This is a genomic window from Neobacillus sp. (assembly GCF_031988165.1).
GTDB classification, from domain to species: Bacteria; Bacillota; Bacilli; order Bacillales; family Cytobacillaceae; genus Neobacillus; species Neobacillus rhizosphaerae.
This window is the reverse complement of the sequence record NZ_DALZYO010000003.1, coordinates 94,344-180,193: the sequence shown is the minus strand read 5'-3', so window position 1 is coordinate 180,193 and position 85,850 is coordinate 94,344. Positions and strand designations below refer to the sequence as shown.

At 37.4% G+C, this 85,850-nt stretch carries 84 protein-coding genes, 1 pseudogene and 1 other annotated feature (1 of these 86 only partly in view); of the genes and pseudogenes, 15 read left to right on the top strand and 70 right to left on the bottom strand.

What is annotated here, in order from left to right:
• Positions 1-432 precede the first annotated feature (432 nt).
• The 10 genes from RTR43_RS03160 to RTR43_RS03115 all read right to left on the bottom strand — a co-directional run bounded on the left by RTR43_RS03160 (position 433) and on the right by RTR43_RS03115 (position 11,675).
• The gene (locus RTR43_RS03160; protein ID WP_312469596.1) at positions 433-837 is read right to left on the bottom strand and encodes a hypothetical protein; all 405 of its coding nucleotides are present in this window, start codon (positions 835-837) and stop codon (positions 433-435) included.
• A gap of 295 nt (positions 838-1,132) precedes the next feature.
• Positions 1,133-1,606, bottom strand: a complete 474-nt coding sequence (locus tag RTR43_RS03155; RefSeq protein ID WP_312469593.1) for a hypothetical protein — start codon at positions 1,604-1,606, stop codon at positions 1,133-1,135.
• A 60-nt stretch (positions 1,607-1,666) separates the two neighbouring features.
• Complete coding sequence (locus RTR43_RS03150) at positions 1,667-2,206, bottom strand: SMI1/KNR4 family protein (protein WP_312469591.1); 540 nt, start codon at positions 2,204-2,206, stop codon at positions 1,667-1,669.
• Positions 2,207-3,403: 1,197 nt separating this feature from the next.
• Positions 3,404-4,162: a hypothetical protein gene (locus tag RTR43_RS03145; protein WP_312469589.1), complete on the bottom strand. Its 759-nt coding sequence runs from the start codon at positions 4,160-4,162 to the stop codon at positions 3,404-3,406.
• Complete coding sequence (locus RTR43_RS03140) at positions 4,143-4,691, bottom strand: sigma-70 family RNA polymerase sigma factor (protein ID WP_312469587.1); 549 nt, start codon at positions 4,689-4,691, stop codon at positions 4,143-4,145. Before RTR43_RS03140 ends, RTR43_RS03145 begins: the two co-directional genes overlap by 20 nt.
• Positions 4,692-4,908: 217 nt before the next feature.
• Entirely contained in the window at positions 4,909-6,315 is a 1,407-nt protein-coding gene (locus tag RTR43_RS03135; RefSeq protein WP_312469585.1) for a sensor histidine kinase, read from the bottom strand.
• Between the two features lie 237 nt (positions 6,316-6,552).
• Complete coding sequence (locus RTR43_RS03130; protein ID WP_312469584.1) at positions 6,553-7,035, bottom strand: AraC family transcriptional regulator; 483 nt, start codon at positions 7,033-7,035, stop codon at positions 6,553-6,555.
• A 300-nt stretch (positions 7,036-7,335) separates the two neighbouring features.
• Positions 7,336-7,962: a class I SAM-dependent methyltransferase gene (locus RTR43_RS03125; RefSeq protein ID WP_312469582.1), complete on the bottom strand. Its 627-nt coding sequence runs from the start codon at positions 7,960-7,962 to the stop codon at positions 7,336-7,338.
• A gap of 497 nt (positions 7,963-8,459) precedes the next feature.
• Positions 8,460-11,060 carry a phosphoenolpyruvate synthase gene (ppsA, locus tag RTR43_RS03120; protein WP_312469581.1) on the bottom strand — a complete coding sequence of 867 codons (2,601 nt, stop codon included), beginning with the start codon at positions 11,058-11,060 and terminating at the stop codon, positions 8,460-8,462.
• 345 nt (positions 11,061-11,405) lie between these two features.
• A complete protein-coding gene (locus tag RTR43_RS03115; protein WP_312469580.1) occupies positions 11,406-11,675 on the bottom strand; it encodes a hypothetical protein in 270 nt (89 codons plus the stop codon).
• 144 nt (positions 11,676-11,819) lie between these two features.
• On the opposite strand from RTR43_RS03115, the gene RTR43_RS03110 reads away from it, so the two are divergent.
• Both RTR43_RS03110 and RTR43_RS03105 read left to right on the top strand, forming a co-directional pair.
• A complete protein-coding gene (locus RTR43_RS03110; protein WP_312469578.1) occupies positions 11,820-11,996 on the top strand; it encodes a hypothetical protein in 177 nt (58 codons plus the stop codon).
• A gap of 15 nt (positions 11,997-12,011) precedes the next feature.
• Positions 12,012-12,326 (top strand): annotated as a pseudogene (locus RTR43_RS03105) (redoxin domain-containing protein); the annotation flags it as partial.
• Positions 12,327-13,265: 939 nt separating this feature from the next.
• On the opposite strand, the gene RTR43_RS03100 reads toward RTR43_RS03105, so the two are convergent.
• Positions 13,266-13,634, bottom strand: a complete 369-nt coding sequence (locus RTR43_RS03100; protein WP_312469575.1) for a rhodanese-like domain-containing protein — start codon at positions 13,632-13,634, stop codon at positions 13,266-13,268.
• Positions 13,635-14,208: 574 nt separating this feature from the next.
• Positions 14,209-14,340, bottom strand: coding sequence for a hypothetical protein (locus RTR43_RS03095; RefSeq protein WP_312469573.1), 132 nt, complete (start codon positions 14,338-14,340; stop codon positions 14,209-14,211).
• Positions 14,341-15,475: 1,135 nt separating this feature from the next.
• On the opposite strand from RTR43_RS03095, the gene RTR43_RS03090 reads away from it, so the two are divergent.
• Positions 15,476-15,727: a DUF2533 family protein gene (locus tag RTR43_RS03090; protein ID WP_312469571.1), complete on the top strand. Its 252-nt coding sequence runs from the start codon at positions 15,476-15,478 to the stop codon at positions 15,725-15,727.
• Between the two features lie 505 nt (positions 15,728-16,232).
• Positions 16,233-17,351 (top strand): tyrosine-type recombinase/integrase, encoded by a 1,119-nt coding sequence (locus RTR43_RS03085; RefSeq protein WP_312469569.1) that lies wholly within the window; start codon positions 16,233-16,235, stop codon positions 17,349-17,351.
• Between the two features lie 219 nt (positions 17,352-17,570).
• Here the strand turns inward: RTR43_RS03085 and RTR43_RS03080 are convergent, their stop codons facing one another.
• From RTR43_RS03080 to RTR43_RS03050, 7 genes are all read right to left on the bottom strand, one after another.
• Entirely contained in the window at positions 17,571-18,005 is a 435-nt protein-coding gene (locus RTR43_RS03080) for a DUF6526 family protein (RefSeq protein WP_312469568.1), read from the bottom strand.
• 55 nt (positions 18,006-18,060) lie between these two features.
• Positions 18,061-19,161, bottom strand: a complete 1,101-nt coding sequence (locus tag RTR43_RS03075) for an ABC transporter permease (RefSeq protein ID WP_312469567.1) — start codon at positions 19,159-19,161, stop codon at positions 18,061-18,063.
• A complete protein-coding gene (locus RTR43_RS03070; protein ID WP_312469566.1) occupies positions 19,158-20,087 on the bottom strand; it encodes an ABC transporter ATP-binding protein in 930 nt (309 codons plus the stop codon). Before RTR43_RS03070 ends, RTR43_RS03075 begins: the two co-directional genes overlap by 4 nt.
• A 201-nt stretch (positions 20,088-20,288) precedes the next feature.
• A complete protein-coding gene (locus tag RTR43_RS03065; RefSeq protein WP_312469608.1) occupies positions 20,289-21,086 on the bottom strand; it encodes a LysM peptidoglycan-binding domain-containing protein in 798 nt (265 codons plus the stop codon).
• A 159-nt stretch (positions 21,087-21,245) separates the two neighbouring features.
• The gene (locus tag RTR43_RS03060) at positions 21,246-22,175 is read right to left on the bottom strand and encodes a hypothetical protein (protein WP_312469565.1); all 930 of its coding nucleotides are present in this window, start codon (positions 22,173-22,175) and stop codon (positions 21,246-21,248) included.
• Complete coding sequence (locus tag RTR43_RS03055) at positions 22,172-22,690, bottom strand: RNA polymerase sigma factor (RefSeq protein ID WP_312469564.1); 519 nt, start codon at positions 22,688-22,690, stop codon at positions 22,172-22,174. The genes RTR43_RS03060 and RTR43_RS03055 overlap by 4 nt, the downstream gene beginning before the upstream one ends.
• A gap of 100 nt (positions 22,691-22,790) precedes the next feature.
• The gene (locus RTR43_RS03050) at positions 22,791-23,594 is read right to left on the bottom strand and encodes an RDD family protein (protein ID WP_312469563.1); all 804 of its coding nucleotides are present in this window, start codon (positions 23,592-23,594) and stop codon (positions 22,791-22,793) included.
• Between the two features lie 123 nt (positions 23,595-23,717).
• Between RTR43_RS03050 and RTR43_RS03045 the strand changes: the two genes are divergently transcribed.
• Positions 23,718-24,698 carry a stage II sporulation protein M gene (locus RTR43_RS03045; protein WP_312469562.1) on the top strand — a complete coding sequence of 327 codons (981 nt, stop codon included), beginning with the start codon at positions 23,718-23,720 and terminating at the stop codon, positions 24,696-24,698.
• Here the strand turns inward: RTR43_RS03045 and RTR43_RS03040 are convergent.
• The 6 genes from RTR43_RS03040 to trhO all read right to left on the bottom strand — a co-directional run bounded on the left by RTR43_RS03040 (position 24,676) and on the right by trhO (position 30,882).
• Positions 24,676-26,034, bottom strand: a complete 1,359-nt coding sequence (locus RTR43_RS03040; RefSeq protein ID WP_312469561.1) for a DUF58 domain-containing protein — start codon at positions 26,032-26,034, stop codon at positions 24,676-24,678. The two genes, RTR43_RS03045 and RTR43_RS03040, sit on opposite strands and share 23 nt — an antisense overlap.
• Complete coding sequence (locus tag RTR43_RS03035) at positions 25,985-26,914, bottom strand: AAA family ATPase (RefSeq protein WP_312469560.1); 930 nt, start codon at positions 26,912-26,914, stop codon at positions 25,985-25,987. The genes RTR43_RS03040 and RTR43_RS03035 overlap by 50 nt, the downstream gene beginning before the upstream one ends.
• Positions 26,911-28,050: a DUF4350 domain-containing protein gene (locus RTR43_RS03030; protein ID WP_312469559.1), complete on the bottom strand. Its 1,140-nt coding sequence runs from the start codon at positions 28,048-28,050 to the stop codon at positions 26,911-26,913. Before RTR43_RS03030 ends, RTR43_RS03035 begins: the two co-directional genes overlap by 4 nt.
• Positions 28,047-28,703, bottom strand: coding sequence for a DUF4129 domain-containing protein (locus tag RTR43_RS03025; protein WP_312469556.1), 657 nt, complete (start codon positions 28,701-28,703; stop codon positions 28,047-28,049). The genes RTR43_RS03030 and RTR43_RS03025 overlap by 4 nt, the downstream gene beginning before the upstream one ends.
• 30 nt (positions 28,704-28,733) lie before the next feature.
• Complete coding sequence (locus RTR43_RS03020; RefSeq protein WP_312469555.1) at positions 28,734-29,651, bottom strand: hypothetical protein; 918 nt, start codon at positions 29,649-29,651, stop codon at positions 28,734-28,736.
• A 271-nt stretch (positions 29,652-29,922) separates the two neighbouring features.
• Positions 29,923-30,882: an oxygen-dependent tRNA uridine(34) hydroxylase TrhO gene (trhO, locus tag RTR43_RS03015; RefSeq protein ID WP_312469554.1), complete on the bottom strand. Its 960-nt coding sequence runs from the start codon at positions 30,880-30,882 to the stop codon at positions 29,923-29,925.
• 191 nt (positions 30,883-31,073) lie between these two features.
• Between trhO and RTR43_RS03010 the strand changes: the two genes are divergently transcribed.
• Both RTR43_RS03010 and RTR43_RS03005 read left to right on the top strand, forming a co-directional pair.
• Positions 31,074-32,249, top strand: a complete 1,176-nt coding sequence (locus RTR43_RS03010; RefSeq protein ID WP_312469553.1) for a glycosyl hydrolase family 18 protein — start codon at positions 31,074-31,076, stop codon at positions 32,247-32,249.
• A 184-nt stretch (positions 32,250-32,433) separates the two neighbouring features.
• Positions 32,434-32,820 (top strand): hypothetical protein, encoded by a 387-nt coding sequence (locus tag RTR43_RS03005; protein WP_312469552.1) that lies wholly within the window; start codon positions 32,434-32,436, stop codon positions 32,818-32,820.
• A gap of 75 nt (positions 32,821-32,895) precedes the next feature.
• Here RTR43_RS03005 and RTR43_RS03000 read toward each other — a convergent pair whose 3' ends face one another.
• Positions 32,896-33,144: a hypothetical protein gene (locus RTR43_RS03000; RefSeq protein ID WP_312469551.1), complete on the bottom strand. Its 249-nt coding sequence runs from the start codon at positions 33,142-33,144 to the stop codon at positions 32,896-32,898.
• Between the two features lie 140 nt (positions 33,145-33,284).
• Positions 33,285-33,554, bottom strand: coding sequence for a DUF1292 domain-containing protein (locus RTR43_RS02995; RefSeq protein ID WP_248734054.1), 270 nt, complete (start codon positions 33,552-33,554; stop codon positions 33,285-33,287).
• 160 nt (positions 33,555-33,714) lie between these two features.
• Between RTR43_RS02995 and RTR43_RS02990 the strand changes: the two genes are divergently transcribed.
• Entirely contained in the window at positions 33,715-34,011 is a 297-nt protein-coding gene (locus tag RTR43_RS02990) for a hypothetical protein (RefSeq protein ID WP_312469548.1), read from the top strand.
• A gap of 101 nt (positions 34,012-34,112) precedes the next feature.
• Here the strand turns inward: RTR43_RS02990 and RTR43_RS02985 are convergent, their stop codons facing one another.
• From RTR43_RS02985 to RTR43_RS02850, 28 genes are all read right to left on the bottom strand, one after another.
• Positions 34,113-34,964 (bottom strand): DUF3307 domain-containing protein, encoded by an 852-nt coding sequence (locus RTR43_RS02985; RefSeq protein WP_312469547.1) that lies wholly within the window; start codon positions 34,962-34,964, stop codon positions 34,113-34,115.
• 24 nt (positions 34,965-34,988) lie between these two features.
• Positions 34,989-35,786, bottom strand: a complete 798-nt coding sequence (locus RTR43_RS02980) for a hypothetical protein (RefSeq protein ID WP_312469546.1) — start codon at positions 35,784-35,786, stop codon at positions 34,989-34,991.
• Positions 35,787-35,902: 116 nt separating this feature from the next.
• Positions 35,903-38,179 (bottom strand): ATP-dependent DNA helicase, encoded by a 2,277-nt coding sequence (locus RTR43_RS02975; protein WP_312469545.1) that lies wholly within the window; start codon positions 38,177-38,179, stop codon positions 35,903-35,905.
• 83 nt (positions 38,180-38,262) lie between these two features.
• Complete coding sequence (locus RTR43_RS02970) at positions 38,263-39,504, bottom strand: glutamate-5-semialdehyde dehydrogenase (protein WP_312469544.1); 1,242 nt, start codon at positions 39,502-39,504, stop codon at positions 38,263-38,265.
• Between the two features lie 8 nt (positions 39,505-39,512).
• A complete protein-coding gene (proB, locus tag RTR43_RS02965) occupies positions 39,513-40,625 on the bottom strand; it encodes a glutamate 5-kinase (protein WP_312469607.1) in 1,113 nt (370 codons plus the stop codon).
• A 52-nt stretch (positions 40,626-40,677) separates the two neighbouring features.
• Positions 40,678-40,888 (bottom strand) — a binding site (T-box leader).
• A 410-nt stretch (positions 40,889-41,298) separates the two neighbouring features.
• Positions 41,299-42,465: an MFS transporter gene (locus RTR43_RS02960; RefSeq protein WP_312469543.1), complete on the bottom strand. Its 1,167-nt coding sequence runs from the start codon at positions 42,463-42,465 to the stop codon at positions 41,299-41,301.
• 404 nt (positions 42,466-42,869) lie between these two features.
• On the bottom strand, positions 42,870-45,116 hold the full coding sequence (locus RTR43_RS02955; RefSeq protein WP_312469542.1) for an AAA domain-containing protein: 2,247 nt from the start codon (positions 45,114-45,116) through the stop codon (positions 42,870-42,872).
• A 157-nt stretch (positions 45,117-45,273) separates the two neighbouring features.
• Positions 45,274-45,474 carry a helix-turn-helix domain-containing protein gene (locus RTR43_RS02950; RefSeq protein ID WP_312469541.1) on the bottom strand — a complete coding sequence of 67 codons (201 nt, stop codon included), beginning with the start codon at positions 45,472-45,474 and terminating at the stop codon, positions 45,274-45,276.
• Between the two features lie 185 nt (positions 45,475-45,659).
• Positions 45,660-46,307: a deoxyribose-phosphate aldolase gene (deoC, locus tag RTR43_RS02945; protein WP_312469606.1), complete on the bottom strand. Its 648-nt coding sequence runs from the start codon at positions 46,305-46,307 to the stop codon at positions 45,660-45,662.
• 171 nt (positions 46,308-46,478) lie between these two features.
• A complete protein-coding gene (locus tag RTR43_RS02940; RefSeq protein WP_312469540.1) occupies positions 46,479-46,742 on the bottom strand; it encodes a EutN/CcmL family microcompartment protein in 264 nt (87 codons plus the stop codon).
• Entirely contained in the window at positions 46,742-47,017 is a 276-nt protein-coding gene (locus RTR43_RS02935) for a BMC domain-containing protein (RefSeq protein ID WP_312469539.1), read from the bottom strand. The genes RTR43_RS02940 and RTR43_RS02935 overlap by 1 nt, the downstream gene beginning before the upstream one ends.
• Positions 47,018-47,305, bottom strand: a complete 288-nt coding sequence (locus RTR43_RS02930; protein WP_024028004.1) for a EutN/CcmL family microcompartment protein — start codon at positions 47,303-47,305, stop codon at positions 47,018-47,020.
• Positions 47,306-47,357: 52 nt separating this feature from the next.
• On the bottom strand, positions 47,358-47,813 hold the full coding sequence (gene rpiB, locus RTR43_RS02925; protein WP_312469536.1) for a ribose 5-phosphate isomerase B: 456 nt from the start codon (positions 47,811-47,813) through the stop codon (positions 47,358-47,360).
• Positions 47,810-48,649, bottom strand: coding sequence for a triose-phosphate isomerase (gene tpiA, locus RTR43_RS02920; RefSeq protein ID WP_312469535.1), 840 nt, complete (start codon positions 48,647-48,649; stop codon positions 47,810-47,812). The genes rpiB and tpiA overlap by 4 nt, the downstream gene beginning before the upstream one ends.
• Before the next feature lie 10 nt (positions 48,650-48,659).
• Positions 48,660-48,938 (bottom strand): BMC domain-containing protein, encoded by a 279-nt coding sequence (locus tag RTR43_RS02915; RefSeq protein ID WP_248734212.1) that lies wholly within the window; start codon positions 48,936-48,938, stop codon positions 48,660-48,662.
• A gap of 103 nt (positions 48,939-49,041) precedes the next feature.
• The gene (locus tag RTR43_RS02910; protein ID WP_312469534.1) at positions 49,042-50,469 is read right to left on the bottom strand and encodes an aldehyde dehydrogenase family protein; all 1,428 of its coding nucleotides are present in this window, start codon (positions 50,467-50,469) and stop codon (positions 49,042-49,044) included.
• A 2-nt stretch (positions 50,470-50,471) separates the two neighbouring features.
• Complete coding sequence (locus RTR43_RS02905) at positions 50,472-50,771, bottom strand: EutN/CcmL family microcompartment protein (protein ID WP_248734067.1); 300 nt, start codon at positions 50,769-50,771, stop codon at positions 50,472-50,474.
• Positions 50,768-51,514, bottom strand: coding sequence for a hypothetical protein (locus RTR43_RS02900; RefSeq protein ID WP_312469531.1), 747 nt, complete (start codon positions 51,512-51,514; stop codon positions 50,768-50,770). The genes RTR43_RS02905 and RTR43_RS02900 overlap by 4 nt, the downstream gene beginning before the upstream one ends.
• Positions 51,515-51,519: 5 nt before the next feature.
• Positions 51,520-52,179, bottom strand: coding sequence for a phosphate propanoyltransferase (gene pduL, locus RTR43_RS02895; protein ID WP_312469529.1), 660 nt, complete (start codon positions 52,177-52,179; stop codon positions 51,520-51,522).
• An 8-nt stretch (positions 52,180-52,187) separates the two neighbouring features.
• On the bottom strand, positions 52,188-53,135 hold the full coding sequence (locus RTR43_RS02890) for a DNA-binding transcriptional repressor DeoR (RefSeq protein ID WP_312469528.1): 948 nt from the start codon (positions 53,133-53,135) through the stop codon (positions 52,188-52,190).
• A 437-nt stretch (positions 53,136-53,572) separates the two neighbouring features.
• Entirely contained in the window at positions 53,573-54,928 is a 1,356-nt protein-coding gene (locus RTR43_RS02885; RefSeq protein WP_312469526.1) for an aspartate aminotransferase family protein, read from the bottom strand.
• 60 nt (positions 54,929-54,988) lie between these two features.
• On the bottom strand, positions 54,989-56,455 hold the full coding sequence (locus tag RTR43_RS02880; protein ID WP_312469524.1) for a CoA-acylating methylmalonate-semialdehyde dehydrogenase: 1,467 nt from the start codon (positions 56,453-56,455) through the stop codon (positions 54,989-54,991).
• A 186-nt stretch (positions 56,456-56,641) separates the two neighbouring features.
• The gene (locus RTR43_RS02875; protein ID WP_312469522.1) at positions 56,642-58,258 is read right to left on the bottom strand and encodes a PucR family transcriptional regulator; all 1,617 of its coding nucleotides are present in this window, start codon (positions 58,256-58,258) and stop codon (positions 56,642-56,644) included.
• Between the two features lie 82 nt (positions 58,259-58,340).
• Positions 58,341-58,562 carry a hypothetical protein gene (locus RTR43_RS02870; RefSeq protein ID WP_312469521.1) on the bottom strand — a complete coding sequence of 74 codons (222 nt, stop codon included), beginning with the start codon at positions 58,560-58,562 and terminating at the stop codon, positions 58,341-58,343.
• 21 nt (positions 58,563-58,583) lie between these two features.
• Positions 58,584-60,056, bottom strand: a complete 1,473-nt coding sequence (locus tag RTR43_RS02865; protein ID WP_312469519.1) for an NCS1 family transporter — start codon at positions 60,054-60,056, stop codon at positions 58,584-58,586.
• A gap of 158 nt (positions 60,057-60,214) precedes the next feature.
• Positions 60,215-61,636 carry a dihydropyrimidinase gene (hydA, locus tag RTR43_RS02860; protein WP_312469518.1) on the bottom strand — a complete coding sequence of 474 codons (1,422 nt, stop codon included), beginning with the start codon at positions 61,634-61,636 and terminating at the stop codon, positions 60,215-60,217.
• 20 nt (positions 61,637-61,656) lie between these two features.
• Positions 61,657-62,943, bottom strand: a complete 1,287-nt coding sequence (gene preA / locus RTR43_RS02855; protein WP_312469517.1) for an NAD-dependent dihydropyrimidine dehydrogenase subunit PreA — start codon at positions 62,941-62,943, stop codon at positions 61,657-61,659.
• 36 nt (positions 62,944-62,979) lie between these two features.
• The gene (locus RTR43_RS02850; RefSeq protein ID WP_312469603.1) at positions 62,980-64,335 is read right to left on the bottom strand and encodes an NAD(P)-dependent oxidoreductase; all 1,356 of its coding nucleotides are present in this window, start codon (positions 64,333-64,335) and stop codon (positions 62,980-62,982) included.
• Between the two features lie 798 nt (positions 64,336-65,133).
• On the opposite strand from RTR43_RS02850, the gene RTR43_RS02845 reads away from it, so the two are divergent.
• Entirely contained in the window at positions 65,134-65,433 is a 300-nt protein-coding gene (locus RTR43_RS02845) for a hypothetical protein (protein WP_312469516.1), read from the top strand.
• A 72-nt stretch (positions 65,434-65,505) separates the two neighbouring features.
• Here RTR43_RS02845 and RTR43_RS02840 read toward each other — a convergent pair whose 3' ends face one another.
• The 8 genes from RTR43_RS02840 to RTR43_RS02805 all read right to left on the bottom strand — a co-directional run bounded on the left by RTR43_RS02840 (position 65,506) and on the right by RTR43_RS02805 (position 72,900).
• Complete coding sequence (locus tag RTR43_RS02840; RefSeq protein ID WP_312469515.1) at positions 65,506-66,834, bottom strand: sigma-54-dependent transcriptional regulator; 1,329 nt, start codon at positions 66,832-66,834, stop codon at positions 65,506-65,508.
• A gap of 379 nt (positions 66,835-67,213) precedes the next feature.
• Positions 67,214-68,125, bottom strand: coding sequence for a c-type cytochrome (locus tag RTR43_RS02835; RefSeq protein WP_312469514.1), 912 nt, complete (start codon positions 68,123-68,125; stop codon positions 67,214-67,216).
• 276 nt (positions 68,126-68,401) lie between these two features.
• On the bottom strand, positions 68,402-68,632 hold the full coding sequence (locus RTR43_RS02830; RefSeq protein ID WP_312469512.1) for a glutaredoxin family protein: 231 nt from the start codon (positions 68,630-68,632) through the stop codon (positions 68,402-68,404).
• 268 nt (positions 68,633-68,900) lie between these two features.
• Positions 68,901-69,197 carry a rhodanese-like domain-containing protein gene (locus RTR43_RS02825; RefSeq protein ID WP_312469511.1) on the bottom strand — a complete coding sequence of 99 codons (297 nt, stop codon included), beginning with the start codon at positions 69,195-69,197 and terminating at the stop codon, positions 68,901-68,903.
• 13 nt (positions 69,198-69,210) lie between these two features.
• Entirely contained in the window at positions 69,211-69,555 is a 345-nt protein-coding gene (locus RTR43_RS02820) for a rhodanese-like domain-containing protein (RefSeq protein WP_312469602.1), read from the bottom strand.
• A gap of 267 nt (positions 69,556-69,822) precedes the next feature.
• A complete protein-coding gene (locus RTR43_RS02815; RefSeq protein ID WP_312469510.1) occupies positions 69,823-70,590 on the bottom strand; it encodes a cobalamin-binding protein in 768 nt (255 codons plus the stop codon).
• 59 nt (positions 70,591-70,649) lie between these two features.
• A complete protein-coding gene (locus RTR43_RS02810) occupies positions 70,650-71,240 on the bottom strand; it encodes a branched-chain amino acid aminotransferase (protein WP_312469508.1) in 591 nt (196 codons plus the stop codon).
• Positions 71,241-71,373: 133 nt separating this feature from the next.
• Positions 71,374-72,900 carry a DHA2 family efflux MFS transporter permease subunit gene (locus tag RTR43_RS02805; protein ID WP_312469506.1) on the bottom strand — a complete coding sequence of 509 codons (1,527 nt, stop codon included), beginning with the start codon at positions 72,898-72,900 and terminating at the stop codon, positions 71,374-71,376.
• 183 nt (positions 72,901-73,083) lie between these two features.
• Here RTR43_RS02805 and RTR43_RS02800 point away from each other — a divergent pair, with 183 nt between their 5' ends.
• The gene (locus tag RTR43_RS02800) at positions 73,084-73,980 is read left to right on the top strand and encodes a TetR/AcrR family transcriptional regulator (RefSeq protein WP_312469505.1); all 897 of its coding nucleotides are present in this window, start codon (positions 73,084-73,086) and stop codon (positions 73,978-73,980) included.
• Positions 73,981-74,038: 58 nt separating this feature from the next.
• Here RTR43_RS02800 and RTR43_RS02795 read toward each other — a convergent pair whose 3' ends face one another.
• Both RTR43_RS02795 and RTR43_RS02790 read right to left on the bottom strand, forming a co-directional pair.
• Positions 74,039-74,425: a hypothetical protein gene (locus tag RTR43_RS02795; RefSeq protein ID WP_312469502.1), complete on the bottom strand. Its 387-nt coding sequence runs from the start codon at positions 74,423-74,425 to the stop codon at positions 74,039-74,041.
• A gap of 123 nt (positions 74,426-74,548) precedes the next feature.
• Positions 74,549-75,019 carry a PaaI family thioesterase gene (locus RTR43_RS02790; protein WP_396954525.1) on the bottom strand — a complete coding sequence of 157 codons (471 nt, stop codon included), beginning with the start codon at positions 75,017-75,019 and terminating at the stop codon, positions 74,549-74,551.
• 143 nt (positions 75,020-75,162) lie between these two features.
• Here RTR43_RS02790 and pepF point away from each other — a divergent pair, with 143 nt between their 5' ends.
• Together pepF and RTR43_RS02780 are read left to right on the top strand one after the other, a co-directional pair.
• Positions 75,163-76,977: an oligoendopeptidase F gene (pepF, locus tag RTR43_RS02785; protein WP_312469499.1), complete on the top strand. Its 1,815-nt coding sequence runs from the start codon at positions 75,163-75,165 to the stop codon at positions 76,975-76,977.
• Positions 76,978-77,281: 304 nt separating this feature from the next.
• Positions 77,282-78,964: a hypothetical protein gene (locus RTR43_RS02780; protein WP_312469497.1), complete on the top strand. Its 1,683-nt coding sequence runs from the start codon at positions 77,282-77,284 to the stop codon at positions 78,962-78,964.
• A 61-nt stretch (positions 78,965-79,025) separates the two neighbouring features.
• Here RTR43_RS02780 and RTR43_RS02775 read toward each other — a convergent pair whose 3' ends face one another.
• From RTR43_RS02775 to RTR43_RS02765, 3 genes are all read right to left on the bottom strand, one after another.
• Positions 79,026-79,529 carry a bifunctional metallophosphatase/5'-nucleotidase gene (locus RTR43_RS02775; protein WP_312469495.1) on the bottom strand — a complete coding sequence of 168 codons (504 nt, stop codon included), beginning with the start codon at positions 79,527-79,529 and terminating at the stop codon, positions 79,026-79,028.
• Positions 79,441-80,787 (bottom strand): metallophosphoesterase, encoded by a 1,347-nt coding sequence (locus tag RTR43_RS02770; RefSeq protein ID WP_312469493.1) that lies wholly within the window; start codon positions 80,785-80,787, stop codon positions 79,441-79,443. Before RTR43_RS02770 ends, RTR43_RS02775 begins: the two co-directional genes overlap by 89 nt.
• 183 nt (positions 80,788-80,970) lie before the next feature.
• Positions 80,971-81,954, bottom strand: coding sequence for a VanW family protein (locus tag RTR43_RS02765; RefSeq protein WP_312469492.1), 984 nt, complete (start codon positions 81,952-81,954; stop codon positions 80,971-80,973).
• A 486-nt stretch (positions 81,955-82,440) separates the two neighbouring features.
• Between RTR43_RS02765 and RTR43_RS02760 the strand changes: the two genes are divergently transcribed.
• Positions 82,441-82,866: a hypothetical protein gene (locus RTR43_RS02760; protein WP_312469490.1), complete on the top strand. Its 426-nt coding sequence runs from the start codon at positions 82,441-82,443 to the stop codon at positions 82,864-82,866.
• Between the two features lie 143 nt (positions 82,867-83,009).
• On the opposite strand, the gene RTR43_RS02755 is transcribed toward RTR43_RS02760, so the two are convergent.
• The gene (locus tag RTR43_RS02755; RefSeq protein WP_312469488.1) at positions 83,010-83,990 is read right to left on the bottom strand and encodes a proline dehydrogenase family protein; all 981 of its coding nucleotides are present in this window, start codon (positions 83,988-83,990) and stop codon (positions 83,010-83,012) included.
• Between the two features lie 175 nt (positions 83,991-84,165).
• Between RTR43_RS02755 and RTR43_RS02750 the strand changes: the two genes are divergently transcribed.
• Both RTR43_RS02750 and RTR43_RS02745 read left to right on the top strand, forming a co-directional pair.
• Positions 84,166-84,954 (top strand): hypothetical protein, encoded by a 789-nt coding sequence (locus RTR43_RS02750; protein WP_312469485.1) that lies wholly within the window; start codon positions 84,166-84,168, stop codon positions 84,952-84,954.
• 4 nt (positions 84,955-84,958) lie between these two features.
• Positions 84,959-85,423 carry a hypothetical protein gene (locus tag RTR43_RS02745; protein ID WP_312469483.1) on the top strand — a complete coding sequence of 155 codons (465 nt, stop codon included), beginning with the start codon at positions 84,959-84,961 and terminating at the stop codon, positions 85,421-85,423.
• A 48-nt stretch (positions 85,424-85,471) separates the two neighbouring features.
• Here the strand turns inward: RTR43_RS02745 and RTR43_RS02740 are convergent, their stop codons facing one another.
• Positions 85,472-85,850: the final stretch of a hydrogenase small subunit gene (locus tag RTR43_RS02740; RefSeq protein WP_312469482.1), read on the bottom strand. The gene runs 470 nt beyond the window's last position; the window shows 379 of its 849 coding nt (coding positions 471-849); the start codon falls outside the window, past its right edge; its stop codon occupies positions 85,472-85,474.

Here is an 85,850-nt window from a genome sequence, read left to right as displayed (position 1 = left end):
TGTTACGTATCTCTTATTATCTCTTAACCCGAAAAGAAATGTATGTAGACTTAGGTGAAGACTACTTTGATAAGCAGAGAAAACAATCAATTGTTCGGCATTCTCTGAGACGACTCGAAAGTTTAGGATACATTGTTACGCTCGAAGAACCTAAAGCCTCTTAATCCAGTTCACTTATTTACCATAGATCATTGAATCTGGCGCTCTCTTCGCTTTTTTAAAAAAACAAATGAGCTGCGTCCTCTTAAGTAATGCCTTTTTCTCTGATTTACAGAAGTTAATTTTCATAGTAGTTTAAGTGCATTTCTTCACATTTTCTTCCTTACTCATTCCTTTAGTTAATAGGGAATATCTTACTAATACACAATTTATTCGAACTATGATTTAATTAATTTACCCAATAATTCAAAGGCAAGTTTTTTATTTTTTTGTCTAAATCTTCGTTTTAAGATTTGATTTCAATAACTCTCTTTCTAACTTATAAAATTTAAAACCAAACCATGTAAAAATATTTAATAAACAAAGTAGAATAAGGTTTGGAATCAAAGGACCATGGTCAGGATTTGAATCATCTAAGTAATTTACAATGACTGCAATAGAAGTTCCAAAGAACCAAATCACCGGAAGAATTAAACCTAAATATTTGTTTTTTCTACTAGACAAAAACCTTTGAAATTTGTAAATGAGAAATACTATACCAAGAGATATAAGATAAAAAGCAACATCTTCAAGATGCTCCTTCTTAAACATATAACTTGGATCATCAATCATTCTTACTACAAAAGTAATTAATAAAATAGTTATGCCTAGCCAATTAAGTATTTTAAACTTCTTCACCTAAATCACCTGACCCTAAGTGTTCTATAAGAAATATTCTTACTGGTTCATCATATTTACTTAGCGTCACCCTTGCTAACATCAATCATTAATACGGCAGATTGAATTTCTTTTATTTTTTCAAGTGTTTTATCATCCATTTTATCCAGCCTCCTATGTCTCTTTTTCCGTCAATTGCGAAGTTAATAAACAACTTCTTCTTCTACTATTCTGCCACGTTAGTGAAAAAAGCGAAACCCCCAATTGAAGTTTCGCACAAGTTCATTAAAATCCGTTTTTTTACTTTAGTTTAGCTTTAATTTGTTCCAGTTTCATCCTTATTAAATACTTCCAAGTTGTAGTTGTAATCAAGATTTATAAGAATATCGTTCGCTTGATGTAATTTTGTAATATTTTTATCAGTTATTCCCTGCTCAGTAAGCTCCAAAACTTTGTTTAACGCTTCCTTTACTTTCTTAGAAGCTTTAACTTTTTCTGCCAATCTATTTGCTCCTTTTACGTAATCCATAAGAGGTCCAGTATTTCCTATTTCATCAAAGGAGTCAACATTGGCTACTAGTGCATCAAGCCAAATTGAAGTGTTATGGATTCCATCTGACAAAGTGCCATTTGCATATATATCATCTTCATCTTTAGCAGTATAAACAACTTGTGGTTCTTTGGATTTAACCGTTTTTTCTTCGACTTTTACATTTTTCGCTCCAGTCACAGATGAACAACCTGTTAAAATCAAAAGTAAAAGGAATAGAAATAAACTTAACTGTTTCATTAGACACCTCCCAAAAGGTCATTTCCTGATAATTAAATTGTTAAATTACTCTGCTAAAGATTAATCAAATTTAACCTCTTTAGAAAACCATTCCCAATACGCATTTCCCTGTGCAATAATCATTCTTTCTAACCAGGTTGTCAAATCAGAGTAAAAACTTATGGTTTCAATACTCCTCAACAGGATATTTACTTTTTTAGTATCATTAAAATTAGAACGGTCAAGTAATAACGTACCTCTATCTACAACATAGCCAATTGGGTAGCAATATTTTAAAATATATTCCACATCACAATAGTTTTTCATTGAATTATATTCATTTATCATTTTCTCGATTGAATAAAGACAAAAGGAGTAACCATATTCGTAGGTGAAAAACTCAGCACCATTATGTAATAATAAGAAATCTTTATATTCAGTAGGCAAGACCAACTGGTTTTTTGTTATAAGTATTTTTAATTCGTCTTTAGTAATGGGCTTATTAAAATTAAAACCAACTTTTGGGTAAATTCCAGATGAACTATGGACATTTAATAAATAATTTTCATCCAATCTTGTTTTTAGTGCTTCCAAAACATTTAATATTGACGAATCCTTCATACTCATCACCCCTAAGGAAAAAATTGAATCACTGTAGCAGAAAGTATTCGTGATGGGAATGGCAATTCCCTTTTTTACTAAACTGATCTTTAGTTCAAAAAGAAAAAGCTGCCTCGACGACAGCTCCGATCTTAAACTCTTGCCCCCGTTAGTTTAAGTGAAACTCTTTACAATCTTTTTTTACCTTAACAAAATATAATCCCTTAATGTGTTGGGACATATCAAAATACTCCTTCTTAGTACATTTTTCATTATTGGTTATCCTCCTTATTTTTTTGTTTTAGCTCTTTTAAAATTTCATTTAATAGTTCATGTGTTTTATCGGCAAACTGTCCATTTCTGTAGTGAATGAAAGCTAATAAAATATATATCCCCACAAGCACACCAAAGATTAAAGCAAACATAGCAATTGAGATATGAATCTCCCCCTAAAAATATATTTACATGGAAAATTATATAATAGGAGGAAAGTTATGCAAACAAATAATTTTGAAGATACAGATATTTCGGAAAATAAACCTCCCTAATCGAATAGGGAAAATACATTACCCTACTTTTGCAGCACTTCCAATAAACCAACAGCACGGGGTCATTGATAACATTGTTGAATAAAAGCTAATAACAATTGTTCAACTAAACTGCCACTTTAGTTTAAGTGCATTTCTTCACAATCTCTTCTAAAATATACATTTATTTTGAAAATGAGTTACTCAACAATCTGGCCCGTTTGTGGAACAAGAAAAAATCCTGCATCAACACAGGATTTTTAATCAATCTTTATTTTAAATAATTAAACTCTTTTAAAATGATCAATCTTTTTTATAAAACTACAGTAACCTCACAGCATTTTACTTCTTAAAGTTATCTGCCACTTTCGTTAAGTTTAGTTGAAATTTTAACAATATCATTGTAACTATTTATATTGTTAAATCACAAAAATATAGCAGTCAATATTTACTTCAACATACAATAGTATTTTTACAAGGTATTAAGGATTTTTGTGTCAATTTGCAAGGTATTAAGGACTTTTGTGTCAATTTGCAAGGTATTAAGGACTTTTGTGTCACTCGTCATTAGTTTAAGTACGTTTTTCCACAAACTTCTTTTTTGGAATGGCTAGTTAAACAATATTGTTGTTATTTCAATCATAAAAAAAGAACCAAATTAGGCCCTTTTTGTGTTTGCATGTTAAATTGTTCAATTGTTATATCTCAAAATATGCAACAAACCGTTGTCATTCACGAATCGAAATCCCACGATTTTTCCTTCTTCCTTTTCCTTTGTAGAAAAGACGACTTCACCTTCTACACTTGCAGTTTTTTCCTCATCTCCATTTTTCTGATAACCGACCTTTGCTATGAAGGTATAACGATATGATATATTCTCTTGCTCAATCGTGATATTCTTAAGACTTAACTTATAGCCATTATCGTAGGCACCGGTTTGGTATTTAGTACCACCAAATGCTGCAATGAAGGTCTCGATCCTAGAAAAATCTGCAAAGTAACGTCCGTATACTTCTGCTAAATATTTATCTAACTCTTGGTTCTCTGCTTTATTATTTACAACACTCCTATATTTAGGATTCCATATTAAATCTATTAACTTCTCATCCGGACCAGTAAACTCATGCTCAAGAACTTTTTTAATTGCTGTCTTTCGCACCCAGTTAACTTCATTATTACTTTGTTCTTCTGTTTTGGATCCATTTCTTTGTTCTAATTGTGATGGTTTATCAGAGGAATTTATGCTCTTTTTTGTTATATCTGTAATAAATATTATGCTGCCTATGAGTACTGTCACCGTTAAGAGCTTAGGAAACCACTCTAATCTGTTTTTTTTATGCGGTTGCTTTATGGCACTTCTTATTTTCACCTTATGTTCTTCCGAAAAATGGTTTCCCTTATATACAGTATCATCCATTGCTCTTTTAAGGTTACTCAATTGTTCTTCCATAAAGTTCACTTCCACCTAATAGTTTTTTTACCAATATCCGACCCCTCTTTAATCTTGTTTTTACTGTATTTTCATTAATGGCTAAAAGTTCAGCAATTTCGGTAATAGTCATCTCTTCATAATAGAAAAAGATAATTACTTCTCGATATTTTACTGGCAAGGAGAGGACTGTTTGAGAAAGCTTTTCTTTTTCGCTTTTCAACACCAACCTCATTTCTGGAGACAAATCCTTATTAATAAAGTGTTTGAGTAAGTTATTGTTAAAATAGTATCTTTTTAGAAATGAGCTTTTTAGCATATCTTTACAGCGATTAATGGTGATACGATAAATCCAAGGTTTGAAATAGTGTATTTCAGATGCTTTATAATATTGGTTATAACAAGTAACAAAAACTTCTTGGACAACATCTTGTGCCAAGCCCCAATCCTTTAAGTAACTAAACGCTAATTTCTTTAATCGTTCTCCATATTCACTCATTATTATTTCCAACCATTCATCTTGATTATTTTCCGTATTTTCTTTTGCCATTTACTCACCACCTTAAATTTCTATAGCTACAACGAGATACAGTTTTTAAAAGTTTCACTTTATTAAAAGATTAAGTTAATTTATTTCATTTTTAATTTTTAGGCTCTCTTAGTCCAATAAGAAAGCGATACTCTTATAGAAGTATCGCACTTATTATAGAAATAACGAATTTTCTTTTTATTCATCTGTATATACCAATGATTTCTACAATTATGAATTACATTTTGGGGAATCTTAGAACAAATTTTGTCCTCTCATTCTTAACACTAAAAACTTCAATTTTACCATTATGAAGTTCTACAATTTTCTTAACAATAGATAATCCCAGTCCAAATTCTCCAATCGGATTATTGGTTCTTGAAACATCTGCTTTATAAAATCTACGCCAAATATTTTCCACTTCACTTGCTTCAATTCCAATACCAGTGTCTTCAACCTCTATTATTGTGTCCTGTTCATCTTCTTTCCCTTGAATGTAAATTGTTCCACCACTTGTAAACTGAATACTGTTTTTTACTATATTAATGAGAATTTGTAATAATCTATCATAATCAGCGAAAATTATTAAGTGTTCATCGGCTTCAATAATTATCTCATTATCTTTTTCTGCTGCTTGTATGTATAATTGGTCTTTAATAACCTCAATTACCTCTAACACTTGAATTTCTTGTATAAATAACTTAATTTGATCTGACCTGATTTTATCATAGTCCAAATTTTCATTCACAAGCCTTATTAATCTTTTTGCTTCTTTAGTAATAAGTGCAATCCCATTTTGTCTTTCTTTTTCGGGGATCAAATTATGATTTAATCCATCTAAGACTCCACATATAGTAGTAAGTGGGGTTTTTAATTCGTGTGAAACATCAGACATAAATTGCCTTCTTCTGCTTTCCAAGGCACTGATTTCTTCCATTGAAAGATTAATTTTATCTACCATTTGGTTAAAATCATTTCCTAGTTCACCTATCTCATCAAAGTGGGAAGTAGGAATTTTAACAGAATAATCTCCCGAAGAAACAATTGATGTTGCTTTTTGAATACGTTTAATTCTATTAACGTGAATTCTAGATAGTAACCAACTCAATAATAAAGATACGAATAAGGCAATAAGAATAGCATAAATCAAATAGTGATTAATTTGATCAATCATCACTTTAGAGCCACTAATAGGAGATGTAAGTAATATTCCTCCAGCTAATCTGTTTTTTTTTAAGTAAGGTAATGCCACAAGGGTAACTTCATTTTTAGAGCCTCTAATCCTATCTTTAACTACAAGTGGTGAACCTCCTGTGATTTTTTCTAGTGCAACATCCGTTAGTTTTACTTCTGGATCAGGGAATCCTGTTGGGTAAAGGATTTTTCCATCTTTATTAAATAGAGAAAAACTAATGTTTCTTCCAGTTAAAACCTCTCCATATTTTCTTATTACTTCTTCTGGGCCGAATTCATTATTTTCTAACGCAACCATGATATTTTTTCCATACGATATTAATTCTTTGGATTTATTCTGATAAACCAACGTTTCAATATAATGTGTAAATAAGATACTAAGTAATAAAAATGCAACTAAGATAACACCTAAATGACTTAACAATAATTGATAAAGGAACCTAACTTTCATAAATTACTCCTTCAGGATAATTTTTAAAAAATAATTATTTCCACTTTTGTAAATACATTAACAAAATTTAACATACCAAACAATAAATTCTTGAATATTTACAATTTTATTCATAATTTATTAACAATTATTTATTGAATAAAATTTTCTATCAATTAGTCCTATTTAATATTAGTTGAATAACAAAAATGCCGCCTTGATTGGCAGCACATATTCTTAAATTAACCCGAGAGTTCTTCAAGATATTCTTTTTTTAACTGGTACAAATAAATCAACTTTACATTTCCCCTCTGGGTCTTCGGAAGGGTTATTCATATTAAATTCAAGGTTATATCTATCGTAATCTGCATCATAATCGCTATTTGGTAGCCATTCTACAAACATATACTGGTAAGCAAAATTCAACTTATCAGGAGTATCATAGAAGTGATACAAGGCATAATGCCCCCCATCCAATTTTTTAAATTTCATATCCTTATGTCTCTCTTTATAAAATCCGTCAGGAATTGTAACACAAGCATCATGGCGGCAATCCTTGCTTTCGACTAAATTAGGATTATCTAATGAAATTCCGATAAATGATTGTTGAGGTGGGAATAGCCCATTGCTAATTGCCCAATTAATCAGGTTTCCCCAGTGTTCTTGAGGTTCATAATAACTCCCAGTCCGTCTAATAAACGCTACTTCAGTTTCAGGTAATTCCTTTATTAAAATATTCATTCTTAAAATCCCCCATTTGGAAATAGTCACCCCTCAATACAATTCGCTATTTATTGAATAATTTCCTTCTTCCACTCCCTCACCCCTTAGCTTAAGTACATTCTTTCTTCACAATCTTGTGTACAGAGTTTTAGTAGATTTATTCAAAAACTTGTTCTTTTTCCACTCATTTATTACAGGAATGCTGTCCCGATTGTTCCATAAAAAATGGCTTCCTATAATTTAAGGAAAGCAGCCGTTAGCATATCCACATCCTATTTCCTAACAATTCACTTTTTAAAATTTTTTGTATGATTATCTTTATAATTCTTTCTTACATTTTACAATTATAAATTTTATTGGAGGTTTATTTTTCATGTTCTTACTTAGCTCGTCAATTTCTGAAAACTCTACCAGTCCATATTTTCCAAATTCTTGTTTTATGGAGTCAGAATCATAAAAAAACATTTTTACGCCTTCCATTATCTCGAAATAGTCTTTATCCAATTGTTTGCCCTTTCCAAACATTGGGGCTTTTTTTGAAACAGTTGTAAAAATCATATATCCATTTGGCTTTAACTGATTATAGCAATCTTTAATAAACTTATCTCTCTCACGATTATTCAATAAGTGAATAAGTGCATAGCAAAATATACCGTCATAGAGTTTGTTATCAAAAGGCATGTCAGTTACTGATCCATGAAAAATACCAATATCAACTCCATTTTGCCTCGCCAAATCAATCGCTGTTTTTGAAATCTCAATACCTGTAACATTTATTCCATTTTCAATAAAAACCTTTGCATTTCTACCATATCCAATACCTGGTACCAGTATATCCTTAACATTCCTTTCAAGGAAAAAGTCCTTTGTTAAGATTGCGGAGTCTGTAGGTTCAAATCCCCACATCGTTTGTTTTTCTATAAAACTTGATTCCCAGAATTCCATTATATCTCTATCTCCTTTATGTTTTATTTTAATTGGGCTACTATGTTGCTTGACGCTAATGTTTATTTTAATTAAAGACATAATGACTTTTTAAAACTATAATTGGTATTCATCTTTTTGTAAAATTTTTAAACCTCCTTTTGGTTTAATGTAACAATTCTAAATTTGGTATAAATCCCTCTTCAACTCCCTGCTCCTTTAGTTGAATAAGAAATTGAAAAAAGAGCTGCCGCAGAAACTCGTTACAATCTTTTACTCAAGCACCCTCTAATTTAAGTGATAGCATTCACAAATTAATATAAAAAAAGCCGATCTCCACATTTGGAAAGTCGGCCATATTGATGTATTGAGTGGATTTGGATCGGAAACTATCAATTTGTAAGTATGCACCACCGATAAAGTTGGCTTCAACTTTTGTCCCAATGGAAAGATTGTGAGACACCGCTCTGGTATCCACTGGAGCGGTGCTACTAATTAAATCTGGACGTATTCGGCAATTACAATATTTCAATATACCCTTCTGTTCCATGCACGCGAATTCGTTGCCCGTCTTTTATCAGATTGGTGGCATTTTCCACTCCGACAACTGCTGGTAAGCCATATTCACGCGCGATAACTGCTCCATGGGTCATCAGTCCACCAACTTCGGTGACCAGGCCTTTTATGGATACAAACAATGGTGTCCAGCTAGGGTCAGTAAAGGCGGTGACTAATATATCTCCATCTTCTAGATCAGCATCTTCCATGTTTAAGATGACACGTGCTCGTCCCTCTATAACTCCAGAAGAAACAGGTAGACCTACAATAGCTTCGGCTGGGAGATTTTCTCGTTTGTACTCACCTGCAATGATTTCACCATCAGACGTGATAACACGTGGGGGAGTTAGTTTTTCATAAAATTTGTACTCGTCTTTTCGATTGTTGATGATCTGATAATCCAGTTTATTTGTGCGTACGACATCGCGAAGTTCTTCAAAAGTGAGATAGTATATATCTTCCTTTTCATGAATAACGTTGACTTGTACGAGTTGTTCGGCTTCTTTCAGTAAAGCCTGCTTATAAATGAAGTAGCGATTAACCATGCCATATTTTGGATATTCCCGATAACCGATGAAATTCCGGATTAGGTCGACCATTCGTTTTGTTTCTTTGGCTTTTTGTTCACCATCCGGTAATTGCTTCAATCGATCTAATAACTCTTGTTCTTTTTTCAAAGCCTCCAGCCGCCCTTGCTCAAATTTCCGATTGCTTTCATTAGGCTCAAAGTTTTTGATGTTATTGAGAATCATGGGGACAATTGTAATTGGTTTTTCACACCATCGTGTTCTAGTAATATCGATTTCTCCGGTACATCGCATTCCGTATTTGTTGAGAAAAGCATTGAAAGCGTCTCTAGCTTCCTTTCCACCCTCAAAATTAACCAGTTCATCCAAAAAGTTATCATCTTTTATATGTTGTAAATAATCAATTACTTCTGGATAAGGACGAATCACATCTGCGACATCCAATAGTGATAGACCCATTTCCGAAGTAATATTGTTTGGTACAGATTGAGAAAGCGTGTCTGCTGCGTTTTTTTCACCTAACCACTCGTTCATTTTTTCATTGATCCATGTTGAAGCATATATAGCAGCCATAAATACAGCTGAACTTTGTGGGTCAAATAAAATCTTCTTTAATTCCTGAATATCTTCTAGAATAAAATCAAATAAATCTATTCCTGATTTCGTTTGGATGTTTTGTTTTAACTCTTCAATCGATGTTTGACTACGCTTTATCAAATCAGAAACGATTGATGGATTGTTTTCGATTTGTGCTAGCATATCTGTATTGCCTCTAGTCGGACTCGGTTCTTTATTATCATTTGGTAACGATTTTATATAATCTCCACGCCCAATTGTGTTCATAAGAGCGTCTTTCATGAGCGGATCGTGTTGTCCCATAGCATTTAATAAAATGTTTCTACTGACAGGTGAAGCCAGTTGATGTGTGACATCAACAAACAACCTTCCACCAGCTTTACGCATGGGCGCAGGAGTAGTTAACAGGAAAAAAGACAATCCCAATGGATTTATGGGGTCTGTCATCATTTGTTGATGACCGACAGATACATAGACGTGGTTTTCTTGATCATTCGCTTCAGGAATGGGGTATAAAGTCGTGATTGGACGACTCTGGACAATATAAAATGTATCATCAACCAAACACCATTCGATATCTTGCGGACAGCCAAAATAAGTTTCGATCTGCCTTCCGATGCGCGCCAGTTGTAAAATTTGTTGGTCATTAAGTGTTTGAGTCTCTTGCTGATCAGGAGCGATCTTGTGTGTCTCTGTTCCTCCTTCTTTTCGTCCATAGATAGCTAATTTTTTGGTTGCTATCATCTTATCGACGATTTCCTCTTCCTGTACTTTATAACAATCGGCAGATACCAAGCCAGAGACCAGTGCTTCTCCAAGTCCAAAACTGGCATCGATTGATAGCAGCTTTCGGTTAGAAGTAATCGGATCAGCGGTAAATAAAATCCCTGAAGCCTGTGGGAAAACCATCCTTTGAACGATAACGGATAAATAAACTTGACTGTGGTCAAATCCATTTTTCATACGGTAGATTACCGCGCGATCCGTAAATAGGGAAGCCCAACATTTGCTGATATGCTGCAAGATTGCTTCTTTGCCGGTGATATTTAAATAAGTGTCTTGTTGACCAGCAAAAGAGGCATATGGTAAATCTTCAGCAGTCGCACTAGAACGCACTGCATAAGCATGTTCATCACCAAACTGGGAGAGATAGTGAGTAACTGCTTTCACAACATCGGAAGGAATTTCTACTTCCAAAATGATTTGTCGAATCTTCCTGCTGATTCCACCAATTTGATCTCGATCTTCTACTTTTAGCATTGTTAGTCGATCCAACAAGGCATGATACGTTTCGTTTTGTTCGATGGCTTTTTGATATCCCACTGTTGTAACACAAAATCCTTCTGGTACTTGTATTCCTTCAATTTTTGATAATTCCCCTAAATTTAACCCTTTTCCGCCAACGAGCAAAAGCTGCGTTTTTTCCATTTCCTGAAAACCGAGAACCAAAGAAATCATTCTACATCTCTCCTAACCATTAATGTTCTATTGATTTTAGCAGTAGTATATGAGAATAAAAAGTCTATATTAACCATTTTTTAAATGCTATAATTAAATTAGGAAGAGTTCAAAAAATAGCTAAACCTTACCATACAGTAGTAAACTGATGCCCGGTTCATCCACTCGAAAGTAGCACATATGCCTTTTGGTCCACAATGAATATGGTTAAAATCAACTTTTTTCCATTTAATCTGTTTATTTTCCCCAAAATATCTTATATTAATATGAGATTTCAAGCTCTTATTAAACCTGCTTCGTTAGTAAAAAACTCAATATTCTGACTAATAACAATATGGATTTCTCTCATGAAATATTAGTGTCCATCTCTTCCCAACTATAACCTGGTATGGTTGCAATTAATAATATGTTTTGGAATACATCTATATCCAAAACAATATTGTCTTTAACCTCATATACTTTCTCTATCCTTTCGATGGTTTCATTTCCAAAATCAAATTTGTAAATTGCCGCTCCTCTATCTGTTATACCAAATAAATTCTGTCCTTTTTTAATTAATCTAGAAATCGGTTCAATCAACTTGTCGTTTTTCCCATTTATCTCCACTAACGTCACGTATCCACAATCCACTATCGGTTAAATATGAGTTAATAGTTTTTAAATAATAGTTTGGTATTTATTCATATTTCTTTATTAAAAACTTATACCACATTGGGTATAATGAATGTGAAATAAAATACAAAGGAGGTAATCTGCCAAATGCAGAAAAGGAAATATCTTATGACCATTCTTTCCCTAATGTTATTTACCATCATAGTGACTGGGTGTTCTCCTGATGAGAATGCAAAAGCTCTTAAGGATGATAAAGGGAGCATAGTAGCGTTAGACAATAAAGAAAAACCAACTTTACTTTTTTTATTCACAGGGAATAGTTGAGACTACTGTAAATCACAGCTGGTCGAGCTGCAGAAAAATAAAGAGTTATTTGTTGGGTTCCCAGGAGATATTTATGCTCTAAGTGCAGATTCTGTAGAGCATCATAAAGAATTAAAAGCTGAGCTGGGTCTGGATTATCCAATATTATCTGATAAATACCTACAAATGATTGAAAAAGCTGGTTTAAAGGATCCAAGTGAGCCTAAATCACTAAGAGGATTTGTAATCCTTGATAAAAAAGGAAACATCATCGAATCACGTCAAGTAGATCCATTTGGAGATGAAGCAGCTAACATTATTTCGTATGCTACTGAAAAACTAGCACAATAAAATAAGGTGAGAAGTCCTCCCAGCAAAATGGATCTGGACTTCTCACCTTTTAAATTAGAGTAGATAAAATGTGAAAAAAAGGGCTAAATAGCCCTCTTTTAATATTAAACCCGAAGGATTGTAAATTGTCCGTCTCCGAATATTGACTTTGTATAATCAATTTTTACATTATTAAAATAAACTTGATCACGTTCATTAACTAAAAACTGAATTCCGTCTAGTTCAAAGATTTCATCAGTATCTAAAGCCGACTCCTCCAGAGTCAGGCGAAGCTGCGGCCCCCCTCAGCCAATTCCCATTGATAAGCGGATCAGCGGCTTTTTGCCCTCATTGATTACATCTTGAACTTCATTTGTAATTTTTATAATTGCTGCATGGGTTACTTTCACCATTTATTTATCCCTCCAAAATAAAGTCACTATCTCTTTGTAGTTAATAACCAAACACTTATGCCGCCTTTGACATTCATCACTTTTGGAAATCCTATTTTTTTAACTTCCTACTAAACTACTGGCTTCTCATTCCACTTTTAATCATTGGTTTTGATAAAAGGAATATCATTGACAAGAATTATATTATACCCACATAGGTATAATGTCAACGTTATTCTCTTCATGAATTAATAATTAAACTTACTGTTATCAAAAGCAATAAAATGAGCATCAATGTTAGAAGCTCATTTTATATATATTTGATTTTTCTAAAACTTTTTCTGTTACCCCAAGTTCATATGTTTTAATCTCAAATTTTATTCTTATTGCTGCCATATATAGAAGAATAAGTTTTCCAACTGATTACTTTCTTTGTCATATTTCTTCCCTCAAAACCCAACATACCCCAAGTCGTTTATATACCTATATAGGTATAATGTTCCATTAAAAAATTGTAAGGCAATTTTTTTATACAGTTTTTTTTGGTGCAATTTTCAAATTTTAGATCTTATTGTTCAATTTCAAATGGCCAGGCATTCATACCCTCAGTCAAGTTATAAATTTTCTTAAAACCATTGCTTGTTAAAATTTCACTAGCTTGGACGGAACGGTTGCCGCTGCGGCAGACCACTAAATAGGGGTCATTCTTTTGTAATTCATTTAATTTTCCTTCTAATTCTTGGACTGGAATCAACGTTGCATCAGGAATATGCCCCGCTTGAAATTCTTCTGGCGTCCTTACATCTAACACGACAACTTCTTTGTTGTCTATTAATTTTTTTGCTTCATCTGAAGATACATTTCGATATCCTTCATTTCCACATGCGGTAAGAACTAAGACTACGAATAAGGCTAAAAAGAGCAATATTTTTTTCAATGTACAACCACCTTTAGACGATTTCCCCTGATTACTCCAGGGGGTATAATTTTATTATATAAAATTAAAATCTATCATCAATCCATTTTTTATCTTTTATTTGAATGTTTTTTGAACAACAACATATCAATGAACAATTTTGGTCATTTTAAAGATAATACGAGTATTTTGGAAAGGAGTTTAATAATAGAAAGCCATTGATCATTTTCAAAAAATGTCAGGAGTTTTGTATCAAAAAAATAGAAGGTGCAAACTTTTATTTCAGGAATAATTAACACAAATACTGAGACCTGATTTTTCATATGCAACTATAAATCTTTCAGAACAAAGAAATGTGGAAAAATACCAAAAATTAAATCTAAAAATGACGGTTTATAATGTTTTTCTTTCCTCGTGATTCTTGTTCAACTAGCCTCCCTTAGTCGAACAAGGTAAAGGCGATGCCTTTTTAAAGCATCGCCCCCCTGTTCAATATGTTTACCTAAAATTAATAGACAGCCCTATGAGGATTTACATTAGTATCCCTAAAATTATTTTTGAGGAACAGAGGGACAGGTTTACTGTCCCATATTATTTACTTATTTTTAGTTCTTTGGGCTCTTATTGCAATTTTTTCAAGTCCATTTTCCCCTGCAATTTCTGCATCTGCTTTTGTTGGTAGAGCATTTTTATTATTCTTAAATTGGTTATTCTGACTTTTAGCCATTTTTTCACCACCCTTGTAGTTTGATTTAGGTATCTCTTCAAGGATGCCGAACTTTATAAATACACCATATCAAGATATCGGAGCAGTATTTTTTCATATTTTTTCGTTAACGGCACCCACATATTAGTTTGCTTTCTTTTTTATAGGCTATGCGATTTGATTTTCTTCTTAAACTAACCCGTTACTAGAATAAGAAAAAAGCCACCAAAAGTGGTACCGATTTAATCATAAAGATAGGTAAGGGTTTGAAGTTATCTCTCGCTTTTCCCCCGATCTAGCGTCTTTCACCGCATCCGGGGTTCCAACTAACCCAATTCAACTAAAATTCCTTCATCCTTTCCATGAGGTTAGTTTCCTTGTTTTTTTTTCTTTATCAAATTATAAAAATTATTCGCTAGATAAAAAGCAAAAGCTATATGGCATACCCAATCATAGCGAAAAGGACTAGGAATACCTCGAGCTCCGATTATGAAAAAAACATATACAGTGAATATTACATTTCTTACCCCATTTGCCGTGTACGATGATACTAGTCGTTTTAAAACAATGTCAATTATAATCCATAAGACAAATACCACGTTCACTAAAATACGAATTTGGTAATATTCTTCGATAATATCTTGTCTAGTTGCATACATTAAGAAAAAAAACACACCTAATAATATTCCAATGACCATATAGCACTTTAACCAAATCGGATAATTTAATGTTTTCATTTTAATCCCAACCAATCCCATTTTCCATTTTTCTTTCCATCTAAACCATCAATCCAGTCAAGGAGTAATGTTTCTTGGCTAGAGAATGTAGTTAGCACTATACCCCCCTTTTACAAAAAGCGTTCCTGCTTAAATACAGAAACGCCGTTTTTTAAATTTTATCATCCTTTTTTGGTCAAAAATCTAACTCTTTTCTGAACTTTTTCATTCCTTATTAAACTATCATGACCCGTTACTTATTATTTGGTAAATGGATTGCATAAACATCGCCTTACTTAATCCTTTTTCGTTTTTTTCTGAGTCATCCTTGTACCCCGTTTCACTAGAAAAACTGCCTCTCGTCAGTGATTAAAATCTATACTCCCTTCCTTTTTGATTATGGTATTATGGAAACAGTCAATCATTTAAGGAGTGAAATCATGAGTGTACATAAAGATTTGATTAAACACGCGGAAAAACAAAATAAAATTTATAAAATGTTTTTAGCTCTTGATCAACAACGGGAAAGCTTTATCGAGGAAGCTGTTGAGTTATGTAAACACGGCAGTCCCTTTTCAACAGATAAAATAAACGAAGTAACGAATAAAATTAATAAAATTAATCTGCGATTTATACCGACGAGGAAAAACGTTACGGTTGATATGATTAAGGATTACGTAAAAAATTCATAGCTATCAGTGCCTGTACTGTTAGCTATTTTTAACAAATAACGGACAGTATTTCAGTCAAAAACGAAAACCTTCGCAAGTTAAAAGCAGTGAATTTCAATAACAAAATCCTACTAATATAAAGAGAAAATTATATTTATATAATATATTCCTTGTCATATCCCGTGGTTTTTAGCATTTTTATCGTATTTAAGTATACTAAAATACTAATATGAAGGAGAATTAAAGGTTTTTAAAATTACTAGCTCATGCGTTGTATTTGTTATGCAACTAGCCAATTTTTGATGTTGCTATAAGACTCAGTGTTTAACTGAATCACCAAATGGTATTGGAAAATAAAAATAAATGCGTCTGAGAGCAAATCTCAGACAGTAGAGGAAGAAGTTGATTTATGGCTAGTCCTCCCTTTATAGAACAAATATTCTATGATAGTATATAAGTAAAGATAAGGAGGCCTTATCTTTACTATACATAATACCATTATTGTAAATAGGAGACTAACTAACTCATGAATGATTTGACCATTCTCCCTGAATTAACGAATGAACATTACTTAACGCAACTACAGAATAAATTAGCAAATCGAAACCTACTCGATGAACATAGAAACCTCTCCCTTACAGATAGTTCCGAGCAAGATTTTTTGGAGTTCTTTTTTTTAGAAAAAGTTTTTACGACCGATAGGCCACTATCCCCTCACACGATCAAAGCCTATCGTTCAGATGCTAAAACTTTGCTCCTCTTTTTAACGGAGCATTCGCTTTCTTTTCGAGACATCGGCTTTCCTGAAGTCAAAGCCTACAATAAATTTATTAAAGAAAAGTATGCCTCTAAATCGGCGATAAGGAAATTAGAGTTTTTCCGGAGATTATTGGACTTTGGATATGAAACGCAATTTTATAAAGCACATCTTTCTACGTGGATCTCAAAACCAGCAGCTAAAAAAGGTCACTATATAGTAGAAGAAACAGCTGCAGAAGAGGCACAAACCCGTGTGCAAGTTAGAGAATTAAATAAAAGAGATGCGGAATATTTAATCTCCTTCCTACCGAAAATTGTCAAGGCCAACAGGAATCGTGAACAACTAGAAAAGAGGAATTTATTGATTGGTTATCTTCTCTACACGACAGGTCTCCGTGCCAGTGAGCTTTTAAGTTTGAATTGGGGAAGTTTCCGTTACAATCGTCTAGGTTATTTATATGCGGATGTAATTGGAAAAGGAAAAAAACATCGTACAATCCCCATAAAAGAAGAGACTAAAGAACTGTTATTGGATTATCGGAGGAGTCTTGGGGAGTCTGTTGCTATTGATCCAGATGACATTAGTCCACTTTTCTTCGCTCTATATAATAAAAAAGAGCCGCAAAAAGATAAAAGACGGTTAACCTATCCCAGCCTATATAAGATCGTGAAGGAAGCCGTTACTTTAGCGGGAAAGCATTCGAAGGTATCTCCGCACTGGTTCCGCCACACCTTTGTCACGATGTTGCTTGAAAATGATGTACCGCTTGCTGTTGTGAAAGACTGGGCTGGTCATTCGGATATCTCTACCACTAATATCTATTTAGAACGTGTAAATCAGGATAACACCCATGTTCATTTACAAAAAGTGAATGTGTTTAAGTAATATTGATTCATTTCTTCATCTAAAATATTAATTATAATTGGTATTCAAAAAAAACAACTTGTCTTATTTACAAAAAACAGGGTCCACTTTTGAGATGCAAAATCGAAAGACACACATAGAATCACAAGTCAATTCACAAAAAAATTCATTAATAAATCTACAATAGATTCATAAAAAAATGGCTTGGAAAGTTTTCCAAGCCATTTTTTTGTATTTCATTTATATCCGATTATTGTCTGCTCGCCAATTTTGGATCGCTTTCTTAATGTCATCCGATTTTAAATTTTCCGCTACAGCTCGTTTACTTAGCTCAGGAAATTCCTTGTCATCTGCAAAACGTAAAGCAACCACTTGCGAGATACTGAGTTTAGAATCTAACAACTGTCCCGTTAAAACAAAAGAACGAAGATTCTCTTCCGCACGGATAGCACGATCTTGAGCTTTTAATGGATATAACCGCAAAAGCACTGCGACGATTACTATGATCATCATCATCAAAAATAGGATGATGGATAGTAGAGTGTTCTCCGCTTGATTAATGGAACGAACCAGAAAAACAATAGTAGTTACTACCGTTGCTACTAGTAATAACGATAAAACATAATGATAAATCGGGTGCATCCGCACATGTGATTTATAGTCTTGATTGTTCATTTTTTTCCTCCCTTTTCTTTTCCTTTTTTCATTCTTATTCAGATTAACCATTCACTTATTCCCATTTAAACGTGTAGCTTGCAATAATAAATGCGCCTACAAGCCAACCGCCTAAGATCAGTGCCTCTGTCCCCAAGCTCATAAATGATGCTCCAACATTCATCGTTTCTCTTAATGCGTGGCTAAGATGGGCAATAGGTAATATTTGAACAATGGGTTGCAGAAATTCTGGCATGTTTTTGATCGGGAAAAACACCCCTCCCATAAATAACATCGGAAACGAAAGAAAACCGGCAATGGGTGCCGCACTTTCAGGTGTTTTAGCTATTCCGGCAATAATAAATCCAACCGCCATAAAAGCCAGCGTCCCTAATATGACAAAACTGATTAAGGTAAACCACGACCCTCGGACTTCAATGCCAAAAATTAGATGCGCCACACCCAGAACAATCAGCGCTTGCATGCCATTCAGTACAAGTCTGGCAGTAATTTGCGCCGCAATAAAAGTTGAAGCCTTTAAAGTGGTTCCTTGCATTCTTCTTAATATTCCTCGTTCTCTCCAGGCAGCAATTTGACCTGCGACGCCATTCATGTTGTTACTCATAATCATCATGGCCACAATCCCAGGGACTAAGAAATCAATATACTTTAAATTGAGTGTTTTTATACCCTTAGAATCCGTTACCACTACCGGATGATAATCAACCTTTTCTTTACTAATTCCATCTACTGCATTATTCACTAACTGAATACCAACTTGTGACGCAGCCATGTCCGTTTCATTATAGTAAACGGGAAGTGAGAAGGGCTCCGTTTTTGATGGTGAGCTATTTAAGCTTGAATCGTATCCTTTAGGTATGATAACGACTAGTTGTAAATCACCTTTTTTCAATTTGCTCAGTGCCTTTTTTTCATTGTTCTCTTTTTTTATATCAATCGCCTTATTTTTATTCAGATTATTCACTAATTCTTTCGATTGAATGGATTGATCTTGATCAACAACCCCGATCGATAAAGAAATTCCATTTCCATTTCCTAAAAATGAACCTAGCATAGTCATGAGGAAAATCGGAAATGCCAACGTCCAAAATAAGACCTGACGATTTCGAAGGAAAATACGCAATTGCGATAACGTTAGCTGCCAGTATGCTCTCATCCTTCCCTTAATCTCCTTCCAGTCATATGTATAAACACATCTTCTAATGTAGCTGATCGTGTTTGTAAATCTGTTAATTTGAGTTGTTTATTAGTCGCCAACTGAATCAAGCTGGTTAAAGTGATTTGAAGATCATCTGTATAAAGAATATAAGCGTCCTTTTGATTCCCTACCTGTTTAACCCCTTCTATTCCATGTAAGTCCATTTCAGCTGATTCATTCTCAATGCGAAACTCTACTGCACTATCGGACTGCAGGTTTTTTACAAGCTGGGAAGGTGTATCTAAAGCAATAAGTTCGCCTTGATTCATGATCGCAATACGGTCGCATAATACATGTGCTTCATCCATATAATGGGTGGTCAGAACAATTGTTTTCCCTTTCTCTTTTAAGAGACGAATAATATCCCATAGTGTTCTTCTTGCCTGAGGGTCAAGACCTGTTGTTGGTTCATCTAAGAAAATAATCCATGGATCATGCACAAGTGCTAAGGCAATAGCTAATCTTTGTTTCTGTCCTCCTGATAAACTTTTAATGCGGTTTTTCCTTTTATCGGTCAGTAGCATATCCTCAATTAAGGAAGTAATAGAAATTTGTTTAGGATAAAAGCTTGCATATAATTGTAGTATTTCTTCTACGGTAAGCAATTCAAAGAGTGAAGTCGATTGTAATTGGACACCGATCACCTCTTTTACCTTTTTTAACTCACTGGTGATATCGAATCCACCAATCAATGCTGTTCCCTGATCAGGTTTTCTTAGCCCTACCAAAATTTCTAATGTTGTTGTTTTCCCCGCACCGTTTGGACCAAGAAGACCAAATACTTCACCTTTATGAACGTGAAATTCTATTCCTTTAACTGCCGAAAAATCGCCATATTTTTTCACTAGATTCATTACTTGAATGATTTTTTCATTAGAATCCATCTGTCACACTCCACCTTACTCAAAGTCAAAAGTAGATGCTGCTCACTTGGTAAATTGTGTCCATTGTTGTTTTATAAATTAAACAACTCTACATACCATTATTCTATAAAAAATATTTTATTCCTCTCTAAATAAAAACTATTATCACTGTACGTCAAAAAGGAGTCGTTATCCGACTCCTTTCTTAAAACTCATTGGTTATTAATATATTGAAATTAGGGCCCCGTTCTTATGGACTACGGTTACCTGCTGCCCAGATTTTTTTTCGTATTCAGGTGCAGAACCGTATGCCACAGTTAATACGAATGGTTCATCCTTATACTTAAATTCTACGGTAAAGTTGTCAGCAGCCCCTACAACCTGTACTTTAGTAAAAATGGCGGGCCCGGGAATAGTAAGGTTTTGCCCAATAAGAACCATATCTAGTCGAAGTCCATTCACCTTTTTCAGATCCTCTACCTTTACCCCAAAGCGCTTTGCAATTCCCCATAATGTATCTCCAGGATTCACCTTGTACATTGGTGGCTTAATGTCTTTTGTTTGAGAGTCAACAGTTAGTTTGATTTTTTGACCAATGTAAATTTTATCCGATTGTAAATGATTTATCTTTGTTAATTCATTTATGCTAACACCAGATTTTTTTGCCAGTGCGAAAAGGGTATCCCCTTTTTGGACTGTATAAAGACTGGACATTTCTTCAGGTTTTACGGATTGTACATGGTCAGGTACCAAAAGCGGCTGTCCAACTATTATTTTCTCTGAAGTTAAACCATTAACCGCCATTAGCTGATCTGTACTGACATTATACTTTTTTGAAAGGCTGTATAGGGTATCATTCTTTACTACAGTATATGTTGTACTACATGCTTCCACTTTTGTATTCATAAAAACAAGAGCTGTAAATGTACCTGCAATCGCGGCTGTTGCCAATTTTTGATTGCGCGCTCTCATCCTTTTCTTTCGTAGTTCTGCTAATCTTTGTTTTCTTTTTATATACATAATACTCACTGTTGCAATTCCCCCATATGAATAATCTAAATAGAATACTATACAGAGTTTCGACGTACCCGTCCATTTTATGACTGTATATTTAATAATTTCCTCCGTATCCACCATTTATTTAAAATAATCTTGCCCTTGTGAACAAAATAACCTCTTTTATTCGTCCCGATTCGGGTAGAAATACTCATAGGTTAATTTGTTTCCGATTAAAGTAATTGTGATTACTTCATTTCCATCTACTGAAACAAAAGTGTTTACAGAGCCTTTTCCAGATTCTTTCTTCCAATTGTCAAAACGTTTGTCATAGCCTCGCGGAATTTTTTCTAAATAATGATTAAATGCCTCGGTGGATGCTCCTTCCCAACGATACACTTCGTAGTTATTTGAAGTAACCGAAATTGCCTCTAAATCAACTGGATAAATCATCTTTCCATAGCCGTGGGTCACGTAAAGCGGCTCGTTGTGATGATAAGGTTTTTTCCCTTTCAACTCTAATGTAGAGATCGCTTTAAAAATGTCAGCGTACTCAATCTTTGGATAATCAAAGGTAAACTGAATCCATTTTTCTTTCGTCAATGGTACAAAGAAGTAGTACCGAAAGGCAACGTCCTGCATTTTCACATGCTCGATATACATGAATGTCTTATATGGAAAATGTTCAAGTTCTTGGTTTACATGCATCGGCTTGGAATGAATAATTGAATTCATTTCTGCTTCGGTTACTTCATTAACTGTTCCAAAAGGAATTGGATTATTTTTGTTGTAAAGCTCTAATTTCTCACCTGCTTTTTTACTAGTAACATCCTCTAGCTTCCAGCTGAAAAATTCATGATCAAGTGCGAAATATTCGGAACTATTTTGCTTTGGTTTTTCCTCCATCAGCATAAATAGGAATCCTCCAAAAATAACAACCAGCAATGAGGCGGCGATGATGCTTTTCCATTGATGGAGCTTATATGGATGAGTTTTAGAGGGTTGACCTTCGATTGATTCCCGAATCCTTTTTCTTACAGCTTCTTTTTGAGTATCAGTTGATCTAATTTGCTGGAGCAGCTTCCATTGATCATCAAAATGTTTATTCGTCATGATTGTCCCCCTCCAATTCCGTTCATTTTCCTAAGGGAATGTAGTGCTCTTGAAAGCGTTTTTCGAACCTTTACCTCGGACCAGTCAAGAATTTCTGCAACTTCTTTTGTAGTACATTCTTCAATCTTTATTAAAGTTAGTACGAGGCGATAATTTGGCTTCAGCTTTTGAATGTTTTGCATTTGCAGAAGGATCATTTCCCTATTTTCAATTAATTGTTCTACATCAAAGGAAGAAGCAATTTCCTCACTAAATCCAACCGCGGAAAAAAACCTTTTCCGTTTTCGCTTACGAATTTCATCGATGACCAAGTACTTTGCGATACTAAACAACCACGTTTTAACAGTCGACCTGTTTTCAAATCCGTCAAATGCTGTGAAAGCCCGGACGAATGTGTCATGAACTAAATCTTCACAGTATTGCTTATCACCAAGCATGAATAGGATAAAACGATAAATATCATCATAATGTAGTTCATACCAGTCCATCACGAGCTCTTCCCTGTCTTTGTTCAACCCCTCTTCACCTGCTTTCCAACTTACTTACTTATCAGTCGTGTAATTAGGTAAAATGTGACACTCTAAAAAAAAAACTGCCAAGAATGGCAGCCTATCTTTACATTTCAAACTCCCATTCATCCCTAAGGATTAAATATAAAACAAGGAGTGTATTTTCTAAATCAGCTTCGTTTTTCCCTGCTACTTCCAGCCCAATCTTCGGAAAGAGAATGTCAGCGATTTGTTTTGTCAGTTGATTTCTTTCCTCTAAAGATAATTGAGTAAAACGGCTGGCATATGTACTAACCAGCTTCCAATCTTTATTTCCTATTGATTTTAAAGTCCAATCATCAATAATAAAATCATCCTTGGAAATCCCGCGATTTTGGATTTCTTTTTCAATGGCAGAAAGTTTTTTCTTCCGTTTCACTTTTCGCTCATGGACAACAATTGTCCCAGCGACGATATCGCCAAGCCGCTTATGTTTGGAATGAAAAAATATCATTATAATTCCAAGAAAGTAGGCTATTGGTAAGGAATCAATAATGCGGATAAGATTACGGATAAAGCTTGATAGCAATGTGATACTGTGACCGTTTTCCTGGATCACTCTAATTCCTATCAGTTTCTTGCCAATCGTCCTTCCGCCTGAAAAAAATTCAAATGCAAAAAAGTAGCCCCCATTTATGATAAAGAGGACAATGATCATAATCGCTAACGGGATAGTATTTTCAAACATAAAAAATGGAAGGGGTGACGTCCCGTTCATAATCAGCAACACGATAAGGATAATTAGAATATTAACAATGGTTAAAAGGAGCAAATCAATTATAAATGCCGCGGCTCTGCTTCCTAAACCAGCGACTTGAAACTGAAGTGAGACGTATTCAGGTGTTTTAATATCCATTTGCTCTTGATTCATCAGGTTTCCCCCAATCTCTCAGTTGAAATTTTATAAAGTTGTTCCTATTTTCCTACAAAATTACTATAATAAGGAGAATAGTAATAAGCACATACATAAGCTACTAAAATAAGAGGTGTCAGAATGAATGTAAAGCAATTTATTAAGATGCATCGTGACGAATGGAAAGAGCTTGAGCAGTTGATGGTAGCATTTAGTAAGCGCAGAAATGGCATTACTGGTGCCAATATCACTCTATTTAATCGACTCTATCAAAAAGCAGCCCAGAATCTTTCCTATAGTCAAACCTATTTCCCAACAGATGAGGTAACGCAATATTTGAACGGTCTTGTTTCTAAATCACATAACCTTTTGTACAAAGATCAAGTATCAAGCTTCAAACAAATTCGTTATTTTTTCAGTACAAAATTTATTGGCTTGTTCTTAGAGCAATGGAAGTTTGTATTGATTGCGTTGATCTTATTTACCATCGGTGCCATAGGGAGCTTTCTTTCAGTAATGAATGATCCACTACATATTTATTCAATTCTTCCAGCGGAAATGGCTCAAAGCGTCTCCCCTGAACAACTAGGAAGCCACGATGGATCGATTGATTCCGCCCTGATGTCCGCCAGTATTATGACAAACAACATCAAGGTGGCAATTTTTGCCTTTGCCGGAGGTGTTACATTTGGGCTCTTGACTGTCTACTTGCTCATCTCTAATGGGATCCTCGTGGGAGCCCTCGCAGCGCTTTATTGGCATCACGGCAAATCCTATGATTTTTGGGCGTATATTGTCCCCCATGGAATGATTGAGCTTACAGCTATTTTTATTGCCGGCGGAGCCGGACTGTTAATGGGCTATAAGCTCTTTGTTCCAGGACAATACACAAGAGGCTATCAATTAAAACAACAAGCGAAGCGTTCCGTGCAGCTCCTCCTCGGGACTATTCCATTGTTTATCATTGCAGGAATCATTGAAGGCTTCATCACACCTGCAGCTATCTCTTTAGAAGCCAAGTATCTCGTTGCTTTCTTAACCGTAATTGGTTTAATCCTTTATGTTGTGATTGGAAGGCTAAAGCTTATGAAAACACGTACTACAAGAGATTCTGGTTCATAATGTCGATATAATGGGAAACGGCAGCTATCGCCAGTTTTTCCTCACGGGCCTCGATCATTTGGAGGCCTTGTTTTTCCCATTTAATCTTTTCCCGTTTCTTTAAGAGGATTTGCTGCTGGGCGATACTTTTCACCATCGCTGACTGTACATCCAGTGGCTCTTCTTTTGTTCTCTTTATGAGTGTCTTATCCTCAATCCCTATCATTAGAAATAAATGTCTTTGTCTAAGGCGCTTTAAATAGGCGAGTGCGCTTTCCTCATGAAGAAAGGTCCTTACGTCACTGAATAATAAAAGTAGACTTCTTTTCTTTTGTACCATTTCTAAATATTGCAGAACGGCCGCATAATTAGACTCAGCGGCATCCACGTTAAGATGATAGATAGCATGGAGAATCGTCTGTAAATGAGCCATTCCTTTAGCCGGTGGGACAAAGACTTTTATTTCCTTAGAAAAAGCAAGGACTGAAACATAATCGCCATTTTTTAGTGCCGCTGCTGTTACGGTCAGGGCCGCTTCTAACGCTTTTTCTAAACGATTCCCTTTCGTCAATTCCGCTCCCATCATTCTCCCGCAATCAATTAAAATGGTAATATACTTCCCGTGCTCCGGCTCATAATCATTCGTCATCACTTCTTGCAGCTTCGCGGTTTGGCGCCAGTTAATCTTTCGCGGATCATCACCTACGACATAACTTCTAATCTTTGAAAAATCTCCCACACCACTGCGCTGTCTGCGAATTTTCAACCCTTCGTACACTAGAAATTTTTGCGCATTTTCAAGATACTGCTTTGTCTCAGTTAAATCAGGAATAACTTTTACTGATTCCATTAATTCATCTGTCTTTTGCTTTTCCCATAATCCCAATAAACTTGAATAACGAAAATAAAGCTTTTTTATTTCGTATCGTCCTCTTACCAACGCAATCGTCTCGTAGGTTATCTCTGTTGTTGATTCCTTCTCTGCCACTCCAAATACAGGAAATGATGTTTCAAATGTCTGTGGCAGACCATCAATTAAACGGAAAGAAAAAGAATGCTGTGAGTGATTAGTAATTTCAAGCTGCACAGGATAGGTAATCCCTCTTTCCAGCTCTGCCGGAAAAGTCCGTTTAATAAAAAGCTGCTTTTTATTTGGTGAAAGGAGTAGGTCAACCAAACTAATTAAAAATACGATGATATTGACCGTGATAACGTTTCTCCATGAGATTCCCCAACCCATTCCACTTAATAAAACAAGAGAAATGAAAAGGTAAAGAAGCAATAAGCGTTTTGTTGGTATAACCCCTCTATCTCGGAACAGGAACCGACCCCACAAGTTCTTCAATGATTTGGTCAACGGTTGCTCCCTCCAATTCTACATGCGGGGATAACTGAATACGATGTCTTAATGCCGGTTTGGCGACCATTTTGATATCATCCGGCGTCACATAATTCCGGCCTGCTAGGTATGCCCATGCTTGAGCCGCTTTCCCAATGGAGATTCCTGCTCTTGTACTTGCCCCAAAACGAATGGATTCCGAATCACGCGTTTTCCTTACAATCTGCATCATATAATCTAAAACACTTTCCCCAACTGTGACGCTTTCAATCTCTTTTCTAATCGATATAAAAGTGTCCATATCGAGAATAGCTGAACCATACTTTTCGTCAAAGCTAGATTCAATCACTCGTTTTAAGACATTTTTTTCTTCGTCAAACGATGGAAAATCAATAATCAGCTTAAAAAGAAAACGATCCTGTTGCGCTTCTGGCAGTGGATATGTACCTTCAAATTCAATTGGGTTTTGCGTCGCCACTACGAAAAATACCTCTGGTAACGGATATGTCTCACCTTGGATAGTGACTTGCTTTTCTTCCATTGCCTCAAGCAGAGCTGCTTGTGTTTTTGCGGGTGTGCGGTTTATTTCATCTGCTAAGAGAATATTGGTGAAAATTGGTCCTTTTAGTGTTTGAAAGGTGCTTTCCTTCATATTATATATCGTGCTTCCTGTAATATCACTTGGAAGCAGGTCCGGCGTAAACTGAATACGGTTAAAGTCTCCACCCAATAGACTGGCAAGCGTTCGCACCATTTGCGTTTTGCCTGTACCCGGCACACCCTCTAGTAAGACATGGCCCCCTGATAGAATGGCTGATAATAGCAGTCTTAAATTTATATTTTGACCGAGGATCCGCTGTTCATATTTTTCCAAAAAGGATGTTATTTCTGTTTTCATCCTTCCTCCACCTCTTTCCGTAAACTCTCTAGTTTTTTCGACCATAATACGTATTCTTGTTTACTTATTTTTCCTTTTTCAAGAATGGTGACCAATCCGCTTAGAAAAGACTTAATCTCCCATGAGGGCATTTGCGTCCACTTTTTTTCAAAATTACTAGAAAGATCCTTCCATTCCCTACTATATGGAATTTGCCATCGTTCTTGTAACAGGAGCTTAACATAATCAGCTTGGACCAGTAATGAATCATGATATCGCTTGCCGTGAAGGTACCAGGCAGCAATAGCTTGAATTCCCTCATCACTAAACCGAACTGACTCTTCCCGTGGGATGTAAATAGGTCCAAACCGCTTTCCTTTGAACCAAAGCCAAAGAATCGTCAGCAGGATTCCTTGCAGAACCAGAAGTAAAAACCACTTCGGGTAAATTGTCATAATCGATGATGCGTTCTGACTGCCATGCGTATACTCATCAAACAAAACCGTCCGTGCTTTACCTTCATTAATAAGATTTAAAACAAGTGGTAAATGATCGTCATCTAACAAATTGTCATTTGTCATCCATTTGGGAGTAATCGCCACAAGCAACTGCCCGTTGCCAATAGGCCGTTTTAGTGCGACGGTTCCTCCATCATCATGAAGGAGAATCGTGTCTTCCTTGTTTGTCAGCAAGCGGATGGGAGAGCTTATTTCTGCTTTATACGCTTCTTGATTTTCGCTATAAACCTTTAAGCCTTTATCGGGTGTAAGCTGTTGATCATCGGGACTGGTTTCTAGTTCAAACATCCCTTTAGGATTGGTTTTAAATAAAAGAATCGTATTCCCGGCCTTTATGAAATCCTGATAGGCTTCCATTTCTTCTCTTTCAGGAATAAAAAATGGTTCGATCATAATAAGCACTTTTGGTTCGCCTCGTTTTGGCAGGTTCGTTGGTGCAGGAGTCCAGCTTTTCACATTTACTTCCTTTTTTAAATATGTATACAATGCCTTTACACCTGTGGGAGAAGGTGATTCAGACACATAGTTGGGATAGGGCTTTGGCTTTTGCGAAGAGGCAAAAGAACTAATTAGTATAAACAAGATGAGAAGAACAGTCAGCCAAATCCATCCCTGTCTCGCTGAATTAAGATTCTTCAAGTGCTCTCCCCCAACCTCTCAAGTGTTTGCTCATGTTCCCCAAGCAATTTTCTTACTTCCGTTTGAAACTGAAGATATTCGTCTTTTTGGACTTTCCGCTCTCCATATGTCACTTCATCAAAAAAAGCAGCGAGATCATAAAATTGGACGGCCCATTGTTGATTTACTTTCCGAAGTTCCTCATAGTACTCCCAATTTGTTTTCCAAATTCTTGCCTCGAGCCAATTCTTTTCATGAAAGTAAAGGAGCAAGGCTAAAAACAGATGGCGGGTGGAAAGCGTGTACTCTGTTAAGTCTTCTTGTTTTTTAGCTTCAATTAAATGCCTTTGGTATGACCAATTGATTTCTTTCATCGATTGAAGCGGCTTTTTATTACGCAGCATTTTATTCCTACTGATAGTACGCATCATAAAAAAGGCGGCCATGGCCAAAAGGATAATTACCACGATTATAATCGCAATAAGAATCGGCCCAGATGCACTACTGGCCGATTCGATGGAAGGAAATAACTTCAATAACTGTTCTGCAATCCATTGTTTGGCTTTTTCCCACAGCGTTTCCATCAAACCCTTTGTATTGTTGTGGTAAATCTGGTATTCTCGTGTTTCTAAAATGTCTTTGAGCTCTTCCCGTGCTTTGTTAGCATCAAGCATAATCATCACCTAACTTATTTAGGTTATTTATTAGATTGTTTTTGTGTTGTAATCCTCAATCATTTCTTTTAAATCATCTGCATCATGTCTGGTTTTTAAATCAAGAAACATAACAGCATAGCCCACAGAGGAAATCATCGTCGTAAATAAGGTGGCGATGTTTACAATCAGTGTTAACAGTACACTATTACCTAAAAAGGAACTAAAGGTTATTTGGATAGCAAAACTTATACTTGAAACAATCAAATGAAAAACAATATAAAGCCCCATCAATGCCCATGTTCGTTTCCGCGAAAGACGCCAGCTTCTTCCTAATCCAGGTGATTCCTTATCGAGCACGACAGAACCAAAATAAAAGCTCCAGCGGGTTAATAAGAGCCCAATTCCTACAGCAAAGCCTAAAAATAGAAGAATCGCCCCGAGAACACCTAAAACCGGATTCACCACATAGCCAAATACTGCTGTAAGAGTAACAATTATGATAGGGAAAGTGATAATCGCAATCGTGATAATACCGAATAAAATACTGCTCCAAAATATCGGCCAAAATCGAGAAAATGCTTGTTTAATCACAGAACCAACTGTATATTCTTCATTTTTCCGAACGTGATCGATTGCAAATAAAATGGCTGCATCCGCAATCGGGGCCAAAATAGCACTAACCAAACCAACTATTATTATGCTGATGTCAACGCCCTCGGCGTTGGCATCAAACGTTCCTGTTTCTAAAAAACTCGAAAGATTTTGCTCAATCCAAGTATTACCTTTGCCAACTTCCCTAAAAAAGCTTGTACCGGAAAATAACTGCAAAATAGCTTCAAGCAGAAAGATGGGTCCCATAAAAATGAGTAAAATTAAGAAAAAATCCTTAAAGCGATTTTTACTTAAACTAAACGTATGATCCAGTATTTCCCCAAATCCCTTTGGTTTGTTAAACTTTGTATCCAATGCATAATCCCCCTAGAAAAAAATGATGATAATAAGACATATTTTAACATGATTCTTCCATCTATAGAGAAGAATATTGCAAAAAATTAGTAAATGCGCTTAAAAACAGGAAATATTTACTTTTTCATACATAAATAAGAAAAGCGCAAAGTACACTTGCCGCTGGGCGCTAAAGTAGATTAACTAATTTTCTAGTTATCCAAAACATTGAATTTTATTATATCTAAACAATAACAAAGGTAGGTCAATGTTGGACCTACCTCAATTTTGCTTATATGGTTACATCCTTACCAATAGCCATTAATCGCTTATTAACCTCTTCTTCGCTTAATCCATGCTCGGAAATGTAACGGTTCCGAGGATGAACTCTACAGTCATGAGAACAACTTCGTAAATGTTTATCTTCGTTTTCCTCCGAGCAAAGAATTTTTTTATTACACTCCGGATTTGCACAATTCACATACCGTTCACATGGCTCACCAGAAAAATAATCTTTCCCAACAATCACGTTCTCTTTTCGATTAACCGGTACACTGATGCGCTCATCAAAAACATAGAGCTGACCATCCCATAATTCCCCTTGCACTTCAGGGTCTTTGCCATACGTGACAATCCCACCATCTAACTGTGATACATCTTCAATTCCCTCTTTCAGCAGCCAACCTGAAAATTTTTCACAACGAATTCCGCCCGTACAATAGGTAAGAATCTTTTTCCCTTCGAATGCCTGCTTATTTTCTCTTATCCAATCAGGTAAGTCGCGGAAATTCGTTATATCTGGTCGAACCGCTCCTCTAAAATGTCCTAAATCGAATTCATAATCATTTCGAGCATCGATAACAACCGTGTCTTCTTTTTGCATTTCCTCAAAAAATTCCTTTGGCTTTAAATGCTTACCCGTTTGCCTATTTGGATTGACATCATCTTCCAAACGTAAAGTAACAAGTTCAGACCTAAAACGGACCCGCATTTTCTTGAAAGCATGCTCGGATTCTTCATCTATTTTAAAAATCGTTCCAGCAAAAAGAGGATGCTCCTCCATGTATTTCATATAAGCATCCGTCTGTTCGATGGTGCCTGACACCGTCCCATTTATTCCTTCTGCGGCAATAATGATTCGTCCTTTTAAACCCAAATCAGTACAGAATTGAAGGTGTTCTTTTGCCAACTCTTCAGGATTCTCTATGACGACATACTTATAATACAATAACACTCTATATTCTTGATTCATGATAAACATCTTACTCCTCTTAATTAAAGATTAACCTAACTACTATATCAAAGATTCGACTTTCTACACAAATTTTATAAAATATTGGGATCTACCTTGCCCCAACTAAGCGGTTGATTTTACCAACTCCTCTTCATTACTTTTTCTGATACAATTTTTATTAGGAAGAAAATTGAGGAGGGATCCTGCGAATGAATAAACGTTATCTCCTCCTTGCAATGGTAATTGTCATAACCTTCATTGGAGGAATTTTAACTGGAGTTTTATACTCTACTACCAATACTCAAAAAAATGATACAAAATCTATCAATATAGAAAAAGTACCTAAATCAGCAATAATGCCCGAAGAAAAACCATTACCAGAAATAGAAAAAGCACAATCAAAAGCCCTTATCGGCTATGTTCAGGATTTCCGTGATCCAAATGTTATAGATTATGCCAAACTAACACATGTCATTTTCTCCTTTGCTCATCCGACAAAGGAGGGCGGCTTTTTGCTTAATGGTGATCCTGCTTTAAATAACTTAAGGGCGATTGTTTCAAATGCAAAAAAATATCATACAAAGGTAATCCTTGGTGTTGGCGGCTGGTTTCACATCAAGGGCGGTGAATCCTATCCTTATTTTAAAGCGGCGATTTCTGACCCTGCATCCCGGACAAAACTCGTTCATGAGCTTTCTAGTTTTGCAGACCGTGAGAAATTAGATGGAATTGATATCGACTTTGAATACCCGCACTCCGCGGATGATGCCGCGAATCTAGCTGCTTTCACAATGGAGTTAAGCAATCAACTGCATCCAAAAAACAAAGAATTGTCCATTGCCGTTTATGCAGGAATTCATGCTGTTACTTTGACCGAGACTGGATTTGTCAAATATGAGCCATCGATGTTTCAATATGTTGACCATGTCAATATCATGGCCTATGACGGTCAGTGGGATGATGGCTACCATGCCGCTAATTTATCTCCATATCCCTACACTGAGAAAATTGTAAACTATTGGGCGAATTATTTTGAGACGAACCGTATTTCAAAAGAGAAGCTCGTTTTGGGAGTTCCGTTTTATGCCCAGCCGGAGAATCCAAAAATAAAACAGGTTTCTTATGAAGCGATCATAAACACTAATCCTGCAAATGCCTCTAGTGATACGGTAAAAATGAATGGTACGACCTATTATTATAATGGAGATGCAACGATGAAAAAGAAAACTAAACTGGCACTTGATCACGGCTTTGGAGGGATGATGCTGTGGGAAGTGGGTCTTGATGCACACGGACCAAACAGTTTAACGGGGACTATTTTTGATGTATTGAAAAATACAAGCAAAGACCCGGTAAAATATTATTCAGTAAAGAAAAATCAGTAAAAATGGCTGTCCTCTCAAAATTAGAGTGGACAGCCTTTTTTTCTTATAAGGTCAATCTAAAATAGTGCTTGTCAATAAATTGTAATAAATTATGGCATTTGTCGAAGATTTTTCCAAAGTTTTTGAAGGATATTGTCGTAAAAAAGCGAATGAAGTAAAAGAGTTAAAAAAAGGAGGAAATCAAATGAAGAAATTATTAACCGTATTATGTGGAGGCTTAATCGCATTAACTTTGTTTGTGACAACAGGGAATACTGTAAAGGCATCGGAACAAACGAACCCAGTAGAAGTTAACGATCCTGATGATTGCGCTTGCCATGACGTAACAAAAATTTTAGGTGCTGAAAGGAATAAAACTGTTTCTAATATAATTAGCAGTAACCAGTTTAAACAAGTCGAGAAGGATCTTAAAAAAGATGGACTTAAATGGAAGGGCGCAAATTCCATCGAAGTAATTAAATTTAATGCTACTGGCCAAATTTTAGTAGGTGTACCTTTTTCAAATGAACAAGGCATTGTAGAAATGTACATTTTTATTAATGGAGTTTTAGTTGGACATAATCCAATGTAGATAACAATAAAATCCTTCCCCTCCATTTTATATGTGGGGGAAGGATTTTTTTATTATCTCTGCGACTGATTATTATTAACCAATCTGTTCCTCATTATTTTCTGTATTTAGTAACATTCTTTTATTTGGTATTTGTGTTAAGTATGATTTTTTTAGAAGATAGGATAAATGTTCAATTGGCATCGAACCGTGACCTTTCCCCTCTCCGAGTGTAAACTGTACCGTAATTCCGTTATTAGCGATCACAATAAGCGATTCAGCAGAGTTAAAATTACATTGATTTCCTTGAGAAATTTGATATTTAGTTCCTTCTTCAATCGGCATTATGCCCCTCCTTTGATGACATTCTCTCTATCAGTATGCCATCAAGCAAAATATACATACATAATTTTTCCAATTCAAGCCCCTGAAGATTTCAAAATGAACAAAAAAAAGAGAGGTTCACCCCCTCCTGAAACAACCAATCATTCGTTCTCGTCCATCATTTCATCAAATGCAGCGGATACTTTATCGAATTCATCATCACTTTCAATTGCTGAAAAATCACCTTCTTCGTCAACCTTTAAAAAGAAGATATCGATATCATCTTCCGTTTCTTGTTTGATGTCCTCTGCGAATCCGACGGCTACATATTCTGAACCCTCAATATTCATTACACCAAGTACTTCAACTTCCTGTTCTACATCATTTTCATCGCTTATCGTAAAGATTTCGCCTACTTCAATTTTTGTCATATCAAATATCCCCCTCTATTTTTTATTATCTTTCTTCAAACAGTATCTCTTAAAAAAGGAAAATAATCCATAGTCTTTCTATTTTATCATTATTAAAGCCACATAATTTTCATAAATCTCTTATAATAAGTGTAAAAAGTATTTAAAGGAGATTTTTTCTATGAATCAAAAACAGGTAGAAGAAAAGATTGTCGAAAACTATAAAGGTGAGGAGAAAATGATGATTCTCATCTTTGCTCAGTGGTGCGTCAACCATGACCTTGACCCAGAAGTGTTATATTTAAAGGCTTATCCAAGTCAGTCAGCTAACCCTTCCTTAAGAGAAGCAATCGAGTTAACGGTATCAAAAGAAGAAGCAGGAGATATTGCCCATGACACCTTACTAGGTGTTTTATCGTTGTTTGGTAACGATGACCTTGCATTTGTAGTTACTGAAGAAATACAAAAAATGAAATAAGCATTATCTTGTTGTAAAAGACACCACACTTCCCTTCATATTTGCCCGAAAAATTAGCTGCCTATTCTAGGCAGCTAATTTTTCGGAATTCTATTTATTTTTTATGTCAAGGCTTCCCTTAGAATAATCCCTAAGGTGATCCCAATAAACATCGACGTTAAGGTACCAAGAAGAAAATATTCCGCCCAATCCCGATCATCCATTTGTTTAAACCTTGCAATCGATTTTGCTGCGACGATAAACCCAATCGCAGGATAAGCATGATAAAAGGTTAATACTAACACTAGCAGTCTCTCAATATAGCCAATTAACTTTCCACGCGAAAGATCTTGTTTGCTAAAGATCGTATAATGATATTCCTCGGTTATTCCACTTTTGTTGATGAAATGCTCTTCTTGCCGATTGTTTTTAAAGGAATATTTTCCTTCAAAGGATAAAAGTTGATTTGGCATAGAACCTAAAAGAATTCTTATCATGTGTCCACTCACACTAGTTGTCAAAATGACAATGATAATGGTAAACAAAACAGCATTGATCGGACTTAATTTTTGGCCATCGAGAAATATTCCCACTGTTCCGTCAATGTCCGTTCCCAGAAATAATCGCCCAACTAGTATGATAGTAACAAGATGCAGACATTGATCTAAAATAAAAAAACTAAGACGTTTTAAACCTTCTTCTTGATGAATTTTTATTGTATCTAGCAACTTAATTTTTAAAAAATCGATTATGTAATGGGAGAGAACGATAAAAGCCAAAGGAAAAATAATATGAATAACAAGATGGAACTGTTTATGATCAAATAGTTCGAAGCCTGTAAACACTATTGTATTAACAATAACATGGTGAAGTATATGCTTTTTGATGTTTTTCCGCTTCTCGATGACCATCTCATCAGTTTGTAAATAAAAATCTGCAACTAAATGGGCAAAAATTAAACTTAAAATAAGCATGTTTTTCTCCTCTCTTTTGAGGTTTTAGATACTATGCAGTGTATTGATATTTTCCTTCAAGTGACTTCTGATGGAATCGAGGAGCATGCCACTAGCTTCATTAGGATTAACCCTCAAAGTGGGAAAGGTCTTTTTCTCCAAGGAATTAAGTGTTTTCATAATTTCTGTAAAAGTATGAAGAATTTCTTCGCATTTTCCTTTTTTATAATGACTTGAAATAGTTGGAGGAGTTTTGCCAAGAAATTCTCCAACTGCTTTTTGTTGCTGTAAGATAAGGTAGGATGAACATACGAGCTCCTGGATTTTGGTTTGCTCTTTTATTAACGTGTGTTGAATATATAGTAATGTATTAAGTAAAGTCTCGAATTCATTTCTAAATTGATTGTATAAAAAAGGATTATCGGGATTACCCGAATAAAATTGGTCAAGTTCGAATTTAAAGAGAGGTCTTTTTTGATCCTTCTTTAATAAATCGTTTGCATACCGCGCCTGCTTAATCAATGGATGGATCCATTTCTCAATATCTATATCATGTAAATGCTTATCAATATCTCCAAAAGACAAACCAAAATAAGGGTTATGATTTCGAAATTTCCAAATTCTACTTACAAAAAAAGCAAGGATATAAGCAGTTGAGTAGCCGCTGCCAACAAAAATAATTTCATCCCCTGCCCGATGCTTGATATGAATCGGTTTAAGCTTTTCTGTCCAAATGGTGTTCCAGCTCACGAGCTCATCTAAATAATTAGCTAGCTCATCCCCTATTCCATACGATGAAGAATTGCTAACATCTAAAATAAAAATTGAGATTGGATAACTCATTTTTTAACATCCTTCTTATATAAAGTTCGACTATTTAATCTAATTCTATATAAGTTAGATTAAATAGTCAAACTTTTGGTTAATTTGATTAATAGGCAAAACAATTCCAACCTATTTTAGATAACGGAATAATTCCGCCATTCCAGGGGAAGAAGTGCATGATAAGGCATTTTTAAAAAACGATCATCAACTAGAACGATTGTTCCATAGTCCTGATCCGATCGAATCAATCTCCCTCCTGCCTGCAACACCTTGTTCATCCCAGGGTATATATAGGCATAATCATACCCATTTCTTCCTTTTTGTTGAAAATGTTCCTTAATGAGATTTCGCTCAAAACAAAGCTGTGGCAATCCCACTCCGACGACAACAACCCCATTTAACCGATCACCCTTTAAATCGATCCCCTCTGAAAAGATTCCCCCGAGGACAGCAAAACCCAGCAAATGTTCCGTTTGATTTGGCTTAAATGCCTCCAAGAATTCTTCTCTATCCGCTTCTGTCATCCCAGCTGCTTGAATAAGTGTTTTCGTTTCCGTCTCCTTTTGTTTAAACTGTTCAAATACGGAAAGCAAATACTGATAGGACGGAAAAAAGATGAGATAATTCCCAGGGCGGTTATTAATTAAAGATAATAACAGGTTAACTATCGCTTCTATCGACCTTTCTCGGTCGCGATAACGGGTAGACAAAGACTTGATATAGACATCAACTTGATCCTGTGAAAATGGCGATGGAATCGACATCCTATAATCCTCTGGTCCACCTCCAAGGATATCCTGATAATAAGAAAGAGGTGAAAGAGTTGCCGAAAAGAAAACCTTTGACCGATAACCCTTTCCCATTTGTTTAAGTAGTTTGGAAGGGTCGATGCAAAAAAGCTTCATGTGAATATCATTTTTATGTTTCTCAGCGTAGATAACATAATGTTCATCAAGCAGTTCCACTATTTTCAAGAAATTAACAACCTTAAAGTAAGTCTCTAAAAGGCTTGGGAACGTCCCTGTCTGGAGAACTTTTTCTGCCTCTTCGATAAATTGGACAAGCAGCCGTTTTAATACCTCGTCTAACTGATCTAAAACGAACTCTTGTTTGTCTGCATATTCTTTTTTCAAAGAAATAAACAATGAATTCAGCTTATTAGCTCCATCATATATTGCTTTGTTTTCTCCCTTAAACTCCTTTTTCAATTGCAGAAATGTCTCTTTAGTTATGGAGGCTGAATACATCTCTCGGCCGCGGTCAACGAGATTATGTGCCTCATCTACCAATAACGCCGTGGATTTCTTTTGCTCCTCAAATATTCGTTTTAGCGACACCCGTGGGTCAAAAATATAATTATAGTCACAAATGACAGCATCGACGGTATAAGCAAGGTCAATGGAAAATTCAAAAGGGCAGACATTATGTTTTCGTGCATAGTTTTCAATGACTTCGCGAGTCAGACTGTTTTCGTTCGCCAATATATGAAGAATCGCACCATTGATTCGGTCATAATAGCCATTGGCAAATTCACAATAATCCTTCTGACAAATAGTTTCTTCTTTAAAACAGACCTTGTCTTTGGCGGTAATCGTAATGAACTTCATACTTAAACCGTAAGCTTGCATCCTTGTGAATGCCTCTTCCGCAGTCGTTCGTGTAATCGTTTTGGCAGTAAGATAAAAAATGCGATTGAGGATACCTTCGCCGATGGCTTTTACTGCCGGAAAGAGCGTGGAAATGGTTTTACCAATTCCAGTCGGTGCCATCACAAATAGATTTTTTTCAGTTGAAATCGTCTTATAAACAGCTCCTGCTAAATTTCGTTGTCCTGTCCGAAAAGATTCAAATGGGAAAGATAACGCTGTTATACTTTCATTCCGTTTAATCTTGTGCTCGTGCAGGAGTTTTGCATATGGGGCGTAACCTGTAATCAAATCGAAAACAAAAGCTTCTAATTCTCTGAGAGTAAAGCTCATGCTAAAATATCTTTTCTCTTCTGTCTCAATATGGACATAGGTCAATTGAACAGTGATTTCCTGTAATTGATGATCCTTCGCATACATGTAGGCATACATTTTCGCTTGCGCCCAGTGCACAGGATAACCTTCACCATCCATTTGTTCAGTGGAGTGAGAGAATGACTTGATTTCATCGATGGTCACTGCTCCATCCTGAAATAACAGACCGTCGCATCTACCATCAATAATCAATATAAGTCCTTCAAAGGGAATCTCTGCACGAAGGTAGACCTCTTTTTGATCGCCTTCTTGATAGGATTTCTGTATTTTTTGATGGATTCTTGTTCCATCTAATAGCGTCGCTTGCGAGCGGAAACGGGAATCAATACTGCCACTGCGGAAGACATGCTCTACGAGAGTTCTTACCGAAATCTGAACTTCATTTTCCACCCAATCACCAACTTAATAACGTCTCTACGAAGAATATATGTTCGCTTATTAATAATAACAGAAATTTATTTCTAACAGAACCGTTAACCCCGAATTTGTCCTTTTCCCCAAACCATTGCCTTCGTTGTCGTAATCGCTTTTAGTCCCATCGGACCCCGGGCATGTAGTTTTTGTGTACTGATGCCAATTTCCGCGCCATAGCCGAACTGTTCCCCGTCCGTAAATCGGGTAGACGCATTATGGTACACGACCGCAGCATCGATAGACTTGAAAAACAAACCGACATTTTCCCGCACTTCACTAATGATTGCTTCAGAATGTTTTGTTCCATAGAGGTCAATATGGTCAATTGCTTTCTTTACATCACTCACGAGTTTAACAGCTAAGATGGGAGCTAAAAATTCGGCATGCCAATCTTCGTTTGTTGCTTGTTTAATAAACGAATAGGAAGATGATAGTTCTTCATCTCCTCGCAGTTCAACGCCTTTTTCATGAAGTGAATTCAATAGCTCAGTTACATAAGGCCATTTTTCATGAATAAGCACTGTTTCCGCAGCATTACAAACAGAAGGCCGTTGTAGCTTGGCATTAATCACGATTTCAATCGCCATATCTTTTTGTGCCGTTTCATCAACGAACACATGGCAGTTACCAACACCAGTTTCTAAAACCGGAACAGTGGCATTTTGGATGACGGATTGAATCAAGCCAGCTCCGCCTCGTGGAATAAGGACGTCTAGGAATTGGTTCAATTTAAACATTTCTACTGCTGTTTCGCGGCTTGTATCCTCCAAAAGTTGAACAGCATCCGCTGGAATTGCTGTACCTGCAAGTGCCTCTCGCATGACATGTACAAGTGCTTTATTGGAATGTATCGCCGAAGAACTACCTCTTAGAAGAACAGCATTTCCAGCTTTTAAACAAAGACTGCCGGCATCAACGGTAACATTTGGACGAGCTTCGTAAATCATTCCAACCACCCCAAGCGGGACGCGAATCGTTTCGATTCGCAAACCATTTGGCCGCTCCCATGCTTCGATAGTTTCACCAATAGGATCCTCCAAATCAATCAATTGACGAACCCCATGGACAATCTGTTCCAATCTCTCTTCTGATAAAAGCAAACGATCCAAAAGGGATGCTGAAAGTCCTTTTTCTTTTCCTACTTCAATATCCCTGGCGTTTTCACTTAGGATCCATTCTTTCATCGTCAATAAATGATCAGCCATCATCGATAAGGATTTGTTTTTTTCAGCGGTTGACAGCATCGCCATTCGTTTCGCTGCTTGACTTAATTTACTGGCTTTTTCTAGTAACTCACTCATTCTTACACTCACTCCTTTGGTAGCGTGACCCAATTATCACGATGAATCACTTCTGCTTTTTTGTTTATGGAATAACATTTCGATTGTTCACTTGGTAAGCCCTTTACCATTAATAAATCCTTAGCGGAATAGTAAATCTGTCCTTTTCCGACGGTTTTCCCATTTTGGTTTCTTACCACCACGACATCTAGTGCATTAAACTCGCCAATGACATTCGTTACTCCTACCGGCAGTAAACTTTTACCATGGAATAGAATCGCATTTTCAGCTCCTTCGTCGATTTCAATTATCCCGCTGACTTGAGAGTGATAGGCAATCCATTGCTTTCTCATTTGCATCTGGGTATGGAATGGACCGCCAATATAGGTGCCATCCCCTTTTCCGGCTAAAATATCGACCAATTTTTCCTTACCTGTTCCAGAGCCGACAAAGACGCTAACACCAAGTGATAATGCCTTTTTTGCTGCCAATAGCTTCGATTTCATACCACCCGTGCCAACGGAAGTACCACTTTCCCCTGCAACAGCAAGCAGTTTTTCTGAAACCTCAGGAATAAAATGATATTTTTTTACCTTTTTAGAAATCTTCGGATTTCCATCATAAAGTCCATTAATATCTGTTAAAATTATCAATGCATTTGCATGTAGAAACCCACTCACAAGTGCTGACAGCAAATCATTGTCTCCAAACGTCAATTCATCAATTGCCACCGAATCATTTTCATTAATAATCGGTACAACAGCCCTTTGCAGCAGCTCTTGAATCGTATTAAATAGGTTATGAAACCGGACCTGACTATAAAAGTCTTCACGGGTTAATAATATTTGGGCAGGAACAATCTCAAACTCGTGAAATAGTTGAATATAATTTTGCATCAAAAGACCTTGCCCGACTGCTGCGGCTGCCTGTTTCCCTGCTACATTTTTGGGACGCGTTGAATACCCGAGTGAACCAAATCCAGCGGCAACAGCACCGGAAGAAATCAGTATGACTTCATGCCCTTGTGCTTTTAAAGTAGCAATCGCCGCAACATGATCTCGCATTTTCTCTTCTGAAATGGTCCCAGAGGCATTTGTAAGCGAGCTGCTCCCAATCTTCACAACCACTAGCTGTTTTTTCATATCCATTCGAACCTTTCTTTAATAAAAATAAAAAAACGATCCTTCTGTCCTTAAAAAGGACGGAAAAATCGTTTCCGCGGTACCACCTTAATTGATGCAGAGCATAGCTCGAATCCACTTAGACCTGTAACGAGGGAAAACGGCTTATGTTTGCATAAGCAGCGTGTGAGGGCAGGTTCAATCTTTTTTCTGTGAGAAACCTTGCAGCCTGTGGGTTTCACTCTCTAACACGTTCCAAAAATTTACTAATCCCATACTGTTTTCTATTTTCGATTTATTTGATTATCCTTAGAAAACATGGAAAAGTCAATAGAATTTTTAGAAAATATACTATTAACAAAAAGAGCCAGCTGTTGTTCACAAATAAATTTGTTTACTTTCGAAGCCATGAAGAAGTATTCTTTCGCTTAAAAAGTGTCACTGTTAAAAAAATAGTTATTTACTTTTAGTGAAGCATTCGTGTTTCAATAAAAAATTCGTGACAAAAAAGTTGTTTCCTAAACCACATTACTCAACTATCGAACTCTGTTAGTTATTCTAGTATCGCCACTGGTTAGTACAGTAAAAAGGCTTTTCTCCTTTTTTAAGCCTAGCACCTGTAGTTTCATAATCGACTTTTTTTGCAAACAAACCCACCTCTATTAACATAGAAGTGGATTTGTTTTTTATCAATTTATATATTTTTATATCTTTTCTTTTCATTTAAATAATCCTTATAGACTAAAACAGCAACAACAATAAAACTTAGACTAACAACCCGAAAGATTATCTCTAAACTGATCCATTCAGATATAATACCTAATACAAATGCGCTAACTCCAACACCAACGTCAAAACTGGAATAAAAGGTTGCATTAGCTGCGCCACTTTTTTCTTCACTTACCTTTTGAACCGCCCATGTTTGTAAACATGGCATAACAGTTCCATAACCTGCTCCAAATAAAATCGCCGCAATAATAAGATGAAAATCATTTGTTGCATAGGACAGCATAACAAGTGACAAAAATCCTAATATAGCTGACACGATGATGATAGACCAAGGTCCCTTTTTATCATACCATTTTCCGGTAAACGGACGTAATAAAGTTGCGACCGTCGCATTGATAAAAAAGAATAGAAAAATATGTTCTAAGCCCTTTTGTTTTCCAAAAAGAACTAAGAAAGTAATAATCGCTCCAAAACCAAGTGTTGTAATGACCGCCAGTAATGCTGGAAACCATGCGTCTTTTTCAAAAATCATATCAAAAAATCGAAATGGTTGTTTCTCTCTCTTTACTGGAGCAGGCGAATGTACAAATTGAAGTGCAATGACTGCTGAAAGACTAAGTATTACTGAAAACCATATTAAAACGTCAAAGGAAAAAGAGTCAAATATAAAAATACCTAAACTCTGTGCTATGATAGCCCCCACTGTAGTTGAAATGGAGAAATACCCCATTCCCTCTCCTAACCGTGTCTTAGGAATTAAATCGACTGCTATTGTACTATTGGCAGTTGTTGATACGCCCCACGCAATGCCATGAAAAAATCGTAACAATAGAAACAGCCATACGATATTGAGAAAAGGATAAATAAGTGTAATCATCATTAAAATTGCACTTGCACCAATGGCTAGACTTTTCCGTTGGTTATCAATTAAATAGTATCCTACCAAAGGTCTGATTAATACAGCGCCTATAGTAAAAAACGTTGTCACTAAACCCACTTGAATGTAAGAAGCATTAAGACTTAACAAATAGGCTGGTAAAATAGGAAGCAACATTTCAAACCCAATAAAAACTAAAAAGTTGCTGATAAATACAAAAAGAAATGATTTATTAAAGATTTTTTGATTGTTCATATAAAGATTCCTCGCTTCTAAATTTTTTTTCTAACTTAGAAGCGTCTGGATCACTGAAACGTTTTTCAATTGCCTTATGTTTTTAGTCAATCGACTCACCCTCTCTAAAACTCTATATAAATTTATCAAAAATAAAAAAGGCATCTCACTCAGATTGCCTCGTTGTTTAAAAATAATAGGTACTTCATTTTCATAATAATTTTTCATTATATCTTATTTCTCAATAATAATCAACCAACTTTTGTATACAACCATATTGTAAATAAAATGACTTTATTGTAAATGTAACAACTTTATTGCCTCTCTATACCAACCTGTATTTTCTGATTGGATGGGTTGATTTTTCAAAAAATAGTCCACAAGGATTAAAAAAGAGCTGAAATTTCGGAGAGACCCAGCAATTCCTACTCTTTCATTAAAAATTGACCTAATAAATTTTCTGATACCTTCGACGAGTCAAGTCTTGCTGCGATAAAAGGTGGTCGTACTCTCTTCGCTCCTTCTAAAGGTAATCCCAGCCAGAAAAGCTGTTGGTCAATCATAATAAAAGGAAACGGTAGGCTTTTGTCTAGCCAATGATCTGGTTGAAGCTCCAGCCATTCTTCCATAGATATAACAGTTAACTTTATTTCTTTTTTTCGGTTGATTAGTTTCTCCTTCCATTGCTCCGAAAGAACGGTTTGCACTGGTAATGAGACCACAATAGTTGACTTCGCACCCGCTATATCCTGAAAGACTTTTTCCAGTTTAAGTCCATGCATCCAATGCAATCTTGGATGCTGATTCCTAATCCATTTTCCAATTTCCTCTGTAGCAACTGTTTGCTGATGCCTCTCTTGATGCTCCACGAGCTGTCTGAGTGTTTTTCCCTTGTAAACATGACTGCGAATAAACGCATTATTGCTGACATGAATGAACTTGCCTTTTGTCCTTGTAATGGCAACATTGATTAATCTTTCACTCTCATTGCCAGTTAAAAGCATACCAGCACGGTTTTGCGGCTCACCGTCGACGGTATCGAAAATCATGACATCCCGCTCACTTCCTTGAAATCTGTGAACAGTTGCAGCGATAATATCTGCTGTTGAAAGTTCTTTTTCATATAAATCCCCAAGTAACAGCTCCATTAAATTCGCTTGGGCACGGTATGGTGTTACATAACCAATGGAGTTTGCACCACCTAAATATGATTCGTGAATTAACTGAAATGACAGTAATAGCTGCCATAGATTCATTCGCGAATTGGATGTCCGTTCATTTATACAATGTGCTCCCGTATAGCTGGTATCTAAAAGGATGGATGCCCGCCCAGGGAACGGCCTCTTTTCAACGATGTTATTCCTACTTTTCCATACACTTTCATGATCACCAACAAGCGATTGATAGATGTTTTGATTGGTGAAGGAGGATATGTCCGGGTGCATTCTCCGCTGCTCTTTTAATAAAAATAAATGCGGATGGAGTTTGCCATCTTTAACCCAATCAACAACACCTGCTCGGTGAAAAATGTCTTCCTTCAGCCACTTCGTTACTAAAGAATCTCTAGATGAGGCAATCGGTGGTAATTGCTTAAAATCGCCGCAAATAATCAAGCGTTTTCCAAGTGTAGCCGCAAAAGCAGCCTGGGGAACATAGGCCATGCTTGCTTCATCAAGAATAACAACATCAAATTCCTTTTCATAAATTGCGGTATCACTCGCTGCCTTCGCCAGTGTCGTCCCGACTACATAGGCATCCTTCACAAACTGACTTTCCTGATGACGAATCTTTTCGAGCATTCTAGCAATTTTCATCTCCAGTTCCAACAATTGATCCGTGTCTCTTTTACTAAATGAACGAGCCAAATCCTGCTTAAGTTTCCGTCTTTCTTCGATCAACCGCTCCTTGTCGTCAGCAAGCTGTGGATCTTGTTTTTGGAGAAGCTGGCTGGTGGTAATCGCTTCGTGATTTACAAGCAGATCTCCAGTATTGAAGCCGTACCGCAGCAAGTCGCCGATTCGGAAACGATTTTTCTTTTTCATAAAGTCTGAGACTTCTCCTATCAGGACATCGACCGCTTGGTTACTATGTGATAAAATCAAGACACGTTTTTCTTGAAAATATTTATTAGCCGCCACCCTTGCGAGTGTGTGCGTTTTTCCCGTTCCAGGGGGCCCCCAAACAAATGTAATTGGGTTGTATTTTGAACGCAGGACTACCTCATGAACATTACTTTTTACTTTTTCCACTGGATGCTTGGCTGGCATTGATGGATCCATCAATTTTTTTACTCGTAATCGCTTCTGTTTATTTTTCTTTATCTCATCAAGTCGTTGAATAAGCTGTTCAAGTAGTTCCCAGGGATCGTGAAAAAGATATGCCTCAGGAATTAAGTCACCAAGGGATTGCTCCAAAGAAAGGATCACACCTTTCCCTTCTGAAGATAGCACCCGGCCACCTTGTTTCAATCCACCCCACTCAAGTCTAATCGTTGAACCAACTGGAATCCGCAATGAATAGGCGGTATCAAAATAGTAGGTAAATGAATCTCCCTTTGTGAGGAGCCTTCCATTTAGAACAATGTATTTGTTGCTACCATATTTTTTTAAATGGATAATTTCATTTTGCAGTGCTTGCTGCCATTCTTTTATATATGCTACTGTAGTTGTCATTCATCTCTTCCTTTTAAAATAGAAAAGTCCAACCTGTGATAGATTGAACGCATGAAAATACTATAGCATGTGCTGAGTTATATTCCAAATTGATAGATTCAAAAAAGCACTCACTGTAAGGAACAGTGAGTGCTAGAGCAAATATGAACCTAGAAAATTAAATCGACACATCTCCGATGGAAAAGGTGCAATTCAAGGCATCAGAAATTTTTGCTAACGTGGATACTTGAATATCTAGCTCGCCTTCTTCGATCCCAGCGATTGTCTCTGCATGTAGACCAGATAAAATAGCCAATTTTTCTATTTCAAGTTCACGGTTTAATCGTATTTTCTTTAATTGATGTCCAATATTGTTCATTAGAAACACCCCTCATTCATGTAAGCGATTACATTTCGTTAATATAATTATAGTGAAATGTCTAAAAATTTTCAATACTTTTTAGACTAAGAGGAAAAGAGATTTGAGTATTTCACATAGCAGTAAATCCTATATAAAATACTCAAAAATCATCTTGAACATTTCAACATTCAATTTTCAGCAACTTAATAGCCAGTACCTTGACCACCAGTAATAATCGCAATACTTGAGCTTGCACCAATTCTGGTTGCACCAGCTTGAATCAGCTTTCTAGCCGTATCTAAATCTCTTACACATGCAGAGGCTTTCACGCCCAAATCTGGACCAACCGCTTCACGCATTAACTTAATATCTTCAGCAGTGGCACAGCCTGGGCCAAAACCAGTTGATGTTTTCACAAAGTCAGCGCCAGCCATTTTTGAAAGAACACAAGCCTTTTTCTTTTCTTCAATTTCAAGAAGGCCTGTTTCAATAATAACTTTAACAGGCGCGTGGCCTTTTGCAGCTAAAACAACACCTTCAATATCCTTTTTAACTGTTTCGAAGTCACCTGACTTAAGCGCACCAATATTGATGACCATATCGATTTCAGTTGCACCATTTGCGATGGCGTCACGGGTTTCAGCGATTTTTACAAACGTGCTCGTTGCTCCCAATGGGAAGCCGACAACCGTTGTTATTCCAACGCCGGAACCTTTAAGTTCTTTTGCGGCTGTAGAAACCCAATATGGATTGACACAGACCGTAGCAAATTTATGTTCTCTAGCTTCTTCACAAAGCTTAACAATTTGCTCTTTGGACGCTTCTGGCTTTAATAGAGTATGATCGATCATTCGAGCGACAGAAGGACCAGTGATAATGTTTGATGCAGTGCCTTCTTTATAGGTTACGTTTCCAGAAGTGGGTTTTACTTCATTTAACGCTTGTTTATTGGTTAATTGCTGCATAATTTGATTCGTAATTTGTTCTACTAATGCTTCAATTTGCATCGTGTTCACCTCTCATTAATGTAATCGATCAACGATTCCGGCAATGACCGCATCAAAAGAACCTTTTGGGTCCTCTAAGATGTCCCTTGCCGACCCACCTTCTTCAAGTATTAAAACATAGTCGCCAACCCCTGCATGGAAGCGATCAAAGGCAATCATAGCTTCACCGCATTCACTACCTTCTGCATCAACTGGGATGACAACCATTAGCTTTTTATACTGATGACTAGGTGTTTTGATCGTTGATACGACATTCCCAACCACTTTTGCTAGTTTCATTATTTTGTTGTAGGAAGAATTTTCTCGATATCAGAGTGTGGTCTTGGGATTACATGAACAGATAAGAACTCGCCAACACGCTGTGCTGCATCCGCACCTGCTTCTGTTGCTGCTTTCACAGCACCAACATCACCGCGTACCATTACACAAACCAGGCCGCCGCCAACATTGATTTTTCCAAGAAGTGTAACGTTTGCTGCTTTTGTCATGGCATCTGCTGCTTCAATTGCTCCTACTAACCCTTTAGTTTCGATCATTCCTAATGCGTTGCTCATTTATTTTTCCTCCATTCGTTTGGTCACGTTATAATAGTCAATAATACCTAATATCCCAGCATCTGATGGGACTAAATCTTTATTAAGAGGTAAGGAAGACTCTCTGCTTTTTGCTAGGTAGACGAGGTCTCCTTCTCCTGATTGTCCAATCGTATCTATAGCCACAAGTGGTTTGCCTTTTTCTTTCAACCCATCATCAACTGGTTGGACAATCAGAAGCTTTAAGCCTTTTAAATTGTCATTTTTATGAGTACAGACCATATTTCCAATCACTTTGGCTACAAACATTTTTAAACCCTGCTTTCTTGCGTCTCATTTAGGCGATAATTTTTTTAAAAAATTAACGTCCTATGAAACGGCTTTCGATTTCCATGATTTTCGTAACACGGCGATCATGACGGCCACCGGCAAAATCTGTTTCTAACCATGTTTTTACTAATTGCTTGGCAAGACCCTCACCGATAAATTGACCACCAATCGATAACACGTTGGCGTTATTATGCTCTTTGCTGTTAATAACAGATGATAAATCCCAGCACACAGCACCGCGGACACCAGGAATTTTATTTAACACCATGCCACTGCCAATGCCAACACCATCTATCATGATGCCCACATAGTCATCATTTGTCGCGACCGTTTCTCCTACAAGAAAGGCAATATCAGGATAGTCGACTGATTCATTTGCCTTACAGCCAAAATCTAAATATTCATAGCCTAATTCAGTTAAATAGGCTTTTAATGATTCTTTAAGTTCGTATCCACCATGGTCGCAACCTATCGCAACTTTTTTCATGAATTTTGTTCTCCTTTGGCAAATACCTTAATAATTCCATCAAAAGACTGAGCCTTCAAACTAGCACCACCGACAAGCACACCATCGATGTCTGACATCGAGCTGTATTCAGCTGCATTGCTTTCATTTGCTGAACCACCATATAAAATCGAGATGTTTTCTGCTTTTTCACCCACTATTTGCTTTAATACTGAGCGGATATAGGAATGGGTTTGATGAGCTAAGTCAGCAGTTGCTGACTGCCCTGTTCCAATTGCCCATACCGGCTCGTAAGCAATGATAAAATCGCCGGAATCTATTTCTTTCAATGCGCCGAATAGCTGGGTAAATAAAACTTGTTCAGTTCGCATAGAGTTCTTTTCTTCTAACGTTTCACCAATACAAATGATCGGGATAAGACCAGCCTTGATTGCTTGTTTAACCTTTTTATTGACTAAAACATCATCTTCATGAGCATATTGCCTTCTCTCGGAGTGACCAATAATCACATACTCGCAGCCGACATCCTTCAACATACTGATTGATGTTTCGCCAGTATAAGCACCTTTGTCTGCCCAATGGACATTTTGTCCACCTAAACCAATTGGTTTTCCTGATTGTTTGATAAAAAGCTGGGTCGGATACAGCAACTGCGTCGGTGGACAGACAACTACTGACACATCATTACTGCTCTTGAATTCTTGGAAGAATTCAGCCGTCTCAGCTAACGATTTATTCATTTTCCAATTAGCGATGACATAGATCCGCCGATCACTTTGGACTTGCATTTCACCCAGTGTATGGCCAAGTGTCTCTCTTACAAGATTTTTGATGTAACTCTCAATGGATTGTTCCATTTAATTCACCTTATTCAGCTTTCGGTAAAATACCTTCTACATCACCGTTTGGACGTGGAATAACGTGTACAGAAAGAAGAGTACCTACACGCTGTGCTGCTTCCGCACCAGCTTCTGTAGCTGCTTTAACGGCACCAACATCACCACGAACCATAACAGTAACAAGACCAGCACCAACTAATTCCCTGCCTACTAATGAAACGTTTGCTGCCTTGACCATTGCATCTGCAGCCTCAATCGCACCAATTAATCCTTTTGTTTCGATCATTCCTAAAGCTTCTTGACTCATTTTATTTCCTCCTTTAGTAACTACTAGTTTTGGTTTTTTAATTTGTTCTTCTTGTGAAGTGACTGTTTTTTCTTCTTTAGATTTTGCCAATTAACACACCCCACTAAATAATTCTTAATCCATCTACTAAAACGCAGCGACGCTGACGTGTAAATGTTTTTGCACTAGTTAAACCTTCACCAGTCGGACCTGCAATCGTAAGTGTCGTGAAGCCCTCACTTTCAAAGCCTAAACCAGCTACAGATGGTCCATTTTTAACAAAAATAGTTGCTTGAATTTCTTGTGCCATCTTTGTTAAATTAGTGATGTTTTGTGAGTGCATGATTGCAGTATGACGATTTCCTTTTTCAGCTATTACCGCTAATTCAATGGCTTTATCAACGTCAGGAACTCTGACGATTGGTAGAATTGGCATTAACATTTCTGTCATCACCAATGGGTGATCCTTCGAGGTTTCAGCGATAATTAGCCTCACTTCTGGGCTTGCCTGGATTCCTGCCGCTTGTAAAATCACATAGGCATCTTTTCCAATAAAGTCTCTGTTCGGATAAAACTTATCATTTTTCTTCACAAGCACTTTTTCAAGCAGTTTTTCGAATTGGAAGCCTTTAAGCTCAATAGCTCCATTCTTCACCATTTCCGATTTAAGGGCATTGGCCACTTTATCAACAACGAAGACTTCTTTTTCAGCCGTACATAAAACATTGTTATCAAAACTTGCACCCTTGACAATATCAGTTGCCGCTTGTGAGATAATCGCAGTCTCATCCACGACAACAGGAGGATTTCCTGGGCCAGCTGCAATCACTTTTTTGCCGACAGACATCGCTGCCTTCACAACAGGTCCCCCGCCTGTAACAACAAGAGCGTTAATATTACGGTGGTTCATTACTTGAGCGGAAGTTTCAAGATTCGGTGCTGCGACAGATGTTAAGCAGTTTTCTGGCCCGCCTGCAGCAACAATTGCTTGATTAAGCAATTTTAATGTTTTAATAGATACTTGTTTGGCACTAGGGTGCGGGTTGTAAACAACGGTATTCCCTGCAGCAATTAGAGAAATCGAGTTGTTGATAACAGTTGCTGCTGGGTTTGTTGATGGTGTGATGGAACCAAATACACCGATTGGTGCATATTCCACAAGTGTTAAGCCATCGTCACCGGAATAAGCAGTGCTGACTAAATCTTCAACCCCAGGTGTTTTATTTGTGGCGAGAAGGATTTTAGCAATTTTGTCCTCTACCCTGCCAAGTTTCGTTTCTTCAACGGCTAGCTGTGCTAACTCGTTTACGTACTTACGACTGATCTCTCTCATGTTGTCAATCATTTGTCTTCTTGTAGATAATGGAAGCTTGCGCAGCTTTTCCCATGCAAGTCTTGCTGTTGCAGCCGCTTCATCCACAGTTGCAAACACTCCATCACCTAGGCTGATGCTTTCTTGGGCTGCAACCGGGTTGCTTTCCACTTGGGTTTGGCCTAATTGTTGCAGCACTTGTTCAACCATTTTTTTGATATCGGTTTCATTTACTTGCAAAATTAATTACCTCCTTTTTTAAAGGTTAAGGAACCTTGTATCTCAATCTGATCGACAATCCCAACAATTGCCGCATCAGCGGGGACACCATTAGTAATTTCTGTTTGTCTTGCTGAACTTCCACTAACAAGTAAAACGACTTCACCGACACCAGATCCAACTGTATCAATGGCTACTATGGGTTTCCCATCTTCCTCAATCGTTTTCATATCAAGTGGCTGTACAATCAGGAGTTTTTTTCCTTTTAACTTCTCAGCTTTGGTGGTGGAAACAATCGAACCTACCACTTTACAAATGATCATTGCGTCCCTCCTTTCAAGGAGTCCGTTTTGTTAATTTGAATCTTTAAATCTTTCGCCAGATCCTTAGCAGAAGGAGTCACCTTACTCCGAGTCGGAACAACAAGTTCATTTAGACCATTTTGATAAGCCTTTTCCACATGCTTTGCTAGAATAAGAGCCTGCTTTTCTTTGCTGGCAGCAATTTGGTCTTCAACTGTTTGAATCAGCTTCCTTAACGGCACCCATTTGACCTGGTCCACCTGAATCTGCCTTATGTAGGACTGCAGACGGTCCTGAATCGAATGCGGCGCATGGATTTGCTGATAGACATTTGGTTCCACATAATTGTTAGCGATGACGATGGGCTTACCCAGTAATTGAAATTGAATGGCTAACCATACAGCTACTTCATCGTCCATTGTTAGGGCGAGTTTAGAAAGCAGGTGGTATGACGCAGCTGGAACAACCAGAACAGAGGACTTTTCAATTATCGCAAGCAATTCCTGCTGCGAGGTTTCCTCTAATAAAACATATGACTTCCCTGCTAATTCATTTATGGAAGGCAACCAATCTTTTGATAACATCAACGTCACATCGTAAGATTTTAGTAACGGATTAACCGCTTTCATAACTTCCGCTGGGTTTGGAGATTGATAACCTAATAGAATGGCAATCGATTTCTCCTGATTCTTTTGCGTTTTTTCTTTTAAGTAGGCTTCAACTACCTGCTGGACAAGCATTTGGACCTTCGTTTTGACATCCACCAGTATCAGCCTCCACTCCCTTGACCTTTTGCTTCGATAGCCACAATTTCTCCTTGTTGTCCATTCTTTATAGACGCTGCGTTTGCTTCATCAAGGTCGATATGCATTTCAAGTTTATATTTTGGTGAAACACGAATCAGTACATTTGAAAAAATAACCCCACGGGAACCATCGACCTTCACCTGTACCAAATCACCATCTGATACCCCAAAGGATTCACTATCACTCGTGTGCATATGAATATGGCGCGCGGCACAAATCAAGCCTTCATTAATGGTGATTTGCCCACGTGGCCCTTGAATGGTAATCGATTCAGAGCCCGAAATATCTCCTGAGTTGCGAATCGGCGGTTTTACACCAAGTGTAAAGCCGTCGTATAAAGATACTTCAACTTGAGTGCTCCCTCTGGCAGGCCCCAGGACTCGGACACTTTGAATCTTACCCTTAGGACCGATTAGGGTTACGATTTCCTTTGCAGCAAATTGATTAGGTTGGGATAGGTCCTTTAGCTTATTCAACTCGTAGCCTTTTCCAAAGAGCCGCTCAACATGTTCTGGTGATAAATGAATATGCCGATTGGAAGCGGCAATTGGAACATGCTTTGCTTTTTGAAGCGTATTTTTGACAATCTCTTCAACTAGTTCTCTAATTTTCTCTTTATCCATTAATGTTATCACTCCCTCATTTCAAGTAATGCCTTGGCCGTATATTGATCGGTAATGAGTACGTTTGCGTGTCGGCCATTTAGGGCACCATAAATCCCATCAATTTTCGTGTTTCCACCCGCAATAAGGATTCCGTATTCTTTTTCGGTCAAATGAGAGAGTTCAATTCCTATGGTACGATCATTAAGAGCCTCATGGCTTATTTGCCCATCGATGTCAATAAATCTTGAACAAATATCGCCGACTGTTTTATTTGATCTTAAAATCTCGATATCACTTTCTAAAAAGTAACCCGCATGCATCAGGGTAGATTGTTCGCCAGGCTCTCCTACCGTAAAAATCGCGATATTTGCCTGTTTCCCTAATTCCAATATTTTTTTCACATGTCTGTCCGCCACAATTGCCTGTTTGACAACGATATGGTCAACAACGGCAGGGACTGGCAAAAAGTGCGGAGTGGTATGAAAGGCATTGGCAAGTCCGTTCATGATATCTGATGCATAGGTATTTGACTCAGAATAACTCACCCCACCATTCAACTGGACAATCGTAACATCCTTAACATTCTTAGGCTGTAGTTTTTTCACGAGTTGATAAAGGGTAGTTCCCCAAGTAATTCCAATGGTGTCGCCACTTTGAACAATTTCATATAAATAATCGGCAGAAACCTCTCCAAGCTTTTCTTTGATGAGTTCATCCTCATACTCAGGAATCTGTGCAACAATACAATGCTTTAACTGGAATTTTTCCTTTATCAGCATCGCCAATTCCTGAACATCTTCAGCCGGATTAATTATTTTAATATGGACAACACCCTCTTGGATGGCTTGATCGAGAAGCCTAGAAACGGTGGGGCGGGAAATACCTATCTTTTTCGCAATCTCCTGTTGACTGTAGTCTAATTGATAGTACATTTTAGCCACTTCAACCAGGCGCGAAATTCTTTCATCCGCCATAATAGATTCACCTAATTTTGAAAGATATGAAAAATCAGAAACTCCGTGAAAACGATTACAATCTTTTGTTTTAAATACAAAATACATTTTTCCATAAAACAAGTATCCATGAAATTATGTAAAACTCAATTGCACATATGCTAAGTTCATTATAACCTATCGCAATGTTCTGTCAATCTCTCTTTCGAAGTATTTCGACATTTTTTTGTTCGATTCCAAGGGATAGAAAAAATCCAATGATTTTGTCGTTTTTTTGAATGGTTATTAGAGCTTATTAACCAATCCTAGGATACCTTATGGCTCGGATTAACTTAGTAGAGTTAGAACCAACATACGTTATCTAAATAAAGTAAGGAAAGCTCTAGCCCTTTTTTAATGAAAAAAAGAACACTCGTAATTTACTAATTGTAAGATTACGAGTGTTCTACTTAATCGAGTTAACGTATTTTATCTAGTGATTCAGTAAGTGTTTTAATGATAAAAGTTAAATCCTTCTGCTCAATGTTTAGCGGTGGTGCCAAGGTTAACACATTATTATAACCGGCTACTGTTGCCCCGTTTTTCCCTATAATAATCCCTTTCTGCTTACAATTGGCAATGACTTGATTAACTAATCCTGCCTCCAATGGTTCCTTGGTATCCTTATCCTTAACTAATTCAATCCCAACCAAAAGTCCCTTCCCACGAACATTTCCGACATAAGGATGATCATGTAACAGGTTCGTTAAATCATTAATTAACTGTTCCCCTAGATCTTTGGAACGATCAAATAATTTTTCCTTTTCCATGATCTCGAGGTTTTTCAACGCTAGTGCACAGGCTGCTGGATTTCCACCAAAGGTATTCACGTGGCGGAAGTAATCATACTCTTCAGTTCCTTTAAATGCTTCGTAAATATCCTTTCGGACTGCCGTTGCTGACAGAGGCAGATATGCACTAGTAATGCCTTTTGCCATCGTTATGATGTCCGGTTTCACACCATAGTTCATAAAACCAAAGGCTTTACCGGTTCGGCCAAAACCACAAATCACTTCATCGACAATCAGCAAGGCGCCATGTTTTTCACAAACTTCCTTAGCTGCCTTCATATATCCATCTGGTGGGACAAGGACACCGCCACCAGTAATGATTGGTTCCATTATCATTGCGGCAATCGTTTCACTTAGCTCCCATGTCATGGTCCGGTCAATTTCTTTAACCGAAGACAATTCCTTTGGATCTGAAACATTTGTATCGTCGCGGTAAGAGTCCGGAGGAGAAACATGGATAAACCCCGGCGCAAGTGGTTCATATTTATATTTTCTTTGTGCCTGCCCCGTTGCGGCTAAAGCCCCCATCGAATTGCCGTGGTAGGCACGATAGCGTGAGACGATTTTATAACGATTATGTTCGCCTTTTTGCTGGTGGTATTGCCTTACGATTTTAAAGGCGGTTTCATTTGCTTCCGAACCACTGTTTGAGAAAAAGATGACGTACTCATCTCCGAGTATTTCATTCAGCTTTTCTGCAAGCTTAATCGCCGGAACATGGCTTTGCGATAGTGGAAAATAGGCCATTTCCTTTAATTGTTCATAGGCAGCCTCTGCAAGCTCAGTCCGGCCATAGCCCACATTTACACACCAAAGGCCTGCCATCGCATCTAAATATCGGGTCCCATCGGTATCTGTTACCCATGAACCCTCTGCCTTTGACGCAACAATTGTTGCTTTCGGATTATAAGGCTTCATCGAATGCCATACATAATTATCATCCTGCTCCAATAGGGTTTCGTTGGGGCGACTTGTTTGAACCATTTCTTTCCCTCCAATTCTGTTAATTGGTGCCTGACACCAAAAGTAACATTGATATCTTTCTTATGCTTCAAATCGAGATGTGATCATTTTTTTGCGTGTATAGAAGTTTAATCCGTCCTTACCGTTCACATGAAGGTCACCATAAAAGGAATCCTTCCAGCCAGAGAATGGGAAGAAGGCCATTGTTGCCGGAACGCCGACATTAATACCCAACATACCAGCATCTGCTTCTTCACGGAATTGACGGACGGCTTTCGCGTCGTTCGTATAAATGGTAGCTCCATTTCCGTACCTAGATTTACGGATAAATTCTAACCCTTCTTCTAGATTATTCGCACGAAGCAGACTTAAGACGGGAGCAAAGATTTCATCTTTTGCAATTGTCATTTCAGGCGTAACATGATCGAATATCGTTGGACCTAAGAAATTTCCTTCTGGAAGTTCCTCCATTTCCCTGCGTCCATCCCTGATTAAATCCGCCCCTTCTTGCATGCCTTTTTCGATATAACTGAGGGCTTTTTCGCGGTGCTCCTTGCGGATAACAGGTGTTAATAATACCTCATCTTCCATACCGTTCCCGATAATTAACTCATCTGCCTTTTTTTTCAATGCAGCTACAAATGGTTCATTATCACCGACAACCACTACTGCACTACAGGCCATGCAACGCTGCCCAGCACTTCCGAAGGTGGAACTAAGAACATGTTGAACCGCCTTATCCATATCGGCGTCAGGCATGACAATATGATGATTTTTCGCACCGGAAAGCGCTTGAACTCTTTTGCCCTCAGCTGCAGCACGCTCATATACATACTTAGCCACCGGCTGTGAGCCTACAAAGGAGATTGCCGCAATATCCTTGTGTTCAAGTAATCCATTAACCACATCGTGCGCTCCGTGGACAACATTTAAAACCCCTATAGGAGCTCCAGCTTCCATAAATAACTCTGCTAATCTATTTGCTAAAATCGGAGTACGCTCAGACGGTTTTAACACAAACGTGTTTCCGCAGGCAATCGCTAGTGGGAACATCCATAGCGGCACCATCATCGGGAAGTTGAATGGGGTAATCCCGCCGACAACCCCTAAAGGATATCGGAACATTTCAGAATCGATGTCTTCAGCAATTCCTGATAATGTTTCACCCATCATTAATGTCGGCGCCCCAGAAGCAAATTCGACACACTCAATCCCACGTTGTACCTCTCCATATGCTTCCTTGTATGCCTTGCCATTTTCTTGAACAATCAACCTTGCCAATTCTTCATGGTTTTCGGTTAACAGGTAGTGGTACTTGAATAAGATCCTCGCGCGCTTTGGAACCGGCACATTTTTCCACTTATTAAATGCTTCCCTTGCTGCTGTTACTGCAAGATTAACATCCTCTTTTGACGAAACCGGAACCTTTGTTAACAATTCATTTGTTGCCGGGTTGGGAACATCAAGTGTTTGCCTGCTATTCGAGGCAACCCATTCACCGTTAATAAAATTTTTTAAAACAACCGTATCATTTTTTGTTACACCCATTCTGTTTTATCCTCCTTTTTTTTGAAAATACTGTTTGATAATTCGTTATTTTGAAAATTTAATAATTTCATTATCTCCTATCAATAAACCGCTTTCATTAGACAATTTGTAAAATGGCTTAAAGTATTTTTACGACAATTTGAATATGCATTTTTACATTTATGCTTTTTCCCAGCAAAAAAATGCTCATCGGGCTTGATTTTCCCTCCATGGCTGAGGAGCGGATAAATAATCATGAACTAGAAGCATAAATTCAATTGCCACCCGTTTTTCATGCTCCATAAAATCTTCTCCCAAAAGGTTTTCAAGCTTTTGCAGGCGGTGGTATAAAGTTTGTCTCACGATAAACAGTTTGGTTGAGGTTTCTTGCTTTGACCCGTTGCTCTCCAAATACGCTTTTAATGTCTCAAAAAGTTTGCCATTATATTTTTGATCATATTGAATAACGGGTTGGAGGTATTCAGATGCAAGCTCCTGCAAATCGGTGTGTTTACTCATTTGTGATATGAGCCGATATAAATGTAAGTCCTCATAAAAATGATAAATTTGTTTGTTTGTCATTTTTTGTTGGATACGAAGTGTCTCTTTAGCTGTCTGATAACTTTTATGAACATCTCTCAATGAATGAATAAACTTTCCAGCAGCGATAATTAGCTTTACAGAACTTTGTTTTCTGATAAATTCCGAGTCTTGGATTGATTCAATGGCTTTTTTTATTCGTTCTTTTAAATTTTTTTTCGTTCGATTATTTAAAAGAATAAAGGTAATCTCGTTTCTTTTTTCAACGAAAAAAACAGTAAAGCCATTCTGTTCAAATACAGAACGAAATAATAATTTTAAATAAGTTCCATCCTGACTAGATTTCTCCTTAAATGGGATAAGCTTTGTGATTAATACCGCTGCATCATTCGTTTTTGCTTTAACTCCATTCTCTGCTAAGTATTCGTGAATGTCCTCGAGCGAATGTTCGCCCTCAAGCCAACCGTGCAGCCACTCAAACTCTTCCACCCGTTTTTTTTCTTCTACATATAAATCTCTTAATAAATGTTGGGCTAATGCAGTTGCCGTTCGGTCTAAAATCAATAAATCAAATTCACTGATGGGAATATCCTTTGAGTAGATAAATAACTCTGCATAATCTTGACCGAATAAGAAAATGGGTGAAGAAGCAATAGGATCAGTCGATAGCATATTTACTCCTTCAATCAGATTGATGATGGCATTTTGTTCGTTCCCGGCGATTTCGGGTACAAATTCGTACTTCTGGTTTTTTAATCGGAAAATAATTTGTAAGTCCAATGCCGAGAAAATAAATTGAAGAATATCCTCATACGTTTCAATGGTTAATAGCCGTTTATTTAAACTCTGGGAATAATTCTCTAGATCAGAAATCTTCTGATATTGCTGGTTAATGATGACGGAATGGATGTCTTGTGTGATTTCAACAAACGGTACTTCTTTTTGAAATACAATGATGGGGAATTGATGTTCATTGGCCATTTCGATGACTTCACAAGGAACCTCAGACATGTATGTCCCCATTTCTATACATAGTCCAGCTACTTTGTTTTCGAGAAACTCCTTCACCATTGAGACAAATAAATTCTCATTATCCTTCCAGGCAACACCTGTTGATAAAATCAGTTCATGACCATTTAATAGATTGCGAATACTAGTAACCTCGACAACATGAACCCATTTGACAGGTCGATGAAGGCCTGCTTCCCCTGCTATAACCTCTGCATTATCAAAGTGTTTCCGTTTTAACATATCTGCAACCGTTAATTGAAAATGTTCTTTCATACTTATAAACTCTCCTTGAAAATAGAAAAATAATTTTAGCCAAAAAGGATTGGGCTTTTAGGCCAATCCTTTTCATCTTCCTTTATGCCTGGTCTACGTGAATCTGACTAATTAATAGACTAGAAAAATATTTCCTTCCGTTTGCAGTTCCTATTAGTAAGGTTTCTGTAACATTTCCATTTGGATGTAAAAAATCAACTGAAGCCCCATCTAAATGTTCTCTTACACCGTTAATTCGGCATCCTTTTTGGATGAGAAAATCAATTTTGTCTCTTTCATCAAGAAATTGTTGATATTCTGACATCTTATCCCCTCATATTCTGAATTAATATAAATCTACGTTATTTGGAATCTCCTCATAAACAGGTTCGTTTGCCTTGTCATCAATCACCCAGTCACGACCAACGGAAATACCTAAATACTTTTCATCGCTCGGATTATCGATTTCCGCTTGCGGATATTTTTTAAACCACCAGGATTTCGCAAGTACATAGTAAAGACCTGCCCCGACAATGAACCCTACTAAAAACCCATAGTTCGGTACAAAATAGGATGCTGCAGCCCCAATAATCCAGGCAATAAAACCAGCCAAGTTCACTCCGCCCATATATTTATACTGACCATTGTCCTCGTATAATTCAGGCACATTCACACGTCTTTTCCGGATTAAATAATAATCTGCGAATAAGATGCCGACAATGGCAGATAAAATACCACCGACAAAGAGAAGAATCGGAATAATGACATCAAACAATGTCCATGGCTGTACGATTGTTCCAACGATTCCAGCGGTAATGACTCCAGCCCAAAACGGGAACTTTGGACCACCTACGTTTGAGAAAATAGTTGCCGCTGGAACGACATTTGCTGCCGTATTGGTTGACCACTGGGCTAAAACAATCATTAACAGTAAAATAGCAAGGATAAAACCGCCAGCTGCCTTTTGAAGAGCCACAACGGGATCGTAGTTTAATACGGCCACATAAGCTACAGCACCAATGATAATCATAAATGTTTGCGTTAAGGGCATGGCAATCATGTTTCCAATTAATGAACCCTTATTTCGTTTAAACCAATTTTTTTCGTTAGCTGGTGCCTTGATAAATCGGGATATTGAAGGGATATCCGCACTTAAGGTTGCCCAGAAACCCATATTACTAAAAATAACAACTAAGAATGCTGAAAATGCGGCCCCGCCGGTAACCGGGGACTCCACCCAACTCCAAACGTCCCTTCCTGCAGATGCTGCCTGATCTGTTAATGAAACATACATCCATAAGGAGATGATAAGAATGATAGGTGCAGCCATATCTGCAAATCGTTCAATTGATTTAATCCCTAATGCCGTATTAATTAATTGAACAGCAGCGAAAATGAGGAAGCAGACGAACCAATTATCAAAGCCAAATAAAATATTTAAGATACCGTTCATCGCTGTTGCCCCAAAATAAGTATTAATTCCAAACCACATCGATGCCGTAATACCCCGGGTTATCGATGGGATATGGGTACCAATCGTTCCAAAGGGGGCTCTCATATAAACAGGAAAGGACAACCCATGTTCAATCCCAATATCAGCAATTAAGGAAATGAAAAAACCAATGGCGAGACTTCCGATTACAGTTGCGAGTATTACCCAAGGTAAAGAAATAGTCATGACCCCAGCACCGCCAATGGCAAATGTGGCCAGAACGACCACCATCCCTACCCACATAAAGGAGAAACCTAGTTTTGTGATTTTTCGATCCTTGTGCTTGATGGGTAATAAATCTGGTGATTTTAAGTGGCTTGTTTTCATATGAACACTCCATTTCGGTTAAATTAAATAGAATTCAACAATCCAAAATTCAAACAACCAACCTCATCATTCGTTTTAATATGGGCAATTGCTCAGGCGCAGCCGAGCAATCGCAGGAGTAGTTCAATAATGATTGAGAAAGGAGCCACAATTATTCTTTACTTGATAGATAATGTTTCACCTTGGTTTAGTGGTGTATTCATACTATATTTCGCTCTCTTCAAATATTGTCCTGAACCTGGTTTACCAACAAACTGTTTGTCGCGCACCACATATTCGCCGCGCACTAAAACTGAAACAGGCTCACCCGTAACCTTCATTCCTTCAAACGCATTATAATCCACAGCCATGTGATGTGTTTCGGCGGAAATAATCCGTTCAACATTCGGATCAAAAATAACAAGATCAGCATCCGCACCAACAGTAATTGTTCCTTTTTTCGGGAAAAGTCCAAAGAGTTTAGCAGCTCTTGTTGAGGTAAGGTCAACAAACTGGTTCAGACTTATGCGCCCCTTCTTCACTCCCTCAGAAAATAACATCGATAAGCGGTCTTCAATAATCGGTCCACCATTCGGGATTTTCGTAAAATCATCCCGGCCTAAATCTTTTTGACCTTTAAAGTCAAACGAGCATTGATCAGAGCCTATTGTTTGCAGCTGACCGCACTTTAACGCGTTCCAAAGGGCTTCTTGGTTCCACTTTTCACGGAGCGGTGGCGACCACACGTATTTAGCCCCTTCAAAATTCGGTTTCTCTAAATAGCTTTGATCAAGGACCAGATATTGCGGACATGTTTCGCCCCAGACATCAAAACCCTTGTTGCGGGCCTCAGCAATTTTTTGGACCGCATCTTCACAGGAAACATGAACAACATATAGCTGTGAATTAGCCAACCCAGCAAACCTGGCAGCACGGCCTGTTGCTTCACCCTCTAATTCTGACGGTCTAGTTAACGCATGATAAATTGGTTCTGTTTTTCCCTCTGCGAGCGCTTTTTTTGTAAGGTAATCAATGACATCGCCGTTCTCGGCATGGACCATAACCAATGCACCAAGGTCTTTCGCTGTGGCCAGGGTCTGGAATAAGGTTTCATCATCTGCTTGAAAAACATTCTTATAGGCCATAAATACTTTGAACGAGGTAATTCCTTCCTCATCGATCACCTGTGGTAGCTCATTTAGGACATCATCATTGATTTCTGAGATCATCAAGTGAAAGCCGTAATCAATGACAGCTTTTTCTTTAGATTTATCATGCCAAGTTTGAATCGCATTTTTTAGTGGCTTGCCCTTATTTGTTAAACAAAAATCAATAACTGTGGTGGTTCCGCCGAATGCAGCAGCCATCGTTCCGGTTTCAAAATCATCTTTAGTGACCGTCCCGCCAAAAGGCATATCCAAATGGGTGTGAGGGTCAATTCCTCCTGGAAATACAAGACAACCATTAGCATCAATAATTTCCGCTCCAATGGCCGAAAGGTTCGAGCCAATTTGAGCGATTTTTCCATCTTCGATTAAAAGTTCAGCTTGAAAGGTGTCAGATGCGGTGACAATTATTCCGTTTTTAATAATTTTTTTCATCCGTTAGTCCTCCTAAACTATTACTTAATAACGTCTGCTTTGCACTCTACAGCTACACTTAAGGCAGTTTGGCGTTCATTCCAGGTCATTGGCGGCATTTCTCTTGGTGTTTCGACCATATCAATGGCCCCATCGACCGGACAAACAATCGAACATAAATTACAGCCGACACAGTCTTCTTCCCTTACTTTCAGATAGCTTGTTCCATTAGGGTCTGTAAGCATATCAATACATTGATGGGAGGTATCTTCACAGGCAATATGACATTTATTGCAGTTGATACAGACTTCAGTATTGATTTTCGCTACAATATTATAATTGAGGTCGAGGTTGCCCCAATCTGAATATCTTGGAACTGATTTTCCAATGATTTCTGAAACTGAGGCAATTCCTTTACTATCTAAGTAATTGCTGAGGCCTTCAATCATGTCCTCAACAATTCGAAATCCATGGTGCATAGCCGCTGTACATACCTGTACTCCGGTTGCACCCATTAACATAAATTCAACAGCATCTTGCCAGTTGGAGATGCCGCCTATTCCTGAGATTGGTACGTTTATATGTGGATGCCGTGCACATTCTGCAACCATATTTAAGGCAATCGGCTTAACAGCAGGTCCACAATAGCCACCATGTGCCCCTTTTCCTGCCACATGTGGAATCGTATTCCATGAAACAAGATCCACTCCCATTAGGCTATTAATCGTATTAATCATACTAATAGCATCTGCACCTCCATTACAGGCTGCTTCGGCAGTTGCGGTAATATCGGTAATATTTGGCGTTAACTTTACAATGACAGGTGTTTTCGCTACTTCTTTTACCCAAAAGGTTTGCCGTTCCACTAACCCTGGAACCTGTCCTGAAGCAGACCCCATTCCACGTTCAGCCATGCCATGTGGACAGCCGAAGTTTAACTCAAGGCCATCAACTCCGACATCCTCAACTCGTTTGACGATTTCATGCCACTTTTCCTGCTTTGGCTCAACCATCAGTGAGGCGATAATAGCATGATTCGGGAATTTCTTTTTTGTTTCATAGATTTCCCTTAAATTTACATCTAATGGACGGTCGGTAATAAGCTCAATATTATTAAAACCAGCAACCCTTTGTCCGTTAAAGCTAATGGCAGCAAACCTCGATGAAACATTTAATATCGGATCACCCAATGTTTTCCATACTGCTCCACCCCAACCAGCCTCAAAGGCCCTCTGGACCTGATAGCCTGAATTAGTAGGAGGTGCTGACGCCAGCCAGAACGGATTAGGAGATTGAATTCCTGCAAGATTAATACGTAAATCAGCCATCTCTTTTCCCCCTTTGTCATTCTTAGATTAATAGAGTCAATTTGCTACCCCAACTGCCGAATACTGCTTATGAATGGCATAAGCTACATCTTTACCTTGTTGAGCAGCAGTTACGACCATTGCGTCTCCCTTTCCTTTACCAAATACAACATCACCACACGCAAATATTTTTGGATGGGAGGTTTTGAAAGTTTCCGGTTCAACTTTTACGACACCGCCATCATGTTGAAGACCAAACGCCTCAATAAGCTCCAAGTGCCTTGTTTGTCCGATTGCTTTAACTACCGCATCCACAGGAATCACATATTCGGATCCTTCGATCTCAACTGGTCTGCGGCGACCATCTTTTTCAGGCTCACCGAGCATCATTTTGATACACTCAATTCCCGTTACCTGCCCGCTATTATTGCCAATAATCCTTTTCGGTGCTGTTAACCATCGGAACTCTACACCATCTTGTTTAGCAAATTCATGCTCAAAGTCATAAGCGGTCATTTCTTCTTCTGTTCTCCGATATAGGATTTTTACATTTTCAGCACCTAAACGAACAGAACAAGTCGCACCATCGATGGCTGTATTTCCAGCGCCAATTACGACCACTCGCTTACCAATAAATTCCTTGGATAACTGACCACTTTTAGTTGCCTTGACAAATTCAATGGCATCAAAGACTCCATCTAGATTTTCCCCTTCAACACCAAGGTTCGGTACATGAGCCATTCCTACCGCCAAGACAACGTTATCGAAATCTTCAGTTATTTCTCCAACTGAGATATCCTTTCCGACCACCGTGTTGGTTCTAATCTTTACATTTAATTTTTCAACTTGTTCTGCTTCCCAGAAAGAAATTTTTTGTGGTAAACGGAACGAAACAATCCCAAAAGTATTTAAACCACCGGCTCTGTCAGCTGCTTCAAAAATGGTCACATCATAACCTAATCTTGCTAGTTCCCGTGCTGTCGATAATCCAGCAGGGCCACCACCAATAACTGCAACTGTTTTGCCATTTGAAACACCTGGTTGAAAGAGTGTTTGTTCATTTTTGATCGCCCAATCAGTGGCGTATCTTTGTAAATTGCCAATCATGATCGGCTTCGTTGAATGGTTTAAAACACAAGCTCCTTCACAGAGTTCCTCTGTTGGACAAACCCTGGCACAACTTGCTCCGACCGGATTAGAGGACATGATTGTTTTTGCAGATCCGAGTAAGTTTCCTGAGGCAATTTTTTTAATAAAGGTAGGTATATCAATTCCTGTAGGACAGGCCTTAATACATGGAGCATCATAGCAATAGAGGCATCGATTTGATTCTTGAACAGCTTCATGGCTGGTCAGTCCTTGCTCCACCTCTAGAAAGTTCTTTTCGAGTTGGGATAAGGAAATACGCTGCATTTTTTCATTCGCCAAAGAGAAATCCTCCTTTAATAAATAGTATATATGCAATTTCTAGTAATCTTCTTCGTCTATAACCCGTTATTCGTTAAAACAAAAATGAAAGCGCTTTTAAATAATACCACTAGCTTAATGGTTTCGAAAAAATACCAACTCCCTAAAGTTTATTTATAAGATTTTACAGAAAATTCTGCATCTTGCTTTAATTTTACAGACCTTAAATAGGCATTTCACCATACAACTTGTAAAATAATGCAAGGCTTTGATTATCCATTATGTAAAATGAAAATGGGTTCTTGACCAGTAATCTTCATCTGAACAAAATTGGTGTTCTTTCGCATTGAAGAAAACGGGCAGGAATGAACAGAGAGTGTTAAGGAAAAGGGATTCCTGTACACTTTTCTGAATTCTTTTTCAATTTAACATAAGGATATCAAAAAAATTGTAATAATATATCGAATTGTTAATTTTTCTTACATCATTTTTTTCTAGTGTAGAATCATCTATTCCAGTTGAAAGTACTTGACATAACAGTACTTCATGATTCTGAAGAGCAACTAAATTCAAATAAAACAGTAGGAAAAACTTTCGACATTTTTCAACAAATTGACAACGAAAGTTAAGTTAAAAATAGAAAACTCTTCAACTGCAAAGTTATCCGAACGATTCTTTCCTTTTAGACCCCAAAAAGCGTACTATCCAGACGGCGCACACAGAAATGGGATTTGGCTTAATTATTGAATACCTTAGATTTGGACATACTGATAGGTGTGATAATAATTGTAGAGGGGAATCCAAATGCCTAACGATCATCATTTCAGTGACTTTATTAATGAGGTATCCATTCAAACAAAAATGGAAAATGTATGGGGTTATACATGTGGATCATGGCGAAATTGTACCGAAGAAACGATTCAATCTTTTCTAGCCCAATGTCTTGATTATAATATCGACCCTCATTTCTGTATGAGCTGGGTCGAACAGCATTTGGAGCAAATACCAAACTGGACAGATGTGTCGGAAACAGCACTTGGATGGCTAAACCAGCACACATCAACAAGTTCGGCGATCTCATTTTCGGTGCAGGATTTAAGTTGATTTTTAGGGAGGAGCTAACCTCCCTATTATGAATTCATGCTCAATTATATCTAGTAAAATGCAAACTTTTACTTATTTTTCTTCCAACTGATATTGTTCTATTTTTCGATATAAATTTCTTACACTGACACCTAAAACATTCGCTGCTTTTGTTTTATTCCATTCCACCTCGGATAAAACTTTCTCGATATGCTCCTTTTCGAGCTGTTCTAGTGTGCATAATTGGTAAGTAGATACGTCTTTCAAGTTGACCTTTTGAACATTGGCAAGCAATAAATCATCCGCTTCAATCGTGTCTCCTTTACTGAGTAAGACACCCCTTTCCAATAGATGATGTAGCTCTCTGACATTTCCAGGAAAATGGTATTTTTGTAAAGTTGCCATGGCTTCAGGAGATAAGGTTTTACCATTTTTAACAAAATGGTGAATCAATAATGTCAAATCCTCCTTCCGCTCTCTTAATGGGGGAATGGTTAATCTCACTACATTTAGTCGGTAATACAAATCCTCTCGGAAATTTCCGTTCGCCACTTCTTTTTCTAAATGACGATTTGTAGCACCTACTGTTCTCACGTGTACCTTTCTTTCTCTAACATCCCCCACTCTTCGAAACTCTCCTGTTTCAAGAAACCTTAACAGTTTAACCTGAAGGACCAGTGGCATCTCACCGAGTTCATCTAAAAATAAAGTGCCGCCATTCGCAGCTTCTACCAACCCTTTTTTATCCTGATTGGCTCCTGTAAAAGCTCCTTTCACATGTCCGAAAAGTTCACTTTCAAGTAGTTGCTCAGGGAGGGCACCAGAGTTAATAGCTACAAATGGTTCTTCAGCACGATTACTCCAATAATGAAGTGCTTTGGCAAATAACTCTTTCCCAGTGCCACTCTCCCCTTCAATCAGGACGGGAACATCACTGTTTGCGACCCGTTCTGTAAGTTCCAGTAACGCCTTAAAATGAGGGTTTTTCCCAATAATCTGAAATGAATTGTGTTGTTTAATTATCTTCCTCATACTATCATTTTTTTCAATCAGTGTTTTATTTTCAACTGCTTTCGTAATCGCTATTTCAAGCTCTGTCAGATTGTAAGGCTTTGCTAGGTAATCAAACGCCCCAAGTTTCATTGCTTCAATGGCGGTCTCTATTGTCCCATGTCCGGTAAGCATTAAGACTTGAATCTCCGGCTGAATTTTTTTTGTTTCCTTTAATAAAGTAATGCCATCCATTTTTGGTAAGCGGATATCATAGATAGCAATATCATAAAATTGGTTTTGTAATAAAGAAATAGCATCTTCTGCGTTTTCTGCAAAATCAACTTCGTAGCCTTTTCTTTTTAAACGATTAACAAGAAGCTCAAGTAAGTCCTTTTCATCGTCTACAATTATTAACCTAGCTGCTCCCATTTGGTTCCCTCCTTTACATTCGTTTGAATCGAAATGCTTATTTCTACTGTAGTCCCCTTCTCAGATTCACTTAAATAACCCAAATCCTTTAATCCCTTTTTCAAACCGGCAAGCTTTTCATCACGGCTATCACCTACTGTTAACCAATAACCATTTTATTTTCATGATGTACTCCGATATTTTTGACGTTTACACTATAACTATATAAGATAATTTTCGTTTCCTCTTAGAAAGAATAAGATGATTCTATGAACCTTTTATGAAGGTTTTTTGAATATTGCTTGCTCTTCCTTATTTATCATTTCATGAAACTATTTAAATAGCCCTTGAATTAAAAATTCAAGAGCTCATACTTTTGTCCTAGCTTTATATATAAAAACTACTTTTTACTACTCTTCAATTCATATGGTACATCTGCAGGCGCATTTCCTTGAGGCCAGTCATTAACTTTATCAGCAAAATCAGGCCGGTCTTTTGAAAGGATAAATCCTGCAAGATCTGCAGCTTGTTGATCAGTTAAACTGCCTTGTTTAATACCACCCATTTCGCCAAGTGGCATGTTTCTTTTGATGTAACCGGCCGCTGTTGAGATTCTTCCCATTCCAGCTCCGATATTAAAGGACTTGCTTCCCCAAAGTGCCGGGCCAGAAGTTGGTCCTGTCCCAGAGCCATCTGCACCATGACAAGTGGAACAAGTTTGTTGATAAAGCTTTTCTCCATTTGCAAGATCCGGAGTCGGAACATTTTGTAGTGAATTCTTAATTACCCAAGGGCGTTCTTTAATACCAATTGGTACATCGGTAGAAATATAGTTTAAGTATGAGACCATTGCCCGCATTTCATCGCTGTTTGCCTGAAGTGGTTTGCCATTCATACTTCTTTTAAAGCAGCCATTGATCCTGTCTTCAATCGTCATAACCTTTCCAGCGCGTGGGTTGTAAGCTGGATAAACGGCTGTAACACCTGTTAAAGGGGAGGTTGAATCCGTTCCTCCTGTACCGTGACAGCTTGAACAAGCCAAATTATCTCCTACATTGTTTGGAAGTGCCGTATTGGTTTCATTCATTAATTTAAATCCTAATTTAATTGATTCCCCTAGAGGCCCTTCTGGTACTTTTTCCATACTAGGTGGTTCATACGTTTTCATTGCAGTTTGTTCACCGGACGTTGCTTGGTTTTCCTTGGGCTTATCCGTGGCAGCTGGCTTATCGGATCCACAACCACTTAGTAATAATGCAGTGGCTAAAAGTGGCAGGCCATATCCTATTTTCATTTTTTTGAGCTTAAACATTTCTTTCACTCCTAGTTTAAAATTTTTATGAATTCAATTATTTAATATGCAATTTCCATGCCAACTTTTATAACTAGAATAATAAAGAGTGTTTTAAATGATTCAAAAAAAAAGCATGACAAAAAGTCATAGTACGACACTTTGTCATGCTTCTATTAAATAGACCGATTAATTTCCAGTGGAACTCGATTGAATTAGCATATATCTCATCATTCATTAAAATAAAGATAATCCCGTAAATACAAAAAGCAGTGAATTTCACTGCTTTTTGTATTTTTATTTTACTAAATTCATGATTGTTTCTGGATCAAAACCCAGGACCCATTGACCATTAATTTCAGTTTGTGGAACTCCTAGTTGCCCTGTTGTTTCAACAAGTTTATTTGCTGCTGTTTGATCCATTTGTACATTTACTTCTTTGTACGCTAGGTTTTGCGTATTTAAGAAATTTTTCAACATGGTGCAATAGGGGCAAGTATTGGTCGTATAAACCGTGATTTGATTCATTAAAAACCTCTCCTTTAATTATTATATTTTACTGCATGCTTTAACTATAAGGTAAATGCCTCCTACCAGGAGCCATACAAACGTCCCAGGTCATATAGGAATGGGTGCCTTTCCCGTATCCCTATGGGTCCTAGACGTTTTCGAGCGGCTTAAACCTCAGGTTCCAGTAATAGTGCAATCTTGTTGTTTTTTAGTATCGTTCAGCATTATGCTTTCCACCTTTCGTAAAGGCTCATTGGTTTTTACTTTTTCTTAAAGTAGACCCCTATTATTCAACTTCGCCTTCCCAAGCAATCATACCGCCATCCATATTGGTTACATCGAAACCATAGCTTTCTAAGAATAATGTTGCTTGTGCGCTTCTACCACCTGAACGGCATACGATAATATATTTTTGTTTTTTATCGAGATCCGGCATCTTAAATTCAACTAATCCTAATGGAATGCTAACTGCTGTAGGTATTTTTCCTGTTGAAATTTCTGCCACCTCACGAACATCAATAATGTTTAATTGTTCACCATTTTTAAGTTTTTGTTCAACTTCATTTGCTGTCATACGTTTCATGTGTATTTTCCTCCTAATTTTCGTACCATGCGCTCATGCCGCCCTTAATATTTGTTATTTGTTTAAAACCTAATTTTTTTAGGATTTTTGCTGCTCGTGTACTTCTCATCCCGCTTTGACATATGACTACAACTTCTTTGTCCTTCGAAAGAGTAGCTGCTTTATTCGATAATTGGTCAAGTGGTATATTTTTAAATCCTTTTATGAAACGTCCTTTAAACTCCATTGGCGTCCGAACATCAATATATTGTTTATTCTTATCTCCCAATTCATTTTTTAGTTGATCAGTTGTAATGTTTCGTACTCCTTTTACAGGAACAAGCCTCCATGCGAAAAATCCAATGAATATAACGATCATAATAATTGTGCTTGTACTCAAGTAAACTCATCTCCTTTATTATCCAATCCCTATATACCACATGGGGTATATCAGGAGTAAAAAAATTTTTTCAACCTCCTAAGTTTTGAACTATAAGAAATATTTTATACCCCTACAGGTATTTTGTAAAGATATTTTTAGATTAGTAAAAACTTCATTTTGGAAAATTGTCTGCACCTACTTTATTCTAAAGTGAGTTAATTAAGATTGTTCATAAATAAAAACCTTTGCTTATGCAAAGGCTGTTTATTTATGTAATAACGTAAACAACTTCTCTAATCCTTCAAGTAGTCTTGGTGATGGTCGACAATATAGTTCTTCCTCAAGAATAAGAATTTGATCATCATTTGAGAATTGAAGTTTTTCGAAACCAGGTCTTTTTTTAATGATACTTTTTTGAACCTTTTCCTTTCTCACTCCTACCCAGGCAAGACAAATAAAATCTGGATTCCGACTTAGAACATCCTCCCAATTCGTCTGAACACTTGCTAATTCAACCTCATGAAAGATGTTTACTGCTCCGGCAGCCTCAGAAATCTCTGTAAGCCAGTTTGTTTTTCCTGGTGTAAAAATCGGCTTTGGCCACCATTCCCAATACAAAGTAGGCCGCTTTTTAATATTTGCACTTTGTTGTTTAACCTTTTCAATCCTCGTACGAAAATGTCGGGCCGCCTCCACCCCACGTTCTTCTTTCCCAAGCGCTTTCGCAGTTATGATGAGGTCCTGCTCTATATCTCTTAGTGTTTGCGGATTTAAAATTATATTCGGTATGCCTCGCTCCTTTAAAGCTTCAATGTTTTTTTCCATACCTGGCACACTTAATGAGGCAAGGACTATGTCCGGTTGTAATTGCTCAACAAGATCCATGTTTATCGATAAGTCGGGACCCAGCTTTGGCAAACTGGCAATGGTCGCTGGCCAATTCGAAAAATCATCCACACCTACCAATAAATGTGTTAGTCCTAGGTATTCCATGATTTCTGTATTGCTGGGACACAAGGATATAACTCTCATCTTTCAAACTCTCCCTTTTGTTAAAATCCATTCTATTTTATGTGGTCAAGAATATCATTTTATTTCATATTTTTTTCCACTGCTTCAACTAGCTTAAATAAAAAATGGTAAATTAATTGGTAGGCTTCCCCAATTGTAATATCCTCCTGAAATCCCTCCACATAATTCAAGGCAAAATTTAAATTCCATAATCCGTCATCAAGACTAAACATTAAATCAAATTTCGATTCATCTCCATGTAAATGGGTATTCAAATTATCCTTTAACGATATATCAAATTTTTTCTGCAGCTTTAAACCTAGCATAACGTCATAAGTCCCGAATACGTCATCAAACTCTAAAGAGACTGCCTCAACATCAATCAAATCAAACCATTGTGACTCCAAATAAATAAATTCATTTTTATGCTTTTTCAGGTAATCTAGTGGTTGGGTTAGAAACACTGAAGACTCATTCCTAATAATATTTTCTGATAATTTATCACAACGCTCAATATAAGCATCGATGTATCGAACGTTAGGTTCCTTAACATCAAATTGGATAGCTTCAGCAAGCTTGTTTTTTTCTATATACTCTTTTTCTTCTTTAAAAATGGATATCCCTTCTCCGTTTTGCTCTGATATGTATTGTTTGATATGATTCTTTAACATCACAAAAATCCTCCTTCGAAATTTATCTTCTATTAATAATAGTTTTTTTCTGTAAAAAAGCAAATTTGTTAAACTTACCTCCCTCAACAAACAAAAAAAGAGGTAACCAAATATCGTCACCCCTTTACTTCTATTAATTTCCTGCTAATTTTGCTATCTTTTTAGCAGTCGGTTTTACTTCATTTGTATCTTCGATTTGTTTCGCCCGTTTAATAAAGAATGAAAGGATAAGCGCAACAGCAGCTATACCGACTGTCACCAAGAAAGCATCATTAATTCCTTCTAACATTGCTTTCATCATAACTTGCTGTTTCATTTCTGCTATTACTGCAGGTGTTGGTTGTTTTGTTAAGTGCTGCATCGCAGCTTTTCCTAACTCAGTTGCATGTGTTGTCGTACGGTTTGACATAATTGTTACCAATAACGCCGTACCAATCGCTCCAGATACCTGTTGCAAAGTACTGTTCATCGCTGTTCCATGTGGATAGGCACGAGCTGGCAACTGGTTTAAGCCATTTGTCGTAACTGGCATATTCACCATTGACATCCCAAACATCCGCACAGAGTATAAAATAATTAGGTGTGTATAGGTTGTATGAAGCGTTAATTTGCTAAAATAATAACTCGTTACCATGGTAATTGTTAATCCAATAATGGCTAATACCCGACCGCCAAACTTATCAAATAATTTCCCGGTAATCGGCATCATAATGGCCATTAAAATCGCACCAGGCAACATCATTAAGCCCGCATCAAGCGGCGATATACCGCGAATCGTTTGCACATAGATAGGCGTTAGCAGCATTCCAGAAAACATAGCCATTGTAACAACCATTGAAATTACCGATGATAGGGCAAACATTGGATACTTATAAATCCTGAAATTAAGCATAGGTCTTTCTTGCTTTAATTGCCGGATAATAAACACCACTAAAGCAATAACCCCGATGATAAGCGTCCCATATACTTCTGGACTATCCCAACCTTTTTTACCAGCAGAACTAAATCCATACAGGATACCACCAAAACCAATGCTTGAAAGTAAAAGTGAGAATATATCAAGTCGGATATCAATTTTTTCTTTTTTATCTTTAAGTAAGAAGAAGCCAATTAATAGTACGACAATGGCAATCGGTGTAACAAAATGGAAAAGCATTCTCCAATCATAATGTTCAATTAACCATCCGGATAATGTCGGTCCAACCGCAGGGGCAAACATGAGAACTAAACCAAATACCCCCATTGCTGCTCCTCGTTTTTCTATTGGGAAGCTAACTAACATAACATTCATTAATAGCGGCATCAAAATGGCAGATCCTGCGGCTTGAATCATCCTCCCCACTAATAAAACGGGAAACACATGGGCAAAGCCTGCAAGTATTGTCCCGATAGTGAATAACATCATCGCAGCTAAGAAAAGTCGTCGAACAGAATATTTTTGAATTAAAAATGCAGTAGCCGGAATCAGTATTCCGTTTACTAACATAAAACCTGTTGCAAGCCATTGAACGGTTGATGCTTCAACCTTTAAGTCTTTCATTATCGATGGCAGTGCAATATTTAATAATGTGTTGTTAAGCATTGCAATAAAAGCACCGATCATTAGCACAGCAATAATCCCGTACGGTGGACGAGCAGTTTTTTTTATCGGCTGTTCCATTGTTTTCCCCCTTGTAAACTCATTGTTCAATTTTTTATCCCACTATTCCATAATTACATATCATATACTCCTGGTACAATTTTTGCAATAAAAAAATCCTGTAATTTATGGATTTGTAATGATACAAAATATAAGGTAAAATATATTTATACAGGTAGTACAATATGAAATCAAGGTGATTGTATGAATGACCGTAAACAGCACGTTGTCAAAATGGCCCATCAATTATTTATTGATAAAGGTTTTCAGGCTACTTCCATTCAGGATATATTAGACTATAGCGGCATTTCAAAGGGTACATTTTATAATTATTTTTCTTCAAAAAGCGAATTAATGATCGCCATTTTCAAAATGACCTATGCTGATTTAGAAAAACAACGAAATGAATTACTTATCGGGCAAGATCGAACTGATATTGAGATTTTTATTAAGCAAATTGAATTGCAATTAAAGACAAATCGTAAAAATAAATTAATTACCCTTTTCGAAGAAGTTTTGGTTTCCAATGATATTGACCTTAAACAATTTATCGATCAAGGCCGGATAAATAATATCCGTTGGATTTACGAGCGTCTCCTCGACATCTTCGGAGAAACTAAAAAACCCTATTTGTTAGATTGTGCCATTATGTTTATGGGACTTCTACGTGACAACATCAAGTTTTTCCATATCGCACATGATACAAATGCGAATATCGGACAAGTCGTCCGTTATAGTGTGAGGCGCTTGGTAAATTTGGTAGATGAATTGGCGGAAACAGATGAACAATTAATTCAGCCTGAGCAGTTAGAAAGCTGGCTTCCTGATTGTAGGAAGCCAGATCAAATATTCCAGAAAAAACTCCACCATTCTATCTATATGATGAAAAATTTACTACGTCATAACGAGGAACAGTCGAAATACATGGAATTGTTAGACTTTATTGAAGAAGAACTATTAGACTCGAAGAGCCCACGGAAATTTCTGATTGAAAGTGCTCTTCTTTCGCTGAAGGCTGTTGATGGATCGGTCTGGGAAAAAGAATGGGAACCCTTAGAGAAATTAGTCGAGGATTTTTTCAAGTCAGAAGATGAAAAATAAGAAAAATGACCCCTAATGCAAGTGGATTAGGGGTTTTTTAGTTCTGATAATGTATGTATTAGTTGAAAAATGCCTTCTGAATCTCCCAAATAAAATAATTACTTGAGAATTGTCTGACCTCTACAACTGCATCTTCACCATTTTTAGAAAAGATTAAACCGGAGCCCATTTGTTCTTGATACTTCCATCCTTTAGAGTTCATAAATTCTTTAACTACTTCATATCGATTATTGTCTGAATTTATTGATAGGTACCTATTTCGTTTTTCTGTTTTGGCAAACTGCACATATTCAGTATCAGAAAATTCCAGTTTCAAGGCAGATACAATCAAGGGTATTGGATTGCCCTCCTGAAAAAGTGCCGAACCAAAATTACTTACAATCAAACATGCCCCTAATACAAATACGGTAATCAGTGTAATCGTTATTTTCTTTATATGATCCATCCGTTCGCTCTCCTTAAAAAAAACAATACCTATTAATAAGACGGAACAGAGATGATTTTTGTTTCAAAATGGAAATTTTTTCTCAAAACTCTCTTCAAATCTGAAGCAAGTAGGATCTCCGGGTTATTCGTTTTTCAAAAAGGTACTTGGCATAACCACAGCGACGACTTCTCCACGGGCACAAAGAGTGTCATTCGCATATACTTCTGTCTCAACCTTAAATTTTTTCGGATGAATTTCCTGTACAGTTCCAATTGCTTTTAGAGCTACACCATTTGGTGTTGGCTTAAGGAAATTCACATTTAAAGAAGCTGTGACAAATCGAGGTGGTTCTACTCCCTCTCCTGGTTCATGTCCATTTTTCCGATGGAGTGCTAGAGCTGCCGACCCGGTTCCGTGGCAATCGATTAATGATGCCACAAGCCCGCCATAAACAAAGCCTGGAAGTGCAAGATGCTCTGGTTTAGGTGAATAAATCGTTATGGTCTGCTCCTCTTTCCAGCCAGTCCGAAAATGGTGACCCGCATTATTTAAGTGGCCACATCCATAGCACCAGGCAAAATCATCAGGATACTCATCTTGAATTGCTTTCATTACCGTTTCCTCCAATTACATTACCCCCTTTTTCTGAAAAGTATATCATACTTCTGAGAGGAGCGAGGCATTTGTTGACTTAATTTTCAAATAATATAAAATAATATTTAGTAAGACGAAAGATTGGATGGAGGAGATTGAGAATGACAAAAACAGTTGAAAAACGGCTTACTCGCTCTGAAATACCAGAGCACTTGACATGGAACCTAGTTGATTTATTTCCATCTGAACAGGCTTGGGAAGCTGAATTAGAGGTAATTGAACAAGAAATAGTTCAGGTTGATAGATTTAAAGGAACATTACATACTAGTTCGAGGGTTCTGTTAGATTGCTTATTGGCCCAAGAACAGCTATCGATGAGAATTATTAAAGCCTGGACATATGCGAATTTGAAACAATCCGCCGATGGTTCTGACCCAGTTAACCAAGCAAATTCAGCAAAATTATCAGCATTGCGTACAAAAAGTATCGCTGCATTATCATTTATCAACTCTGAGATTCTTGCTTTTGAGGATGGAGTGGTTGAAAAGTTCCTTCAGGAAGAACCTGAACTTGAGGCTTTCCGGAAAAACTTGATCGAACTTCTTGAATCCAAAAAACATAAGCTTACTGCGCAAACGGAAGAAGCACTAGCTGCTTTGGGTGAACTTCAAGGAGCGCCCTATCAAATCTATCAAATGACTAAGTTAGCTGATATGGAATTTGCACCAATCCTGGATACAGATGGAAATGAGCTTCCGGTTTCATTTGCCTTATTTGAGAATCGTTACGAATTTTCACCTGATACTGTTGTCCGCAGGAAGGCTTACGACTCCTTCGTTTCAACTTTAAAGCGATACAGAAACACAATCGCTGCATCATATGCAACAGAAGTCAATAAACAAAAAACCCTCGCCCGCTTACGCAACTATGAGTCTGTAACACATATGCTTCTTGAACCGCAGCAGGTAACGGTAGAAATGTATAACAATCAGATTGACATTATCTATAAAGAATTGGCACCCTATATGCGCCGCTACGCCCAATTAAAACAAAAGGTTTTAGGGTTGGATCAAATGCTTTTTTGCGATCTAAAAGCACCATTGGATCCGGATTTCAATCCGAAAACAACATATGAAGAAGCGAGTCAGGTAATCTTGGAATCTCTAAAAGTAATGGGACCTGAATACTGCGATATTATCGAAAGAGGTTTTAAGGAAAGATGGGTTGATCTATCCGATAATATTGGAAAATCAACCGGTGCCTTCTGCTCCAGCCCTTACGGTGCCCACCCATACATTCTGATTACATGGCAGAACAATATGCGCGGCTGCTTCACCTTGGCACATGAATTTGGCCATGCGGGACATTTCTATTTAGCTAATAAAAATCAAAGAATCATGAATGTTCGTCCGTCGATGTATTTCGTCGAAGCCCCTTCCACGATGAATGAAATGTTATTGGGTCAGCATTTGCTTGCCGGAACGGAAGATAAACAGATGCGTCGCTGGGTAATCCTGCAGCTCCTAGGAACCTATTATCATAACTTTGTTACTCATTTGCTTGAAGCCGAATATCAACGTAGAGTTTACGCTCTCGCCGAAGCTGGCAAAGCCCTTACAGCCAAAACATTAACCGAACTTACTGGAGAAGTTCTTGCTGAATTCTGGGGAGACACGGTTGAAATTGATGAAGGTGCCAGCCTGACTTGGATGCGCCAGCCGCACTATTATATGGGCTTATACCCGTACACCTACTCTGCCGGTTTAACGGCATCGACAGCTGTTGCGCAAATGATTCAGGAAGAAGGCCAGCCAGCCGTAGATAGATGGCTTGATGTGCTTCGTGCTGGCGGAACGATGAAGCCGCTTGAACTATTAAAGCACGCAGGCGTGGATATGTCGACTTCAGACCCAATCCGTAAGGCAGTTGCCTATGTTGGCTCACTGATTGATGAATTGGAACAATCATATCAATAAATAATATTTTTAGGTATTAGGCACCAATGGTGCCTGATACCTTTTTCTATGGAAAAGGGGCGGAGCGCCGCACAAATGAATCACTTTAACCAGTTAAAGTGAAATACCCATTTCACTAGACGAAAGATGTGAAGTCTAGCTCTGCTCTCACCGCCTTTATTAGGTGACTACGGCTTGTTCTCTAAATTTATTTCCATGGTTGGGTTGGGAGTTGAGGCTCATGATAGTTTTTTATGAAACTTTTCCATTTCCTTATCCGTATTATTACAGACCAAAACGAAAACATGATTGAGAGGGGCAAATTATGGGGAACATTTTTATATTCTCATTAATTATTGGAATCGCTTCAGCACTTGTTCTAATACCGATATATTGGAATGATCATTCAAGTAAGAAAAATGGCAAACAGCTAAAAATGGGAGCATTCATAACTGGGATTGTCATAGTAATGCTACTAGTATCTGCCTTCTATTATTTTAGTAATTTTGACAGAAATCTATCTTCTTTATGGCCGTTTGCAATTATCCTTACAGCCGGGGGAGCAGTATTTGCTAGAGGAAAGGAAAGAAAATTCAAAGCACTTCTCTTCATTGGAAGTCTTTTTTTAGGAGTTTACTTCCTAACCGCCTTTATTTTTAATGCTAATGAAAAATATGATCAGGCAAAAATGACGGATAAGGTAGAAATTAAGATTTTTGATGAAAAAGAAACACCTGCCAGTGTTCCACCACAATTTGCCCGCAACAAAATGAAAAAGGCATTTGGCCAAGTTCCCAATACTAGCTTCTATGAACTCGGGAATCTCCAAATTCAAAAGATAAATGGAGAATATGTTTATATTGCTCCTGTAGAGTTCTCGGGATTTTTCAAATGGTGGAATGGAAATGAGACTCCAGGCTATTTTTCTTTGAGCGCAACCGACTCTTCTGCTAATCCAAAATTTATTAAGTCAACAATGGTTTACACACCTTCTGCATATTTTAATAAAAATATTGAGCGTCATATTCGTATGAAATTTCCGAAGAAAATTTTTTATGGGGATGTACAGTTAGAAATAGATGAGAATGGAAAACCATATTATATCCGTTCCTATGGTGATTTTATTTCTGCACGGAATGGATTTTCGGCTAAAGGTATCGTTCTCGTTGATGCTAATACAGGTGTGACAAAGGAATATTCTTTATCTGCTATACCTGATTTTATTGATGGTGCCGTCTCACCTGAAGCGGTTAGCTTGAAAAACAGCTATTTCGGAAACTACATCCATGGCTTTTGGAATAGCAAATTTGGTAAATCCGACGTGAAGCTCCCTTCAGATGAAGGAACAGAGGCAAATGTAAGTCCGATTTTTGATGAAAACGGAGTCATGTACTATTTTACCGACTTCACTAGTCCTAAAAAAAATGTGGACTCGATGCTCGGATATTCCCTGACAAACGCAAGAACCGGAAAAGCGACTTACTATACCGGAAATCCTAGCGAATCCTACATGGATTCACAAGGTGCCTTGCAGATTATCGAAAAGAAATTTATTGAAAAGAAATGGCATGGAAAGATGTCGATTCTTTATAACTTTTACGGGGAGGCAAGCTGGCTGACACCGGTTCTTGATTCCAATGGCTTCTTACAAAATTACTTTATCGTCTCTGCGGCGAATCCAGAAATATCAGTGTATGGCATAACCCCAAATGAAGCGTTAAGACAATACAAAACGGCCCTGCAGCGTGGCCGAGGGACTGTCGACGGCAGCTCAAAAGCTGAGGAAAAGGAAATTTCAGGTACGGTATTGCGCGTCTATAAAGAAAAATCTGGTGATTTTACTGTTGTCTCCTTTTTCCTTGACAACCACAAGAACTATATTATCTCTTCAGAAAAAGAACCAATGGTTATCTATTTAAAGGAAGGAGATAAAGTAACCCTAAGCTATTTGGAAACAGGCGAAGACTTCCAGCCAGCGAAAAAGGTAAAAATCGAAAATTTCGAATAAAAAAGATAGGGTGTCAGGCACCATGTGAATTTTTCACATGGTGCCTGACACCCTAAATTATTCATTGAACTCTTTGAATTCTATTCTGAAGGCTATAGGTAAATGTTTTTTGCTGTGATGAGAGAAAATTGAGGAATGCTTCTAGGTCAGCTTGCCCTATTTCTTTGTTTTTCGCTTGGGTAAATACGGTAAATCCATCTCCTCCTCCAGAAAGGAAGATATTCACTGTTACCGAATAGGCTTTATTCGGGTCAATCTCTGAGCCATCAGGCAATTTGATGTTCAAGACCTTATCTCCCGGAGCTTTATTCGGATCCCACGTATAGCTGAAACCGGAAATTTGCAGCATTTGCGTCTTTTCTCCCCATTGCTGGTTCAGTACATCTCGAATTTGTTTACCTGTCATTGTCATTTTGACTAATTCATTATTAAAAGGTTGAACGGTATAGGCTTCACCCCAAGTTATATCACCAGCATCAATATCTGCTCTTATTCCGCCAGGGTTTGTCAACGCAAAATCTGTATTCATTTGCTTTCTTTGTGCATCCGCAATGAGGTCGCCCATTACAGATTTCTCCACTTTCATTTTGATTCGCTGTTAACTCTACCGTTGTCGATCCAATCACCCTGTTTATTATGGGGTCAACCTTCACTTCGTAACCTTCAATCTGCCGTTTTATTTCCTTGTCCGGTTCTATACCTTCCTGAAAGGTTGTCACAATTTCAGCCTGTTTTGAGACAATATCCTTTGTTTTTGGATCAATCTCAACATTTACATCAGCAAAGGCCGTTCCATAGGAATAGGCTTGGACAACTAATTTATTATTAATCATGGCATTCATATAGGCATGATTATGGCTGCCAAAAATAATATCCACTTCATCGTCCACCCGGTTCGCAATATTAACCAGCTGTCCTATCGGTTTTTCTCCATTTGAACCTGAAGTCCCGGGATTATGGGCTAAAACAACAATGGATTTAACACCTTGTTTTTTCAATTCGGCCACGTTCCGATTAATGGCCTCCACTTCATCAGTGAACTTTATTCCAACCACACCTCTTTGTACCACTAACCTAGGTGTTTCTGTAGTCACCACTCCGATAAAACCAATCGGCATTCCATTTACTTTGATTACTTTATAGGGAGGTAAAATGGTTTTTCCCGTTTTTCCATTAATCACATTCGCGACGATCCAAGGGAATATGGATCCTTTCCAGTTTCCTGTATTTGGATGTGTCCCCCCATGTATGAGGCGGAGAAGTTCACTGACACCTTCGTCAAACTCATGATTACCAGCTGTCCCAATAGTGAAACCCATCTTGTTCAGAAATTCGATTGTTGGCTCATCTTGTAAAAGTGCTGAAACTGGCGGACTTGCACCTACCATATCCCCGACTTGGACAAGAAGTGTATTCTTATTCTCTGCTTCCCTTTGTTTTAAATATGCAGCTAAATAGTCTACCCGGCCAACCGGTTTTCCATTTACTTTTCGAGTTACATTCAATTGGCCATGGAGGTCATTTATCCCTAAAAGCTTTACCTGTTTATACAGCTGATTCGGGGCAGGCGGTTTTACCTTTTTCTGCTTTACTTCCGGGCGGTGGGGTACAAAGTCGTGGTATTCTTTTGATAAACCAAAATCAACCTTTGGCGGCTTCTGTCTGCTTACTTGTACACTCTCCTTTTGAGATGTCAGTCTAATATTCCTGACTTGACTTTGATTCGAATCGTTAAAAAAACGAGCTGAAACACATCCATTTTCCACCCCTTCCATTAAGGAGAGGAAAGTGAAAGAAATTATTATCCTATATACCCACTTCATGCTTTTCCTCCTCCAATTTTGTAACCAAGCCATAGCTATTTTTTGCTATGAGAAAGAGGAATATTCATCTTTAAAGAACTGAAAAAGTTTTTCATTACACGCTTCGCAGAGAATTAACAAAAGGCTAAATCCGAACAGTTACCTGCTTTGGATTCAGCCTCTAAAATCAATTCCCTTTTTTTACTATTTTTGATAAACTAAGGATGTCCTTACCTCAATTTTTAACGTCCCATTTCCATATATAGTTTTTATTAAAAATGGGACTCCTGTCGTGTTTTTAAACTGAAAGTCCGGTCCCCCATAGGAGACTGTTGCATCCCTTCCTGGAGACACATAGCCGACAGACAAGGAATGATGATGCTTTTCAACATAACTAACGCTGAGCTGATCAACGGCATTAAACAATGTCGAAGAAGTCTGGCAAATTCCTCCGCCAACTCCATCGACTAATTTCTTATTGACAATTTCTTTCGCAATTTGATATCCATGAGCGGAATCACTAGGTCCCACAGTTGAATTAAATGAAAAAACATCCCCGGTTCCGACAATGATATTATTTATTGCTTGTGCTGACAGTTCGATATTTTTCGACCTGCCCACAACCGCGCTATTAAATCTGGTGGTAAAGGAAGCGATGGCCACCTCTCCTAAATGATCGATATCCTCCTGATTATAACCACTTTCTGTCATATACAAAGGCAGTTCAATATCTCCACCCACTGGCGATGCCTCCATCACCTTTTCAACCAACTCAGATTCCTCTAAAATAATTTTGGGCTTTCCTTTAATGATCTGGCCATTTGCATCTATTTTATCTAGAATCATCCGTTGGTCAAATCCAGGTCTTTGATCAGTCCCCCGCGCAAGCCCCTTTGCCCACTTTTCAATTTCCTTTTTATAGGTTTCATTATCAGTTCCAAACCCCATATCCACTGGAAGAAAAAATTTTATAATATCCTTTGTTTTTGGGTCTAACACATGAATCACTATTGGCTTTGGTTCCTCTTCCTTCTTGGGCTCTTCTAGTGGCTGTTTATCGGGCTTCTTCTGAGGTTTAGTTACATTTCCTTCAAATATCTTATCCTTTGCAGTCTTTTCCGTACACCCTGCCACACCTATTAAACTACAAATGAATAAAATAGAAAAAACCCATGTCCGCTTCACCATTTTTCCCAACTTCTCCTCTTATTCTATATTCAATGATGCAATAATAAAGAATACTTATGAGAAAATACTCCCACTCACATATCCTATTCAAACCGGCATGTCAACATTACTAATGTTTCTTATTGAAAAATAAGAACTTATTCCTGTTGTGGTGTTAATTTATTGTAAATACTATGTATTACTGGAAAATTAGTTCTCAACCTATCCCTTTTTCCAGTAATATTTAATGAATCATGGACAGCGGGAAAAAGATTTCTTCACGCCTAGCAGTATCGAGTAAGATTGTTACGTAAACACAGAGACCTAACTCAATCAGCCTGTTGCGTAATTCTTTATTTTCGACATACATCTACATAAACTGAATTGAGCCAAGCAACGAGGACATTAATATGTTATAATAAAACTATCATTTTAATTTTTATATGAATGTTGTAATCCACATGTTCAACTTGGATACTGAAATAAAATGTATAAAGGAGTTTATTCATGACAAATTCAATCGAAACAGTTTATTTCTTAGAAAATCCTGAGAAGAATATTGTTAAATTTGCAACGGGTACCCAGCTGCGCTATGAGGATATTATTAAAGAGGTTTTTGGTGTAGCTAGTATCAATGATTTACAAATGATGATTCAATATAACAAGGGTTTTCAGAATAGCATTTGTAAAAGCCACGGGATTAGCGAAAAGAAGATTACTCTTGATAAAATAATTCGGGTCGCATCTAAAATGGATATGATTCGATTAAAAAAAGACTTAATTGATAACAAAAGAAATAATATAGATGACTTGCCTATCGAAGCAAACATCCCTATTACCTGCCCTTTTGATTCCATCATTAAACTGCAAGAAGGTATATTCCAATGGGATGACAATAATTTTTCCTACAACTCGGTAAATTCTGGTGCCTAACGCCTTTGTGGTTATAACAATCAACCTATAAAGGCAAGGTGCCTTTTTTATATTAGAAAGAAGATATAAAAAACCGCTAGAGATTATTTTCTAGCGGTTTTTTAGTGTCATCGTTTTCCGTAACCAGATGCTAATTGGTAATATTATTTTCGTCTTTTATTCTTCTTTGTCATTCTTCCTAATAAGAATGCTCCTGCTGCAACTCCAATGACAGTGTTCGTTTTTTTATTAAATACTTGCTTAGCTACTAAATTTAAGTTTTGCGGTCTTTCTGCTAGACGTCTCATGAAATAACCATACCAATCATTTCCAAAAGGAACATAAGTACAGAAATTGTAACCTTCACTAGCTAGTTTTAATTGAAGCTCTTTTCTAAAACCATAAAGCATTTGAAATTCGAATTTTTCATTTGGAATGTTGTTCTTTTTAACAAACTCTTTCAAATGGCTGATAATTTTATGATCATGTGTGGCAATCGATGTGAATTTCCCGTTTAACAGATGCCATTCAGTAATCTTAATAAAGTTAGCATCAATATCCTTTTTGTCTGGGTAGGCAATTTCTTCAGACTCTTTATAGGCACCTTTTACAATACGGATGCGGAAATTTTTATATTTTTCGAGATATTCTTTTGCTTCACGGAAATAGGACTGAATTACGGTTCCGACATTATCAAATTCCAATGAAAGATCGTCTAATAGATCAAAAGTTGGCTCCAGGTGGCTGAAGTCCTCCATATCGATATTAACAAAAATACCATAACTGTCAGCTCTATCAACAATTTCTTTTACGTTGTTCAAACAAAAAGTATAATCAATATCCAGCCCTACTTGTGTCGGCTTTAAGGAAATATGTGCATCCACTTGATTCGCATGAATCGCTTCAATCACCTTAAGAATTTGTTCTTTAGCTGCTACTGCTTCTTCTTCTTTGAAAACAAATTCTCCTAAATTATCGACGGTACAAGAGATTCCCTGGGAATTTAGCTCTTTAATACTTTTGATGGCTTCTTCTATATTGGTTCCGGCTACGACAGATTGCGCCCCCAATTTTAAACCATACTTTTTAGCTGTACTATTAAGTAATTGATTTTGGGATAAGCCCATGAAAAAATCTTTCAACATAGCGATTTCTCCTTGCGATTAAATTTACAATATTATTATAGCATACGCTTTCAATAAAAATTATTTTGCGAATATTTCCAATATAAAATATTAAAAAAAGTGGAGTTAGGCACTATTTTGTTAATTATATGGATAATATATAGTTAATTAGATATTTAGGGAGCCTCTGCCTTTTATGGAAAACTATACGAATAATAATACTGCAAGACGATATAAAGCTCAGGTGAGCATTCTCGGCACCACTCAATTACATCTTAGGAATCCTTATATTATTGGTTGGTGGTCTGCTGCATTTCCAGGATTTGGCCATCTTCTTTTATCAAAATATATTCGCGGATTTGTCCTTTTTATTTGGGAGGTCGTTATTAACCTCCAGGCACATGTGAACCAAGCAATGATTTACTCTTTTCAGGGGAAAATCGACATGGCTAAAGAAGTTTTGGATACAAGGTGGTTATTAATTTATATCCCTGTATATCTTTTTGGCATATGGGATAGTTACCGTACTACTGTTGATATGAATCAGGTGTATCTATTAGCAAAACGAGAGAACCATCGATATAATACCTTCAGTCTAGGTGCGATGGAAATTAACTACTTAGATAAGCGAAAACCGAGTACTTCAGTTATTTGGACTTTATTTATGCCGGGTTTGGGTCAACTCTATAACCATAGAATTATTACCGCACTATTTATCATCGTATGGTCTGTTATCTTTTTCTACAAATCCTGTGTACTTGAAGCAGTTTCTATGCTTTTTTTAGGGCAGGTTCACCAAGCCACTAATGTTTTAAATGCTGAGTGGCTGCTTTTTTTACCCTCTATTCATATCTTTTCCATTTATGACTCGTTGGTTACTACAGTCGAAAATAATAAGCTTTTTGAAGATGAACTGCGAAATTTTTTGAAAATGAATTATCAACATGCTAGTTTCGTCATTCAAAAAGGGAAAAAAGTGATGTGATCAAATGCAGATATTCTCAACCTTTGAAGACACTGGATATTTAGAATTAGCCATTTCTTTATTAGAAGAAAAAGGGATAAATAAGAAAAATATTTTTGCCGTTCCACTTGATAATCGCCAAGCAGACAGAAAAATCTTTGATACACTCCATCGTTCGGATGGAATTTCTCTCGTGGATCTTGCGATGGCATTAGCCACCGCATTTTCCGTTATTTGTGCCAGCATCGGCTTCATTTTATCTTGGGGTCCTATATATTGGGGGTTAATTGGTGCTTCAATCGGATTTGTTTTAGGATTAGCTATCAAACTTTTTATCATAAAAGTAGTTAAAAAGCAACATAACCAATTACATGGTCAAAAGAGTGAAGTCATCTTAATTATTGACTGCGATGAAACAAAAGCAGAATTCATCGAGGAAATCCTTTGGGATCACCTGGCAATAGGGGTAGCAAAGATTGTCAACAAATAACAGGAATAACAAGGTGTCAGGCACCAATAGAGCCTGACACCTTGTTATTCATTTACTTTTCCTTTTTCCGCAAAATCCTCCTTTGTCCCAAAAACCATTTTCAGAGCAGCCGATACAAGAGAAACCCGCTGCAATACAACGGTCATAACCAATCGATTCGCAAGCATTAAAGGCTGTGGGACCTTTACATCCTAATTTAAACAAGCAATAACCTTTCCGGGCTCCCTCATCGTCGTATGACTCAGCAAATAATTTTTGATCAAAAAAGGCTTTACGGTGACAGGTCATATGGACGGTTTTCTGATAAAATGCTTTTGGACGCAACTTTTTATCAAGCTCAGGCAGTTCTCCATGAAAATGGACATGTAAAAGTGTCCCAATAATGACCTCTGGTATGGGCGGACATCCTGGGACTAACGCTACAGGT

Excerpts from the sequence above, each read along its gene's own strand:
- RTR43_RS03155 (WP_312469593.1), bottom strand. The coding sequence starts at position 1,606 with ATGAAACAGTTAAGTTTATTTCTATTCCTTTTACTTTTGATTTTAACA.
- RTR43_RS03150 (WP_312469591.1), bottom strand. The coding sequence starts at position 2,206 with ATGAAGGATTCGTCAATATTAAATGTTTTGGAAGCACTAAAAACAAGA.
- RTR43_RS03145 (WP_312469589.1), bottom strand. The coding sequence starts at position 4,162 with ATGGAAGAACAATTGAGTAACCTTAAAAGAGCAATGGATGATACTGTA.
- RTR43_RS03140 (WP_312469587.1), bottom strand. The coding sequence starts at position 4,691 with ATGGCAAAAGAAAATACGGAAAATAATCAAGATGAATGGTTGGAAATA.
- RTR43_RS03135 (WP_312469585.1), bottom strand. The coding sequence starts at position 6,315 with ATGAAAGTTAGGTTCCTTTATCAATTATTGTTAAGTCATTTAGGTGTT.
- RTR43_RS03130 (WP_312469584.1), bottom strand. The coding sequence starts at position 7,035 with ATGAATATTTTAATAAAGGAATTACCTGAAACTGAAGTAGCGTTTATT.
- RTR43_RS03125 (WP_312469582.1), bottom strand. The coding sequence starts at position 7,962 with ATGGAATTCTGGGAATCAAGTTTTATAGAAAAACAAACGATGTGGGGA.
- ppsA (WP_312469581.1), bottom strand. The coding sequence starts at position 11,060 with ATGATTTCTTTGGTTCTCGGTTTTCAGGAAATGGAAAAAACGCAGCTT.
- RTR43_RS03110 (WP_312469578.1), top strand. The coding sequence starts at position 11,820 with ATGCAGAAAAGGAAATATCTTATGACCATTCTTTCCCTAATGTTATTT.
- RTR43_RS03095 (WP_312469573.1), bottom strand. The coding sequence starts at position 14,340 with ATGGCTAAAAGTCAGAATAACCAATTTAAGAATAATAAAAATGCTCTA.
- RTR43_RS03090 (WP_312469571.1), top strand. The coding sequence starts at position 15,476 with ATGAGTGTACATAAAGATTTGATTAAACACGCGGAAAAACAAAATAAA.
- RTR43_RS03085 (WP_312469569.1), top strand. The coding sequence starts at position 16,233 with ATGAATGATTTGACCATTCTCCCTGAATTAACGAATGAACATTACTTA.
- RTR43_RS03080 (WP_312469568.1), bottom strand. The coding sequence starts at position 18,005 with ATGAACAATCAAGACTATAAATCACATGTGCGGATGCACCCGATTTAT.
- RTR43_RS03075 (WP_312469567.1), bottom strand. The coding sequence starts at position 19,161 with ATGAGAGCATACTGGCAGCTAACGTTATCGCAATTGCGTATTTTCCTT.
- RTR43_RS03070 (WP_312469566.1), bottom strand. The coding sequence starts at position 20,087 with ATGGATTCTAATGAAAAAATCATTCAAGTAATGAATCTAGTGAAAAAA.
- RTR43_RS03065 (WP_312469608.1), bottom strand. The coding sequence starts at position 21,086 with ATGTATATAAAAAGAAAACAAAGATTAGCAGAACTACGAAAGAAAAGG.
- RTR43_RS03060 (WP_312469565.1), bottom strand. The coding sequence starts at position 22,175 with ATGACGAATAAACATTTTGATGATCAATGGAAGCTGCTCCAGCAAATT.
- RTR43_RS03050 (WP_312469563.1), bottom strand. The coding sequence starts at position 23,594 with ATGAATCAAGAGCAAATGGATATTAAAACACCTGAATACGTCTCACTT.
- RTR43_RS03045 (WP_312469562.1), top strand. The coding sequence starts at position 23,718 with ATGAATGTAAAGCAATTTATTAAGATGCATCGTGACGAATGGAAAGAG.
- RTR43_RS03035 (WP_312469560.1), bottom strand. The coding sequence starts at position 26,914 with ATGAAAACAGAAATAACATCCTTTTTGGAAAAATATGAACAGCGGATC.
- RTR43_RS03025 (WP_312469556.1), bottom strand. The coding sequence starts at position 28,703 with ATGCTTGATGCTAACAAAGCACGGGAAGAGCTCAAAGACATTTTAGAA.
- trhO (WP_312469554.1), bottom strand. The coding sequence starts at position 30,882 with ATGAATCAAGAATATAGAGTGTTATTGTATTATAAGTATGTCGTCATA.
- RTR43_RS03010 (WP_312469553.1), top strand. The coding sequence starts at position 31,074 with ATGAATAAACGTTATCTCCTCCTTGCAATGGTAATTGTCATAACCTTC.
- RTR43_RS03005 (WP_312469552.1), top strand. The coding sequence starts at position 32,434 with ATGAAGAAATTATTAACCGTATTATGTGGAGGCTTAATCGCATTAACT.
- RTR43_RS03000 (WP_312469551.1), bottom strand. The coding sequence starts at position 33,144 with ATGCCGATTGAAGAAGGAACTAAATATCAAATTTCTCAAGGAAATCAA.
- RTR43_RS02995 (WP_248734054.1), bottom strand. The coding sequence starts at position 33,554 with ATGACAAAAATTGAAGTAGGCGAAATCTTTACGATAAGCGATGAAAAT.
- RTR43_RS02990 (WP_312469548.1), top strand. The coding sequence starts at position 33,715 with ATGAATCAAAAACAGGTAGAAGAAAAGATTGTCGAAAACTATAAAGGT.
- RTR43_RS02985 (WP_312469547.1), bottom strand. The coding sequence starts at position 34,964 with ATGCTTATTTTAAGTTTAATTTTTGCCCATTTAGTTGCAGATTTTTAT.
- RTR43_RS02980 (WP_312469546.1), bottom strand. The coding sequence starts at position 35,786 with ATGAGTTATCCAATCTCAATTTTTATTTTAGATGTTAGCAATTCTTCA.
- RTR43_RS02970 (WP_312469544.1), bottom strand. The coding sequence starts at position 39,504 with ATGAGTGAGTTACTAGAAAAAGCCAGTAAATTAAGTCAAGCAGCGAAA.
- proB (WP_312469607.1), bottom strand. The coding sequence starts at position 40,625 with ATGAAAAAACAGCTAGTGGTTGTGAAGATTGGGAGCAGCTCGCTTACA.
- RTR43_RS02960 (WP_312469543.1), bottom strand. The coding sequence starts at position 42,465 with ATGAACAATCAAAAAATCTTTAATAAATCATTTCTTTTTGTATTTATC.
- RTR43_RS02955 (WP_312469542.1), bottom strand. The coding sequence starts at position 45,116 with ATGACAACTACAGTAGCATATATAAAAGAATGGCAGCAAGCACTGCAA.
- RTR43_RS02950 (WP_312469541.1), bottom strand. The coding sequence starts at position 45,474 with ATGAACAATATTGGACATCAATTAAAGAAAATACGATTAAACCGTGAA.
- deoC (WP_312469606.1), bottom strand. The coding sequence starts at position 46,307 with ATGATCGATCATACTCTATTAAAGCCAGAAGCGTCCAAAGAGCAAATT.
- RTR43_RS02940 (WP_312469540.1), bottom strand. The coding sequence starts at position 46,742 with ATGAAACTAGCAAAAGTGGTTGGGAATGTCGTATCAACGATCAAAACA.
- RTR43_RS02935 (WP_312469539.1), bottom strand. The coding sequence starts at position 47,017 with ATGAGCAACGCATTAGGAATGATCGAAACTAAAGGGTTAGTAGGAGCA.
- RTR43_RS02930 (WP_024028004.1), bottom strand. The coding sequence starts at position 47,305 with ATGTTTGTAGCCAAAGTGATTGGAAATATGGTCTGTACTCATAAAAAT.
- rpiB (WP_312469536.1), bottom strand. The coding sequence starts at position 47,813 with ATGAAAAAAGTTGCGATAGGTTGCGACCATGGTGGATACGAACTTAAA.
- tpiA (WP_312469535.1), bottom strand. The coding sequence starts at position 48,649 with ATGGAACAATCCATTGAGAGTTACATCAAAAATCTTGTAAGAGAGACA.
- RTR43_RS02915 (WP_248734212.1), bottom strand. The coding sequence starts at position 48,938 with ATGAGTCAAGAAGCTTTAGGAATGATCGAAACAAAAGGATTAATTGGT.
- RTR43_RS02905 (WP_248734067.1), bottom strand. The coding sequence starts at position 50,771 with ATGATCATTTGTAAAGTGGTAGGTTCGATTGTTTCCACCACCAAAGCT.
- pduL (WP_312469529.1), bottom strand. The coding sequence starts at position 52,179 with ATGGATAAAGAGAAAATTAGAGAACTAGTTGAAGAGATTGTCAAAAAT.
- RTR43_RS02890 (WP_312469528.1), bottom strand. The coding sequence starts at position 53,135 with ATGGCGGATGAAAGAATTTCGCGCCTGGTTGAAGTGGCTAAAATGTAC.
- RTR43_RS02885 (WP_312469526.1), bottom strand. The coding sequence starts at position 54,928 with ATGGTTCAAACAAGTCGCCCCAACGAAACCCTATTGGAGCAGGATGAT.
- RTR43_RS02880 (WP_312469524.1), bottom strand. The coding sequence starts at position 56,455 with ATGGGTGTAACAAAAAATGATACGGTTGTTTTAAAAAATTTTATTAAC.
- RTR43_RS02875 (WP_312469522.1), bottom strand. The coding sequence starts at position 58,258 with ATGAAAGAACATTTTCAATTAACGGTTGCAGATATGTTAAAACGGAAA.
- RTR43_RS02870 (WP_312469521.1), bottom strand. The coding sequence starts at position 58,562 with ATGTCAGAATATCAACAATTTCTTGATGAAAGAGACAAAATTGATTTT.
- RTR43_RS02865 (WP_312469519.1), bottom strand. The coding sequence starts at position 60,056 with ATGAAAACAAGCCACTTAAAATCACCAGATTTATTACCCATCAAGCAC.
- hydA (WP_312469518.1), bottom strand. The coding sequence starts at position 61,636 with ATGAAAAAAATTATTAAAAACGGAATAATTGTCACCGCATCTGACACC.
- preA (WP_312469517.1), bottom strand. The coding sequence starts at position 62,943 with ATGGCTGATTTACGTATTAATCTTGCAGGAATTCAATCTCCTAATCCG.
- RTR43_RS02850 (WP_312469603.1), bottom strand. The coding sequence starts at position 64,335 with ATGCAGCGTATTTCCTTATCCCAACTCGAAAAGAACTTTCTAGAGGTG.
- RTR43_RS02845 (WP_312469516.1), top strand. The coding sequence starts at position 65,134 with ATGCCTAACGATCATCATTTCAGTGACTTTATTAATGAGGTATCCATT.
- RTR43_RS02840 (WP_312469515.1), bottom strand. The coding sequence starts at position 66,834 with ATGGGAGCAGCTAGGTTAATAATTGTAGACGATGAAAAGGACTTACTT.
- RTR43_RS02835 (WP_312469514.1), bottom strand. The coding sequence starts at position 68,125 with ATGTTTAAGCTCAAAAAAATGAAAATAGGATATGGCCTGCCACTTTTA.
- RTR43_RS02830 (WP_312469512.1), bottom strand. The coding sequence starts at position 68,632 with ATGAATCAAATCACGGTTTATACGACCAATACTTGCCCCTATTGCACC.
- RTR43_RS02825 (WP_312469511.1), bottom strand. The coding sequence starts at position 69,197 with ATGAAACGTATGACAGCAAATGAAGTTGAACAAAAACTTAAAAATGGT.
- RTR43_RS02820 (WP_312469602.1), bottom strand. The coding sequence starts at position 69,555 with ATGATCGTTATATTCATTGGATTTTTCGCATGGAGGCTTGTTCCTGTA.
- RTR43_RS02815 (WP_312469510.1), bottom strand. The coding sequence starts at position 70,590 with ATGAGAGTTATATCCTTGTGTCCCAGCAATACAGAAATCATGGAATAC.
- RTR43_RS02810 (WP_312469508.1), bottom strand. The coding sequence starts at position 71,240 with ATGTTAAAGAATCATATCAAACAATACATATCAGAGCAAAACGGAGAA.
- RTR43_RS02805 (WP_312469506.1), bottom strand. The coding sequence starts at position 72,900 with ATGGAACAGCCGATAAAAAAAACTGCTCGTCCACCGTACGGGATTATT.
- RTR43_RS02800 (WP_312469505.1), top strand. The coding sequence starts at position 73,084 with ATGAATGACCGTAAACAGCACGTTGTCAAAATGGCCCATCAATTATTT.
- RTR43_RS02795 (WP_312469502.1), bottom strand. The coding sequence starts at position 74,425 with ATGGATCATATAAAGAAAATAACGATTACACTGATTACCGTATTTGTA.
- RTR43_RS02790 (WP_396954525.1), bottom strand. The coding sequence starts at position 75,019 with ATGAAAGCAATTCAAGATGAGTATCCTGATGATTTTGCCTGGTGCTAT.
- pepF (WP_312469499.1), top strand. The coding sequence starts at position 75,163 with ATGACAAAAACAGTTGAAAAACGGCTTACTCGCTCTGAAATACCAGAG.
- RTR43_RS02780 (WP_312469497.1), top strand. The coding sequence starts at position 77,282 with ATGGGGAACATTTTTATATTCTCATTAATTATTGGAATCGCTTCAGCA.
- RTR43_RS02775 (WP_312469495.1), bottom strand. The coding sequence starts at position 79,529 with ATGGGCGACCTCATTGCGGATGCACAAAGAAAGCAAATGAATACAGAT.
- RTR43_RS02770 (WP_312469493.1), bottom strand. The coding sequence starts at position 80,787 with ATGAAGTGGGTATATAGGATAATAATTTCTTTCACTTTCCTCTCCTTA.
- RTR43_RS02765 (WP_312469492.1), bottom strand. The coding sequence starts at position 81,954 with ATGGTGAAGCGGACATGGGTTTTTTCTATTTTATTCATTTGTAGTTTA.
- RTR43_RS02760 (WP_312469490.1), top strand. The coding sequence starts at position 82,441 with ATGACAAATTCAATCGAAACAGTTTATTTCTTAGAAAATCCTGAGAAG.
- RTR43_RS02755 (WP_312469488.1), bottom strand. The coding sequence starts at position 83,990 with ATGTTGAAAGATTTTTTCATGGGCTTATCCCAAAATCAATTACTTAAT.
- RTR43_RS02750 (WP_312469485.1), top strand. The coding sequence starts at position 84,166 with ATGGAAAACTATACGAATAATAATACTGCAAGACGATATAAAGCTCAG.
- RTR43_RS02745 (WP_312469483.1), top strand. The coding sequence starts at position 84,959 with ATGCAGATATTCTCAACCTTTGAAGACACTGGATATTTAGAATTAGCC.